Annotated in this window: 117 protein-coding genes, 4 tRNA genes, 2 rRNA genes and 1 pseudogene (2 of these 124 cut by a window edge); 43 read left to right on the top strand and 81 right to left on the bottom strand. The window is 56.9% G+C overall.

Translation table 11 applies throughout. The features are described from left to right. On the bottom strand, positions 1 to 174 hold the beginning of the coding sequence (locus RHM59_RS19875) for an Ldh family oxidoreductase (protein ID WP_322285247.1). It extends 828 nt beyond the left edge of the window; 174 of the gene's 1002 nt are visible here — the first part of the coding sequence; it begins with the start codon at positions 172 to 174; its stop codon lies off the left edge, out of view. A gap of 171 nt (positions 175 to 345) precedes the next feature. Between RHM59_RS19875 and RHM59_RS19870 the strand changes: the two genes are divergently transcribed. From RHM59_RS19870 to RHM59_RS19845, 6 genes are all read left to right on the top strand, one after another. Then, entirely contained in the window at positions 346 to 1083 is a 738-nt protein-coding gene (locus tag RHM59_RS19870; RefSeq protein WP_322166258.1) for an AraC family transcriptional regulator, read from the top strand. 194 nt (positions 1084 to 1277) lie between these two features. Beyond that, positions 1278 to 2219 (top strand): 4-hydroxyproline epimerase, encoded by a 942-nt coding sequence (locus RHM59_RS19865; RefSeq protein ID WP_322184779.1) that lies wholly within the window; start codon positions 1278 to 1280, stop codon positions 2217 to 2219. Further along, a complete protein-coding gene (locus tag RHM59_RS19860; protein WP_322285246.1) occupies positions 2216 to 3337 on the top strand; it encodes an FAD-dependent oxidoreductase in 1122 nt (373 codons plus the stop codon). Before RHM59_RS19865 ends, RHM59_RS19860 begins: the two co-directional genes overlap by 4 nt. Further along, positions 3334 to 3570 (top strand): (2Fe-2S)-binding protein, encoded by a 237-nt coding sequence (locus RHM59_RS19855; protein WP_322166262.1) that lies wholly within the window; start codon positions 3334 to 3336, stop codon positions 3568 to 3570. The genes RHM59_RS19860 and RHM59_RS19855 overlap by 4 nt, the downstream gene beginning before the upstream one ends. Then, a complete protein-coding gene (locus RHM59_RS19850) occupies positions 3567 to 4835 on the top strand; it encodes an FAD/NAD(P)-binding oxidoreductase (protein ID WP_322285245.1) in 1269 nt (422 codons plus the stop codon). Before RHM59_RS19855 ends, RHM59_RS19850 begins: the two co-directional genes overlap by 4 nt. 61 nt (positions 4836 to 4896) lie before the next feature. After that, positions 4897 to 5571 carry a GntR family transcriptional regulator gene (locus RHM59_RS19845; RefSeq protein WP_416194823.1) on the top strand — a complete coding sequence of 225 codons (675 nt, stop codon included), beginning with the start codon at positions 4897 to 4899 and terminating at the stop codon, positions 5569 to 5571. Positions 5572 to 6126: 555 nt separating this feature from the next. On the opposite strand, the gene RHM59_RS19840 is transcribed toward RHM59_RS19845, so the two are convergent. From RHM59_RS19840 to RHM59_RS19830, 3 genes are read right to left on the bottom strand one after another with little or no spacing between them, the layout of a single operon-like run. Then, positions 6127 to 6474 carry a hypothetical protein gene (locus RHM59_RS19840; RefSeq protein WP_322184773.1) on the bottom strand — a complete coding sequence of 116 codons (348 nt, stop codon included), beginning with the start codon at positions 6472 to 6474 and terminating at the stop codon, positions 6127 to 6129. After that, positions 6474 to 7448: a hypothetical protein gene (locus RHM59_RS19835; RefSeq protein WP_322184771.1), complete on the bottom strand. Its 975-nt coding sequence runs from the start codon at positions 7446 to 7448 to the stop codon at positions 6474 to 6476. The genes RHM59_RS19840 and RHM59_RS19835 overlap by 1 nt, the downstream gene beginning before the upstream one ends. Before the next feature lie 9 nt (positions 7449 to 7457). Then, positions 7458 to 7946: a type VI secretion system tube protein Hcp gene (locus RHM59_RS19830; protein ID WP_322184769.1), complete on the bottom strand. Its 489-nt coding sequence runs from the start codon at positions 7944 to 7946 to the stop codon at positions 7458 to 7460. Between the two features lie 221 nt (positions 7947 to 8167). Between RHM59_RS19830 and RHM59_RS25580 the strand changes: the two are divergent. The 12 genes and pseudogenes from RHM59_RS25580 to RHM59_RS19770 form a co-directional block, all read left to right on the top strand. Then, a pseudogene (locus RHM59_RS25580) lies at positions 8168 to 8251 on the top strand (GntR family transcriptional regulator); the annotation flags it as partial. A 364-nt stretch (positions 8252 to 8615) separates the two neighbouring features. Further along, positions 8616 to 9434 carry a transporter substrate-binding domain-containing protein gene (locus tag RHM59_RS19820; protein WP_322166265.1) on the top strand — a complete coding sequence of 273 codons (819 nt, stop codon included), beginning with the start codon at positions 8616 to 8618 and terminating at the stop codon, positions 9432 to 9434. Between the two features lie 61 nt (positions 9435 to 9495). Continuing rightward, positions 9496 to 11262 carry an aconitase family protein gene (locus RHM59_RS19815; protein WP_322285243.1) on the top strand — a complete coding sequence of 589 codons (1767 nt, stop codon included), beginning with the start codon at positions 9496 to 9498 and terminating at the stop codon, positions 11260 to 11262. Then, positions 11255 to 11920, top strand: coding sequence for an amino acid ABC transporter permease (locus RHM59_RS19810; protein ID WP_322285242.1), 666 nt, complete (start codon positions 11255 to 11257; stop codon positions 11918 to 11920). Before RHM59_RS19815 ends, RHM59_RS19810 begins: the two co-directional genes overlap by 8 nt. Before the next feature lie 9 nt (positions 11921 to 11929). Beyond that, the gene (locus tag RHM59_RS19805; RefSeq protein WP_322285241.1) at positions 11930 to 12580 is read left to right on the top strand and encodes an amino acid ABC transporter permease; all 651 of its coding nucleotides are present in this window, start codon (positions 11930 to 11932) and stop codon (positions 12578 to 12580) included. Beyond that, positions 12573 to 13295 carry an amino acid ABC transporter ATP-binding protein gene (locus RHM59_RS19800; RefSeq protein ID WP_322166269.1) on the top strand — a complete coding sequence of 241 codons (723 nt, stop codon included), beginning with the start codon at positions 12573 to 12575 and terminating at the stop codon, positions 13293 to 13295. Before RHM59_RS19805 ends, RHM59_RS19800 begins: the two co-directional genes overlap by 8 nt. A gap of 120 nt (positions 13296 to 13415) precedes the next feature. Then, on the top strand, positions 13416 to 14453 hold the full coding sequence (locus RHM59_RS19795) for a trans-3-hydroxy-L-proline dehydratase (RefSeq protein WP_322166270.1): 1038 nt from the start codon (positions 13416 to 13418) through the stop codon (positions 14451 to 14453). An 81-nt stretch (positions 14454 to 14534) separates the two neighbouring features. Then, positions 14535 to 15452: a dihydrodipicolinate synthase family protein gene (locus RHM59_RS19790; protein WP_322184761.1), complete on the top strand. Its 918-nt coding sequence runs from the start codon at positions 14535 to 14537 to the stop codon at positions 15450 to 15452. A 359-nt stretch (positions 15453 to 15811) separates the two neighbouring features. Then, positions 15812 to 16978, top strand: coding sequence for a SpoIIE family protein phosphatase (locus tag RHM59_RS19785; protein WP_322185279.1), 1167 nt, complete (start codon positions 15812 to 15814; stop codon positions 16976 to 16978). Then, positions 16975 to 17541, top strand: a complete 567-nt coding sequence (locus RHM59_RS19780) for a SiaB family protein kinase (RefSeq protein ID WP_322166273.1) — start codon at positions 16975 to 16977, stop codon at positions 17539 to 17541. Before RHM59_RS19785 ends, RHM59_RS19780 begins: the two co-directional genes overlap by 4 nt. A gap of 21 nt (positions 17542 to 17562) precedes the next feature. Next, positions 17563 to 17952, top strand: coding sequence for a DUF1987 domain-containing protein (locus tag RHM59_RS19775; RefSeq protein ID WP_322166274.1), 390 nt, complete (start codon positions 17563 to 17565; stop codon positions 17950 to 17952). Between the two features lie 7 nt (positions 17953 to 17959). Next, the gene (locus RHM59_RS19770; RefSeq protein WP_322166275.1) at positions 17960 to 18706 is read left to right on the top strand and encodes a GGDEF domain-containing protein; all 747 of its coding nucleotides are present in this window, start codon (positions 17960 to 17962) and stop codon (positions 18704 to 18706) included. Positions 18707 to 18732: 26 nt separating this feature from the next. Here RHM59_RS19770 and RHM59_RS19765 read toward each other — a convergent pair whose 3' ends face one another. Next, on the bottom strand, positions 18733 to 19632 hold the full coding sequence (locus RHM59_RS19765) for a DMT family transporter (RefSeq protein ID WP_322285240.1): 900 nt from the start codon (positions 19630 to 19632) through the stop codon (positions 18733 to 18735). 131 nt (positions 19633 to 19763) lie between these two features. Between RHM59_RS19765 and RHM59_RS19760 the strand changes: the two genes are divergently transcribed. The 4 genes from RHM59_RS19760 (at position 19764) to dxs (ending at position 23551) form a co-directional block, all read left to right on the top strand. Beyond that, a complete protein-coding gene (locus RHM59_RS19760) occupies positions 19764 to 20201 on the top strand; it encodes an Lrp/AsnC family transcriptional regulator (RefSeq protein WP_322166277.1) in 438 nt (145 codons plus the stop codon). Positions 20202 to 20374: 173 nt separating this feature from the next. After that, entirely contained in the window at positions 20375 to 20617 is a 243-nt protein-coding gene (locus RHM59_RS19755; protein WP_322166278.1) for an exodeoxyribonuclease VII small subunit, read from the top strand. After that, positions 20614 to 21501 carry a farnesyl diphosphate synthase gene (locus RHM59_RS19750; protein WP_322166279.1) on the top strand — a complete coding sequence of 296 codons (888 nt, stop codon included), beginning with the start codon at positions 20614 to 20616 and terminating at the stop codon, positions 21499 to 21501. The genes RHM59_RS19755 and RHM59_RS19750 overlap by 4 nt, the downstream gene beginning before the upstream one ends. Positions 21502 to 21652: 151 nt before the next feature. After that, positions 21653 to 23551, top strand: a complete 1899-nt coding sequence (dxs, locus tag RHM59_RS19745) for a 1-deoxy-D-xylulose-5-phosphate synthase (RefSeq protein WP_322166280.1) — start codon at positions 21653 to 21655, stop codon at positions 23549 to 23551. Positions 23552 to 23631: 80 nt separating this feature from the next. On the opposite strand, the gene RHM59_RS19740 is transcribed toward dxs, so the two are convergent. The 10 genes from RHM59_RS19740 to nrdR all read right to left on the bottom strand — a co-directional run bounded on the left by RHM59_RS19740 (position 23632) and on the right by nrdR (position 30830). After that, the gene (locus RHM59_RS19740) at positions 23632 to 24051 is read right to left on the bottom strand and encodes an MFS transporter (RefSeq protein ID WP_322166281.1); all 420 of its coding nucleotides are present in this window, start codon (positions 24049 to 24051) and stop codon (positions 23632 to 23634) included. After that, complete coding sequence (gene ribA / locus RHM59_RS19735; RefSeq protein WP_322166282.1) at positions 24048 to 24665, bottom strand: GTP cyclohydrolase II; 618 nt, start codon at positions 24663 to 24665, stop codon at positions 24048 to 24050. Before ribA ends, RHM59_RS19740 begins: the two co-directional genes overlap by 4 nt. A gap of 145 nt (positions 24666 to 24810) precedes the next feature. Next, the gene (locus RHM59_RS19730) at positions 24811 to 25320 is read right to left on the bottom strand and encodes a phosphatidylglycerophosphatase A (RefSeq protein ID WP_322166283.1); all 510 of its coding nucleotides are present in this window, start codon (positions 25318 to 25320) and stop codon (positions 24811 to 24813) included. After that, positions 25317 to 26282, bottom strand: a complete 966-nt coding sequence (gene thiL / locus RHM59_RS19725) for a thiamine-phosphate kinase (RefSeq protein WP_322166284.1) — start codon at positions 26280 to 26282, stop codon at positions 25317 to 25319. Before thiL ends, RHM59_RS19730 begins: the two co-directional genes overlap by 4 nt. A gap of 13 nt (positions 26283 to 26295) precedes the next feature. Further along, a complete protein-coding gene (gene nusB / locus RHM59_RS19720) occupies positions 26296 to 26796 on the bottom strand; it encodes a transcription antitermination factor NusB (RefSeq protein WP_322166285.1) in 501 nt (166 codons plus the stop codon). Further along, complete coding sequence (gene ribE / locus RHM59_RS19715) at positions 26793 to 27269, bottom strand: 6,7-dimethyl-8-ribityllumazine synthase (protein ID WP_322166286.1); 477 nt, start codon at positions 27267 to 27269, stop codon at positions 26793 to 26795. The genes nusB and ribE overlap by 4 nt, the downstream gene beginning before the upstream one ends. Before the next feature lie 131 nt (positions 27270 to 27400). Continuing rightward, positions 27401 to 28492 (bottom strand): bifunctional 3,4-dihydroxy-2-butanone-4-phosphate synthase/GTP cyclohydrolase II, encoded by a 1092-nt coding sequence (gene ribBA, locus RHM59_RS19710; protein WP_322166287.1) that lies wholly within the window; start codon positions 28490 to 28492, stop codon positions 27401 to 27403. 18 nt (positions 28493 to 28510) lie between these two features. Continuing rightward, the gene (locus RHM59_RS19705; protein ID WP_322166288.1) at positions 28511 to 29179 is read right to left on the bottom strand and encodes a riboflavin synthase; all 669 of its coding nucleotides are present in this window, start codon (positions 29177 to 29179) and stop codon (positions 28511 to 28513) included. A 59-nt stretch (positions 29180 to 29238) separates the two neighbouring features. Beyond that, positions 29239 to 30369: a bifunctional diaminohydroxyphosphoribosylaminopyrimidine deaminase/5-amino-6-(5-phosphoribosylamino)uracil reductase RibD gene (gene ribD / locus RHM59_RS19700; protein WP_322285239.1), complete on the bottom strand. Its 1131-nt coding sequence runs from the start codon at positions 30367 to 30369 to the stop codon at positions 29239 to 29241. Beyond that, positions 30366 to 30830: a transcriptional regulator NrdR gene (gene nrdR / locus RHM59_RS19695; RefSeq protein WP_322171182.1), complete on the bottom strand. Its 465-nt coding sequence runs from the start codon at positions 30828 to 30830 to the stop codon at positions 30366 to 30368. Before nrdR ends, ribD begins: the two co-directional genes overlap by 4 nt. A gap of 221 nt (positions 30831 to 31051) precedes the next feature. Here nrdR and RHM59_RS19690 point away from each other — a divergent pair, with 221 nt between their 5' ends. Further along, positions 31052 to 31510, top strand: coding sequence for a YbaY family lipoprotein (locus RHM59_RS19690; protein ID WP_322166290.1), 459 nt, complete (start codon positions 31052 to 31054; stop codon positions 31508 to 31510). Between the two features lie 195 nt (positions 31511 to 31705). Then, entirely contained in the window at positions 31706 to 32578 is an 873-nt protein-coding gene (gene trxA, locus RHM59_RS19685) for a thioredoxin (protein WP_322166291.1), read from the top strand. On the opposite strand, the gene RHM59_RS19680 is transcribed toward trxA, so the two are convergent. After that, positions 32575 to 32916 carry a hypothetical protein gene (locus RHM59_RS19680; RefSeq protein ID WP_322166292.1) on the bottom strand — a complete coding sequence of 114 codons (342 nt, stop codon included), beginning with the start codon at positions 32914 to 32916 and terminating at the stop codon, positions 32575 to 32577. The two genes, trxA and RHM59_RS19680, sit on opposite strands and share 4 nt — an antisense overlap. Positions 32917 to 33121: 205 nt before the next feature. On the opposite strand from RHM59_RS19680, the gene RHM59_RS19675 reads away from it, so the two are divergent. From RHM59_RS19675 to RHM59_RS19655, 5 genes are all read left to right on the top strand, one after another. Beyond that, positions 33122 to 33709 carry a DUF2796 domain-containing protein gene (locus RHM59_RS19675; protein ID WP_322166293.1) on the top strand — a complete coding sequence of 196 codons (588 nt, stop codon included), beginning with the start codon at positions 33122 to 33124 and terminating at the stop codon, positions 33707 to 33709. A 36-nt stretch (positions 33710 to 33745) separates the two neighbouring features. Next, positions 33746 to 34456 (top strand): ABC transporter ATP-binding protein, encoded by a 711-nt coding sequence (locus RHM59_RS19670; protein ID WP_322166294.1) that lies wholly within the window; start codon positions 33746 to 33748, stop codon positions 34454 to 34456. Position 34457: 1 nt separating this feature from the next. After that, a complete protein-coding gene (locus RHM59_RS19665; protein ID WP_322285238.1) occupies positions 34458 to 35723 on the top strand; it encodes an ABC transporter permease in 1266 nt (421 codons plus the stop codon). 11 nt (positions 35724 to 35734) lie between these two features. Further along, positions 35735 to 36277: a DUF3299 domain-containing protein gene (locus RHM59_RS19660; RefSeq protein ID WP_322166296.1), complete on the top strand. Its 543-nt coding sequence runs from the start codon at positions 35735 to 35737 to the stop codon at positions 36275 to 36277. Between the two features lie 253 nt (positions 36278 to 36530). After that, the gene (locus tag RHM59_RS19655) at positions 36531 to 37217 is read left to right on the top strand and encodes an OmpW/AlkL family protein (protein WP_322166297.1); all 687 of its coding nucleotides are present in this window, start codon (positions 36531 to 36533) and stop codon (positions 37215 to 37217) included. Positions 37218 to 37297: 80 nt separating this feature from the next. Here the strand turns inward: RHM59_RS19655 and RHM59_RS19650 are convergent, their stop codons facing one another. Both RHM59_RS19650 and RHM59_RS19645 read right to left on the bottom strand, forming a co-directional pair. Then, entirely contained in the window at positions 37298 to 38227 is a 930-nt protein-coding gene (locus tag RHM59_RS19650) for an NAD-dependent epimerase/dehydratase family protein (RefSeq protein WP_322166298.1), read from the bottom strand. Then, a complete protein-coding gene (locus RHM59_RS19645) occupies positions 38220 to 39104 on the bottom strand; it encodes a sugar nucleotide-binding protein (protein WP_322166299.1) in 885 nt (294 codons plus the stop codon). Before RHM59_RS19645 ends, RHM59_RS19650 begins: the two co-directional genes overlap by 8 nt. A gap of 454 nt (positions 39105 to 39558) precedes the next feature. Between RHM59_RS19645 and RHM59_RS19640 the strand changes: the two genes are divergently transcribed. Further along, complete coding sequence (locus RHM59_RS19640; protein WP_322285237.1) at positions 39559 to 43881, top strand: DEAD/DEAH box helicase; 4323 nt, start codon at positions 39559 to 39561, stop codon at positions 43879 to 43881. An 86-nt stretch (positions 43882 to 43967) separates the two neighbouring features. On the opposite strand, the gene RHM59_RS19635 is transcribed toward RHM59_RS19640, so the two are convergent. Beyond that, the gene (locus RHM59_RS19635) at positions 43968 to 46244 is read right to left on the bottom strand and encodes a mechanosensitive ion channel domain-containing protein (protein ID WP_416194734.1); all 2277 of its coding nucleotides are present in this window, start codon (positions 46242 to 46244) and stop codon (positions 43968 to 43970) included. Between the two features lie 229 nt (positions 46245 to 46473). Between RHM59_RS19635 and RHM59_RS19630 the strand changes: the two genes are divergently transcribed. The 4 genes from RHM59_RS19630 (at position 46474) to mobA (ending at position 51377) form a co-directional block, all read left to right on the top strand. Then, entirely contained in the window at positions 46474 to 48825 is a 2352-nt protein-coding gene (locus RHM59_RS19630; RefSeq protein WP_322285236.1) for an FdhF/YdeP family oxidoreductase, read from the top strand. Between the two features lie 271 nt (positions 48826 to 49096). After that, positions 49097 to 49573 carry a nuclear transport factor 2 family protein gene (locus RHM59_RS19625; protein WP_322166302.1) on the top strand — a complete coding sequence of 159 codons (477 nt, stop codon included), beginning with the start codon at positions 49097 to 49099 and terminating at the stop codon, positions 49571 to 49573. Between the two features lie 197 nt (positions 49574 to 49770). After that, a complete protein-coding gene (gene moaA, locus RHM59_RS19620; RefSeq protein ID WP_416195102.1) occupies positions 49771 to 50751 on the top strand; it encodes a GTP 3',8-cyclase MoaA in 981 nt (326 codons plus the stop codon). A gap of 44 nt (positions 50752 to 50795) precedes the next feature. After that, positions 50796 to 51377, top strand: coding sequence for a molybdenum cofactor guanylyltransferase MobA (mobA, locus tag RHM59_RS19615; protein WP_322285235.1), 582 nt, complete (start codon positions 50796 to 50798; stop codon positions 51375 to 51377). A 20-nt stretch (positions 51378 to 51397) separates the two neighbouring features. Here the strand turns inward: mobA and RHM59_RS19610 are convergent, their stop codons facing one another. Next, complete coding sequence (locus RHM59_RS19610) at positions 51398 to 52648, bottom strand: aspartate aminotransferase family protein (RefSeq protein ID WP_322285234.1); 1251 nt, start codon at positions 52646 to 52648, stop codon at positions 51398 to 51400. A gap of 259 nt (positions 52649 to 52907) precedes the next feature. Then, positions 52908 to 53744 carry an IclR family transcriptional regulator gene (locus tag RHM59_RS19605; protein ID WP_322166306.1) on the bottom strand — a complete coding sequence of 279 codons (837 nt, stop codon included), beginning with the start codon at positions 53742 to 53744 and terminating at the stop codon, positions 52908 to 52910. A gap of 242 nt (positions 53745 to 53986) precedes the next feature. Here RHM59_RS19605 and RHM59_RS19600 point away from each other — a divergent pair, with 242 nt between their 5' ends. Genes RHM59_RS19600 through RHM59_RS19570 form a run of 7 tightly spaced genes read left to right on the top strand, consistent with a single transcriptional unit; the run spans position 53987 to position 60543 of the window. Then, positions 53987 to 55015, top strand: coding sequence for an ABC transporter ATP-binding protein (locus RHM59_RS19600; RefSeq protein ID WP_322166307.1), 1029 nt, complete (start codon positions 53987 to 53989; stop codon positions 55013 to 55015). Continuing rightward, the gene (locus RHM59_RS19595) at positions 55012 to 55884 is read left to right on the top strand and encodes an ABC transporter permease (RefSeq protein ID WP_322166308.1); all 873 of its coding nucleotides are present in this window, start codon (positions 55012 to 55014) and stop codon (positions 55882 to 55884) included. Before RHM59_RS19600 ends, RHM59_RS19595 begins: the two co-directional genes overlap by 4 nt. Before the next feature lie 3 nt (positions 55885 to 55887). Continuing rightward, the gene (locus RHM59_RS19590) at positions 55888 to 56682 is read left to right on the top strand and encodes an ABC transporter permease (RefSeq protein WP_322166309.1); all 795 of its coding nucleotides are present in this window, start codon (positions 55888 to 55890) and stop codon (positions 56680 to 56682) included. 15 nt (positions 56683 to 56697) lie between these two features. Continuing rightward, positions 56698 to 56988, top strand: coding sequence for a (2Fe-2S)-binding protein (locus RHM59_RS19585; protein WP_322166310.1), 291 nt, complete (start codon positions 56698 to 56700; stop codon positions 56986 to 56988). Continuing rightward, entirely contained in the window at positions 56985 to 58337 is a 1353-nt protein-coding gene (locus RHM59_RS19580; RefSeq protein WP_322166311.1) for an FAD/NAD(P)-binding oxidoreductase, read from the top strand. The genes RHM59_RS19585 and RHM59_RS19580 overlap by 4 nt, the downstream gene beginning before the upstream one ends. Next, positions 58334 to 59500, top strand: a complete 1167-nt coding sequence (locus RHM59_RS19575; protein WP_322184743.1) for an FAD-binding oxidoreductase — start codon at positions 58334 to 58336, stop codon at positions 59498 to 59500. Before RHM59_RS19580 ends, RHM59_RS19575 begins: the two co-directional genes overlap by 4 nt. Next, positions 59500 to 60543 (top strand): ABC transporter substrate-binding protein, encoded by a 1044-nt coding sequence (locus tag RHM59_RS19570; RefSeq protein ID WP_322166313.1) that lies wholly within the window; start codon positions 59500 to 59502, stop codon positions 60541 to 60543. The genes RHM59_RS19575 and RHM59_RS19570 overlap by 1 nt, the downstream gene beginning before the upstream one ends. A 110-nt stretch (positions 60544 to 60653) precedes the next feature. Here RHM59_RS19570 and RHM59_RS19565 read toward each other — a convergent pair whose 3' ends face one another. From RHM59_RS19565 to RHM59_RS19550, 4 genes are read right to left on the bottom strand one after another with little or no spacing between them, the layout of a single operon-like run. Continuing rightward, the gene (locus RHM59_RS19565; protein WP_322285233.1) at positions 60654 to 63227 is read right to left on the bottom strand and encodes a DUF2235 domain-containing protein; all 2574 of its coding nucleotides are present in this window, start codon (positions 63225 to 63227) and stop codon (positions 60654 to 60656) included. Beyond that, positions 63212 to 63769, bottom strand: coding sequence for a DUF3304 domain-containing protein (locus tag RHM59_RS19560; protein ID WP_322285232.1), 558 nt, complete (start codon positions 63767 to 63769; stop codon positions 63212 to 63214). The genes RHM59_RS19565 and RHM59_RS19560 overlap by 16 nt, the downstream gene beginning before the upstream one ends. Then, positions 63754 to 64311 carry a DUF3304 domain-containing protein gene (locus RHM59_RS19555; RefSeq protein WP_322285231.1) on the bottom strand — a complete coding sequence of 186 codons (558 nt, stop codon included), beginning with the start codon at positions 64309 to 64311 and terminating at the stop codon, positions 63754 to 63756. The genes RHM59_RS19560 and RHM59_RS19555 overlap by 16 nt, the downstream gene beginning before the upstream one ends. Then, on the bottom strand, positions 64296 to 64469 hold the full coding sequence (locus tag RHM59_RS19550) for a hypothetical protein (protein WP_322285230.1): 174 nt from the start codon (positions 64467 to 64469) through the stop codon (positions 64296 to 64298). The genes RHM59_RS19555 and RHM59_RS19550 overlap by 16 nt, the downstream gene beginning before the upstream one ends. A gap of 175 nt (positions 64470 to 64644) precedes the next feature. Here RHM59_RS19550 and RHM59_RS19545 point away from each other — a divergent pair, with 175 nt between their 5' ends. Continuing rightward, positions 64645 to 64821, top strand: a complete 177-nt coding sequence (locus tag RHM59_RS19545; protein ID WP_322285229.1) for a hypothetical protein — start codon at positions 64645 to 64647, stop codon at positions 64819 to 64821. 264 nt (positions 64822 to 65085) lie between these two features. Here RHM59_RS19545 and RHM59_RS25575 read toward each other — a convergent pair whose 3' ends face one another. The 5 genes from RHM59_RS25575 to RHM59_RS19520 all read right to left on the bottom strand — a co-directional run bounded on the left by RHM59_RS25575 (position 65086) and on the right by RHM59_RS19520 (position 72189). Then, positions 65086 to 65529 carry a hypothetical protein gene (locus RHM59_RS25575; protein ID WP_416195029.1) on the bottom strand — a complete coding sequence of 148 codons (444 nt, stop codon included), beginning with the start codon at positions 65527 to 65529 and terminating at the stop codon, positions 65086 to 65088. Beyond that, the gene (locus RHM59_RS19535) at positions 65530 to 65862 is read right to left on the bottom strand and encodes a hypothetical protein (RefSeq protein WP_322285228.1); all 333 of its coding nucleotides are present in this window, start codon (positions 65860 to 65862) and stop codon (positions 65530 to 65532) included. Beyond that, positions 65859 to 69899 (bottom strand): Pls/PosA family non-ribosomal peptide synthetase, encoded by a 4041-nt coding sequence (locus RHM59_RS19530; RefSeq protein WP_322285227.1) that lies wholly within the window; start codon positions 69897 to 69899, stop codon positions 65859 to 65861. Before RHM59_RS19530 ends, RHM59_RS19535 begins: the two co-directional genes overlap by 4 nt. A 346-nt stretch (positions 69900 to 70245) precedes the next feature. After that, the gene (locus RHM59_RS19525) at positions 70246 to 70782 is read right to left on the bottom strand and encodes a single-stranded DNA-binding protein (RefSeq protein WP_322166316.1); all 537 of its coding nucleotides are present in this window, start codon (positions 70780 to 70782) and stop codon (positions 70246 to 70248) included. Positions 70783 to 70791: 9 nt separating this feature from the next. After that, positions 70792 to 72189, bottom strand: coding sequence for an MFS transporter (locus RHM59_RS19520; protein WP_322166317.1), 1398 nt, complete (start codon positions 72187 to 72189; stop codon positions 70792 to 70794). Positions 72190 to 72318: 129 nt separating this feature from the next. Between RHM59_RS19520 and uvrA the strand changes: the two genes are divergently transcribed. Then, a complete protein-coding gene (gene uvrA / locus RHM59_RS19515; RefSeq protein ID WP_322166318.1) occupies positions 72319 to 75162 on the top strand; it encodes an excinuclease ABC subunit UvrA in 2844 nt (947 codons plus the stop codon). 67 nt (positions 75163 to 75229) lie between these two features. On the opposite strand, the gene bfr is transcribed toward uvrA, so the two are convergent. From bfr to RHM59_RS19260, 51 genes are all read right to left on the bottom strand, one after another. Then, entirely contained in the window at positions 75230 to 75694 is a 465-nt protein-coding gene (gene bfr, locus RHM59_RS19510) for a bacterioferritin (RefSeq protein WP_322166319.1), read from the bottom strand. Between the two features lie 156 nt (positions 75695 to 75850). Beyond that, complete coding sequence (locus RHM59_RS19505; RefSeq protein WP_322166320.1) at positions 75851 to 77299, bottom strand: catalase; 1449 nt, start codon at positions 77297 to 77299, stop codon at positions 75851 to 75853. A gap of 173 nt (positions 77300 to 77472) precedes the next feature. Then, on the bottom strand, positions 77473 to 77859 hold the full coding sequence (rplQ, locus tag RHM59_RS19500) for a 50S ribosomal protein L17 (RefSeq protein ID WP_299828889.1): 387 nt from the start codon (positions 77857 to 77859) through the stop codon (positions 77473 to 77475). Between the two features lie 42 nt (positions 77860 to 77901). Beyond that, entirely contained in the window at positions 77902 to 78903 is a 1002-nt protein-coding gene (locus tag RHM59_RS19495; protein ID WP_322166321.1) for a DNA-directed RNA polymerase subunit alpha, read from the bottom strand. A 22-nt stretch (positions 78904 to 78925) separates the two neighbouring features. After that, positions 78926 to 79546 (bottom strand): 30S ribosomal protein S4, encoded by a 621-nt coding sequence (gene rpsD / locus RHM59_RS19490; RefSeq protein WP_322166322.1) that lies wholly within the window; start codon positions 79544 to 79546, stop codon positions 78926 to 78928. Positions 79547 to 79564: 18 nt separating this feature from the next. Next, the gene (gene rpsK, locus RHM59_RS19485) at positions 79565 to 79954 is read right to left on the bottom strand and encodes a 30S ribosomal protein S11 (RefSeq protein WP_002555466.1); all 390 of its coding nucleotides are present in this window, start codon (positions 79952 to 79954) and stop codon (positions 79565 to 79567) included. 30 nt (positions 79955 to 79984) lie between these two features. Further along, entirely contained in the window at positions 79985 to 80341 is a 357-nt protein-coding gene (gene rpsM / locus RHM59_RS19480; RefSeq protein WP_002555467.1) for a 30S ribosomal protein S13, read from the bottom strand. A 131-nt stretch (positions 80342 to 80472) separates the two neighbouring features. Beyond that, on the bottom strand, positions 80473 to 80589 hold the full coding sequence (gene rpmJ / locus RHM59_RS19475) for a 50S ribosomal protein L36 (RefSeq protein WP_002555468.1): 117 nt from the start codon (positions 80587 to 80589) through the stop codon (positions 80473 to 80475). A gap of 27 nt (positions 80590 to 80616) precedes the next feature. Beyond that, a complete protein-coding gene (gene secY / locus RHM59_RS19470) occupies positions 80617 to 81945 on the bottom strand; it encodes a preprotein translocase subunit SecY (protein WP_322166323.1) in 1329 nt (442 codons plus the stop codon). Beyond that, entirely contained in the window at positions 81946 to 82380 is a 435-nt protein-coding gene (gene rplO / locus RHM59_RS19465; protein ID WP_150642939.1) for a 50S ribosomal protein L15, read from the bottom strand. A 3-nt stretch (positions 82381 to 82383) separates the two neighbouring features. Beyond that, positions 82384 to 82560, bottom strand: a complete 177-nt coding sequence (rpmD, locus tag RHM59_RS19460) for a 50S ribosomal protein L30 (RefSeq protein WP_003444363.1) — start codon at positions 82558 to 82560, stop codon at positions 82384 to 82386. A 2-nt stretch (positions 82561 to 82562) separates the two neighbouring features. After that, complete coding sequence (gene rpsE, locus RHM59_RS19455; protein ID WP_003186035.1) at positions 82563 to 83063, bottom strand: 30S ribosomal protein S5; 501 nt, start codon at positions 83061 to 83063, stop codon at positions 82563 to 82565. A 3-nt stretch (positions 83064 to 83066) separates the two neighbouring features. After that, positions 83067 to 83417 (bottom strand): 50S ribosomal protein L18, encoded by a 351-nt coding sequence (gene rplR, locus RHM59_RS19450; RefSeq protein WP_322166325.1) that lies wholly within the window; start codon positions 83415 to 83417, stop codon positions 83067 to 83069. A 10-nt stretch (positions 83418 to 83427) separates the two neighbouring features. Beyond that, positions 83428 to 83961 carry a 50S ribosomal protein L6 gene (gene rplF / locus RHM59_RS19445; protein ID WP_322166326.1) on the bottom strand — a complete coding sequence of 178 codons (534 nt, stop codon included), beginning with the start codon at positions 83959 to 83961 and terminating at the stop codon, positions 83428 to 83430. Between the two features lie 12 nt (positions 83962 to 83973). After that, on the bottom strand, positions 83974 to 84366 hold the full coding sequence (gene rpsH, locus RHM59_RS19440; protein WP_065833640.1) for a 30S ribosomal protein S8: 393 nt from the start codon (positions 84364 to 84366) through the stop codon (positions 83974 to 83976). 213 nt (positions 84367 to 84579) lie between these two features. Beyond that, positions 84580 to 84885 (bottom strand): 30S ribosomal protein S14, encoded by a 306-nt coding sequence (gene rpsN, locus RHM59_RS19435; RefSeq protein WP_322166327.1) that lies wholly within the window; start codon positions 84883 to 84885, stop codon positions 84580 to 84582. A gap of 13 nt (positions 84886 to 84898) precedes the next feature. Then, the gene (gene rplE, locus RHM59_RS19430; RefSeq protein ID WP_322166329.1) at positions 84899 to 85438 is read right to left on the bottom strand and encodes a 50S ribosomal protein L5; all 540 of its coding nucleotides are present in this window, start codon (positions 85436 to 85438) and stop codon (positions 84899 to 84901) included. A 20-nt stretch (positions 85439 to 85458) separates the two neighbouring features. Then, positions 85459 to 85773 carry a 50S ribosomal protein L24 gene (gene rplX / locus RHM59_RS19425; protein WP_322166330.1) on the bottom strand — a complete coding sequence of 105 codons (315 nt, stop codon included), beginning with the start codon at positions 85771 to 85773 and terminating at the stop codon, positions 85459 to 85461. An 11-nt stretch (positions 85774 to 85784) separates the two neighbouring features. Further along, positions 85785 to 86153 carry a 50S ribosomal protein L14 gene (gene rplN / locus RHM59_RS19420; RefSeq protein ID WP_002555479.1) on the bottom strand — a complete coding sequence of 123 codons (369 nt, stop codon included), beginning with the start codon at positions 86151 to 86153 and terminating at the stop codon, positions 85785 to 85787. Between the two features lie 23 nt (positions 86154 to 86176). Further along, entirely contained in the window at positions 86177 to 86443 is a 267-nt protein-coding gene (gene rpsQ / locus RHM59_RS19415; protein WP_322166331.1) for a 30S ribosomal protein S17, read from the bottom strand. A gap of 2 nt (positions 86444 to 86445) precedes the next feature. After that, complete coding sequence (gene rpmC, locus RHM59_RS19410) at positions 86446 to 86637, bottom strand: 50S ribosomal protein L29 (RefSeq protein WP_322166333.1); 192 nt, start codon at positions 86635 to 86637, stop codon at positions 86446 to 86448. Continuing rightward, complete coding sequence (rplP, locus tag RHM59_RS19405; protein ID WP_282379294.1) at positions 86637 to 87050, bottom strand: 50S ribosomal protein L16; 414 nt, start codon at positions 87048 to 87050, stop codon at positions 86637 to 86639. The genes rpmC and rplP overlap by 1 nt, the downstream gene beginning before the upstream one ends. Before the next feature lie 12 nt (positions 87051 to 87062). Further along, a complete protein-coding gene (gene rpsC, locus RHM59_RS19400) occupies positions 87063 to 87749 on the bottom strand; it encodes a 30S ribosomal protein S3 (protein WP_003176422.1) in 687 nt (228 codons plus the stop codon). A gap of 13 nt (positions 87750 to 87762) precedes the next feature. Then, a complete protein-coding gene (gene rplV / locus RHM59_RS19395) occupies positions 87763 to 88095 on the bottom strand; it encodes a 50S ribosomal protein L22 (RefSeq protein WP_002555485.1) in 333 nt (110 codons plus the stop codon). A 13-nt stretch (positions 88096 to 88108) separates the two neighbouring features. Beyond that, positions 88109 to 88384 carry a 30S ribosomal protein S19 gene (rpsS, locus tag RHM59_RS19390; RefSeq protein ID WP_002555486.1) on the bottom strand — a complete coding sequence of 92 codons (276 nt, stop codon included), beginning with the start codon at positions 88382 to 88384 and terminating at the stop codon, positions 88109 to 88111. A 16-nt stretch (positions 88385 to 88400) separates the two neighbouring features. Then, positions 88401 to 89225 (bottom strand): 50S ribosomal protein L2, encoded by an 825-nt coding sequence (rplB, locus tag RHM59_RS19385; protein WP_322166334.1) that lies wholly within the window; start codon positions 89223 to 89225, stop codon positions 88401 to 88403. Between the two features lie 14 nt (positions 89226 to 89239). After that, positions 89240 to 89539 (bottom strand): 50S ribosomal protein L23, encoded by a 300-nt coding sequence (gene rplW, locus RHM59_RS19380; RefSeq protein ID WP_002555488.1) that lies wholly within the window; start codon positions 89537 to 89539, stop codon positions 89240 to 89242. Next, positions 89536 to 90138, bottom strand: a complete 603-nt coding sequence (gene rplD / locus RHM59_RS19375; RefSeq protein WP_219062785.1) for a 50S ribosomal protein L4 — start codon at positions 90136 to 90138, stop codon at positions 89536 to 89538. Before rplD ends, rplW begins: the two co-directional genes overlap by 4 nt. A 12-nt stretch (positions 90139 to 90150) precedes the next feature. Next, the gene (gene rplC / locus RHM59_RS19370) at positions 90151 to 90786 is read right to left on the bottom strand and encodes a 50S ribosomal protein L3 (protein ID WP_219062787.1); all 636 of its coding nucleotides are present in this window, start codon (positions 90784 to 90786) and stop codon (positions 90151 to 90153) included. A gap of 80 nt (positions 90787 to 90866) precedes the next feature. Then, complete coding sequence (gene rpsJ / locus RHM59_RS19365; RefSeq protein WP_003186070.1) at positions 90867 to 91178, bottom strand: 30S ribosomal protein S10; 312 nt, start codon at positions 91176 to 91178, stop codon at positions 90867 to 90869. 141 nt (positions 91179 to 91319) lie between these two features. Continuing rightward, the gene (gene tuf, locus RHM59_RS19360) at positions 91320 to 92513 is read right to left on the bottom strand and encodes an elongation factor Tu (RefSeq protein ID WP_322166335.1); all 1194 of its coding nucleotides are present in this window, start codon (positions 92511 to 92513) and stop codon (positions 91320 to 91322) included. 31 nt (positions 92514 to 92544) lie between these two features. Continuing rightward, entirely contained in the window at positions 92545 to 94647 is a 2103-nt protein-coding gene (gene fusA / locus RHM59_RS19355) for an elongation factor G (protein ID WP_322166336.1), read from the bottom strand. A gap of 30 nt (positions 94648 to 94677) precedes the next feature. Further along, on the bottom strand, positions 94678 to 95148 hold the full coding sequence (rpsG, locus tag RHM59_RS19350; RefSeq protein WP_003400433.1) for a 30S ribosomal protein S7: 471 nt from the start codon (positions 95146 to 95148) through the stop codon (positions 94678 to 94680). Positions 95149 to 95270: 122 nt separating this feature from the next. Beyond that, a complete protein-coding gene (gene rpsL / locus RHM59_RS19345) occupies positions 95271 to 95645 on the bottom strand; it encodes a 30S ribosomal protein S12 (RefSeq protein ID WP_213879453.1) in 375 nt (124 codons plus the stop codon). Positions 95646 to 95844: 199 nt separating this feature from the next. Beyond that, a complete protein-coding gene (gene rpoC / locus RHM59_RS19340; RefSeq protein ID WP_322166337.1) occupies positions 95845 to 100044 on the bottom strand; it encodes a DNA-directed RNA polymerase subunit beta' in 4200 nt (1399 codons plus the stop codon). Between the two features lie 64 nt (positions 100045 to 100108). Then, positions 100109 to 104182 (bottom strand): DNA-directed RNA polymerase subunit beta, encoded by a 4074-nt coding sequence (rpoB, locus tag RHM59_RS19335; RefSeq protein ID WP_322166338.1) that lies wholly within the window; start codon positions 104180 to 104182, stop codon positions 100109 to 100111. Positions 104183 to 104401: 219 nt separating this feature from the next. After that, positions 104402 to 104770: a 50S ribosomal protein L7/L12 gene (gene rplL / locus RHM59_RS19330; RefSeq protein WP_322166339.1), complete on the bottom strand. Its 369-nt coding sequence runs from the start codon at positions 104768 to 104770 to the stop codon at positions 104402 to 104404. A 77-nt stretch (positions 104771 to 104847) separates the two neighbouring features. After that, a complete protein-coding gene (rplJ, locus tag RHM59_RS19325; protein WP_322166340.1) occupies positions 104848 to 105348 on the bottom strand; it encodes a 50S ribosomal protein L10 in 501 nt (166 codons plus the stop codon). 195 nt (positions 105349 to 105543) lie between these two features. Further along, on the bottom strand, positions 105544 to 106239 hold the full coding sequence (gene rplA / locus RHM59_RS19320) for a 50S ribosomal protein L1 (RefSeq protein ID WP_322166341.1): 696 nt from the start codon (positions 106237 to 106239) through the stop codon (positions 105544 to 105546). Next, entirely contained in the window at positions 106239 to 106670 is a 432-nt protein-coding gene (rplK, locus tag RHM59_RS19315) for a 50S ribosomal protein L11 (protein WP_065833634.1), read from the bottom strand. Before rplK ends, rplA begins: the two co-directional genes overlap by 1 nt. Before the next feature lie 118 nt (positions 106671 to 106788). After that, positions 106789 to 107322, bottom strand: a complete 534-nt coding sequence (gene nusG, locus RHM59_RS19310; RefSeq protein ID WP_219062798.1) for a transcription termination/antitermination protein NusG — start codon at positions 107320 to 107322, stop codon at positions 106789 to 106791. 9 nt (positions 107323 to 107331) lie between these two features. After that, a complete protein-coding gene (gene secE, locus RHM59_RS19305) occupies positions 107332 to 107700 on the bottom strand; it encodes a preprotein translocase subunit SecE (RefSeq protein ID WP_322166342.1) in 369 nt (122 codons plus the stop codon). A 46-nt stretch (positions 107701 to 107746) separates the two neighbouring features. Next, a tRNA-Trp gene (locus RHM59_RS19300) sits at positions 107747 to 107822 on the bottom strand. A gap of 317 nt (positions 107823 to 108139) precedes the next feature. After that, a tRNA-Thr gene (locus RHM59_RS19295) sits at positions 108140 to 108215 on the bottom strand. A 24-nt stretch (positions 108216 to 108239) separates the two neighbouring features. Next, positions 108240 to 108313 (bottom strand) — tRNA-Gly (locus RHM59_RS19290). Between the two features lie 25 nt (positions 108314 to 108338). After that, positions 108339 to 108423 (bottom strand) — tRNA-Tyr (locus tag RHM59_RS19285). 142 nt (positions 108424 to 108565) lie between these two features. Continuing rightward, positions 108566 to 108985 carry a hypothetical protein gene (locus RHM59_RS19280; protein ID WP_322166343.1) on the bottom strand — a complete coding sequence of 140 codons (420 nt, stop codon included), beginning with the start codon at positions 108983 to 108985 and terminating at the stop codon, positions 108566 to 108568. 7 nt (positions 108986 to 108992) lie between these two features. After that, the gene (locus RHM59_RS19275) at positions 108993 to 109742 is read right to left on the bottom strand and encodes a pantothenate kinase (protein WP_322166344.1); all 750 of its coding nucleotides are present in this window, start codon (positions 109740 to 109742) and stop codon (positions 108993 to 108995) included. Continuing rightward, a complete protein-coding gene (gene birA / locus RHM59_RS19270) occupies positions 109732 to 110691 on the bottom strand; it encodes a bifunctional biotin--[acetyl-CoA-carboxylase] ligase/biotin operon repressor BirA (protein ID WP_322166345.1) in 960 nt (319 codons plus the stop codon). The genes RHM59_RS19275 and birA overlap by 11 nt, the downstream gene beginning before the upstream one ends. A gap of 133 nt (positions 110692 to 110824) precedes the next feature. Beyond that, positions 110825 to 110940 (bottom strand): 5S ribosomal RNA (gene rrf, locus RHM59_RS19265). A gap of 141 nt (positions 110941 to 111081) precedes the next feature. Beyond that, a 23S ribosomal RNA gene (locus RHM59_RS19260) occupies positions 111082 to 113146 on the bottom strand; it runs 826 nt beyond the window's last position.

Below are 113146 nucleotides of genomic sequence, written 5' to 3'. Positions count from 1 at the left end.
TTTCAACGAACTGATGCAGCCCAACAATCGCCACAATCCGTGGGACGCGCAGGCATCGCCTTCGGCCGTGACGACGGCGTTGGCGACGGTGCGCACGTGGCCTTCGCTAAAACCGTGGGTGCGCATAATGTTTTCGGCCAGGTCACGCGCCTGAGCCAGCGTCAGTGAGATCACCACACACCCCTCGGTTAACAAAACCAACAGGTTGGCGGTTCTGGCTCAGACTGGCTTGAGCGGTTTGCACAGCCACCGTGAAGAATTCAGCACAGCCCGCGCTGCAATCCCAGTGGACAGCAACGCGCCGAACTCGATAAGTTGCCTGCTCCCTCCGATGCGGGCCTGCTCATGCGCCTCGATCAATTGCCGTCATTGCCTGACCTCGCCAGCCTGACTAGCAGCCTGCAACACATCGCGCCGTTGCTTGATGCGATGCCCGGCGTGGTGTTTTTCATCAAGGACGTGCAGGCGCGCTATGTGCTGGCGAATCAAACGTTGGTGCATCGTTGCGGCCTGAAGGAAAAAAGCGAGCTTTTGGGGCGAACCGCCGAAGAGGTTTTTCCGGCCAATCTGGGACCGCTCTACACCGAACAAGACGTGCAAGTGTTGAGTGATGGCGTGGCGCTGGGCGACCAGTTGGAATTGCACCTTTACCCCGGACGGCATCCGGGCTGGTGCCTGACTCACAAATTGGCATTGCGTGACGCCCACGGCGAAATCATCGGGATGGCGGGCATTTCCCATGACCTGCAAGTGGCACAGTCGAGCCATCCGGCCTATGAAAGAATCGCCGCCGTGGACGCGCACATTCGCGGGCATTACGACCGCCCAATCAGCCTCGCCGACCTGACGACCATTGCCCAGATGTCGGTGGCGCAACTGGAACGCCAATGCAAACGAGTGTTCCAACTGACCCCACGGCAGTTGATTCACAAGGCCCGGCTTGGCGCGGCTTCGCAGTTATTGACCGGCGACTTACCCATCACCGAGATCGCCCTGCGCTGCGGTTATACCGATCACAGCGCGTTCAGCCGTCAGTTCAAAGCGCTCACCGGCCTGTCACCCAGCCAATACCGACTTCTTTAAGGAGCCAACGTGTTGGCGAAGCAGGCGACCCGGTGGCTGATCGGACGCCATCGCGAACACGGTCGCGTTTACAACGAAGGACGTGAATACACACTGTGCTGATTTCGTCATCCAGACCCACTAAATCCGTCAAGCCGTCAGGCCTCTAACGCGCCACTCTTGCAGCGACATTTCCTGTGCAGGCGTAGGCATCCATGAAACGCATCAGCGTCATTGACTCACACACCGGCGGCGAGCCGACCCGCTTGGTCATTGATGGCTTCCCGGAGTTGGGCCGGGGCAGCATGGCGCAGCGGCGGACGATTCTGGCTGAGCAATTCGATGACTGGCGCGCCAGCACCATGCTCGAACCGCGCGGCAATGACGTACTGGTGGGCGCCCTACTCTGTCCGCCAGTCGATCCCGCGGCCTGCACGGGCGTCATCTTTTTCAACAACACTGGCTACCTCGGGATGTGCGGCCACGGCACTATCGGCCTGATCATTTCCCTCGCGCACTTGGGTCGGATCGAATCAGGGCTGCACCGTATCGAAACACCAGTCGGCACGGTTGAAGCCACGCTGCACGAGGACCGCTCAGTGAGCGTGCGCAACGTGCCGTCATACCGTTATCGCAAATCGGTGAACGTTGAAGTCCCCGGCCATGGCGTGGTTACCGGCGATATTGCCTGGGGCGGCAATTGGTTTTTTTTGATCGCTGACCACGGCTTAAGCGTGGCCAGCGACAACTTAGACGGGTTGACCGCCTATTCCTGGGCCGTGCGTCAGGCGCTGGAAGACCAAGGCATTTGCGGCGATGACGAAGGCGTAATCGATCACATCGAACTGTTCGCCGATGACCTCCACGCCGACAGCCGCAGCTTTGTTTTGTGCCCTGGCAAGGCCTATGACCGCTCCCCGTGCGGCACCGGCACCAGCGCCAAATTGGCTTGCCTTGCCGCTGACGGCAAGCTGCAACCGGGGGAAGTCTGGCATCAGGCCAGCGTGATCGGCAGCCGGTTTGAAGGCAGCTATGAGTGGGAAAAAGCCGGTGAACCGCAGATTATTCCGACGATTCGTGGCCGGGCTTACATCAGCGCAGAAGCCACCCTGATCCTCGAAGAAGACGATCCATTCGCTTGGGGCATTCGGCCGTGAACGCCGACGTCATTGTGATTGGCGCCGGAATCGTCGGCAGCGCCTGCGCCGATGAACTGGCGCGGCGCGGGTTGGACGTGTTGGTCATCGACAGCCAGCGTGGCGGTGCAACAGCGGTGGGCATGGGCCATTTGGTGACAATGGACGACAACCCAGCGGAACTGGCCTTGAGCCAATATTCGGTGGGCGTATGGCGCGAATGGGCAAAAGACCTCAATGACGGCTGCGCGTACCGCAACTGCGGCACCTTATGGTTGGCGGCGAACGCGGAAGAAATGCACGGCGCCGCGCAGAAAATGGCAACGCTGCAAACCCATGGCATTGATTGCAAACTGCTAGGTGCCGACGCCTTGCAGGACGCCGAACCGGCGATACGCAAAGGCTTGGTCGGTGCCCTCAAGGTCACTGGCGACAGCATTATTTACGCGCCCAATGCCGCCCGCTGGCTGCTGAATAGGCATGCCTCACGGATCACGCGCCTGGACGCCACCGTCATCGAAGTCGATGGCAATCGCGTGCGCCTGAGCGACCGCCGCTGGCTGAGTGCCAACGCGGTGATCTTGGCCAACGGCATTCACGCCACCGAACTGTGTCCCGAATTGCCGATTCGGCCGAAGAAAGGTCATCTGCTGATCACCGATCGCTACCCGGTGCAGATTCATCATCAACTGGTTGAGCTGGGCTATATCAGCAGCGCCCACGCCAACACCGGCACCTCCGTGGCGTTTAATGCGCAGCCACGGCCGACCGGGCAGATTTTCCTCGGTTCATCGCGGCAGTTCGACACCCTGGACCCCGAAGTGGAAGGCCCGGTACTGGCAAGAATGCTCAAGCGCGCGCTGGAATATTTACCGGGCTTGGAAGACCTGAATGCTATTCGCAGCTGGACCGGCTTTCGCGCCGCCACGCCAGACGGTTTACCAATACTGGGTCAGCACCCGCGCCAACCGGGCCTGTGGTTGGCGGTCGGGCATGAAGGACTGGGCGTGACCACTGCGCCGGGCAGCGCTCATGTGCTGGCAGCGCAGATGTTCAAGGAAAAACCCGCGTTTGATCCGCGCCCTTTTCGCTTGGAGCGCTTCAGCCCTGCGGCGGTGCTGGTCAGGACGACGCCATGATCGAGTTACACATCGACCGCCTAAGCGTACGAGTTCCGGACGGCACCACAGTGGCGGCTGCGCTCTACATCGCCGCCGATGGCATCAGCCGCGTTTCGGTCAGCGGGACACCCCGTGCGCCGTTGTGCGGGATGGGCATTTGCCAGGAATGCCGGGTGACCATCGACGGACGCCGGCGCCTGGCGTGCCAAACCCTGTGCCTGAACGGAATGTCGGTGGAGACCCGCCCATGATTGAACACATTGACCTGCTGATCATCGGCGCCGGGCCGGCGGGAATGGCAGCGGCCCTCGCGGCAGCGGCCAGTGGCGTACGCATTATCGTGCTGGACGACAACCCGTTGCCGGGCGGCCAAATTTGGCGCGACGGCCCCCACGCGCACCTGCCGCTGACTGCCCGTCGTTACCGAGAAGCCTTGAGCAACGCGCCGAACATAACGGTTTACAGCGGCACCCGGGTGGTCGCCCGCGTCGCCCCCAAAAGCCTGTTACTGGAAGACGCCGAACGTGGCTGGCAACTGGCGTACGACAAGCTGATTCTGTGCACCGGCGCCCGAGAGTTGCTGCTGCCCTTCCCCGGCTGGACCCTACCGGGCGTGACCGGTGCGGGCGGTTTGCAAGCGCTGATCAAGGGCGGTTTGACGGTCCAAGGACAGTCGGTGGTCATCGCCGGCAGCGGTCCTTTACTGCTGGCCAGTGCCGCTTCGGCAAAAAAAGCCGGGGCCAAGGTGATGCACATCGCCGAGCAAGCGCCGCTCAGCGCAGTCATGGGTTTCGCCGCGCAATTACCGAAATGGCCAGGCAAACTGCTGCAAGCCGTGCAACTGATCAATGTGCGTTACCGTTGTTCCGGTCATGTGGTGGAAGCCTTGGGCGAAGATCGCTTGCAGGCCGTTCGCGTGCACCAAGGGAACAAAACCGTGGAAATCGCCTGCGAGCGTTTGGCCTGTGGTTTTGGTTTGATTCCCAATATCCAACTCGGTCAGGCGCTGGGCTGCTTGATCGTCGATCAGGCAATCTCCGTAGACGCTTGGCAAACCAGCAGCCTCGCCGACCACTTCGCCGCGGGTGAATGCACCGGTTTCGGTGGCAGCGAGTTAGCCTTGGTCGAAGGCGCTATCGCCGGCCATGCGGCGGTGGGTGATCATGCAGAAGCCAAAGCGTTGTGGCCACAACGTCAACACTGGCAGGCGTTTGCTGACCTGCTGAACCGAACCTTCGCGCTGAATCCGCAGTTAAAAACCTTGTCGGCGCCGGACACCCTAGTGTGCCGTTGCGAAGACGTGCCCTACGCCACCTTGCACGCCAGTTCCGACTGGACCGACGCCAAGCTCCACAGCCGCTGTGGGATGGGCGCCTGCCAAGGTCGGGTGTGCGGGGCCGCCGCTGAGTATTTGTTCGATTGGACCCCGCCCGCCCCACGGCCACCCTTTAGTCCCGCACGAATCGGCACCTTGGCGCGCATGGCCGATGAGCAGATCGCTGAACAACCGTTGTGAAGTCATATCGGACGTCGTATACACTATTTTCTTTTCAAACCAGTGGTCGATTTCCTTGCCCTTGCCTCGTTTCAATCCCCCCAATCTGGGGATCACCCCTACCGCGTCGGAAATAATCGCCAAGCATCTGCGCGACGCGATCATCGTCGGGCACTTTGCCGAGGGCGAACCTATCCGTCAGGACGAAATCGCCGGGCTGTTCAATGTCAGCAAAATCCCGGTGCGGGAGGCGTTGAAGCGTCTGGAGGCCGAAGGGCTGGTGATTTTTCATCGCAACAAAGGCGCGGTGGTCACCAAGATCTCCGAACCGGAATTGGCGCAGATTTTCGAGGTTCGGGTGCTGCTGGAGGTTCAAGCGATCCGTCTGGCCGTGCCGAACATGACCGAAGCCACCTTTGCCAACGCCGACCGGATTTGCGACGAGTTCCTCGACAACAACGACATCGGCCATTGGGCGGAGCTGAACTGGGAGCTGCATGCGTGTTTGTATGAACCGGCGCAGCGGCCTTTTCTGACTAACTTGATCCGCTCGATCCACGACAAGGTTGAACGCTACCTGCGTTTGCAAATGACCTTAGGCGAAAGCAAAGAACGGGCGAACGTCGAACACCGCGAGATTATCCAAGCCTGCCGCGACCGCGACACCAATAAGGCCGCCGAGCTGATCGAGCAACACATCATCGGCGTCTGCCGCACTTTGTATGAACACCTGCCGAATCGGCCGGTGAAGACTTGAAAACCCACGGTTAACACCCATCTGCAGGAGCTGCCGAAATCTCTGTGGCTTGCCAACGAAAGCATCAATGCAGCCGACCCAGATTTCGGATTGACGTCAGCGGCGCTATTGAGGGCCTCTTCGCAGGCAAGCCTGCTCCCACAGTATTGGCTGCTGCTTATTATCAACTCGCAGGAGCTGCCGAAATCTCTGTGGCTTGCCAACGAAAGCATCAATGCAGCCGACCTAGATTTCGGATTGACATCAGCGGCGCTATTGAGGGCCTCTTCGCAGGCAAGCCTGCTCCCACAGTATTGGCTGCTGCTTATTATCAACTCGCAGGAGCTGCCGAAATCTCTGTGGCTTGCCAACGAAAGCATCGATGCAGTCGACCCAGATTTCGGATTGACGTCAGCGGCGCTATTGAGGGCCTCTTCGCAGGCAAGCCTGCTCCCACAGTATTGGCTGCTGCTTATTATCAACTGCGTCAAAAACTCCAGAGCCGTACGGCTCGCAGCCGTCGGCCCCTGCATGTCCCGTGTTTACTGCCAGACAGCACTATAAGATGTCCGACGCCTACACTATAAAAACAGCCAAAAAATTCATGAGGAACGATGTATAGCCTACAAGAACGATTGCCCTTAATGCTTTGGGTATTTTGTTGCCGGCATCTCTATCCGCTAAACCGCGCCAATAACATGGAGTAGGCAGTAGTATTATTCCAAATACGACATGCAGCCTAAGATTTCTGCCGACGATGCCTCCACCAAACACCGTCTGCGCATCTAATACCCATTTTGATCCTTCAAGATATTTTTCTAAAATATCCAGCTTTTTAACATCTAAATAGAGCATAAAAACAATATTTAAAAACGACCACACTACTACAATAATATTTGGCAATACCGACCAAAGATCACTCATTACGGTCGATGCTCGTATAGAAACTTACCCGCCGGTGCAAAATGCTCTTCGCCCGCCAGTCCGCCATAATAGCCGGCTACCGCGCCACCAACGATGGCGCAGGCGATAGCACCTAGCCCCCCGGTTGGAATTCCAAAAACCACCGAGCACGCAAGCACGGCAACACCACTTCCAACCGAACCTGCAAATAGACCTGTTGCGACTCCTCCCACCAACTTCGCCCCCTCAACATACTTAGCCTCAGTACACTCATCCTCTCGACCCACAGAACAGGCCTCGATTATTTCTAAGGCCGTGGAGCCAATATTAAGCGCTATGCCCACTGGCGTACCGGCATTCAACAACTTCGATGCCTTGGCCACCCCGCTCAAGGTTTTCGCATAGCCCTTGATTTCCCCTGTGTGAAGATAACTTTTGGTGGAGATACCCAGCATTTTCTTAATAGGGCCTTTGTTCTTTAAACCAGTCCCGTATCGCGCAAAACCCTCCAGTTGCGTTTCAAGTTTGCTGAAAAGAACCCGTCGCTGGGTGATAAAGGCATTTTTGGCCCGTTGACTATTGCTGCCCAAGAGTTGTTTGTGCAGCGTTGCGATTTCGCCAAGGGTGTTTTCGACCCCTTTCAGGTGGTTGCCCCAAGCGCCCGTAGACGCTCCGATTCCAAGGGAGGTGTAGCCCAGCAGCTTTTGCAGAAAATCATAATTCTTGATCAGATGGCCGTCGCCACCCGCTGCGTTATTCCTCAGCCCCTGACGCACGTGAACCGCCAGTTTCATCATTTCTGCCTCTTCCCCGGTACAAGACTGGGTTGAGTCGTCTCCAACAATGATGACGTGCCCCGGCATCACTACCGCGTTGCGGATGTGGGCATTGAGCATGTCGAACTTTGCCCCGGCATTTCCGCTGAGCCCCAGTTTGGCTTTGAGGGTGGCGTAGGTCTGCATCTGTTCGTTGATGAACGCGTAAGGCTTTGACATGGGCGTTCCTCAGCCGTGAACCTTGTTGCTAATACGGTCCCAGCCACCGGTGATGTTGCCGCCGGCACCGCCGCTTGCTCGTTTTTGTTCGGTGTAGGTGGTTTTTATCCGGCCGTAATTAATTTGGACGTATTCCACCGGTTCACCACTGCCTCCGCCGTGTGCGAAGTCTGAAATGATCACTTCTTCAAGTTCGATTTCAAAGTACTTGAGCTTGTCGCCGCCTGCTCGATTGAGGGACAACGTCAGTTTGGAAATGTGTTTGCCCGCGCAACTGGCTTCAAACAGCTTGCTGCTGGCTTTATCGAGAAGTTTGGTAAAGCTGAAGTCTGACAATGTGGCACGCCCCGACGACGCGCCACCTGAGGAGCTGGCAGTGGCAGAGGTGCTTTGACGGACACCGAAGTTGTAGTCGGTAATTTCTATCCAGTCTTTGTGTTTATCGTCCAGCGATTCACCAGGGATACCTTCGATTTTGATAAATGCGTCAAATGCCATTTTTGCTTTCCTTCGCGAGTTGACAGGCGACGGAATATAAAAAGAAGATTCAAAAAAGTCTTGGCCGAAGTAGACATCTTGAGGCTATTTTTGATTTTCGGAAATTGCCTACAAGCGAAGGTATTTATGCCTACATTGCGGTCAGAATTAGCAGTCAAACCCTACAGATTTCTAATGCGGTGCATCAGCCACGTCGGGGCACCGCCACCAATAGTCAATAGGCCGCCGAGCTGATCGAGCAACACATCATCGGCGTCTGCCGCACTTTGTATGAACACCTGCCGAATCGGCCGGTGAAGACTTGAATCCTGTGGCATTCAATAACTCTGTGGGAGCGAATTCATTCGCGAATGGTTTGACGCGGTGTGCCAGACCAACCGCTTTCCCGACTAAATTCGGTCCCACAGAATCTCAGACCCACGCGATTCAGTACTGACCGATTTCTCCCCAAAACAGCCCACCCGTTACCGGTTTTGCTCCGTTATGTAACATCGCGCCGCCTTTCGAACCCTCAGCTAAATCCCCGCTAAACTCCCAGAACCACGCCCTCCCGCGCTGCACTCAGGTCACCACCAATCTGGCACATCCTCTGCATATAAAATAACGTATACGAAATCCTCAATACCAAACGAGTTCATCTGACTGACACCACGATAACGAGGCCCTCACATGAAGAAGCACGTAACCGCCGTAGCCCTCACTGCACTAGTTGGCGCCTGCTGTATCGGCACGGCCCAGGCCGACAAGCTCGATAGCATCATTGAAAGTGGCACTTTACGTTGCGCGGTTACGCTGGACTTCCCGCCAATGGGCTCTCGCGATGCGACGAACACGCCCATCGGTTTCGACGTCGATTATTGCAATGATCTGGCAAAGACCTTGGGCGTTAAAGCCGAGATTGTTGATACACCGTTTCCCGACCGCATCCCGGCCTTGGTTTCAGGCCGTGCGGACGTGATTGTCGGTTCTACGTCAGACACCCTGGAACGAGCGAAAACCGTTGGCATGACGATTCCGTATTTCGCCTTTCAAATGATGGTGGTGGCGCACAAAGGTAAAGGGATCGCCAAATACGAGGACCTCAAGGGCCGCCCGGTCGGCAACACCAGCGGCACGTTCGAAGCCATTGCCCTGGAAAAAGACGTGAAGGCCTGGAACGACCCGAAAGGCAGTTTCCGCGCGTACCAAAATCAGAACGATACGATCCAGGCAGTTGAGCAAGGCCACATCGATGCCACGGTAATCACCAACACCGTGTCGGCGGCAGTGATCAAAACCGGCAAATTCCCGGACTTGGACATCGTTGGCCCGGCGCCGTATGTCATCGATTATGTTGCACTGGCTGCAAAACGTGACGAATACGGCTTGATCAACTACCTCAACCTGTTCATCCAGCATCAAGTGCGTGACGGTCGCTATAAAGAGCTGTACGCCAAATGGGTGGGTGGCGATCCGGTAAACCTGACGGTTCCAGGTGTCTATCGCTGATTGAGGCCGTGCCCGCGCGTCGTTTTGGCGCCGGGCTTTTTTTCCCTGTAGGAACCCCACGATGCCTGATATCTCCTTAAGCGGCCGCAGTCTGGTAGCGGGATCAGCGCAAGGCGAATTGCTCTACTCCGATGTCGGCCTGAGTTTTTGGGGCGGCGTCGATCCGTTCAGCGGTGAAATCATCGACCGCCATCATCCCCTGTGGGGTGAAGTTCTGGCCCATCGCGTGCTGGCCATTCCCAGCGGGCGCGGCTCATGTACCGGCAGCAGCGTGTTGCTGGAATTGATCCTCAACGGCCACGCCCCCGCCGCGCTGGTGTTTGAGCACGTTGACGACATCCTGACCCTGGGCGTCTTAATCGCCGAGCAAATGTTTCATCGGTCGATCCCGGTCATGTGCGTCGGCCGTGAAGGTTTTGCCGCGCTGCGTGACGTACGTTATGTGCAGATCGAGGCCGGCCTTTTAAGCGGATTTTCGCAGCCGCAATTGATGCCCGAGGTGCCGGCGGCAGCTGTCTATACGCCGGTTTTGCCATCAACCATCACGCTCAATTGCCGCGACCGAGAATTGCTTGAGGGGGCCCACGGCAAAGCGGCCCAAGTGGCGATGCACATCATCTTGCGTATCGCCGAACTGCAAGGCGCGACCGAACTGCTGGACGTCACTCAGGCGCACATCGACGGCTGCATCTATACCGGCCCGGCGAGCCTGCGTTTTGCTCAGCAACTGGTGGCCTGGGGCGCCAACGTCAGCGTGCCGACGACGCTCAATTCAATCTCCGTAGACAAGCGCCGTTGGCGTGAACAGGGCATCGACGTGGCGCTGGGTGTTCCCGCCAGCCAGTTGGGCGATGCGTATTTGGCCATGGGCGCGAAGGTCAGCTTCACCTGTGCGCCGTACTTGCTGGACAGCGCGCCCAAGGCTGGCGAACAAATCGTCTGGGCCGAATCCAACGCCGTGGTGTACGCCAACAGTGTGCTCGGCGCACGCACCCTGAAATACCCCGATTACCTGGACATCTGCATCGCGCTCACTGGTCGTGCGCCGTTGACCGGCTGCCATGTGGACCAACAACGACACGCCACGCTGCGCATTGAACTGCCGCCGCTGGCGGAGCTGGATGACGCGTTTTATCCGCTGCTCGGTTACCACATCGGGCTATTGGCCGGGAGTGAAATTCCGGTGATCTGCGGCTTGGAAAAACGACAGCCTAATCTGGATGACCTGAAAGCTTTTGGCGCCGCGTTCGCCACCACCTCCGGCGCGCCGATGTTCCATATCGTCGGCGTCACCCCGGAAGCGGCCACCGTCGAGCACGCGTTGGGCAAACAACCCGCGCCGCGCATTCTGCAAATTACCCTCGAAGACTTGCGCGGCAGTTGGAAAGAACTGAACAGCGCCGACGAGGCGAAGGTTGATCTGGTATCCCTGGGCAACCCGCATTTTTCCTTGAGCGAATGCGCAACCTTGGCCGCGCTCTGCCACGGCCAAACCAAGCACCCGGACCTGGCGATGGTGATCACCTGCGGCCGAGCGATTCATGCCCAGGCGACCCACGCCGGTTACGTGGCGGCGCTGGAAAGCTTCGGCGCTCAGTTCGTCACCGACACCTGCTGGTGCATGCTCGGCGAACCGGTGGTGCCGGTGCAGGCCCGCACGCTGATGACCAACTCAGGAAAATATGCCCATTACGCACCGGGGCTGGTGGGGCGCTTAGTGCATTTCGGCAGCCTCGCGGCCTGCGTCGATGCCGCCTGCGCTGGAGAAACCAAAGGTCGCCTGCCGCGCTGGCTGGATGACACCGTGGAGGTGCCCGCCCATGTTTGATTACACCTTCCATTGGCGGGCAGCGTTCAAGGCGCTGCCGGACATGCTCGACGGCGCGGTGGTCACGTTCCAGACCGCCGCACTGTCGATGATTTTCGGGGTGATCATCGCCCTGCTGCTGACGCTTATTCGTCAGGGCGACAATCGCTGGCTGCGGGGCTTGGGCGACCTGTGGGTATCGATTGCCCGTAACACGCCCTCGTTATTTCAGATCTACATGCTGTATTTCGGCCTCGGTTCTTTTGGCCTGCACGTCAGTTCTTGGCTGGCGCTGCTGGCCGGTATCACTTTCAACAACGCGGGCTATCTGGCCGAGAACTTTCGCGGTGGCCTCAAGGCGGTGCCCGACACGCAAATGCGCGCCGCCCGCTCACTGGGCATGAGCGCGCCCCAAGCGTATCGATTGGTCATCGTTCCGCAATTGCTGCGCATCGTGTTCTACCCGCTGACCAATCAAATGGTCTGGGCGGTACTGATGACCTCGCTGGGGGTGGTGGTCGGGTTGAACAACGACCTCACCGGCGTGACCCAGGATTACAACGTGAAAACCTTCCGTACCTTCGAGTTCTTTGCGCTGGCGGCGGTGATTTATTACCTGATCGCCAAGCTGATCGTCGGCGTCGCCCGCCTGCTGAGCTGGCGACTGTTCAGGTATTAAGGAATGAGCATGTTCACGACGAGCTTCACCACAAGCGACTTCATGTACCTGATGCAAGGCGCCTGGGTCACGATTCTATTGACCCTGGCAGCGATGCTGATCGGGACGTTGGCCGGTGTGCTATGCGGCGTGCTGCGGGCATTGTTTCCGAGATCCACCGTGCCACTGGCTTGGCTGCTGGACGTGTTTCGCAGCGTGCCGTTGTTGATCCAATTCGTGCTGTTCAATGCGCTGAAAAGCATCGTCGGGCTGAACTGGAGCGCGTTTACCGTGGGCTGCGTGGTGTTGGGGGTTTATGCCACGGCCTATTGCACGGAAATCGTTCGCGGCGGGGTGCTGGCGGTGCCGTTTACCTTGCGCCGCGCCAGTCGTTCGCTGGGTCTGAGCTACTTGCAGGATTTGCGTTTTATCGTCTTGCCGATTGCGCTGCGGGTGTCCTTCCCCGGCTGGTTGAATCTGACGCTGTCGGTGATGAAAGACACGGCGCTGGTGATGTGGATCGGCATCATCGAACTGCTTCGCGCCTCGCAAACCATTGTGACCCGCATCGATGAACCGCTGCTGGTGCTCAGCATCGCGGGGCTTATTTACTACGTCATGAGCCTGGTGGTTGCCCGCTTGGGTGCCCGTCTGGAAACGAGGTGGCAGGAAAATGATTGAGATCGACAACGTATACAAATCCTTCGGCGAGCTCGACGTGATCAAAGGCGTAAGTCTGACGGTGAACAAAGGCGAAGTGGTGTCGATCATCGGTGGCTCCGGCTCCGGTAAATCGACCTTGCTGATGTGCATCAACGGCTTGGAATCGATCAAGAGCGGCAGCATTCGGGTTGACGGCACCGAGGTGCATAACAAGAGCACCGACCTCAACAAACTGCGGCAAAAAATCGGCATCGTGTTCCAGCAGTTCAATGCGTTCCCGCACTTGACGGTATTGGAAAACGTGATGCTGGCGCCGCGCAAAGTGTTGGGCAAAAGCGCTGCCGAAGCCGAAGAGCTGGCCGTGAAACAACTGACTCACGTGGGCTTGGCCGACAAGCTCAACGTGTTCCCCGGCAAACTCTCGGGCGGCCAGCAACAACGCATGGCCATCGCCCGTGCACTGGCGATGTCGCCCAACTACATGCTATTCGACGAAGCCACCTCGGCGCTTGATCCGCAGTTGGTGGGTGAAGTGTTGGACACCATGCGCATGCTCGCCGAAGACGGGATGACCATGGTTTTAGTGACCCACGAAATCCGCTTCGCCCGGGACGTATCAGACCGCGTGGCGTTTCTGCGCAGCGGGTTGGTGCATGAGATTGGAACGCCGGAACAAGTGATTGGTAATCCACAACGGGCCGAAACCATTGAGTTTCTTAAGTCGGTGCATTAGCGCCCGACGCCTTCGCGAATGAATTCGCCCCACAGGGACTTCTGTTTGACCGAATTTATTCGGGAAGCGGACGACGCGGTTTTGTAGGGGGATTTTCTACATTTTTCAGGAGACATGAACGTGCGGTCATCAAAAGTCATCCATGTCATCAGTTGCCACGCTGAAGGCGAAGTCGGCGATGTGATTGTCGGCGGCGTGGTCCCGCCGCCGGGCGATACGTTGTGGGAACAGTCGCGCTGGGTCGCCAACGACACCGTGTTGCGCAACTTCGTGCTCAACGAACCCCGTGGAGGGGTGTTCCGTCACGTTAATTTGCTGGTGCCGGCGAAAAACCCGTTGGCGCAAATGGGCTTCATCATCATGGAGCCCGCCGACGTACCGCCGATGTCCGGCTCCAATTCGATGTGCGTTGCCACTGTGCTGTTAGACGCCGGCATTTTGCCGATGACCGAACCGCAAACCCGACTGATTTTGGAAGCCCCCGGCGGCCTGATCGAAGTCATCGCCCAATGCCGCAACGGAAAAGCCGAGCGTGTGGAGGTGCGCAATGTTGCTTCTTTCGCCGACAAATTGAACGCCACCCTTGAAGTGCCCGGACTCGGTTCAATTCAGGTCGATACTGCTTACGGCGGCGACAGTTTTGTCATCGTCGATTCCGCACGCTTGGGCTTTTCCCTGACCGCCGATGAAGCCGCCGATCTGGTCGCCATGGGTTTGAAAATCACCCAAGCCGCGAATGAGCAATTGGGCTTCACCCATCCCTTGAACCCGGACTGGAACCACATTTCGTTTTGCCAAATCGCCGCACCGGTGACCCGCTCCGAAGGTGTAGCCAGCGCCGCCAACGCGGTGGTGATTCGTCCCGGCAAGATCGACCGTTCCCCTTGCGGCACCGGCTGCTCGGCGCGCATGGCGGTGCTGCATGCCAAAGCTCAATTGGCCGTGGGCGAGCGCTTTATCGGGCGCTCGATCATCGGCTCCGAATTTCACTGCCGCATCGACTCCGTCACTCACGTCGCCGACAAACCGGCCATCGTCCCTTGCCTGTCAGGCCGCGCCTGGATCACCGGCACTCATCAACACATGCTCGACCCAAGCGATCCGTACCCCGTCGGCTATCAACTGTCGGACACCTGGCCCGTGCATTTGAATATCTAACCTAGAAACACCGAAATACGCCCTATAGCGTTGCCCCTACATAAACGTATACGAAATACATAAAGCCAATTGGAGGCCATCATGAGCAGAACAGTCAACTGGAGCGGCGTTTTCCCTGCCGTCACCACTCAATTTCGCAGCGACTTCAGCATCGATTTCGAAGCCACCCATACGGTCATTCAAAACCTGGTGCGCGACGGCGTTTCCGGGTTGATCATCTGCGGCACCGTGGGTGAAAACACCTCGCTGAGCAGTGAAGAAAAAATCCAACTGGTGGAAGTGGCCAAAGATGCCTCTGCCGGTCGCGTTCCGGTGCTGTCTGGCATCGCGGAATTCACCAGCGCCAACGCCACCAAACTGGCCAAGGAAATTCAGCGGGTCGGGGCCGACGGCATCATGCTGATGCCCGCGCTGGTTTACTCAGCCAAACCCCACGAAGCTGCCGCCCACTTCCGCAGCGTTGCCACCAGCATCGACCTGCCGGTGATGGTCTACAACAATCCGCCGATCTACAAAAACGACGTCACGCCGGACATTTTAATTTCCTTGGCGGACTGCGAGAACATTGTCTGCTTCAAAGACTCCTCGGGCGACACGCGCCGTTTCATCGATGTACGCAATGAAGTCGGCGACCGCTTCGTGCTGTTTGCCGGCCTCGATGACGTGGTGCTGGAAAGCATCGCAGTGGGCGCTGTCGGTTGGGTGTCGGGGATGTCCAACGCCTTTCCGAAAGAAGGCGAAACCTTGTTCCGCCTGGCTCGCGACGGTCGCTTCAAAGAGGCCATGCCACTCTATGAGTGGTTTATGCCGCTGCTGCACCTCGATGCACGTCCAGACCTGGTGCAATGCATCAAACTCTGCGAAGAACTGGCGGGCCGTGGCACCTCCCTCACCCGTCCGCCGCGCCTACCGCTCCCGGACGTTGACCGTGAGTTCGTTGAAAAACTGATGAGCAAAGCACTGGCCAACCGTCCTGTGCTGCTTGACGTTGGTTTGTAAACTGTCGGCGCAATACCTGTCGCAAAACAAACACTGGGCAACTGTAGGAGCGCGCTTGTCCGCGATGGAGCGCGAAGCGGTCCTAATTGGCGACCGGTTCCAACTGAAGAGCTCAGTTGCCGGATTTACGACTGCTGCGCAGCCGATCGCGGGCATGCGCGCTCCTACGGTTTTAAATATCGTTAACTTTACGGGTTAAATCGAGCTGCATACACCGACTGTCACACGACGTACACATCATAAGGCCACTATCCAGCTCTCATTCAGCGTGATGGTTGGGTATGGACACTACTTTTTCGCCGTTCCGTCGTCCTGAAGTGCCGGGGGATCACCGGTGCGCTGGCGATTTGTGTCAGAACATGCCGACCATCGACGTAGCCGGTGCCAACTCGCAAGTGATGGAGATGTTTTCTTCCCACCGCGACCTGACCAGTTTGGCGGTGCTGGAGGATGACAAACCGATAGGATTGATCAACCGCACTATTTTTCTGTCGCAGATGAGTAAGCCGTTTCATCGCGAGCTGTATGACAAAAAAAGCTGCATCGCGTTCATGGACAAAGAACCGCTGATTGTCGATGCCGCGATGAGCATTGAAGCGCTGACCTTCAAGACTGTGGAGTTCGGCGAAAAAACCTTGGCCGATGGTTTTATCATCACCCGCGAAGGTCGCTTTCTCGGCCTGGGCAGCGGGTTGCAGCTGATGGGCGTGGTTGCCGCGATGCAGGCGGAAAAAAACCGCCAGATCATGCAGAGCATCGAATACGCCAGCGTGATTCAGCGCGCCATGCTCCGTGCGTCTCGCGAAACCCTGGCATTGACCCTGCGCGACGCGGCGTTGGTCTGGGAGCCTCGGGACGTGGTCGGCGGCGACTTCTATCATTTCGCCACTCACGACGATGGCTGGTTCGGCGCGGTCGCCGATTGCACTGGCCACGGCGTGCCGGGGGCGTTCATGACCTTGATCGCTTCATCGTCGCTGTCCAAAGCCCTCGAACACCTCGGCCCACGCAACCCCGCCGCGCTGTTAGCGTCGGTGAACCGCACCGTCAAAGGCCTGTTGGGACAGGTCAATGGCATCGACGACACCCCGGAATCCGATGACGGTCTGGATGCTGCGTTCTTCTGGTTTGACACCCAGCGTTCAGAGCTGACGTTTGCCGGGGCACGAATTGCCTTACACATCCTCAGGCCCGACGCCGACCAGTTCGACACGCTGGCGGGTCAGCGCATGGGCGTTGGTTACGTTGACAGCCACGCCAATTACGAATGGACCCAAAACACTGTCGCCGTACCGCCCGCAAGCATTTTATTTATCGCCACCGACGGCCTGACCGATCAGATCGGCGGGCCGCGCAAGATCGGTTTCGGCAAGCGCCAGACCTGCGACGTGATCCTCGCACACCGGAGCGAACCGGCCAGCGTGATCTGCGAACAGTTACGCCAAACCCTCGCAACCTGGCAGGCAACCCAAAGCCGTCGTGATGACCTGACCCTATTTTGTGCCCGCATTCAGGACAACCTATGAGTGACTTGTCTTCGTCCGATCTGGACTGCGCGTTTTTCGACCTCGCCCAGCAGCGCAACGTGATTTTTTATCACATGGGCTATTTCTCCCACAGCATCGTTGCGGCCATGGCGGAGGTGGTGAAGCTGCAATTGGAAGTGTCGGGGGTCAGCGGTCCGACACGGCGCAAGCTGTTTTCGTCGTTCGTCGAGCTGTCGCAAAACATTATTCACTACTCGTCAGATGCGCTGCCCCCTGGCCCAGACAACGGTGCACTGCGGCAAGGGGCGGTGTGCATTACCGCGAACACCGGCGGTCACTTGATGCTGTGTGCCAACCCCATCGCCACAGCCGACGTCGTTGCCTTGCGCGCGAAGTTGGAACCTTTGCGTGACATGACGCTTGAGCAAATCAAGCTAGCCTACAAGGCAACACTGCGCGCCGAGACCCCGGTGGACAGCAAAGGCGCGGGGCTGGGGTTTTTGACCATGGCACGGGACGCCAGCGCGCCGTTGGAATTCGACTTTTACCCGCGTGAAGACGATCCCGACACCACCTTGTTTTGCCTCAAAGCCATCATCTGAATAACAAGAGCGACACGAGCCATGGATAACCTGCATATCGCTGCAACGGCTACTTCACCCGAAGTCGATTTTCGTTTCGATCAGCACCTGTTGTCGCTCAAGGGCGAGTCGTACCCGGAAAACGCGGCGGCGTTTTATGCCCCGATCATCCATCAACTGCGCGCTTACCTGGCGACCTGCGATGGGGTGGTGATTACCGCCAACGTGGCGTTGGCCTACTTCAACAGCTCCAGCACGAAAATGCTTTTTAGCATCTTTGATGCCCTGGATCGCTCCGCACAGTCGGGTAACCGCGTGCAAATGAATTGGTATCACGACGAAGAAGACGAAACGATTCTCGAATTCGGCGAGGAGTTGCAAGCCGACTTCAAGGCCATCGACTTCACCGATCATGCGGTTTCAACTCAGTGAGGACATCATGCCCGCTCTAGCTGCCTCCCAGGACATGCCGATGGATGACCTGCCGGACTTGTTCAAAAGCGAGAACACCGCCCTCGACAACGCCCGCGCAACCTACGCCGCGCCCGACGCACATGCCCAGGTGTATTGCCAATCGTTAGGGGAGTTGATCATCCACTTCGAACGTTTGATGCGCGAGACCCGTCGCCTGATTGGGCGCAGCGACCGCGCCGAGCGGGAGATGAATGCGCTCAACCTGCAACTGAAGACGTTGGCTCAGCAGCTCGAACACCGGGCGACCCATGATGCGCTGACGGGCGTGCTGAACCGTGGCGCCGTGATCGAACTGGCGGGACAAGCACTGCGCGACGGCAGTGTGGTGATGATCGTCTTGGACATCGACTACTTCAAACGCGTCAACGACGACTTCGGCCACCCCACAGGCGATGCGGTGATTCAAGGCATCGTCACCTGCTTGCGACGTATCGTGGCTGACCGCGGGGTTATCGGCCGCGTCGGTGGTGAAGAATTTACCGTACTGCTTTCTACGCAAAACCTCGACGAAGGCGTAAGGCTAGCCGAAGCCATGCGTGATGCCGTCGCCAGCCATGTATTCGAGGCTCCGGTTAATCGGCCTATCACCGCCAGCTTTGGCGTGAGCATCAGCCCCGGCGGCACCGACTTCGACACCGCTTACGGCATCGCCGACGCTGCGCTCTACGACGCGAAACGCAACGGGCGTAATCGGGTGGAAGTGGCGGTTTAGCAGCAGACACCCGTGGGAGCGCACGCCTAGGATGGCCGAGGGTGCCGAACAGCCTTGCGCAAACCCCAACCCTGCTGCATCCCTGCAGCGGCCAGCAAAATCGCAGTAACGCCCAGCCACTGCACAACGTTCAAGCGATGGCCGAACGCAAACCAGTCGACGAAAATCGCCGCTATCGGGTAGATAAACGACAGTGCACCGGTCAGAGCAGTCGGCAATTTTTGAATCGCGCCGTACAACAGCACATACATCACACCGGTGTGGACCACGCCAAGGGTCAACAAGCTGGACCAACCCGCGAACTGCTGCGGCACGCTGTGGAAGTGTGCCCATGGCCCCAGCAACAGCGCCCCGGTGCTGACCTGTATCAACGCGATCAAATGCGGTGGCGTGCCGGTCAACCGTTTGATAATCAGTGCAGCGAAGGCATACAGCAGGGCCGCGCCCAATGCCAAAGCGATCCCCAGCACGTATTCGCCGCTGGCTTCGTTCTGGTCACCGTGTGCGCTCACAATCGCCAACATCCCGAGAAACGCTACGCCGAGCCATAGCAGTTTTTGTTCGGTGATTTTTTCGCCAAGAAATATCGCCGCCAACCCCACCAACATAAACGGCTGAACGTTGTAGACCGCCGTACCAATGGCAATCGACGCACGGGAATAGGAGGCAAACAGCAGGAGCCAATTGCCAACGATGGCGACACCACTGAGCACGGCCAAGGCAAAAATTCTGCGGGTTAAAAAACCGGGGCGCAAAAAGCCCAACACCCCGCAGATCAGTAACAGGGTGATGGCACCGAACACGCAGCGCCAGAACACCACATCCAATACCGGCTGCCCGCAGACCAGCACGAACCAGCCAATGGTCCCCGAGATCAGCATGGCGACGATCATTTCCAGCGACCCGCGACGTAGTGAAGTGTTCATGGTTCGGCTCCGTTGAGAGGGCTAAAGTATGACCAACCCACGGCCGCAAGCTCCAGCGACTATAAAAGGCTAGAGTTGATTTATGCCTTTCTTATCAAGGCAAATTTAATGAATCACCTATCGAGGCGAATATGACTGACGACATTGACCAGTTGCTGATCAGCGCACTGATGGAAGATTCCCGGCGTTCGCTAAAAGCCCTGGCCCAGATCAGCGGCTTATCCTCCCCCAGCGTTGCAGAACGCCTGCGCAGGCTTGAAGAGCGCGGCGTGCTCAAGGGCTACACCGTTGAAATCGACCCTAAATGCTTCGGCTACCAATTGCAGGCCATCGTCCGCGTGCGCCCACACCCTGGACAGTTGCAGGAAGTTGAACGGCAGATCCAGGCGATCCCCGAATTTACCGAATGCGATAAAGTCACTGGCGACGACTGCTTCATCGCCCGCCTGCACGTACGTTCGATGGAGCAACTGGACACCCTGCTGGACGGGCTCAACGCCTATGCCGAGACCAACACCGCCATCGTCAAGAAAACCCCGGTAAAAAGACGACTGCCGCCGATGGCGTGACCCTTGTAGGGGCCAACTGGTTGGCGAGGCGTATTGTCAGGCCGATAGCAATTAACCGCTCGCCAACCAGTGGGCGCCTACAGGGCGAATCGATTTTCGCCGCCTGTCATTTGCCCCAAAGCCGTCGCTCTGCTAGTGTCGCGCCGGTTTAATGTCCTTCGAGATCGCCACCCATGGCCCGCAAAAAAGCTGCACTGGATTTCGAACAGTCCCTCGCTGATCTGCAAACGCTGGTCGAACGTCTCGAAAACGGCGAACTGTCGTTGGAAGACTCATTGACGGCCTTCGAGCAAGGTATTCGCTTGACCCGTGACTGCCAAGGCGCATTGGCCCAAGCCGAGCAAAAGGTGCAAGTCTTGCTCGAACGCGATGGCGAACTGGCTGAAGAGCCGTTCGATGCGGACCTGCCGGAATGATTGCCCTCTATCAGGCCCGTATTCAGGCCCGCGTCAACGCGGCCCTTGATGGCCTGTTTCAGGCACCTAGCCCAGAATTGACCCGCCTGTATGCAGCCATGCGCTACAGCGTAATGAACGGTGGCAAGCGTGTTCGCCCGCTGCTTGCCTATGCAGCCTGCGAAGCGCTGGGCTCGCCTTCAGCATTGGCCGATGGTGCGGCGTGCGCAGTGGAGCTGATTCATGCGTATTCGCTGGTGCATGACGATTTACCGGCGATGGACGACGACGATTTGCGTCGCGGCCAGCCCACCACCCACAAAGCCTTCGATGAAGCCTGCGCGATTCTTGCCGGAGATGGCCTGCAAAGCCTGGCCTTCAGCGTGTTGCTCGATTCAACCCTCACGCCGCAAGATGCCGACACTCGACTTAACATGGTTCAGGTTCTGGCACACGCCGCAGGGCCGGCTGGGATGGTTGGCGGACAAGCCATCGATCTGGGTTCAGTAGGCCTCAAGCTTGATCAGGCCGCCTTGGCTTTCATGCACCGGCACAAGACCGGCGCACTGATCGAAGCCAGCGTTACGCTTGGCGCTTTGGCCAGTGGCCGCGCCGAAGCTTCCGAACTCAACGCCCTGCAGACCTATGCACGAGCCGTCGGTCTGGCGTTTCAGGTGCAGGACGACATTCTTGACGTCGAAAGCGATACCGCCACCCTCGGCAAGCGCCAAGGTGCCGATATTGCTCGCGACAAACCCACCTACCCCGCGCTGCTGGGCCTGGTCGCTGCCAAAAGCTACGCGCTGGAGTTGCGTGATCAGGCGCTGCATGCCCTGCGACCTTTCGACGCGGCCGCCGAGCCGTTGCGCGAACTCGCACGCTATATCGTCGATCGCCGCAGCTAAAAATGCCCCTTTCGACGAACTGACTGGCATCAGTCAGGTCTAGAACCTACGTGTCTACCACCATTGTCTGATCATCCTCTGCCCTGCTTCGTGGGCAGCTCGCGATGCATCAGGTAAACTGCCGCCTCTTTTACTTATATCGATTCGCCTGATGCCCACGACGTTCAAAGAGATCCCCCGCGAGCGCCCAACGACGCCCCTGCTCGACCGCGCGAATACGCCGGACGGCTTGCGCCGGCTGGGTGAGGCCGAGCTGGAAACCCTGGCGGACGAACTGCGCCTGGAGTTGCTCTATACCGTAGGCCAGACGGGCGGGCACTTTGGTGCCGGCCTGGGCGTCATCGAGCTGACCATCGCCCTGCATTATGTTTTCGATACCCCGGACGACCGCCTGGTCTGGGACGTGGGCCATCAGGCTTACCCGCACAAGATTCTCACCGGTCGCCGCCTACAAATGGGCAGCCTGCGGCAGAAAGACGGTGTTGCCGCCTTTCCGCGTCGCAGTGAGAGTGAGTACGACACCTTTGGCGTCGGTCACTCCAGCACCTCGATCAGCGCCGCATTGGGCATGGCCCTAGGCGCGCGCCTACAAAACAGCTCCCGCAAGGCCATCGCCGTGATCGGCGACGGCGCACTGACCGCAGGCATGGCTTTCGAAGCGCTGAACCACGCGCCCGAGGTTAACGCTGACATGCTGGTTATCCTCAACGACAACGACATGTCGATCTCGCGCAACGTTGGCGGGCTGTCGAATTATCTGGCGAAGATTCTTTCCAGCCGCACCTACGCCAGCATGCGCGAGGGCAGCAAAAAAGTGCTGTCACGCCTGCCTGGCGCTTGGGAAATTGCCCGACGCACCGAAGAGTACGCCAAGGGCATGTTGGTTCCAGGCACGCTGTTCGAAGAGCTGGGCTGGAACTACATTGGCCCGATCGACGGCCACGACCTGCCAACCTTGATCGCGACCTTGCGCAACATGCGTGATCTCAAAGGTCCGCAGTTCTTGCACGTGGTGACCAAAAAAGGCAAAGGTTTCGCCCCGGCGGAAGCAGACCCGATTGGCTATCACGCGATTACCAAACTCGAACCCTTGGACGCCCCCGCTGCCGCGCCGAAAAAAGTTAGCGGGCCGAAGTATTCCGGCGTGTTCGGCCAATGGATTTGCGACATGGCTGAGGCTGACCCGCGCCTGGTCGGCATTACACCAGCGATGAAAGAAGGCTCGGACCTGGTTGAATTCAGCGAGCTTTATCCAGAACGCTATTTCGACGTCGCCATCGCAGAACAGCATGCAGTGACGCTGGCAGCGGGCATGGCATGCGAAGGCGCCAAGCCGGTGGTAGCGATCTATTCCACTTTCTTGCAGCGCGGCTACGATCAACTGATCCACGACGTCGCAGTGCAGAATCTCGATGTACTTTTTGCGATCGACCGTGCCGGTCTGGTCGGTGAAGACGGCCCGACCCATGCGGGCAGCTTCGATTTGTCTTACTTACGCTGCATCCCCGGCATTCTGGTGATGACGCCCAGCGATGAAAACGAATTACGCAAAATGCTCAGTACCGGGTATTTGTACGCGGGTCCTGCGGCTGTTCGTTATCCACGCGGCACGGGGCCGAATGCGCTGATCGACAGCGGTCTTGAACCATTGGAAATCGGCAAGGGCGTGGTTCGTCGCACCGGGCAGAAAGTCGCCATCTTGGTCTTTGGCGTGCAATTGGCTGAAGCCCTGAAAGTGGCTGAAACCCTGGACGCCACCGTGGTCGACATGCGCTTCGTCAAGCCGTTGGATGAAGCACTGGTTCGGAAAATGGCCGCTGAGCACGACCTGTTGGTGACCCTGGAAGAGAACGCCATCATGGGCGGTGCCGGTGCTGCCCTCAGTGAGTTCCTGGCTAGAGAAAACATCCTCAAGTCCGTGCTGCACCTGGGCTTGCCCGACAGCTACGTCGAACACGGCAAGCCTGCGCAAATGCTGGCCGAATGCGGGTTGGACGAAGCCGGGATTGAAGCATCGATCAGGCAGCGTTTGGAGTTGATAGCGCGCTGAGGTTTTCTGTGGGACCGCTGCTCAACCGCACTCTGTAGAGCCAACTTGTTGGCTCCTACAGAGTGGCGGAGATTTCTGCTTTAACCCAGCTGACGTGGGATGCGGTAGAGGTACAACAGCACGACGCTGGAGAACGCCAAGAGAAATAACGGCACAGCCTCAAGCCCGACAAATACCGCCAGAGCGCCGATCCACGCAGGCAGGCCCGCGGCCAAGAAAGCCATGCGTCGACGTGCTGCCAATTCAATCCAGGCAGCGGGTTCTTCAGGGGTGTCCAAGGCTTTTTCGGTGGCGATCAACGCATGCTTGTAAGGGCCGAAGTATTTCAAACTGACAAACATTGTCGCCAGCCCTGCGACAAACATCGGCATCGCCAGAATCGGCACGAGCGCATCGCTGGTGCCGAAAATCCCGTTGACCACCAGCAGCGGCGCCAAGGTCAAAAACAGCTGCCACCACCATGCCAAGGCCAATCGACGACGGACGTTGTTTCGAGTCACGCGCGGCCAGCCTCAGTCAGATGTTCGTTGCCCATCAAGTGACCGAGCTTGCCAGCCTTGGTCGCCAGGTACTGTTTGTTGTGCGGGTTATGCCCTGTGTGCAGCGGCACGCGCTCGGCGATGGTGATACCCATGTCGGTCAGTGCCTTGACCTTACGTGGGTTGTTCGTCATCAAGCGCAAGGATTTGACACCCATGTGCTCAAGCATCGGCAAGCAGATGGCGTAATCGCGCTGATCGGCGGCGAAACCCAAGCGCTCGTTCGCTTCAACGGTGTCAGCACCGCCATCTTGAAGCTCGTAAGCGCGAATTTTGTTCAGCAGACCAATACCCCGACCTTCCTGTCGCAGGTACAACAACACGCCACGGCCTTCGGAGGCGATGGCGCGCAACGCCGCTTCGAGTTGGGAGCCACAGTCGCAGCGCTGACTGAACAACGCATCGCCAGTCAGGCATTCGGAATGCACACGGCCCAGTACTGGCGCGCCATCAGCCACGTCACCGAGACTGAGAACGATGTGCTCGCGCCCGGTGGCTTCCTCAAGAAAGCCGTGCATGGTGAATTGCGCAAAGGATGTTGGCAGCTTGGAAGCAGCGACGAAGACGACGGGCACCTTGTGCTCCTGATCATGATTGGGACTGAAGTTTCGCAAGGACAGCATTGTAACAGCAGGTTCCAAGGGGCGCTTAGGCTGAATTATCAACTATAAATATCGAGATGATAGATAACGCCCCGTTAGCCAGGTTGCAGAACATTCGTTAGAGCCAGGCAACAAGCCACACCAGCGCATGCATTCCCAACCAGGCAAACACCCCCGCCAGCACGTCATCGAGCATGATGCCGACGCCGCCGTGGACGTGTTTATCGATCCAGCGAATCGGCCACGGCTTAAGAATGTCGAAGAAGCGGAACATTAAAAACCCCGCCAGCAACCAGTACCAACCTTCGGGCACTAGCCACAGGGTAATCCACATCCCGACGAATTCGTCCCACACAATGCCTTCATGGTCATGCACGCGAAGGTCATCGGCGACCTTGCCGCACAGCCACACGCCGAACAGCATGGTGATGCCCAGCATCAACCAATAGCCCCAATCGGGCAGCAGCTGCCACAGCGGAATAAACGGTAACGCGACCAATGAACCCCAGGTGCCAGGCGCCTTGGGCAGTGTGCCGGAACCGAAACCGAACGCCAGGAAATGCCAAGGGTTGGTCCACACCGTCGGCGGCACCCGTTGTCCTGGTGTTCTTTTAGAATGATTTGTCACGGGTGCTCCTGAAAATGTTGATAGCCCCGCGCCAATGGCGTGACATCTGTTCCGTCACTGTCGATCAGGCAAACACCCTGCCCTGCCTCGACCCGGCCAATCACATGCACGGGCAACCCCGCAGCAAGCAATCCGGCCACCTTCGACGCGGGCAGGGTAAATGCCAACACATAATCGTCGCCGCCACTAAGCGCCACTTCGCGTGCCGCCTCCAACCCAAGAAACCCCACTAGCGGCGTCGAAAGCGGCAGCGCATCGCGCTCGATCACCAGCCGTACAGCGGACGCATCAGCAATGTGCCCGCAATCAGCCAATAACCCATCGGAGATATCCAACGCGGCGGTAGCGTTGCCGCGCAGGGCCAGCCCTAACATCAATTGCGGGTGTGGCGACCAATAGCGCGCCAACAAGGCTTCAGCGGTAGAGGTTTCGGCCGTGCGCTGGTTGAGCACCAACGGCAATGCACCGGCGCCATCACCTAACGCACCGCCGACGCACAACAGATCACCCACTTGGGCGCCGCGGCGAGTCAAGGCTAGACCGGTAGGCACCCGGCCAAACACGGTCATCGTCAAACTCAGCGGCCCGCGCGTGGTGTCGCCCCCCACCAGTTGCAGCGAACATTGCTGCGCCATCAGGTTCAAACCACGGGCGAACGCTTGCAGCCAGTCGGCATCGACGTCGGGCAAGGTCAGGGCAAGGGTAAAGGCGAGTGGGGTTGCACCCATGGCGGCCAAATCGCTGGCAGACACCGCAAGCGCACGCTGGCCCAGCAGAAACGGGTCGCAGCGCTCGGGAAAATGCACGCCGCAAACCAACGTATCAGTAGAAATTGCTAACTGTTCGCCGGGCGGCACCGTCAGCAGGGCGCAATCGTCGCCGATCCCCAATGCAACGCCCTCGCCCGCTTGCGCACAGGGCGCAGCGGCGAAGTAGTTACGTATCAGGGCGAATTCGTCCATGAGGATCAGGCGTTCAAGAACGTTTGTGAGCCTTTACCTCGGCTTCACGCACGCGCGGAGCCAGTTTATCCAGCACGCCATTGACGAACTTGTGGCCGTCGGTAGAGCCATAGACTTTCGCCAGCTCGATGCCTTCGTTGATCACAACGCGGTACGGCACGTCGATGCGCTTGAGCAGTTCGTACGTCGACAGACGCAGAATCGCCAGCTCAACCGGGTCGAGTTCTTCAATGGTGATGTCCAGGCAAGGCACGAGGGCAGTATCGATCTCGGTCTTGTTGGTCGGAACGCCGTGCAGCAATTCCTGGAAGTAAGTGGCGTCGACGTTGCTGAAATCGTTATCGACGCGAAATTGCGCTTCGATTTCGTTCAGCGAATGCCCTGCCATGTGCCACTGATACAGCGCTTGAGTCGCGAGCTGACGCGCTTCACGACGCTTGGCGCTTTTGCCTTTTGCGACTTCTGGGTCTTTGGCATCACGTGGGTTGAACTGGTCGCTTTCGTCGGAAATCATTGGGCCTCCAACTGTGCCAGCAAGCTAACCATTTCAATAGCGCAAAGGGCGGCTTCAGCGCCTTTATTGCCGGCTTTAGTGCCGGAACGTTCGATGGCTTGCTCTATGGAATCGACTGTCAACACGCCGAAAGAAACCGGCACGCCGAACTCCATGGAAACTTGGGACAGGCCTTTGACGCATTCGCCAGCGACATATTCGAAGTGCGGAGTACCGCCACGAATAACAGCGCCCAACGCGATGATGGCGGCGTACTCGCTGCGCTGAGCAACTTTTTGCACCACCAGTGGAATTTCGAAGGCACCCGGCGCACGGATGATGGTGATGTTGCTTTCGCTCACACCATGGCGAACCAATGCATCAACAGCGCCGCTCACCAGGCTTTCGACGACAAAGCTGTTGAAGCGGCCAACCACCAAGGCGTAGCGGCCTTGGGGAGTGATGAAGGTACCTTCGATGGTCTTCAGGGTCATTAGGGTGTGTCTCATCTTAAAGAGCAAGCTCGCCCAATCGGCGTGCTTTGAGGGATTTTAGGCCACCAACTGCAGACTGTCGGGCAGAACGCGTGAAAATCATCGATTTTCAGCCACTGCCCAACCGGTCGTTATTCGGAGGGCACGTATTCTACAACTTCCAGATCGAAACCGGATATCGCATTGAACTTCATTGGCGAACTCATCAAGCGCATTTTACGTACGCCCAAGTCGCGCAAGATCTGCGAACCCGCACCGACGATGCTGTAAGTGGTCGGTGTCTTCACCGCCGTGTTCGCTGCGGTGTCACGGATATGCGCCAGCAACACGTCGCCATCCAAAGGATGGCCCAGCAGTAACACAACGCCGCTGCCCGCCTCGGCCACGGCAGTCATCGCGGCTCGCAGGCTCCAGCGACCGGGCTGCTTGACCATCAACAGGTCACGTAGCGGGTCCATGTTGTGCACCCGAACCAACGTCGGCTCTTCAGCGCAAATTTTGCCCAAGGTCAGCGCCAGGTGCACATCACCTTCGACTGAATCGCGGTAGGTCACCAGGTTGAACTGGCCCAACTCGCTGTCCATCGGCTGCTCGGCGATCCGCTGAACGGTACGCTCGTGGATCATCCGGTAATGAATCAGGTCGGCAATGGTACCGATCTTGATGCCATGTTCGGCGGCAAAGGTTTCCAGTTCAGGACGACGAGACATGGTGCCGTCGTCGTTCATCACTTCGCAAATCACACCGCTGGGCTCGAAACCGGCCATCCGGGCCAGGTCGCAGGCGGCTTCGGTGTGACCGGCGCGTGCTAGGGTGCCGCCGGCCTGGGCCATCAACGGGAAGATATGACCTGGGCTAACGATGTCTTCAGCCTTGGCGTCCTTGGACGCGGCGGCCTGAACCGTGCGCGCACGGTCGGCAGCAGAGATACCGGTGGTGACGCCTTCAGCCGCTTCGATCGACACCGTGAACTTAGTACCGAAACCGGAGCCGTTGCGCGGCGCCATCAACGGCAGCTTGAGCGTTTCGCAGCGCTCGCGGCTCATGGGCATGCAAATCAACCCACGGGCGTGCTTGGCCATGAAGTTGATGTGTTCAGCCTGGACGCACTCGGCGGCCATGATCAGGTCGCCTTCGTTCTCGCGGTCTTCGTCATCCATGAGGATGACCATTTTGCCTAGGCGGATATCTTCAACCAGTTCTTCAATGCTGTTGAGCGCCACACGGCACCCCCTATCGGTTCAGGATTTTAGGTAGCCATTGGCGGCCAGAAAGCTTTCGGTAATGCCGCCTGTTGCAGCGTTCGGCTCTGCGGCCTTATCGCCCAACAACAAACGCTCCAGGTAACGTGCCAGCAAGTCCACTTCCAGATTGACCCGACGCCCCGTTTTGTACTCGGCCATGATGGTTTCGGCCAGGGTGTGCGGGACGATAGTCAGATCGAATTCTGCGCCATTCACAGCGTTCACAGTCAGGCTGGTGCCGTCGACGGTGATCGAGCCTTTGTGCGAGATGTATTTGGCCAACTCACGGGGTGCACGGATGCGGAACTGGATAGCGCGGGCATTCTCCTCCCGCGACAGCACTTCGCCTACACCGTCGACATGTCCGCTGACCAAATGACCGCCGAGACGTGTGGTCGGGGTCAACGCTTTTTCCAGGTTCACCGGGCTGCCGGTCTTCAGATCGTCGAAGGCCGTGCAATCGAGGGTTTCGCGACTCACGTCTGCCCAAAAACCATCGCCCGGTAACTCAACAGCAGTCAGGCAGACGCCATTTACCGCAATGCTGTCGCCGAGTTTGACGTCGCTGAGGTCGAGTTTGCCGGTGGCCACATGAACACGGACATCGCCGCCTTTTGGGGTCAGCGCGCGGATACTGCCAATCGATTCAATAATGCCGGTAAACATGTGGTCCTCCAGGAGAACAAAGCCAGCGCGACGCAGTGGCCGAAAATAATAGGCGGCGGTCAGGCGGGCACGGCGATGACTCGCCAATCATCACCGACAGCACGCATTTCAATGATTTTGAGTTCCAGCGCTTCGCTCATTTTCGCCAACGGCAGATCGAGGAGCGGCCGCGCCGAGGAACCCAGGAATTTACCTGCGACAAAAATCTGAAACTCATCGACCAGCCCGAGCCGGGTAAACGCACCCGCCAAGCCTGGGCCAGTTTCGACCAGCACGTCATTAACCCCACGCGCCGCCAGTTCGACCATCATTTTGTGCAAATCCACTTGCCCGGCGCTGTTGGCCAAGGCCAGCAGTTCGTGACCTTCGGCAAGATAACGCTCACGCGCAGACGCGGCGGCGCAGGTCACCACCAAGGTATTGCCTGCCTGAAAGAAAGGCGCATCGAGCGGCACCCGCAGTCGGCCATCCACCAGAACGCGCAAAGGCGGACGGGTGAGGGCCAACGCGGTCAGTTCCGGATCAAGCCCCAATTCGTCTGGACGCACCGTCAGGCGTGCGCCGTCGGCCAGCACAGTGTCGGCACCGGTCAACACCACGCTCGATTGCGCACGAAGGCGCTGCACCGCAGAACGCGCGGCGGGGCCGGTTATCCATTTGCTTTCGCCGCTGGCCATGGCGGTGCGACCGTCCAGGCTCATGGCCAACTTAACCCGCACGTAGGGCAGGCCGTGTTCCATGCGCTTCAAAAAGCCTTTGTTCAGTGCTCGCGCGTCACTTTCCAGCACGCCGCTTTGTACGGCGATACCCGCAGTCATCAAGCGCAACAAGCCTTTGCCGGCCACGTCCGGATTGGGGTCTTGCATGGCCGCGACAACCCGCGCGACACCGGCATTGACCAAGGCGTCGGCACACGGCGGTGTACGGCCATGGTGACTGCACGGCTCAAGGGTGACGTAAACCGTGGCGCCGTTGGCCTTGTCGCCCGCTTGACGCAGCGCATACACCTCGGCGTGCGGCTCACCGGCGCGGATGTGCCAGCCTTCGCCGACCACCTGCCCGTCGCGGACGATGACGCAGCCGACCCGTGGGTTTGGGTGCGCGGTATAAATGCCTTTGCGCGCGAGTTCCAACGCGCGGGCCATATAGTGGCGGTCTAGAGCGCCCTGTTCAGTCGAAAGTGAGTTCATTCTTTCACCGGTTCGCGGGCAAGACGGTCGATCTCTTCCCGGAATTCATTGAGGTCCTGAAAACGTCGATACACTGAAGCGAAGCGGATGTAGGCCACTTCATCAAGCTTTTGCAGCTCGCCCATCACCAGTTCGCCCACCACCAGCGATTTAACCTCGCGCTCGCCGGTTGCCCGCAGCTTGTACTTGATACGCGCCAGCGATGCCTCAAGAAGCTCAACACTGACTGGGCGTTTTTCCAACGCGCGCTGCATACCGGCGCGAAGCTTATCGTCGTCGAAGGGTTGACGGCTGCCGTCTTGCTTGATCAGGCGCGGGAGTACCAGTTCGGCGGTTTCAAACGTCGTGAAACGCTCGCCACAGGCCAAGCATTCGCGACGGCGACGGACTTGCTCGCCTTCGGCGACGAGGCGCGAATCAATGACCTTGGTGTCATTGGCACCGCAAAAAGGACAGTGCATGGTGGCAGGCAACAAAAAAAGGGAGGCTCATGGTAGGGCGAGTTTTCATTTATTTCCAGCGTGGAAAATAAGAGGCATGCGTTAGGGCCTGTTGCTGGCAAGACAAGAGCAGAGGTTTGCGGTATATAGACGCGCCGCGGGCAGTGTGAAATTCATCCGACTGGGCAATACTGCGTCACCCTGTCGCGCCTCCCCCGGATTTTGTTTTGTTGGAGTGGTTCATGTCGTTACGACCCCTTGCTTTGCTCTGCCTCGTCGGCCTGTTGGCTGCTTGCAGCAGCGAAGTGCCCAAAAAGCCCGTCGCGGCCAAAGCAGCAATCCAGCAGCCCGCCCCCGTTAAAGTTCAGGAGGGGTTGGGGCCGTTACCCATCTACCAGCGCGAATTGAGCGGCCAATTGCTCGGCGCACCGCCCGGCTCGCAAGTTGAACTGGCGCTGCTGATCATCGACGACCGGGGCCGTCCACAGCGTTTATTGGCCAACATCACGCTGACGGGCACCAATCAACCCCTGCCGTTTCAGCTGCGTTTCAACCCGGACTCCTTCCCGGTCGGCGCCCGCGTGGAATTACGCGGCCGGGCGAGTCAGTCCGGTCAATTGATCCTGCACCTGCCGTCGCTGCGTATCGAACAAGGTAATACCCAGGCGCTGGGAGCGTTGCAGCTGCTTGTGGCGCCGTAAACACCGCTGCGAATCAATCGAAAACCCGGTGGGAGCCAATTTATTCGCGAAGGCCACACCGCGGTGCTACAGGAAGACCGCGCGGCCCGTTTCGCGAATAAATTCGCTCCCACAGAATCTCGGTACGCGCAGATCTGAATCAGGCCAAACGCGGTGATATAGTCACGCCATTGAACGCCTTTTTCGAGACTAGCAATGAGCCAGGACACCCCGTATATCTTCGACGCAACCACCGCGACCTTTGACCAACTGGTCATCGAGAACTCGTTCCATCAGCCTGTGCTGGTGGATTTCTGGGCTGAATGGTGTGCGCCCTGCAAAGTGCTGATGCCGCTGCTGAAGAAAATCGCCGATGAGTACCAGGGCCAATTGCTGCTGGCGAAGGTCGATTGCGACGCCGAGCAAGACATCGTGGCGCGCTTTGGTATTCGCAGCCTGCCGACCGTAGTGCTGTTTAAGGACGGTCAACCGGTGGACGGGTTCTCCGGCGCGCAACCTGAGTCGGCGATCCGGACGATTCTCGAACCCCACGTCCAATTACCGCCGCCTGCCGCCGCCGATCCTTTGGAGCAAGCACAACTGCTGTTTGCCGAAGGCAGCATCGCGGACGCTGAAGCCGTGTTGAAGCATTTGCTTGGCGAAGACAACACTAACGCCGCTGCGCTGATTCTGTACGCGCGCTGCCTGGCCGAACGCGGTGAACTGGTCGAAGCCGGCACCGTGCTCGACGCGGTGAAGGACGATCAACACAAAGCTGCGCTGGCCGGCGCCAAAGCGCAATTGACGTTCCTGGGCGAAGCCGCAAGCTTGCCGGACGTTGCCGACCTGAAAACCCGTCTGGCGAAAAATCCGCAGGACGATGAGGCCGCTCATCAATTGGCGATTCAGCAGCTGTCCCGCCAACAATATGAGGCCGCTCTGGAAGGCTTATTGAAGCTGTTCATCCGCAATCGCAGCTATGCCGAAGGTCTTGCGCACAAAACCTTGCTGCAAGTGTTTGACCTGCTGGGCAACGACCACCCGTTGGTCACCACCTATCGCCGCAAATTATTCGCTGCGCTCTACTAACTGACCCAGCTATACAGTGGCGCATCGGCGCCGTTCACTACCTTGACGTCGGCACTGTGGCGCAAACGCACCAGCAAGCGTTTGCCCGCTGCGGTGCTGCCGGTCAGGGCTTCAAGCTGACCGAGCAACTCCGGCCCACTCATTTCTTGCGCATTGCGCAACAGGTCTTTGGCAATCTGCCAAATGGCGTCGTCCTGACTGACCGGCGTTTGCGTGGGCGCGGTGTTTGCCGGCTTTGTTGCCTGCAACTGCGCACCCAGCTGGGCCCAATCGCCGTCATCCAATTCAAGCGTCAGGTCCACCGGCCAATCACCGATGGTTCCGCGAATTCGCAACATGTCTGTCTCCTTTATGTTAATGCCCCCCTGTAGAAGCCGACTTGTTAGCGAAAGGCCCTATCGGGTGTACTTGATCAATCGCCTCGCCAACAAGTTGGCTCTTACAGGAATGTAGGGTGCCCGAACAAATTGCCGCGTGTCAGGCTCGCGTTAATTGTTATAAGATCACATAACGAATTATTACCATCTGTGTCTGGAGTTTCTCATGCGTCGTTTGCTGCTCGCCCTGCCTTTTGCTCTGCTTCCACTGGCCATGGTGCACGCCGCTGACGTCGAGCACGCGAGCCTCGGCGCTCACGAGCATGGTGTTGCGCGCTTGGACATTGCGTTGGACGGCAAGTCGCTGGAGTTCGAACTGGACAGCCCGTCGATGAATATCGTCGGCTTCGAACACGATGCCAGCACTGACGCCGACAAAACCACCGTTGCTAGCGCTCGCGAGCTGTTGTTGAAATCTCAGGCGCTGTTCAACCTGCCATTGGCCGCCCAATGCGCCGTCACCACGCAGAAACTCCAGAGCCCATTGTTTGGCGACAAGCCTGACGCGGACGATGATCATGACGACGATAACGACACGCACGCTAAGGGTGAAGTGGGAGAAGAGCATCACCACAGCGAAATTCACGCGCATTACGTGTTTTTATGCAACTCCCCTTCCGCGCTGAAACGTTTTGACCTGTCGCAAATCTTCAAGACCTTCCCCGGCACCCATAAAATTCAAGTACAAATGATCTCCCCAAGTGGCCAGTCGGGCACTGAAGCAACGCCTGATAACCCGACCCTGAAGTTCTGATAACCCTGTTCCGATAATCCTGTGAACGCGCCCCTCATGACCCAAGCACTGATCGAACTCTCCGACCTTGGTTTTAGCTGGCCAGGCCACGCGCCGTTGTTGGATATCCCGGCGTTTCGCCTGGAGCCCGGTGAAACCCTGTTTCTCAAAGGCCCCAGCGGCAGCGGCAAAACCACGCTGCTCGGGTTGTTGGGCGGTGTGCAAAAGCCCAATCGGGGCAGCATTCGCCTGCTGGGCCAAGAGCTGACGCAGCTGTCGGCCGGTGCCCGAGACCGTTTTCGAGTGGACCACACCGGTTATATATTTCAGCAGTTCAACCTGCTGCCGTTTCTCTCGGTGCGCGAAAACGTCGAGTTGCCGTGTCACTTCTCCAAACTCCGCGCCGCCCGGGCGACCCAGCGACATGGCAGTGTCGATCAGGCCGCCGCGACGCTGCTCGCGCATTTGGGTCTGAAAGACCCGGCGTTGCTGAGTCGGCGGGCGGATTCATTGTCCATCGGCCAACAACAACGGGTCGCCGCCGCTCGGGCGCTGATCGGTCAACCGGAACTGGTGATTGCTGACGAACCGACCTCCGCGCTGGACGCCGATGCGCGAGAGGCGTTTATTCGCCTGCTGTTTGCGGAGTGCCAGGAAGCCGGAGCCAGCCTGCTGTTTGTCAGCCACGACCAAAGCCTTGCGCCTCTGTTCGACCGCAATCTGTCGTTGTCCGAACTCAATCGCGCCGCCGTCGCCGCAGAGGTTTGAGATGTATTTGTTTCGTCTAGCCATGGCCAGTCTGGCTAACCGCCGTTTCACCGCGTTCTTGACCGCGTTTGCCATCGCCTTGTCGGTCTGCCTGTTATTGGCCGTCGAACGCGTACGCACCGAAGCACGGGCCAGTTTCGCCAGCACCATCAGCGGCACCGACCTGATTGTTGGGGCGCGTTCCGGTTCAATTAACTTGCTGTTGTATTCGGTGTTTCGCATCGGCAACGCTACCAACAACATTCGCTGGGACAGCTTTGAGCATTTCGCCAACGACCCTCATGTGAAGTGGGCCATCCCGATTTCCCTGGGCGATTCGCACCGTGGCTATCGGGTCATGGGCACCAACGAAGCTTATTTCGAGCACTACCAGTACGGCCATCAACAGAGCCTGGAAATGGCCACCGGCCGACCGTTCGCCACCGACCCGTTTGAAGTGGTGTTGGGGGCGGAAGTGGCCGATGCGCTGAAATATAAGCTGGGCGACAAACTGGTATTGGCTCATGGCGTGGCGGTGGTTAGCCTGGTCAAACACGATGACAAACCGTTCACCGTGGTCGGGATTTTGAAACGTACCGGCACGCCCGTAGACCGCACGTTGCACATCAGCCTCGGCGGCATGGAAGCGATTCATATCGACTGGCATAACGGCGTTCCCGCCCACGGTGCCGGCCGAATCAGTGCCGATCAAGCGCGCAACATGGACCTGACGCCCACCGCTATCACGGCCTTCATGCTCGGTCTGAACAACAAAATCGCGACCTTCGCCGTGCAGCGCGACATCAATGAGTTCCGGGGCGAGCCGATGCTGGCGATTCTGCCCGGCGTCGCCCTGCAAGAACTCTGGAGCCTGATGAGCACCGCCGAACAAGCGCTGTTCATTATTTCGTTGTTCGTGGTCGTAACCGGGTTGATCGGCATGCTCACCGCGATTTTGACCAGTCTCAACGAGCGCCGTCGCGAGATGGCAATCCTCCGCTCAGTGGGCGCCCGGCCTTGGCATATTGCCAGTTTGTTGATTCTCGAAGCCTTCGCGCTGGCCTTGGCGGGCGTGGTCAGCGGCGTGGTGTTGCTGTACGTCGGTATCGCGTCGGCGCAGGGCTTTGTGCAATCCAATTACGGTTTGTTCCTGCCACTGTCACTGCCCAGCCCCTATGAATGGACATTGCTCGGCGGTATTCTGGCCGCGGCTCTGTTGATTGGCACCGTGCCCGCTTGGCGCGCCTATCGCCAATCATTGGCTGACGGCTTGTCGATACGTTTATGAGGACTCCCACCATGTCGCGCCCGCTGCTCGCGCTGTTGCTGCTGATTGCGCCCTTACTGGCCGCGACACCCGCGTGGGCCGCCGATGCGCAGCCGCGCGACTTGACCTGGGAACAAATGATCCCGCCCGACGCGCCGAAGCTCAAGCCGCAAACCGCACCGATTCATAACCTGTCGGGCATGTCCGATGCGCTTTCAGCCGAGTCTGCTCCCGCCGCGAAACAGCAATCGCCGTCTGCTCCAGTGGTCAAGTCCCTCGACGGTCAACACATCCGTTTGCCGGGTTATATCGTGCCGCTGGAAGTCACCGAAGAAGGCCGCGTGACCGAGTTTCTGCTGGTGCCGTACTTCGGCGCCTGCATCCACGTGCCGCCACCGCCGTCGAATCAAATCGTCTATGTCACCAGCAAAGTCGGGGTAAAACTTGATGAGCTGTATCAACCGTACTGGATTGAAGGCTCGATGAAAGTCGAATCGTCCACCAGCGAACTGGCCGACGCAGGCTACAAAATGGCCGCCGAGAAAATCTACGCCTATGAACTGCCGGATTCTTGAATCCAAGGCGATTGTGCCGCAGATGGCATCACCCGATATTTTCTGTAGGAGCTTGTTGGCGATAGTTAACGCGGTGAGTCAAGCACGCCGCTTCGCGAACAAGCTCGCTCCTACAGCGTCATTTTGAACCGAGACGGCAAGGTCACCCAGTTAGTTCCCCTCGTCATCAATTTCATTGAGCTGGGTCAAAAGGGTTACTGCATTGGCGCCCTACCATTAGACATCGCCACAATTAATGTTTAACGGAGCCTTCATGCACAAGTCACTGCTCGGCGCGTCTCTTTTTGCGCTGGCGCTCAGCGCCTCCCTCGTTGCCCAAGCTCACGAAGCTGGCGACATCATCGTTCGTGCTGGTGCGGCGGTGGTAGCCCCAAATGAAGACAGCGGCAATCTGAAATTTGACGGGGTGAAAGCCTCCGGCACCAAAGCGACGCTGGACAGCGACACACAGCTCGGGCTAGCGGTGGCATACATGCTCACCAATCACTTTGGCATTGAGCTGTTGGCGGCAACGCCGTTCAATCACAACGTTGGTGTCAAGGGCCTCAGCCCGGCGCTGGATGGCAAGCTCGGTAATATCAAACAGTTGCCACCTACCCTGTCATTGCAGTACTACCCGCTTGATATGGCATCGAAGTTTCAACCTTACGTGGGTGTTGGCTTGAACTACACCGCGTTCTTCGGCGGCGACTTGACCAGCGAACGCAAGAACGAAGGCTTTAGCAACCTTAAGGTCAAGGATTCGGTAGGGATTGCCGGTCAGCTGGGTGCCGATTACATGTTGACCGACCGAGTGATGCTTAACGCCTCGGTCTGGTACATCGATATGAGTACCAAAGCCACCGTGAATGGTCCTTCCGCACTGGGCATCGGCCAGACTAAAGTCAGCCTGGACGTCGATCCTTGGGTCTACATGGTTGGTTTGGGCTACAAGTTCTAACTAAGCGTTCCAGCTTTAACACCTCGCGAATGAAGTCGCCTCTGATCTTATGAGAGGTGAGTTCATTCGCGAAGTGCTGTCTAGCGTCCCAACAACCGCGCTAGACCAACACTCAACGGTGTCGGTTCAGGAAACTTGAAACGCGCAAGCAAACGACGATTATTGGCTCGCGAGTGGCGAATATCCCCCGAGCGCGCCGGCAGGTAAGTCACCTCTGGCAATGTCCCAACGACGTGGGATAACGCTTCCAGCAACTGGTTCAGCGTGGTGGCTTGATTGAGCCCGACATTGATTGCGCCCGCTTCGACTTCCGGCAACTCCAGCGCCTGCACCAACACAGCAGCCAGATCCCCCACGTAAACGAAATCACGGGTTTGCTCGCCATCGCCAAAGATAGCGATCGGCAGGCTTTTTTCGGCACGCTCGCAAAAAATGCTGATCACCCCTGAATAAGGAGATGACGGGTCTTGGCGCGGACCAAAGATATTGAAGAAGCGAAACATCACCGGCTCCAGCCCATGCTGGCGACGGTAGAAGTCCAGGTAATACTCGCTCGACAGCTTGTCTGACGCATATGGGGTCAATGGCGACTTCGGCGTGTCTTCGTCGATGGACTCGCCTTCGCCGTTGTTGCCATACACCGCCGCGCTCGACGCGAACAACACCCGCTTGATCCCGGCCTGGCGCATGGCTTCGCACACATTCAAGGTGCCAACGAAGTTGCTTTGATGGGTGCGCACCGGGTCGTCCACCGACGCTTGAACCGAAGCGACCGCAGCAAGGTGCGCGACGGCCTGACAACCCAACGCAGAGCGAGCAACCAGTGCCGCATCCGCGACATCGCCCTCGATCAATTCCAGACGTGGATTGTCCATCGGTAGATTGCTGCGCTTGCCGGTGGACAGGTCATCCAGTACCCGCACGGCGTAGCCATTGGCAAGCAATGCATCGACCAAATGCGAACCAATAAAGCCGGCGCCGCCGGTGATTAAAACAGGTGCATCAAGCATGGCGATAATAACGGTCCAGTAGGCTTGGCAAACCCGCACGCCAGGCGCGGGGTTTGATACCAAAGGTATGGAGGATTTTTTTACAGGCGAGCACACCGTGTTGCGGTTCGTCAGCGGCGTCGGCCCGAGCGGCATGGGCTTGCGCGGTAGGTGCTTCGACCGCCAGCGGATGCAACAAGCGAGCTTCGGTCAGGATCGCCTGACCCAGCGCCAGTGGCGTAGTCGCTTCATGCCCCGCGTAGTGATAAGTACCCCACAACGGCGCTGCACAATCCAGTTGTTTAAGCACAGAAATGATCACCCGCGCCGCATCGTCCACCGGCGTCGGATTGCCGCGACGGTCATCGGCCATCAACAACTCTTGGGGTAGCTCGGCGCGTTTGAGCAAGCGGCCCAGCACACCGTCGCTGCTGTCATCGAGCAGCCAGCCGAAGCGTAACAACACATGCTGCGGACAGATCGCCCGCACGCTTTGCTCGATACGCCACAGCGCCTGGCCTCGCAGGCCCAGCGGCACTGGCTCGTCTTTTTCGCTATAAGCCGTTGCCCGCGAACCATCGAACACCCGATAGCTGGACGGCTGCAGCAACGTAATATTGTGGTGCTGGCACAGTTCGGCAAGACGCTCGACGGAGCGTTCCTGGCTAGCCAAACGGGCTTCGCTCACCGTCTCCGCCTGAAACCAGTCGAAGTAATAAGCGAGATTGATCAAGGCATCAGGTCGGGTGTCATCAAGCAGTTGCGTCAGACTCGCGGCATCCCAACCGTCTTCCGGTGGGCGCGGCGCGAGGAAACCAACATCTTCCTCAGCACCAAGACGAATCAGCGCCTGCCCAAGGGCATTCCCACCGCCCAACAGCATAAGGCGCATTCGCATAGAGTCAGCAGGCTCGGTATCAGAATCGATTCAAAAAAAATTAATAAAAACGCCTGCAAACATAACACGTTGACTCCTTTCTCCCAAGAGGCGCCCGGTCTATAAGGGTTTGCGTGTTTTTTTGGTGGCCATAACACCTGTTCGAGTGAGGTCTTCGACACCGTGTTGTCGCGCAGCAAACTCAGGAACTGTAGGAGCTGCCGAAGGCTGCGAAGCCGGCACGGCTCTGGGACTTCATTGACACGGTTGATAGCAAGCAGCCGCAAATCCTGTGGGAGTAGGCTTGCCTGCGAAGAGCCCCATAATCACGCCGCTGATGCCGACCTGAAACTTGGATCGCCTGTATTGACGCTTTCGTTGGCACAGGGTGACTTCGGCACATACGAAAAGGTATGTGAAGGCTGTTTGACGGGAGGCGCTTGCATCTTTATGGCGTCGCCCGCATAAAACACTGATGAATCTTCTGACCCTTCCCGACCCGGTTCTGAGCCAGTTTCACCCGGCGGTCAGCACTTGGTTTTGCAATACTTTCCCAACGGTCACCCCCGCTCAGGTCCACGCGTGGCCGCTGATCAAGGCGCGACGCTCGACCTTGATCGCGGCGCCCACCGGCTCCGGCAAGACCCTGACCGCGTTTCTCGCGGTAATCGACGATTTGGTCCATGAAGGTTTGGCGAACGGTGGTCATCTGCCCGAGCAGACGTTTGTGGTCTACGTGTCGCCGCTTAAAGCGCTGTCCAACGACATTCAGATCAACCTGCAAAATCCGCTAGCCGGGATCACTGAACAGCTGGCGCGGATGGGCTTGCCGGAGCTGCGCATCACCACCGCTGTGCGCACCGGCGACACCCCGCAAAAAGAACGCACCGCGATGCGCAAGACTGCGCCGCATGTTCTCGTGACCATCCCAGAATCGCTTTACGTGTTGCTGAGTTCTGACTCGGGACGACGCATGCTGTCCAGCACCCGAACGGTGATTGTCGATGAAATCCATGCCATCGCCTCGAGCAAACGCGGCAGCCACCTGGCGCTGAGCCTGGAGCGTCTACAGGCGCTTTGCAGCGACCAACTCAATGGCAAGCAACTGCTGCGCATCGGCCTGTCCGCCACACAAAAACCCATCGAACAGGTGTCGCGATTTCTCGTCGGCAGCGATCCGATAAAGCGCCCCTGCGCCATCGTCGACATCGGTCACGCCCGGCCACGGGATCTGGCGATTGAAGTGCCGCCGGTACCATTGAGCGCGGTGATGGCCAACGACGTCTGGGAGCTGGTGTACGACCGTCTCGCGCAACTGGCCCGAGAACACCGAACCACGCTGATTTTCGTCAACACCCGGCGCATGGCTGAGCGCTTGGCCCGGCATTTAAGCGAGCGACTGACCAAAACAGTGGTCGCCGCGCACCACGGCAGCTTGGCGAAGGAGCAACGACTTGACGCTGAACAACGGCTCAAACGCGGCGAGTTGCAGGTGCTGATTGCCACAGCCTCGCTGGAACTGGGGATTGATATTGGTGATGTCGATCTGGTCTGCCAAATCGCCTCGCCGCGCTCCATCGCTGCGTTTGTGCAGAGAGTTGGGCGCTCCGGGCATCAGGTCGGCGGCACCCCAAAAGGTAGGTTGTTCGCCACTTCCCGGGACGACTTGATCGAATGCACTGCGCTGCTCGATTGCGTGCGCCGGGGTGAATTGGACACGCTGCTGATCCCCAAAGCGCCGCTGGACGTGTTGGCGCAACAGATCATCGCTGAGGTCAGTTGCGAGGAATGGCAAGAACAGGCATTGCTGGACATGATTCGCCAGGCATCGCCCTACGCCGAACTGGATGACGGGCACTTTCAAGCGCTGTTGCGAATGCTCGCCGAGGGCTACAACGGCCGCCAGGGTGTACGCGGCGCGTATCTTCATCGCGACGCGCTGACGCGAACCTTGCGCGGGCGCCGTAGCAGCAAACTGACGGCCGTCACCAGCGGCGGCACGATCCCGGACAACGCCGATTACAGCGTGATCCTCGAACCGCAGGCATTGAACATTGGCACCGTGAACGAAGACTTCGCCGTGGAAAGCATTGCCGGCGACGTCTTCCAATTGGGCAACACGTCCTACCGAATTTTGCGGGTGGAAACCGGACGCGTACGGGTCGAGGATGCCCACGGTCAGTCGCCGACCATCCCCTTCTGGCTCGGGGAGGCGCCGGGGCGCAGCGCAGAATTGTCTTCGGCGGTGGCGCGCCTGCAAGCCCACATTGATGCACTGCTCGGCGCCAGCCCCGGCGATCTGCAGCCGTGCATCGATTGGTTGATGAGCACCCTGGGACTGGACCTCGCCAGCGCCGATCAACTGGTGGATTACTTGGCGCGCACGCGTTTGGCACTGGGGGCGCTGCCGTCCCAAGACACCTTGCTAATGGAGCGCTTTTTCGATGAATCGGGCGGCACGCAACTGATCATCCACACCCCGTTCGGCAGCCGGATCAACCGTGCCTGGGGCTTGGCGTTGCGCAAACGCTTTTGCCGCACGTTCAATTTCGAGCTGCAAGCGGCGGCCAGTGAAGACGCCATCGTGCTGTCGTTGTCCACCAGCCACAGTTTCGAGCTGGACGACGTTTGGCGTTATATCAACTCAAACAGCGCCGAACACCTATTGGTTCAAGCGCTGCTCGATGCACCGCTGTTCGGTGTGCGCTGGCGCTGGAACGCCGGTACCGCGCTGGCCCTGCCGCGTTACAGCGGCGGGCGAAAAGTGGCGCCGCAACTGCAACGCATGAAAAGCGAAGACTTGATTGCCACGGTGTTTCCCGACCAGATCGCCTGCCTGGAAAACGTAGTCGGCGAGCGTGACATTCCCGACCATCCGCTGATTGAACAAACCCTCGACGATTGCCTGCATGAGGCTATGGATTGCGAAGGCTGGCTGACGCTGCTGCGGCGGATGGAAAACGGCGATGTGCGCTTGATCAGTAAGGACTTGCCCACGCCCTCACCCTTGGCAGCAGAAATCCTTAATGCGCGCCCGTTTGCGTTTCTTGACGATGCACCGCTAGAAGAACGCCGCACCCAAGCAGTGCTCAATCGGCGCTGGACTGATCCGACCTCCACCGACGATCTCGGCGCACTAGACGCTGACGCGATTACCGCCGTTGGCGCAGAAGCCTGGCCGCAGCCGCACACCTTGGATGAAATGCACGAAGCATTGATGACCCTGTGTTGCATCAGCGGCGCTGAAGTTCGCGAGTATCCGCAGTGGTTGGCGTGGCTCGAAGCCCTGGCCAACAGCGGACGCGCTACCCGCTTGCAAGTCAGTCCGGATAACGCGCTGTGGTTGGCGCTCGAACGCCTGACGTGTTTGCGCGCCGTTTATCCACAGGCGCAAATGCACCCGCCGTTACAGCCGTGGCCAGGTTTTGATGATCCGTGGGACCCCGACGAGGCCACCGTGGAAATCCTCCGCGCACGCCTCGCCGGTTTTGGTCCGCTGTCGTTGGCAGCGATTGCCGAACCACTGGCATTGCCCACCGCTCGAGTGAATCCGGCACTGGCCCGACTGGAAAGCGAAGGCTACGTGCTGCGCGGTCGCTTCAGCCCAGGAGCGGCGGATGATCAATGGTGCGAGCGGCATCTGTTGGCGCGCATCCATCGCTACACGGTGAAACGTCTGCGGCGGGAAATCGAGCCGGTCTCGTTGCAGGATTACATGCGGTTTCTGTTCGATTGGCAGCATTTGTCCACAGCCACCCGCAGTCAGGGCAAAGCCGCGCTGCCAGAGGTGGTGGAACAGCTCGAAGGGTATTCGGCGGCGGCCGGTGCCTGGGACAGCGATATTCTCCCGGCGCGGCTCAAGGACTATTCACTGATATGGCTCGATGAGCTGTGTCGGTCGGGCAAAACAGTCTGGACACGTTTGGCCCCGCGCAACAAGACCGTCGCGGCGGCGTTGCGCAGTACGCCCATTGTGTTGCTGCCCCGGCGCCAGGTGAATCTGTGGAGCGAGCTGACTGAACAGCCATCGCCTTCGGAGTTGTCATTGCGCGCGCAAAAAGTCCACGCGGCGTTGGTCAGCCATGGCGCACTGTTTTTCGATGAACTGGTTCACGAGGCCCATTTACTGCGCAGCGAATTAGAAAACGCACTGCAGGAATTGGTCGGTGCCGGGCTGGTAAACGCCGACAGTTTCGCCGGGCTGCGGGCGCTGATCACACCGGCGAGTAAGCGCTCGGCGCACACCAGCCGACGCAACCGTGGCGCGTTTATCGGCGGCATGGACGATGCCGGGCGCTGGGCGTTGCTGCGCCGAGCATCGGTTTCGAAGGCCAGTAAAACCCCAAAGACCGAGACCCTGGAGCATGTTGCCATGACCCTGCTGCGACGTTACGGCGTGGTGTTCTGGCGAGTGTTGGAGCGAGAGGCAGATTGGTTGCCGAGCTGGCGTGAATTACTGCGTACCTTCCACCGGCTGGAGGCGCGAGGCGAGATTCGTGGCGGTCGGTTTATCAGCGGGTTGGCGGGCGAGCAGTTTGCGTTGCCAGAAGCCATCCCGCTGCTGCGAGAGATTCGGCGGCGCCCGCTGGATGGCAGCTTGATCCGCCTCTGCGGCGCTGACCCGCTGAATCTGGTCGGCACCCTGCTCCCCGGCCAAAAAGTCCCGGCGTTGGTAGGTAACCGGCTGGTGTACCGCGATGGTATTCCGGCAGCCGCGATCATCGCCGGGAAACCGCAGTATTGGCTGGAGCTGGAACGACAAGCTGCGGCGCTGCTTAGGGATCGGTTGCTGCATTGAAGCCGCACCGCGCCCTTCGCGAATGAATTCGCTCCCACCAAACCGTGGTGCAGCCACTTTTCCCTACAGACTCTTGCGAAGGCGGTTTATACGGTCGGCGCCGGGCTCTCCGATCCGTCGCCATTGGTCACCGTAGGTTTGGCGAGCGCCGGTTGTTCTTCAACGCCAGGCTCACGTTGGGGGCTCATGACCATCTGTGGATAAGTTTGGGCAAAATGCACATTCGGGGTTTTATCCACAAGCTTTTTCAACCGCTCGTTGAACGCACGGCTCACGCCATATTGCCCGCCCGAAACGGTGCGGAATTGCGCGGTCAACACAATGCCGTTCAGGTCCATACGGTCCAAACCAAACACTTCCAACGGCCCTTGCAGATTGCTGCTGAGCAACAGGTCATCACTGATGGAGCTGCCCGCCTCGCGAATCAACGCCATGGCCGAATCAATGTCAGTGTCATAAGTAAACTGAACGGCAAAGAACGCGTACGCAAACTGCCGGGATTGGTTGGTCACCGCTTTGATCTGACCAAACGGCACCGAGTGCACAAACCCTTTGCCGTCGCGCAACCGCAAGGTGCGAATGGTCAGGCTTTCAACCGTCCCGGAGTGCCCGGAATCCAGCACCACCCAATCGCCGATGGAAATCGTGTCTTCGATGATGATGAACAACCCGGTGATCACGTCTTGCACCAGCTGCTGCGAACCAAAACCGATGGCCAGGCCGACCACACCGGCACCGGCCAGCAGCGGCGCGACGTTGATCCCGAGATTGGCCATGGTGGTGATTGCGCAAATCACCAGCAGGATGACTTTTATCGCGTTGCGCAACAGCGGCAGAATGGTTTTTATCCGGGTGCTGGGCTGATGCGATGAGCGTTTGTTCATCGGCGGCTTCAAGGCTTCCTGAATCGCCGTATCCAAAATCACCCACAGCAACCACGTGACCAGAAAGATCAGACCAATTCGGCTCAGCGAATCACTGATTGCACGGCCAACGGTATTACCTTGGGCAAACTCCAACAGCGAAAACCCCCAAATCCGTGCCAGCACTTCGATGAACGTCACGGCCAACACGATTCGCAGCACCGCATGCAGCAAGCTCAGCAGCCGTGTTTTATACACATGACCGCTATGATCATCGGGCTCCGATGGCTTGAACAGGTGGTGAAAAATCGTGCTCAAAAATACCGTGGCGATCAACAGCACGGTGGTCAGTAACGCGCAGCGCAAGGCCTTTTGGCTGTCTTGGCCGGCGCCGACCAGGTGGATCGCCGAGACAAGAATCATCAACAAAATCGGCAAGTACCACACGCTGGAAAATATATTCAGTGACTCTTGCAACGCGGGTTGTCGCAAGCGGCCCGCTAACGACCGATCGCGAATCAGGTGAGCAACCGGGCGCCGTAATTTGATCACCAGAATGCAGAACACCACCGATGCAAACAGTCCGGTGAACACCGCGATGCTGCTGGTGATGTTGCTGCCCAACTGACGGGAGATTTGCGGGCTGGTCAGCGCATCGCTCAACGCCGCAAGAAAGCCAATCACGAACAGCGGCCGTGGGCTGTATTGGCGAATGATGCGCACCGCAACGCGCTTGTGCCCGGCATTGAACATCACGATGACGCACAAGATCACTGACGTCGAAACAATACCGCTGCTGGTGGCGTAAGCGAAACACAGCGCCAACGCGCGCCCGACGGATGTCTGCAGGAAATGGCTGACGTACAAGGTCAACGGCAAGCTGACCACCGCCGGTAATGTGTACGACAACAGGTAGTGAAGCAGCGCTTGCGGACGGTAACGCCTGGCGAGGAAGCGATGCTGACTGAGACGCCTGGAGATAAAACGACCTAACAGCAAAAGCGTCGCGAACGCGCCGATCCACACCGCAGAAAGCATCAGGAAATCGCCAGCGATGCTGACCTTCGAGCGTGAGGTACGCTGATTTACCAGAACATCCATTTCATCAGCGGCGCGATCTGCTCGCAAGCGCCAGGCGTCAACCAGATGGTTGCTCATGTCGAGATTATCTTGGACGCTATCAATGCTGGAACTGATAGCCCCCAGCAAACCGCCTTGAACCAGAATCTCCGGTTTAGCAGGTTGCGATGCCGGCGCGGCGGGTGTGGCTGGCGCCGGAGCCGCGGGCGTAGTCGCGGGCGCCGCAGGTGCAGTCGTCGCGGCGGACGCGGGTGTCGCTGGGGCTGCCGGTGCCTTGGCGGCGGCCGGGTCAGCGGCGGCGGCAGGCGTTGCTATCCCCACCGCATCAAGCACAAACCCGGGGAGTTCAGCAGCTTGCAGGTTGAAATTTCCCACGCAGAATAGAAAGCACAGCAGCGAAATGGTCTTGAACTTCAACAAAACTCTGGCCCCTCCAACGTTAATTCGCCCATAAACATGAAGCACCTTGGAACTGATCGATATTAGCTGCGCAAGTTCGTTTAGCCTTGCGCACGGTCATGCAAGTGCGCGTAAAAAAAGGCGTTATCGCCGTCCGTAAGCGGCAACGAACCTTTTGCCGCGCCGCCTCGTCGTAGCTTCATAACGCTGAAGTTGTAACAGCATTACGGTCTGCCAGAGGTGACATCCGATGCTCATTCATCCGAAAGCACGCTATAAGCCCTACGAATCATCGTCCGGGGGCTGGGGCTCAGCGAAGTCAGTGATGGAAATTCTCTGGCGCGAGCAAGCCCTGATCAAAGCGCCCGTAGCATTGTTAAAACAAAACAAGCCCGGAGGATTTGCCTGTGTCAGTTGTGCGTGGGCCAAACCCGGCAAACCGCATCACCTTGAGTTTTGTGAGAACGGCGCCAAAGCCACCGCGTGGGAACTGACCTCACTCAAGACCAGCCCGGCGTTTTTTCAACGACACACGGTCAGTGAATTGCTGCAATGGCCCGATTATGACCTCGAACAGCACGGACGTCTGACCCATCCGCTGCGTTATGACCGCGCCAGCGATAAATACCTGGAAACCACGTGGGAAGAGGCCTATCGCGACATCGGTACGCAACTTCGGGCTATGGAACCTGAACGCGTGGTGTTTTATGCCTCGGGCCGCGCTTCGCTGGAAACGTCGTTCATGTACCAATTGTTTGCCCGGGCTTACGGCAATAACAACCTGCCCGACAGTTCGAACATGTGCCACGAAAGCACCTCGGTGGGCTTGCAGGAAAGTATTGGCGTGCCGGTCGGCACGGTGACGCTGGCAGATTTCGAGTTAACCGACTGCATCTTTTTCTTCGGTCAAAACGTTGGCAGCAACAGTCCGCGCATGCTTCACCCGTTGCAGGAAGCGCGTAAGCGCGACGTGCCGATTATTACCTTCAACCCCTTGCGCGAGCGTGGACTGGAGCGTTTCGTCAATCCACAATCGCCGGCTGAAATGCTCGGGCCTGAATCCACCGTCATCAGCACCCAATACCATCAGGTGGCAATTGGTGGCGACTCTGCCGCCGTGATGGGCATCGCTAAAGCGCTGTTCGAGATGGACAAGGCAGCGCTGATCAGGGGCGAACCGGCAGTCATCGATCAAGGGTTTATCGCCGAGCACACCGAAGGGTTTAACGAGTTTGCCACCGCCGCGCGTAGCTGCGAATGGAACGTCCTGGAGGCACGCGCCGGCCTTTCGCGCTCGGCGATGGAAGCGGCAGCCACCGTGTACGCCCGCAGCGAACGCACGATGTTCGTCTATGGAATGGGGTTGACTCAGCATCGCCACGGCGTGGAAAACGTGCAGATGCTGGTCAACTTACTGTTGCTACGCGGCAACATTGGCAAACCCGGCGCTGGTATTTGTCCGGTGCGCGGGCATTCCAACGTTCAGGGCCAGCGCACAGTGGGCATCACCGAGGATCCGAAAAAAGTCCCTGTGGATAAAATCGAAGCGCTGTTCGGTTTCCATGTACCTGAGAAAAAAGGCCTCTGCACAGTGGATGCCTGCGAAGGCATTCTCGACGGTAGCGTGCATGCCTTCATCGGGCTGGGCGGTAATTTCTTACGCGCCGTTCCTGATACCTCGCGCATGGAGCCGGCCTGGCAAAACCTGCAGTTGAATGTGCAAATCGCGACCAAGCTCAATCGCACCCATTTGGTGACGGCCGAACAGAACTGGCTGTTGCCGTGTTTGGGCCGAATCGAGATTGATCGGCAAAACGGTAAGGCTCAGGCCTACAGCACAGAAGACAGCACCGGCTGTATTCACGGTTGGTGGGGCAATAGCGAACCTGTCAGCGAACACCTTCGATCAGAAACTGCAATCATCGCCGGGTTGGCGCTGGCAACGTTGTCTGGCATCGAACGTATTGATTGGGAAGCATGGCGCGGCAACTACGCGCAAATTCGCTCTGCCATCGGTGAGGTCTACCCGGAAATATTTCACGACATGGAAACCCGAATGTGGGAACCCGGCGGTTTTCACCGGCCGCTCCCGGCAGCCGAACGGAATTGGAAAACCCCCAGCGAGCGCGCCCAATTCATTGTCCCTAAGAGTCTGAACGAAAACACTGACGTCAATCCCGGACCTGAACGTCGTGATGTGCTGCAACTGATGACGCTGCGCAGCAATGATCAATTCAACACCACGATTTATGGCTACGAAGACCGCTTCCGTGGAATCAGTGGCACTCGCAATGTGGTCTTCATGAATCGCAACGACGTCGTGCGTTTAGGGTTCATCGCTGGGGATTGGGTGATGCTCACCACCGCTGTCGAGCTGGAAGTGATTCGAGAAGTCGGTCCGATGCAGATCGTCGCCTATGACATTCCCGAAGGCTGCAGCGCGGGCTATTACCCGGAATGTAATCCACTTGTCCCGCTCTGGCACCATGCCGAGCGCAGCAAAGTGCCGGCTGCGAAATCAGTTCCGATTACTCTGCGCAAAACCCAACCGAGGGCTGAAGACCTTGAACGTGCGGTGCCGGATAAGGACCAGATTCAGTAAGGCTCTGTAGGCGCTGCAATAAGTGAATGTTCATTACCTACTGTTCTGTGTATGCCGGTTTTTCGCAGCCTTCGCAGCGTGTGCCTGCCGAGAAGAATAGAATCGAAAGTGAGAGCGGTGTATGGCAGGCTGATTGCTCGCCAGTTGGTGCCTGATGGGCTTCTCTGTAGAGAACGTCTTGTGGGCGAAAATACCTTGCGCAGTCTCAGGCACGCCGCTTCGCGAATGAACTCGCTTTTCCCGTCATGCGTATTTAACAGGAGATTTCTTAATGCCTAACGCCGAAACTCGCCCACCGTTACCTCCATTTACCCGCGAATCCGCCACGTTGAAAGTTCGTTTGGCCGAAGATGGCTGGAACGGCCGCGACCCGGAAAAAGTCTCACTGGCGTATACCCTCGATACTAAATGGCGCAATCGAGCGGAGTTCGCCAGCAACCGCGAGGAAGCCAAGGGCTTTCTGACACGCAAGTGGGCCAAGGAGCTGGATTACCGCTTGATCAAGGAACTGTGGGCCTTCACCGACAATCGTATTGCTGTGCGGTACGCCTACGAATGGCATGACGACTCGGGCAATTGGTTTCGCTCGTACGGCAACGAAAACTGGGAGTTTGCTGAAAACGGTTTGATGGCCCATCGATTTGCCTGCATCAACGACGTGCCGATTAAAGAGTCCGAACGCAAATTTCACTGGCCGCTGGGTCGCCGTCCAGATGATCACCCCGGTCTTTGCGACCTCGGTCTGTAACGCATGCATCAACGTTGGGACGGCATGGAAGGCTGCCGATAGATCGTATCTATCATTCATTCACCAATAGCGATTGGATAAATAGTTGTGAGCCGCTTAGGCTCGCGAGGCAAACTTGTCTAACCGCCAAAATCCACAATAACGTTCCCGCGCCAGCCATGAGAGCGAATGAGGTGACATTGCAAGATCGGATCCTGATGGACAGCTACTCGCGCAAGGTCGATTACCTGCGCATGTCGGTGACTGATCGCTGCGATTTTCGCTGTGTCTATTGCATGGCCGAAGACATGGAATTCTTGCCGCGCCAACGCATCCTGACCCTGGAAGAGCTTTTCCAGTTGGCGGAACGCTTCGTCGCTCTCGGCACCCGCAAGATTCGCCTGACCGGGGGCGAACCGCTGGTGCGTCCCGGCGTGGTCGAGCTGTGTCGGCAAATCGCCGCGCTGCCAGGATTGCGTGAGCTGTGCATGACCACTAATGGTTCGCAACTGAGTCGGTTGGCTGGCCCGTTGTTCGATGCGGGCCTCAAGCGCCTGAACATCAGCCTCGACAGCCTTAACCCCGAGCGCTTTCGTGAGCTGACCCGCACCGGCGACCTGAGCAAGGTGATTGCCGGGATCGACGCCGCCAGCGCGGCCGGGTTTACCCATACCAAACTCAACTGCGTGGTGATGAAGGGCCGCAACGAGCACGAAATCGTTGATCTGGTCAGTTTCGCCATCGACCGCAAACTCGACATCACGTTTATCGAAGAAATGCCCTTGGGCATCATCAGTGAACACAGCCGTGCCGATTCATTTTTCTCCAGCGCCCAAGTACGCGAGCTAATCGCCGAGCGCTACACCCTGATCGACTCCGCAGAATCGACCCAAGGCCCGTCGCGTTACTGGCGTTTGGCCGAGGCGCCGGATATACGCGTCGGCTTTATTTCGCCCCACAGCCACAACTTCTGCGCGACCTGCAACCGGGTGCGCCTGACCGTGGAAGGCCGCTTGCTGCTGTGCCTGGGCAACGAACATTCGGTGGACCTGAAAGCCGTTTTGCGCAGCCATCCCGGTCAGCCGCAGAAGCTGGAAAATGCCATCATCGACGCCATGCACCTCAAGCCCTACCGCCACAACTTCGAAATCAACGATGATGTGCAGGTCGTGCGGTTCATGAACATGACAGGCGGCTAGTGCCACTGCCTTGAGCCGCTTTTGCTGCACAGCCAGGCGCCACCATGACCACTTCTCCACGTGACAACCCGTGTTCGATCTTGCTACTGGCCGGTGGGCGAGGTCAGCGCATGGGCGGTCAAGACAAGGGGCTGATGCTGTGGAATGAACGGCCATTGCTTGCGTATGTGCACGAGGTTGTCAGGCCGCTGACAACCAATCTGATTATTTCCTGCAACCGGAATCAGGCGCGTTATGCGGCGTTTGCCGACCAGCTAGTGGGCGATGAACAACAGGATTTTCCGGGGCCGCTGGCGGGGGTTTTAGCGGGGCTTGGGATTGCTCGTCACCCATGGATGTTGGTACTGGCGTGTGATGCGCCGAGGATTGACCGCGCATTGATTGAGCAACTGTTGTCGGGCGCCGATTCTGCGGCGTCACCGCTCATGGTGCGCCAGGCAGGGCAATGGCAACCGATGTTCAGCTTGATTCCGACCGCGTTGTTGCCCGTGTTGCGCAAGCGCTGGGAGGCTGGCGAGCGCAGCCTGTTACGGGCGTTGTTGGGGCAGGATTTAAGGGCAATGGAATGCACGCCCGATGATCCAAGGCTCACCAACTTCAACACCCCGGACCTGTTAAAAACCTAAGATCCAGGGCATCTGTAGGATCAACGCAACTGCGCCAAACACCCTTCAAGAATATCCAGCCCTTCGTTGAGCACATGCAGTTCGGTGGTCAGCGGCGGCAGCAAGCGGATGATGTGTCGCGCTTTGCCACTGGGCATCAGTAGCAGGCCTTTGTTCCGGGCGGCTTCAAGTAACGCGGCCAATTGGGCGGTGGCGGGTTTACCCTCTGGGGTTGTCAGCTCGATTCCGCGCATTGCGCCCACGCCGGTCAATCGCCGGAGAAATGGTGAGAGCTTGCTGTCAATCCAGTGTTGGTAACGGGTGGCGATGGCGTGGCTCTGGGCCTCGCCCCATGCCGACAGGTTAGCGTCGGTCAGTTGTTCCAGCGTGGCCAGGCCGGCGGCGCAGGCGATGGGGTTACCCGAATAGGTGCCACCCAGTCCGCCTTTTGGCAGCACATCCATGAGCGCTTTTTTGCCCACGACTGCGCCGAGTGGCATGCCGCCCGCGATGCTTTTACCCAGCAGAAGCAGGTCCGGTTCGATCCCCAAGCGCGAAAAGGCGAAGCGTTCACCGGTGCGGCCGAACCCGGACTGGATTTCGTCGATGATCGGCAAAATGCCTTTTTCATCGCAGAACGCGCGCAGGTTTTGCGCGAACTCGATGTCCATCGCGAGAAACCCAGCTTCACCTTGAATCGGTTCGAGGATGAAGCAGGCGATGTCGGCCACGTCGATTTCGACGCTGAACAAGCGGTCCATGGCCTTCATGGCCTCGGCGACGGTGACGCCGTTATCCTTGCTCGGGTAAGGCAAGTGGAAGACCGGACCGGGCAGTACGCCGACTTTTTGCTTGTACGGCGTCACTTTGCCATTGAGGTTCAAGGTGGCGAGGGTTCGGCCGTGAAAGGCGCCGTCGAAAGCAATGACTGCGGTACGTCCGGTGCAGCCACGGACGATTTTCAACGCATTTTCCGCTGCCTCGGCCCCGCTGTTGGTAAGCATGCCGCTGACCGGGTAACTCACCGGAATGAACGCTGCGAGCTGGGCCATGAATTGTTTATACGGGCTGTGGGGCACGGCGTTGAAGCAGTAATGGGTCAGTTTGGTGGCTTGTTCGCGAATGGCGTCGACGATACGCGGGTTGCAATGCCCAAGGTTCAAAACGCCGATCCCGCCGACGAAGTCGATGTAGCGTTTGCCGTCTTCATCCCAGACTTCGGCGTTCTTGCCGTGGTCCAGGGTAATGGGGTGGACCCTGGAAATCGAACCGCTGATCGATGATTCGCTCATGCTTGGCTGCTCATACAAAAGACTTCGTCAAAAAAATGCGTGAGGTTATATAAGCGAGGAATGCACTCCGGTCACAAGCGAAATTAAATCGCGGGGTTATTCCTGAAATTCGTGCATGCCTACTTCGATCAATGCGGGGACTCAGAGGCAAAGCTTCCCGAATGAATTCGGTCCTACAGAGATCAGGTTTATCGGTGGGACCGAATTTATTCGGGAAGGGAACGACCCGGTGTTTCAGGCACATTGCGAAGCCTGCGATTTAACTTCTTCCCCCAAAAATCTGCGAAGGCCGGCGCAGGGTGGGGTCGAAAGGGTTGATCTTAGGGCCGATGGCCGCCGCTTCGCGTTTGAGCAACTCAACTACCGTCGGCAGTCGATCCGGCCCCAAGCGATCAGTGATGGTCGCAACGCTGAGCGCCGCAACGGCATGCCCGTCGCGGTTGAGAATGGGCACGGCAAGGCCGGCCATTCCCGGCAGCGCGCCGGTATTGCGCGCCGCATACCCCAGGCGCCGAACGTTCTCCACTTCCGAACGCAGAAACACTTCGTCATACAGGTGAAAGTCCTTGAGCCGTGGCAGGTTGTAGCAGATCACGGTCTCGCGCTCTTCTTCAGGCAAGAACGCCAGAATCGCCAAGCTGCCCTGCCCCACGCCCAACGCCACGCGCCCGCCGATGTCGCCGGTGAAGGTCCGAATCGGGTATGGCCCCTCGCTGCGGTCCAGGCAAATGGCATCGAAGCCGCTGCGGGCCAACAGAAACAATGAATCCCCCAACGAGGCACTCAGTCGTAACATGCTTGGCCGAACCAGATCCCGAAGGTTACCGGTGTTGCCTGCCCGCGCCGCCAATGCGAAAAACTCCAGGCTCAGCCGGTAGCGCTTGCTGCGCTCGTCCTGCTCGACCATGCCTTCGTCCATCAGGTTGCGCAGCAAACGGTGGGTGGTCGGTTGCGACAAACCGACCTGCTGCGCCAACTGGGTGACTCGCTCGCCGCCGTCGGGGGCGGTGCCAAGGGTGCGCAATACGGCAAACAACCGGGAGACACTGCCAACGCCGACTTCTTTCGGCTCATGATTCCGCTCAGTGGAAGACATGGCTTTATTTCCTTCTTATAAATTTGGTCATCGAATAAAAGTGAAAAAAGTAATCCTTTCAGTGAAATTTGCTCTTTCGCACATCCTAGGCTTCGTCCTAATCTGAGTCCACAGGGGCGAATCGAACAACACTGGCAGCCGGCTTAGAACGAGCGCCAACGCACCCCGCTGTATCCCTTCGCATCTGCCCATTACAAAAGAGCGTGTTTCGACGCGCCCAATAAACAAGGTGGAACGCGCACATGGCATTTCTCCAACTCGAAGGCCTCAGCAAACGCTATGGCGCCATCGACGCCGTTGTCGCCACGGATCTGGCGGTTGAAAAAGGCGAATTCGTTTCTCTGCTCGGCCCCTCCGGCTGCGGCAAAACCACCACCCTGCAAATGATCGCGGGCTTTGTCGACGCCACGGCCGGGCGCATCGTGCTGGACGGCCGCGACATTACTCACGCCAAACCCAGCAGCCGTGGGCTGGGCGTTGTGTTTCAAAGTTACGCGCTGTTTCCCCACATGACCGTCCGCGACAACGTCGCTTTTGGCTTGCGGATGCGTAAGGTGCCATCGGCCGATATGGCCCGGCGCGTGACCACGGTATTGGACTTGGTGCGATTGGCAGCGCATGCCGAGCGTTACCCGCGAGAATTGTCCGGCGGCCAGCGCCAGCGTGTGGCCCTGGCCCGCGCATTGGTGATTGAACCGCCCGTGCTGTTGCTCGACGAACCGCTGTCCAACCTCGACGCCAATTTGCGCGAAGAGATGCAGTTTGAGATTCGTCGCATCCAGTGCGAAGTCGGCATCACGACCTTGATGGTGACCCACGATCAAGCGGAAGCGCTGTCGATCAGTGACCGGGTGGTGGTGATGCAGGCCGGCCGCGTGACCCAGATCGACGAGCCCTACAAACTCTACGAACATCCGCGCACGCCGTTTATTTCCGGCTTCGTCGGCAAAGCCAACATGCTCGCCGGAGACCTCGATGCCGCCGGTTGCCCGCAGGTACGCCACACCCCTGGCCATGGCGCGCTAACCCTCAGTTTGCGCCCGGAAAAAATCGACCTGCTCGACGCCGGCAACGGTCGGTTGCAGGGGCGTATTTCAGTCCGCTATTTCCTCGGCAGCCAATGGCTGTACCGCATCGACACTGCATTGGGCGAACTAACTGTGGTCCGCCGCAACGACGGCAGCGCGCCGCTGACTGAAGGCACGGCGGTGGGACTCGACTGGCAAGCTGATTTATTGCGCGTGCTGGCCGCCGACGAGGTGCATGCATGAATGCGCTCGCCTTTTTGCGCAACGGCGGACGTGGTTATCTGCTGTCACTGCCGGCCATTATTCTGTTCAGTTGCCTGTTGATACTGCCGCTGGTGCTGACGCTGGTGTTGTCGTTCAACGTGTTCGACTACCAGCTTGGGGTCAAAAACGGCGAGTTCACCTTCGCCCATTACATCGACCTGTTCAGTGATTCGTACTATTACGAAATCTTCTTTCGCACGCTGTGGATCAGCGCCGTGGTCACGCTGTTGTGCGTGGTGATCGGCGTCCCCGAGGCGTACATCCTCAGCCGCATGGGCACACCGTGGCGCTCAATTTTCCTGATTTTGATTTTGACCCCGCTGCTGATTTCCGTGGTGGTGCGGGCATTTGGCTGGAGCTTGCTGCTCGGCTCCGATGGCTTGGTCAACCAGGCGATTCAGGCGTTTGGCGGACATCCGGTGAAGCTGCTCTATACCTCGTTCGCGATAATCATCGCGCTGGTCCACGTGATGCTGCCGTTCATGATCATTCCGGTCTGGACCTCGCTGCAAAAGCTCGACCCCTCGGCTGAACAAGCCGCGCTGTCCCTCGGCGCCAGTCAGGCCAAGGTCATGCGCTTGGTGGTGCTGCCGCAAGTCATGCCCGGTGTGCTGTCGGGGACGCTGATCGTCTTCGGGTTGTCTGCCAGTTCCTTCGCCATTCCCGGCCTGTTAGGTGGACGACGTTTGAAAATGGTCGCCACCGTGGTCTACGACCAATACCTGTCGGAACTGAACTGGCCCATGGGCGCGGCCATCGCGGTGGTGCTGCTGGTGATCAATTTGCTGGTGATGCTGACGTGGAACCGGTTTGTCGAACGCCGCTATAAAAAGACCTTGGGGGAATAAGACATGTCCAAAAACGGTCCTTTGTCGTTAAGTTTTCATGCCTTGGTGGTGGTGTTCATGATGGCGCCGCTGGTGGTGGTGTGCCTGGTGGCGTTCACTCCGGAAAACACCCTGAGCTTGCCCACTTCGGGGTTTTCCCTGCGCTGGTTCAAAGCAGTGTTTGAACGCGCCGATTTCATTCATGCGTTCTACAACAGTCTGATTCTGGCGTTCGTGGCCGCCTCGCTGGCGACCCTGATTGCCGTGCCCGCCGCACTAGCGATCACCCGCTATACATTCCCTGGCCGCGACTTCCTGAACAGCCTGTTTCTGTCGCCGATCATCATGCCGCACTTGGTCTTGGGCGTGGCCATGCTGCGGCTGTTCGCGCTGATGGGGGTCAACGGCAGTTTCGCCTGGCTGATGCTTGCCCACGTGGTGATCATCACGCCGTACGTATTGCGGTTGGTGATCGCCGCCGCCATCGGCATCGACCGCAGCGCTGAACAAGCCGCTGAATCATTGGGCGCCAGCCGCTTTACCCTGTTTCGCCAAATCACCTTACCGATGATTTTGCCGGGTGTCGCCGGGGGTTGGCTGCTGGCGTTCATCAACAGTTTCGACGAGGTCACGCTGTCGATTTTCGTCAGTTCGCCATCGACCCAGACCCTGCCGGTGCGCATGTACGTGTACGCCACCGAATCCATTGACCCGATGATGGCAGCAGTGTCGGCATTGGTCATCGCGTTAACCGCAGCGGCCATGATCGTGCTCGACCGGGTCTATGGCCTAGACCGAGTTTTGGTCGGTAAACATTGAGAGGGATGCACTGACATGGCGTTGTTTAAACGATTGGTCGAGAAAGATCGACCGACGCTGGCGTTCACCCTCGACGGTCAACCGGCCACCGGTTTGCAAGGCGACACCCTGCTGACGGCCGTGTTGACCTGCGGCGAGTTCGTGCGCGGCAGTGATTTCAGCGCCGAACCGCGCGCGGGCTTTTGCATGATGGGCGCCTGCCAGGATTGCTGGGTGCGCTTGGATGATGGACGCCGCGTGCGGGCCTGCTCGACGTTGCTGGAAGCCGGACAGATCATCAGCCGTGAACCGGGGCGCCGCCTATGAACGTGGTGATTGTTGGCGCGGGTCCGGCCGGAATTCGGGCGGCACACACTTTGTTGGCCCACGGCGTTAAAGCCTGTTTGCTTGACGAATCGCCACGCGGCGGCGGTCAGGTCTATCGCCGCCAACCGGCCAACTTTCGGCGCACGGCTAAACAGATTTATGGCTTTGAGGCGTCGAAGGCCGAATCGGTGCATCGCGCCATCGACGATCTGTCGACCCAAATCGACTACCGTCCCGAGACGCTGGTGTGGAATGCCGAAGACGGGCGCCTGGACACCTTGAGCGATGGTCATGCTCGCGCAGTCAATTATTCGCAGATTATCGTCGCCACCGGCGCCACCGACCGCATTTTGCCGGTGCCGGGCTGGACGCTGCCCGGGGTCTACAGCTTGGGCGCGGCGCAGATTGCGTTGAAGTATCAGGGCTGCGCCATCGGTGAGCGCGTGGCGTTTTGTGGCAGCGGGCCGCTGCTGTATCTGGTCGCTTATCAGTACGCCAAAGCCGGGGCCACGGTGGTCGCGGTACTCGACAGCGCCCCACTCAGTGCGCAATGCCGGGCGCTACCGGCATTGCTTTGCCAACCCGCCCTTTTGGCCAAAGGTTTGTATTACCGCAGTTGGCTAACCGCCCACGGCATTGCGGTGCATCAGGGCGCAACCCTGGAACGTATCGACGGCGAGCAACGGGTTGGCGCCATCACTTGGCGCCAAGGTAAACACCAGCAACGGCTGGAATGTGACGCGGTGGCATTCGCCCACGCCCTGCGCAGCGAAACCCAATTGGCCGACTTGTTGAGCTGCGACTTCTACTGGAGTGAGTTGAACCGCGCCTGGTTGCCGTCCCGCGACAGCGCAGGTCGCAGTTCGGTTGAGGGCGTGTACTTGGCCGGCGATGGCGCCGGGATCATGGGCGCCGATGGAGCGGAAATGACCGGTGAGCGGGCCGCACTGGCCGTACTTGAAGACAATGGACGCGCCATCGACAGCGCTCGCAGCCGGTTTTTGGAACACAAACTCGCGGCCATCGAGCACTTCCGGCATGGGCTGGAAACGGCGTTCCCGTTCCCGACCGACTGGGCGACCAATGCGCCAGACGAATTGATCGTTTGCCGCTGTGAAGAAGTTTCAGCCGGTGAAGTCCGTGCGGTGGTGGATGACGGCCACTGGGAACTTAATCGGGTCAAAGCCCATTGCCGGGTGGGCATGGGCCGCTGTCAGGGCCGGATGTGCGGATCGGCGGCGGCAGAGATTGTCGCCCAACGCAGCGGCCGAGCGCTGAACAGCATCGGTCGGTTGCGCGGTCAGGCGCCGATCAAACCCTTGCCGTTTGGCGTGGAGATTGAGTCATGAGCACGCTGATCGAAACCGATGTCGTGGTGCTCGGCGGCGGCATCGTCGGGGCTTCGGCGGCCTTGATGCTCGCGCGCAAAGGCAAACGGGTGGTGCTGCTGGAGCGTGATTTTTGTGGCTCGCATTCCAGCGGGGTTAACTATGGAGGTGTTCGCCGGCAAGGTCGGCCACTGAGTCAGTTGCCCTTGTCCCAGCGCGCCCACGCGATGTGGGACAACCTGCTCGAACTGATCGGCACCGACGGCGAATACGTGAAATCAGGGCATTTGAAACTGGCCCGCAGTCACGAGGACATGGCCGCCCTTCAATCGTATGCCGACTCCACACGCGGTTTTGGCTTGGGCTTGCAGTTGCTTGATCGCGCCGAACTTCGCGAGCGTTATCCGTGGGTGGGGGACGTGGCGCAAGGAGCGTCGTTGTGCCCGGACGATGGCCACGCCAACCCGCGTTTGATTTCGCCCGCTTTTGCCCGTGCCGCGCAACGTGCTGGCGCCCGGGTGTTCGAGCAGGCCAACGTCATCGACATCGAACATGACGGGCAAGCATTCAACGTCCACTGCGCCAACGGGATCAAGGTTCGCGCGCCGTGGCTGCTCAATTGCGCTGGCGCCTGGGCCGGGAACGTCGCCGCCCAATTTGGCGAGTCGGTGCCGATGCGCACCGGGCACCCGGCGATGCTGGTCACCGAACCGTTGCCCATGGTGATGGACGTCAGCACCGGGGTAGAAGGCGGTGGGATTTATGCGCGCCAAGTGGCGCGGGGCAATTGCGTGTTGGGCGGCGGCCAAGGGTTTGCAATGACCCCGGAGCAGGCACGTCCAGGCCAAGCCGCCGTGCTTGAGATCCTGCGCAACGCCGCCGAGCTGTATCCGTTTCTTGCGCACGCCCAAGCGATTCGGACCTGGAGCGGCACCGAAGGTTATCTGCCAGATCGCGAACCCGTGATTGGCGTCAGCACCACCCAAGCGGGTTTGCTGCACGGTTTCGGTTTCGCCGGGTCCGGTTTCCAGATCGCCCCGGCGGTGGGTGAAGCCCTCGCCGAACTGGTGTGTTCAGGTTCCGCTACACAGCCGATTGAAGCGTTTTCAATCGCTCGTTTTCAAACCACTCAAACCGCGCAAGCGGGGACCGTCGTTCAATTGCCTAGAGGAAGATCGCGTTAATGAAGAACATCAATCGTATCGCCCTGTCTTGTCTACCCTTGGCCAGCTTGCTAATGACGGGCACGGCCCACGCCGATCCGACGCTGTACTTGGGCATGAACGGCGGCACCATGGAACGGGTTTACGCCGACAAGGTGTTGCCCGCATTCGAGAAGGCCAACCACGTTAAAGTCGTGATCGTGCCTGGTACCTCGTCGGACATTTTGGCCAAGGTTCAAGCGAGCAAAGACAACCCACAGATGCACGTCATATTCCTCGACGACGGCATCATGTACCGCGCCATTTCCATGGGCTTGTGCGACAAGCTTCAGGACAGCCCGGTGCTGGCGGATATTCCGGCCAAAGCGAAGATCAAGGATCAGGCCGTGGCCGTGACCCTCGGCGTAACCGGCCTCGCCTACAACACGCGAATGTTTAAAGAAAAAGGCTGGAGCGCGCCGACTTCGTGGATGGACTTGGCCAACCCGCAGTTCAAGGACAAGGTGGTGTTCCAGTCCTTGGCGTCATCGACGTTCGGCCTGCACGGTTTCTTGATGTTCAACCGTATTCAGGGCGGCAGCGAAGCCAACGTTGAACCGGGCTTCAAAGCGTGGCCGAAAACCGTCGGCCCTAACGTTTTGGAATACATCGCCAGCTCGGCGAAGATCTCGGAAATGGTCCAGACCAATGAAGCGGCCATCTTTCCGCTGACCCCGACCGGCGTCAGCACCCTGCAACTGCTGGGCGTGCCGGTGGAATACGCGCAACCGAAAGAAGGCGCCGTGGTGCTTAACGTCGCCGAATGCGCCATCGCCCACAACGACCAACCGGAACTGGCGCAAAAACTGGCGGCGTTTCTGCTGAGCCCAGAAGCCCAAGGCCCGGCACTGGAAGAAGGCGATCAAATCCCTTCCAACCCAAAAACCCCAACCACCGACAAAACCCGCGCTCGAGTCGAAGCCATGAACAAATACCTGGAAACAGCGATTTCGATCGATTGGGATCAGGTGAATCAACAACGGCCAGAGTGGAATGCGCGCTGGAGCAAGACCATCGAGCGGTAGGTCTGGGGAGCCGAGTCAATTGGCTGTAGGAGTGAACGTGTTCGCGAAGCGGTGTGCCTGATAAACCGCATTCAGCCTACCGCCAACACGTTGGCTCCAGAGGGGTAGGGTTATCCGCCCACGGCGCCTTTGATTTGGTCCAGCCAACTGCTTTTCTCTTCGGCGGGCAGGCTGTCGAACAGGTCTTTGGCCATTTCTGCGACCTTCGCCGTTTTTTGGGCTTTGAGCAGGGCTTTAAGCTTAGGCGTGGTGGCGGTTTCGTCGCTGAGGGCTTCAGGCAACGGCAAGGCCTTGGCCAGTTTCAGCACGTCGCCCGTGTTTTTGGTAAAGGTCCTGAGGGCGCCGACGTCTTGCATCGGCAGGTCGATGTTCGTAACCGGGTCAAAGGCGCGCACTTCCGGCGTGGCCAGCGCGTTGAGCTTGCCGCGAAACGCCGGAATCCCCAGCGACGGAATAATCAGCCCAATCAGGTAACGCGGGTCGTTGCGCTTGATGCTCAGGCCAACGCTGGCCAAGGCGATGCCGACCCCGATCACCTGCCCGGACCTGGCGATCAGCGATAACGACTTGTTGGATTGATCATCGAAGAACACCGCGCGAAAACGGAAATAATCGCCGAACACTTCACGCTCATTGAGCATCGCGTTCATGAACCAGGCGCGTGAATCGTGGACTTGCTCGTCAAAAAAATCGGTAAGGGTCTGCGCTTTATCACTGAGGGGTTCAAAACTGCCGGGGGCGTAGAGCTTGTTGAAGGCTATATTGGCCGTTCTGCGCATTTTGACGTATTCCTCGGCTTCGTCCTGATCATTGACCAGGTACACCAACCCACCGAACAGCGTGTTGATCACCGTGCCACCCGACGTCGCCTCGTTGGAATCGGCGAACGCCCACTTCCCCGTATAGTCACGGCGAAACTCGCTCATCGCCATTTCCAGCTGATTCTGGTCGAGGATGGGTTCAAAGGACTTGTGCGTGTTGAAGGTCATGGGCTGTGAGGCCCCGGTACGCTGTTCGTAGGCCTGCTTGATCGCCAGATGGCTGTCGCGTTCTGCCTGTTTTTGGTCTGACAGCGCCGATGGCTCTGTTCCGTTGTGCTGCGCCAGGTTCTCTTCGGACTGCCGGGCGTACAGCGCTTCGAAGGCGTTTTTCTCTTCGTCCGTCATGTCCTTGCCCTGAAGGTGCTGATAAACCGACGTCTCCCGCAGGCGGAAGGACGCGTACCGATTGATTCGCCAGGCAGTGATCAGGGCGGCTTGATGCTCCATGGCATCTTCCAGCGGGCCAGTTTGGTGGGCGTCGAGCCAGGTGTTGAAGCGGTGGGTTAGGGTGTCGGAGACCTCAAAAGCCCTAAAAGCTTTGGTGTCCATTACCAACCATGGCCAGTCTTCTTTTTGTGTGTCATTTAACGCGTTAGTTGGTGCCTGCAAGGGAGCACCCAGAGCATAGGCCTCGGCATACATGTGATTCAGCGGGATTTGCGATAGCACATGGTTGCCACCCTCCAGCGACTTGCCCTGCTCACCTGGCGGATACCCCCCGCCAACGTCAGAGTGCATGCCGGGGTAGAGGTATTCAAAGGTTCCGGCGCGGTAAGTCGAGGGGCAGTTCGGATCGTCAGGGTTGGTTTTGCGCCGAATCGAGTCCACCGGGAAGCAGTTGCGTTGTTCGTGAGCCGCCACCAAGTGCACGCAACGCTCAAGAAATTTTTCCGATTCTGGCAGCCGCATGGTGTCATCCGCCCACCCCATGTGGCCGTCGGCGAACGGCGCGGCATAGGCGATACCGGATGAGGCCACGGTGTCGAACAGCCCCATGAAGGCAATGCTGATGGGGATTCCGGCAAACAAATAACAGGTCTCACCGTCCACCTCGATTTTGGTCAGCGCTTCCAGCCAGTTGGCAAACGCCCGAGCCTCGGCAGCCCCTCGAGAGAAACCGTAGATCCACAGGCGCATGCCGATGATGCGCGGGACGGTCTTGCGCGCATGCACGTAGTCGACCTTTTTCTGTAGCGCCACTAACGGCGCTTGCAGGGCTTGCCGGCGGCGGTAATCGCCACTGGCCAGCAGCGTAGCGCCCAACATATCTTCGGTTAAAGAGGTGCCCATTTTCTGCACCAGTGCGTAAGCATCTACAGGTTTTAATCGTGGTTCTCCGCAAGCCCGGCCCAACGCATCCAGCAAACGGGTCAACCCCCAGTTGATTCGATTCTCGCCACCCAAGGCGCTCACTAGCCCGACTATTTGCGGTTCGAGCTCTCCGATTTCTTTAAACTCGGTGCCGACACCTTGCATGTAGTACCGATAAAAGCCTTGTTTGTTCGCCCGGCTCTGAGCGCCGCTCGTACTGTCGCCGACGCTGGCGTGAAATAGTCTTGCCACATTGGTAGTTGAGGGCGGCTTCCCGAGTTTGTCAGACGGTTCATGGTTGTTGGTGCCGTCGAAGCAGAGCGTAATGTTCAGTACGTTGATGCACGGCGCGCCGAGGTACACCTTGCCGGCTGCGATAGCCGCTTTTTGGGCCGCATAACCCGCAAGCAGTTTGGGCCTAAATTGCGTACGGTAATTGAGCCCGACACCCTCATGGTTGCGTGGTAACAAGCCTTCTTTTTTGAAAGGTGGCGTCGGAGTCAAAGGCGCTGGAGCGGGACGTTTTGAAGCTGAATTCAAGGTGCTGGACATACAGAAGGGACTTCCATTTTGGATGGGTAGTTGAACGGGTAACCGACTTGACCGGGCGTTGCCGCCACTGCCGAAACGGCGACTTGGTCGCAAGGTAGAAAGTGGACGTCGATGACGCCCAGCTCTTCATACGGCGCCACCTCCACGACGGCGCGATGGCGGGTGTATTTGGTTTCGTGTTCGTCCATCCGCTTGCTCCAAGCATCAGAAAATCTGCGCTCGGGCCAATCACCGTAAGCGTGTGGCATCGGATCTTTCTCCCACTCCACCACCACGGTCAGGCCGGGGTGCCATTTGCGCGGCAGGATCACGCAGCAGGTCTGGCTACCGCCACCACCAAACGGCCCGATGTTCGGACCGCCATTGCCGTTGACCATGAAGTAATTGATGGCCGCCGAGGTGTGGCTGTAGCCCTCGATGGGCGCGCCGAGGCGGTCGGGTATTGATTGGTTGCACGCTTGTAGGGCCAGGCAGGCGAACACGCCCGCAGCCAAAAGCACCGGCGCACGGCGAGGCCAACCTGAATTCAAGGTGCTGGACATACAGAAGGGACTTCCATTTTGATGGGATAGTTGTAGGGGTGATTAGGGCGCCCGAGGTAGCTCGGGCTGGCTGCGACCTTGACTTGATCGCAAGGAAGAAAATGAACGTTGACCAGCCCGAGCTGTTCATAGGGCGCCACCTCAACGACGGCGCGATGGCGGGTGTATTTGGACTGATGCACTTTTGCTGTTTCACTCCATGCGTCTGAGTAGCGGGGTTTTGGCCAATTAACCGAATCACCGGTATTAGGATCTTTCTCCCACTCCACCACCACGGTCAGGCCGGGGTGCCATTTGCGCGGCATGCCTACGCAGCAGGTCTGGCTACCGCCACCACCAAACGGCCCGATGTTCGGCCCGCCATTGCCGTTGACGGTGAAGTAATTGATCGCCGCCGAGGTGTGGCTGTAGCCCTCGATGGGCGCGCCGAGACGGTCGGGTATTGGTTGGTTGCACGCTTGCAGGGCCAGGCAGGCGAGCACGCCCGCAGCCAAAAGCACCGGCACGCGGCGAAGCGAACCTAGATTCAAGGTGCTGGACATACAGAAGGGACTTCCATTTTGGATGGGTAGTAGAACGGGTAACCGACTTGACCGGGCGTTGCCGCCACTGCCGAAACGGTGACTTGGTCGCAGGGTAGAACGCGGACGCCGATGACCCCACGCACCTTGAATGCGTTCTGAATGTTTAAGATCGGCATGTACGATCCTCTTTTTGTAAGGCCAAAATTCTTTGGCGCACATGCTTGCGCAGGTCGACCCGCGCCGTATGTAGCATCCGTCCGCGACAGTTCTAGGATATTTCCCAAACGTCAGCTCTAAAAAAACCGCCTGCGGGAATGCGGCGGTTTTCGAGTTAAAAACGGTGACGTATGGGTGCTGAGCTGGAAGCAACTGAGCGTCCACCAACCCGGCGTTACGTGTTGGGCCTTGAGCCGTCCAGGGTGGCAAAAGCACGCAACCGATGACTGGCGTGAAATCGAAGATTGGGATCAGGTGAATCAACAACGGCCAGAGTGGAATGCGCGCTGGAGCAAGACCATCGAGCGGTAGGTCTGGAGAGCCGAGTCAATCGGCTATAGGAGTGAACGTGTTCGCGAAGCGGTGTGCCTGATAAACCGCATTCAGCCTATCGCCAACACGTTGGCCCCTACAGATTGCGTTTGCTGCATCAATGTCGGCGACCCAGGTTTTCCGCTCGAAATCAGCAGGGGGCTGATGGGCCTCTTCGCAGGCAAGCCTGCTCCCACAGGATCTGAGAGCCAACTTGTTGGCGAGGCGGCGACGCAGCGACGCGGCTTATATGAACCACCCCGCCTACAGCCGACAAGACTCGCAGTCGGGTCGAAGCCATGAGCAGATATCTGGAAACGGCGATTTCGATGGGTTGAGATCAGGCAAATCAGCAACGGGCGCAGTGGAAGGCGCGCTGGAGCTAGACAAACGGGCGATAGATGAGGTGATGGCTCCGGCAGAAAAACCGGAGCGTTGTTTAGCGAGGGGGGCCTTTGTGGAACACAGGGCCAATGCGCCAACGAAACCCTCGGGCAACGCCAGTTCTGAAGTACGGCACGAGAGTTGTTTCTCTTGGGACCACTCATCCAACGCCCAACCTCGGCATTTCAGACGCGCTTCATGGGCACACCAGGCTTGGGCGAACGCCTTCTCACGCTGCGCAGGTTCAATGTCCATTAACTGCGCCGCGACGACCGGACCGAGATAATCAAGCGCCACCGCGTGCCAATCTGGCGTTTGCTGCACCTACATCACGTCTACGCCGACTTGGCCGTGTAAATTCACCGCCGCCAGCGACAGGGTGCTTTCGTGGCTGATCGACAAACCCACTTCACCGATACCCGAAATGACAATGTGCGGCCGTTGTCCTGGCGTCGACATAACCACGATAGCCGACTGCGGCACATTCAGGGTCAGTGCGAGGGTTTCGGTTAACGCCTGCCGAATGTGATCCCTGGCGTAGACTCGACTGGCGCCGACCGGGGTTGCGGTGCGCAGCAATAGCACGCCGGTCCGTATGTGCGACGGCGGACCAGGCCATGGAAATACGGTTAAGGCGTCGAGCGCGTTAGGGATCATGCTCGGGCCGGTGCCGCCGGACAACCGGTCCAACTGCTGGTGGCCGGAATGTGTTCGCCTTTCATTACCAACGTCAGCGGACCAAGGCGTGCGTCGTCACCCACTTGCGCGCTGTACAGCACGGCGCTGCGTGGCCCCATGTAGACTCGCTTGCCGATAACCACGTGATCGATTTTCATTATTCGGTCTTCGAACAGGTGGGTTTGGGGGCACACACCTGCGTTCAACTCGCTGTCATCGCCAATGGAGACGCAATCGAATTCGGTGATGTCTGTAGTGTCCATGTACACCCCTGGGCCAATCTTGCAGCCCAGCAGATTGAACGCCAAAGGCAACCACGGCGTGCCCCTCAGGTAACGCATGAAGTTCGGCGCCGCCATGCTTTCGTAGACACTGGTGATGCTTTCGGACACCCACACAAACGGGGTCCACATTGGTTCGGCGCGCTTGCGATAACGGCCCATCAGCAGCCATTTCAATGCCACGACAAACAGGTAATTGCCGACGCCATACGCCAGTCCAATAAGGGCGAGGTAGCCGATCACTGCCGCCCAGCGACCGTCTTTGGCCAGCGGCATCAAATCGAGCATCACGGTGTAACCGACCGCGACCACCAACGCGTGAGGTACAACGATGCGCACCGCTTCAATCGATCCCCGTGCTAACCGCCGCAGGGGCGATGGGCGAAAGGTCAGGGACTCGGGGTAGCTGCCGATGACCTTTTCCCGCGCCGGCAGATTGATTGGCGGCGAACCGAGCCACGTGTCGCCGTCCGACAGTTGTGAGTTGAGTGGCGCGTGGGAATGAACGCCGATCAAGACGTTCTCCGGCAACACGGTGCCGTCTGGAATGTAGCTGCCATTGCCGACGAAGCTACGGTGGGAGATCACCGTTGGGCGCATGGTCATCCAGCCACCGTCGATCTGCTCGTCGCCGAGCATAACGGCGTCGGCAATGAAGGTTTCATCGCCCAGCGTCAGCATGTCCGGGATAACCCCTTGGGCGGTGGAAATCTCGGCGTCGCGGCCGACCTTGGCGCCTAGCAGACGAAACCAGAACGGCGCATAAACCGTGGCGTAAATGCCGGACAACACGTTCAAGCTCGATTCTTGAATATGACTGACCAACCATTTGGCACAGTAGGTCGTGCTGTGAACCGGGTAGCTGCCAGGTTTCAGGCGCGGCAGCGCGATCCAGCGCAGGGCCGCCGATAACAATGCAGTCAGCACAATCAGTACGGCACTGGCCGGGAACGCCAAGACGAAATAGCGCGCCAGTTGCACGACAACGGAGTCACCTTGCAGCCAAGGCATAACGCTCTGCACGTCAAGCCAGTCGATCAGCACAAAGGTCGGAAACACCGGGATGAAAAACAGCAGGGCGACAAGGAGGATGCCAAACACGAAAAACAGCGTCTCCCCGAGACGACGTTGCTGCGTGACGTCAGGCCTTGGTCGCTGGGATCGAGCATCGAACGCGCCGACATCCCGTGCTGGCGAACCTTTCCAGACCCGGCCAGCCGGTACCTTGCAACCCTGAGCCAGGGCTGATTGAGCCTCTAAATGGCCGAGTTCGCCGACGGCAGTGCCGCCTTCCATCACCACATAAGAACTGACGCAGGCGTTGTCGCCCACGGTGATGGCGCCCAAGTGCAACTCTCCGCGTTCAACACGGGCGTTTTCGAAGCTGACCCCGTTGCCGACGCTAACCTCGTTACCGATGACCAACAGCTCTGGAGCCCGCACGTTCATCGAACCAATGATGACCTCGCTGCCGATTTTGGCACCGAGCGCACGCAACCAGAGGGGGTAAAGCGATGAGCCACTCAACAGGTACACCGGCGCCGACTCGACCAGACGATCGGCGGCCCACCAGCGGTAATAAATCACGCCCCACAACGGGTAACTGCCCGGTTTCAGCCGGCCCGCAAGCAGCCATTTACCAATGATCGCGACGCCGAATTGCAACACGGTAGCCGCTAGGAATACCGCCACCGAGGCGACGGTGGCGAAAGCTGCGGAGTCGCCCGAATTGCTGGTAAGAAAGTCGTACGCAAAAAACGGCGCCAGCCATTGGATCATTCGTAGGCAGACCAGCGCCGGTAATGCCAGTGCCTGAGCCGCGCCACAGCGCCAACGACGAAAAGCTGAAGGCGGCGTCCACGTCACGTGGGCCGGGCCTTGCTCAGGGGTTTGCTCCAATACGGCGGCGATGGCACCGACGCGACGCTGATGATAAATGTCGCGCACGGTGATGTGGGCAAACCGTGCATCGGCGCGCAAGGCTGAGGCCAGCCGGGCGGCGAAGAACGAGTGGCCGCCCAGATCTGTGAAAAAGTCAGCATCGCGGCGGATTGGCTGGCTGGGGAAGAGTGCTCCCAAAGCTGCAAACAGAAACTGCTCGGCCGCGCTCTCAGCCACGTCGGACTCAAGACTGGCGCTGCTGGTATCAATGCTGATTGGTCGGGACTTGAGCGTTTTACGGTCAATCTTCCCAGAGGTCAGGCGCGGCATGCTGTCCAGCAGCTCGAACCGCCCCGGTACCATGTAGGCCGGTAAAGACGCTTGCAGGGTTTTACGCAACTGAGCGGCCAAGGTTTGGGGCGGCAATACAGTGTCCGCGACCAGATAGGCAATCAGTTGGTCGATACCGTCTTCGTTGCGCAGCAAAACCGCCACCGTGCCGACGCCGGGCTGCTGCGCCAGCAGGGATTCGATTTCACCCAGCTCAACCCGGAAACCGCGAATTTTTACTTGATCATCGGCCCGACCCAGGCACTGCACCTGGCCGTCGACGTCTATTCGCGCCAAGTCACCGGTGCGGTAAAGGCACTCATCGTGGTAACCCGTGGCCCATGGATTGGGCAGGAATTTTTCCACGGTCAGGTCCGGCCGCCCGAGGTAACCGTCGGCCAAGCCGGGGCCGATGATGCACAGCTCGCCGGTCTGACCACGAGGCAACAGGATTAACGGGAGGCCGGCCACCACATCGGGGGCAATCACCAACAAACCATAATTGGGCAATGGCGTTCCGATGGTGACCGGCTGCCCAGGCGACAGCCGCGCAAGGCTGGCCGAGACTGTCGCTTCGGTGGGTCCATAGGTGTTGAACATCTGCCGACCGGCCCGGCTCCAGCGCTCTACCAACGACTCGGGGCACATCTCGCCGCCGAGGTTGATCAGGCGCAGGCTCGGCACGTCTTCGCTGAACAACGCCAGCAAAGTCGGGACGGCGTGCAACACGCTGATGCGCTGCTCGGTCAGCATGCGTGGCAAGGTTTCCGGGTCGCCGCTGGTTTCTTTGGGGCCGATCCACAGCGTCGCGCCCACCAGATAGGCGATCCAGATTTCTTCGAACGACATGTCAAACGCTACAGAGAAACCTTGATACACCCGGTCCGCCGCGCGGATGCCAAGCACCGCGTTTTCACTGCGCAAAAAGTGGCAAATGCTGCGCTGGGAAATCACGATGCCTTTGGGCTTCCCGGTAGAACCCGAGGTGTAGATCACATAAGCAGGATGCTCCGGCAACGCGCCGTGCCGACGCAACAACGCACCCTCCCCTGGGCTCAACAACGCCTCGGCAGTCCACAGCGGCAGACCAATGCCGGACAAGCTCGACGCCAACGCCTCACAACACACAACGCCCACCGCCCCCGCGTCGTCCATGCAGATGTGCAAGCGGTCAACCGGCGTGTCCTGATCCAGCGGCAACCACGCCGCTCCCGCCTTAGCGATACCCGCTTGCATCACTAACAATTCGATACCGCGTGGCAGCCACAACCCGACAATCTGCCCCGGCAACACGCCCGCATTGATCAAACCCGACGCCACCTGATCCGCCTGCCGATCCAACTCGCGGTAGCTGAGCTGCCGATCCCCAAAAATCAAAGCAATCTGCCCCGGACTGCGCAGCGCGCTGGCTTCGAGCAAATCGGCAAGCACCTCCTCACGCAAAAACTCAGGGCGAATCGCGCCATACAGCACGTCTGATAAACAGACGCTCTGATCAGGCTCCAGCAAAGTCGAAGTATTCATGGGGGAGGCCTTCGGATTATTGTTTTTGGAAGTATTGGGGGGCGGCGGCAGGCTATCCCTTTAGGCGCTGGGGCTCGGCAAAAATGAGTCTGTCAGAGGAAAGCTGTACGGAGGTTGAACGCTTGGTGTGGGTGGGGAGCGGGATGGGGGGTTGCGAAGTTGGGGTGAGGTTTTGGGGTTGGTGGCGTTGGGTGGGACCGTTTGTCGGGGGAGTTATTTAGAGTTAGATGCGTTTGAGGGGTGATGCGCAGGATGGAGGTGTTATCGAGGGTTAGATGGGGCTAACAAAAAAGGCCCCCGGCTGTTTGAGCTGGGAGCCTCTGCTTAGTTCTTTAGGAGCGGTACTCTAGAATGGAATATCGTCATCAAAACTATCAAAATCCGGAGCCGGTTGCGGCGCTTGCTGCTGGGGAGCAGGACGCGATTCGCGTTGTGGCTGGGATTGCTGCGGCTGCGATGACTGCTGCGGACGCTGCTGTTGAGGGCGTGGCGCAGAGTTGCTGTTGCCGCCTTGACCCTGTGGAGCACCGTCGCCTTGTGGGCGACCGCCCAGCAGTTGCATAGTGCCTTGCATGTCGACGACGATTTCAGTGGTGTAGCGCTTGATGCCGTCTTTTTCCCACTCGCGGGTTTGCAGCTTGCCCTCGATGTAGACCTGCGAACCTTTGCGCAGGTATTCGCCAGCGATTTCAGCGACTTTGCCGAACATCGAAACACGGTGCCATTCAGTCTTTTCGACTTTCTGACCGGTTTGTTTGTCGGTCCATTGTTCGCTGGTCGCCAGACTCAGGTTGGTCACGGCGTTACCGTTAGGCAAGTAGCGAACTTCGGGATCCTGGCCGCATGTACCGACCAATATGACTTTGTTAACCCCACGGGCCATAACGTTCTCCTAGGCTTCGCATTCCGCTGGCTCCGGGTCGTTGACCAAGCGCTCAAGGGAGTTGCGATCCAATAATTCGGTATCCAATTTGATATAGATGGCAGCTTCGTCACTGACGACTACCGCATCTGTTACCCCCGGGACGGCCATCAAACGCGCGATCAGGCCGCCTTCGCGTTGTGCTTCAGGCGTCAACGGCACGCGTAGGCTCGTCACGTACGGTGGTTCGCGCATAGTTACAGCAAAGGCTAGCCAGATGGCGCATAGAGCGGCACCGCCGAGGAACACAATACTGAGTCCTCCGTGCTGAAAAAGCCAGCCTCCAAGAATGCCTCCTGCGGCTGAACCGAGGAACTGGCTGGTGGAATAAATCCCCATGGCCGTGCCTTTGGCGCCCGCCGGTGACACTTTACTGATCAGCGATGGCAGCGAAGCTTCCAGCAGATTGAATGCGGTGAAAAACACCACCGTTCCAATCACCAACGCCCGCAACGTATCGCCGAACGCCCAGAAGAATAGCTCAGTCAGCAACAGCACGCAGACGGCGCCGAGCAGGACGCGCTTCATCTGGCGTTTTTTCTCACCGTAGATGATGAACGGAATCATCGCGAAGAACGAAATCAGCAAAGCGGTCAGGTAGACCCACCAGTGCTGTTCTTTGGGCAAACCGGCTTTTTCGACCAGGGCCAAGGGCAGCGCGACGAAGCTGGACATGAGCATCGCGTGCAACACGAAGATACCTAAATCCAGTCGCAGCAGGTCGGGATGACGCAGTGTCGCGCCCAACGCTGCTCGTGCAACGCCCGATTCCCGATGGGTCAGCGGTCCGGTTGAATGCGGCACCATGAAGGCGACGACGAGAATTCCCAACAATGCCATGCCGCCCGTGGCCAGAAATAACCCGGACAAGCCGAACGCCCTCGTCAACAACGGCCCGACAACCATGGCCACCGCGAACGACAGGCCAATGGTCATACCGATCATGGCCATGGCCTTGGTGCGATGCTGCTCACGGGTAAGGTCCGATAACAACGCCATGACAGCCGCCGATATCGCGCCCGCACCTTGTAGGATCCGCCCGGCGATCACGCCCCAGATTGAGTCCGCGTTGGCCGCCAACAAACTGCCAAGGGCAAAGATAATCAAGCCTAAATAAATAACTGGCCGCCGACCGATTCGGTCAGAAATCATCCCGAACGGTATCTGCAGCACTGCTTGGGTCAGGCCATACGCGCCGATTGCCAAACCGATGAGCGCTGGAGAAGCGCCCGCGAGGTCCATGCCGTAGGTGGCGAGGACCGGTAAAACCATAAACATGCCAAGCATTCGGAAGGCGAACACCAGCGCCAGGCCGCTTGCTGCGCGGGTCTCGCTGCCACTCATGCGTTCGCTAAGGGGATCGTGCATGGAGAAACCTCATGTGAACCGGCAATGATTCTACCAGTCCCATCGGTTAGCAGCACATACGCGACGCTTTGCCGCGTACTGGCATGGAGCCGTATACTCCCGTGTTTATGCCCGCCAAGCGAGGCCGCAGTGGACAAGATCGTGATACGTGGGGCCCGAACCCACAACTTGAAGAACATTGACCTAACCCTGCCACGCGACAAATTGATCGTTATTACCGGGCTTTCCGGCTCTGGCAAGTCGTCGCTGGCCTTTGACACGCTGTACGCCGAAGGGCAGCGGCGCTATGTCGAATCGCTTTCTGCGTACGCGCGGCAATTTCTGTCGATGATGGAAAAACCGGACGTCGATACGATTGAAGGGCTATCGCCGGCGATTTCTATCGAACAGAAGTCCACGTCGCACAACCCACGCTCGACCGTGGGTACGATTACTGAAATTTACGATTACCTGCGCCTGCTTTATGCACGGGTCGGTCAGCCGCGCTGCCCGGATCACGATATTGCGCTGGAAGCGCAGACGGTCAGCCAAATGGTCGACTTGGTGCTGGCGCAACCGGAAGGCAGCAAGCTGATGCTGCTCGCGCCCGTAATCCGTGAACGCAAGGGCGAGCACTTGGCGATCTTCGAAGAGTTGCGCGCTCAAGGCTTCGTCCGCGCCCGAGTCAATGGCCGGCTGTGCGAGCTAGATGAGTTGCCCAAGCTCGACAAGCAGAAGAAGCACTCTATTGATGTGGTGGTTGACCGCTTCAAGGTGCGCGAGGACATGCAGCAGCGGCTTGCCGAATCGTTTGAAACCGCGCTGAAGTTGGCTGACGGTATCGCCTGGGTGGCGCCGATGGACGACGAGCCCGGCGAAGAAATGATTTTCTCGGCGCGCTTTGCCTGTCCGATTTGTGGGCATGCAATCAGCGAGCTGGAACCTAAGCTGTTCTCCTTCAACAACCCGGCCGGCGCGTGCCCGACTTGCGACGGTTTGGGCGTGAAGCAGTTTTTCGACATCAAGCGGTTGGTCAACGGTGAACTGACGCTGGCCGAGGGCGCGATTCGCGGCTGGGACCGGCGCAACGTGTATTACTTCCAGATGCTCGGTTCGCTGGCGAGTCACTACGGCTTCAGCCTGGAAGTGCCGTTCAACGAGTTACCGGCTGACCAGCAGAAGATTTTGCTGAATGGCAGCGGTACGCAAAACGTCGACTTCCGGTATCTCAATGATCGCGGCGACATCGTTAAGCGTGCGCACCCTTTCGAGGGCATCGTGCCAAACCTTGAGCGGCGTTACCGCGAGACTGAATCGGCAACGGTTCGTGAGGAACTGGCCAAGTTTCTCAGCACTCAGCCGTGCCCTGACTGCCGTGGCACGCGTTTGCGTCGCGAAGCGCGTCACGTGTGGGTCGGCGAGAAAACCTTGCCTGCGGTGACCAGCCTGCCAATTGGCGATGCGACTGAATATTTCGCCACGCTGAAACTGACGGGCCGACGCGGTGAAATTGCCGACAAGATTCTCAAGGAAATTCGCGAGCGCTTGCAATTTTTGGTCAACGTCGGACTTGACTACTTGTCTCTGGACCGTAGCGCCGACACCTTGTCTGGTGGCGAGGCGCAGCGTATCCGTCTAGCGAGCCAGATCGGCGCGGGTCTTGTGGGGGTGTTGTACATTCTCGATGAGCCGTCCATTGGCCTGCACCAACGGGATAACGACCGCCTGTTGGGCACGCTGAAACACCTGCGCGATATCGGTAATACGGTGATTGTGGTTGAGCACGACGAAGACGCGATTCGTCTGGCGGACTACGTGGTGGACATCGGCCCGGGCGCCGGCATTCACGGCGGCCACGTTGTCGCCGAGGGCACGCCCGCTGAAGTTATGGCACACCCGGATTCGCTGACCGGCAAATACCTGTCGGGACGCGTGAAGATAGAAGTGCCGGCCAAGCGCACGCCGCGTAACAAGAAGCTGTCGCTGACGCTCAAAGGCGCTCGCGGCAATAACTTGCGCAATGTCGATCTGGAAATCCCGATTGGCTTGCTGACCTGCGTGACGGGTGTTTCCGGCTCGGGCAAGTCGACGCTGATCAACAACACGCTGTTTCCTTTGAGCGCCACGGCCCTCAACGGTGCCACCACGCTTGAAGCGGCGGTGCATGACAGCATCGACGGTCTGCAGCATTTGGACAAAGTGGTCGACATCGACCAGAGCCCTATCGGGCGGACGCCGCGCTCCAACCCGGCGACGTACACCGGGTTGTTCACGCCTATCCGCGAATTGTTTTCCGGGGTGCCGGAGTCGCGATCACGGGGTTATGGCCCTGGGCGCTTCTCGTTCAACGTGAAGGGTGGGCGCTGTGAAGCGTGTCAGGGCGATGGCTTGATCAAGGTCGAAATGCACTTTCTGCCGGACATCTATGTGCCGTGCGACGTGTGCAAGAGCAAGCGTTATAACCGCGAAACGCTGGAGATCAAATACAAGAGCAAAAGCATCCACGAGGTCTTGGAAATGACCATCGAGGAAGCGCGGGTATTCTTCGATGCAGTGCCAGCGCTGGCTCGCAAGCTTCAGACGCTGATGGACGTGGGTTTGTCCTACATCAAGCTAGGACAATCCGCGACCACGCTGTCCGGTGGTGAAGCGCAGCGGGTCAAGCTGTCTCGCGAGCTGTCCAAGCGCGATACCGGCAAGACCCTGTATATCCTTGATGAGCCGACTACCGGCCTGCACTTCGCGGATATTCAGCAGTTGCTCGATGTGCTGCACCGCTTGCGCGATCACGGCAACACCGTGGTGGTGATCGAGCACAACCTGGACGTGATCAAGACGGCCGACTGGCTTGTCGACCTTGGGCCAGAAGGCGGCTCCAAAGGTGGTCAAATCATCGCCTGTGGCACGCCAGAGGAAGTCGCCGAGATGGAGCAGTCCTACACCGGTCACTACCTCAAGCCGTTGCTGATTCGGGATAAAGCCACTGCGGTCTAGCTTGATAGCGCATTAAAAAGCCCCTGTCGCATCGCTGCGGCAGGGGCTTTTTATTGCGGTGCTGGAATCAGAACTGCGATTGCAGGTAATTTTCCAAGCCAATCGATTTGATCAGACCCAATTGCTGCTCTAGCCAATAGGTGTGATCTTCTTCGGTATCGGCCAACTGAACACGAAGAATGTCGCGGGAAACGTAGTCCTTGTGCAGCTCACACAGGGCGATGCCCTGGCAAAGCGCGGCACGGACCTTGTATTCCAGGCGCAAATCGCTGGCGAGCATCTCAGGGACCGTGGTACCGACGTCTACATCATCAGCACGCATACGCGGAGTGCCTTCGAGCATCAGAATCCGGCGCATCAACGCGTCGGCGTGCTCCGTCTCTTCCTGCATCTCATGGCTCATACGTTCGTAGAGCTTACTGAAGCCCCAATCTTCGTACATCCGAGAATGGATAAAATATTGATCACGCGCTGCCAGTTCGCCTGTCAGCAACGTCTTGAGGTAATCGATTACTACTGGGTGACCTTGCATCGCCCTAAATCTCCCTACTTGAAAGGCCCTAGTCTGGACCAAGCCGAGGAGAAGGTCACTTCAGAAAACGCATTAAAACGTTAAAATTCTGCGAAAGTCGGACAACTGGATGGGAAAAACCGCCCAAATGAGGGCGGTTCTGTTTATCACTTAGAGTCAGCCGAGTTGAACACCCAAGGCTTTGGCAACACCTTCGCCGTAAGCTGGATCAGCTTTGTAGAAATACTGCAGCTGACGTTGAACGACATCGCTGGTGACGCCGGACATAGAGCCAGCAATGTTGTTGATCAGCAGAGCCTTCTGTTCGGCACTCATTAAGTTGAAGAGCGCGCCTGCATGGCTGAAGTAATCGGTGTCTTCCCGATGATCGTAACGGGTTGCCACGCCGCTCAATGCCAACGCGGGCTCAGCGTAGGCCGGGGCTTGTTTCGGCGCGTCGGCGTAGCTGTTCGGCTCGTAGTTAGGCGTACCGCCCCCATTGTCACCAAAACGCATTGACCCATCACGCTGGTAGCTGTGAACCGGGCTTTTCGGTGCGTTGATCGGCAACTGCTGGTGGTTTGTACCAATGCGATAGCGATGCGCGTCGGCGTAGGCAAAGACCCGACCTTGCAGCATGCGGTCTGGTGACAAGCCAACGCCAGGCACCATGTTGCTTGGACCGAATGCCACTTGTTCAACTTCAGCGAAGTAGTTCGCCGGGTTACGGTTCAGCTCAAGCTCGCCCACTTCAATCAGCGGATATTCTTTCTGCGACCAGGTTTTGGTGACGTCAAACGGATTTTCGTGATGAGCGCCCGCCTGGGTTTCGGTCATGATCTGGATGCAGACTTGCCATTTCGGGAAGTCGCCTCGTTCAATCGCAGAAAACAGGTCGCGCTGCGAATAATCCGGGTCAGTACCTGCCAAGCGCGCAGCGTCTGCCGCGGCAAGGTTTTTGATGCCCTGCTTGGTCTTGTAGTGCCATTTGACCCAGTGACGCTCGCCGTTGGCGCTGATCAGGCTGTAAGTGTGGCTGCCGAAGCCGTGCATGAAGCGATAGCCGTCTGGAATGCCGCGATCCGAGAACAGGATCGTGACTTGGTGCAGCGCTTCTGGTGAGTGCGACCAGAAGTCCCACACCATTTGCCCGCTTTTCAAGTTGGTTTGTGGCTGACGCTTTTGGGTGTGGATGAAATCCGGGAATTTAAGCGGGTCACGGATGAAGAACACGGGCGTGTTGTTGCCAACAATGTCCCAGTTGCCCTCTTCGGTATAAAACTTTACGGAGAAGCCACGTGGGTCGCGCTCAGTGTCAGCTGAACCGCGTTCGCCACCGACTGTGGAAAAGCGCATGAAAATCGGGGTCTGCTTACCAACGGTGTCGAACAGTTTTGCGCTGGTGTACTGAGTGATGTCGCGGTTTACCGTAAACGTACCGTGGGCACCTGACCCTTTCGCATGGACGCGGCGTTCAGGGACGTTTTCACGGTTGAAGTGCGCGAGCTTTTCGATCAGGTGGAAGTCATCAAGCAATAACGGGCCTCGGGGGCCGGCGGAACGAGAATTCTGGTTGTCGGCGACAGGGGCGCCGCTGGCGGTTGTAAGCGTTTTATTCTGGCTCATGCAAAGTCTTCCTCTGGCGAACATATCTTGCCGGCTAATCGGCATGAAACGGAGTATTCGTCAAAAACGTTACACCAGCAAATTCATTAAATTGTGAAGATCGATAGAATTTTATAATTCACAGATAACAAAAAACCGGGCACTAGGCCCGGTTCTTTGATCAGACTGACGTCTTATTCAGCGGCTTCTACAACACCACCGATAGGACGATCAACCAGTTCGACGTACGCCATAGGCGCATTGTCGCCAGTGCGGAAACCGCACTTGAGGATGCGCAAGTAGCCACCCTCACGGGTTGCATAACGCTTGCCCAGATCGTTGAACAGCTTACCAACGATGGCTTTCGAACGAGTACGGTCGAATGCCAGGCGGCGGTTAGCCAGACTGTCGATCTTAGCCAGGGTGATCAGCGGCTCAGCAACGCGACGCAGTTCCTTGGCTTTCGGCAGTGTAGTTTTGATCAGCTCGTGCTCGAACAGCGACACCGCCATGTTTTGAAACATGGCCTTACGGTGAGAGCTAGTACGGCTCAGATGACGTCCACTTTTACGATGACGCATGGTTCATTCCTTACCAAACACAACGTTCGGTGGTTACGACGATCAGGCAGTCGCCTTGTCGTCCTTCTTAAGACTTGCAGGCGGCCAGTTGTCGAGGCGCATGCCGAGGGACAGACCACGGGAGGCCAGAACGTCCTTGATTTCGGTCAAGGATTTCTTGCCCAGGTTCGGAGTCTTCAACAGTTCTACTTCGGTGCGCTGAATCAGGTCACCGATGTAGTAAATGTTCTCCGCCTTAAGGCAGTTGGCCGAACGTACAGTCAGTTCCAGATCGTCAACCGGACGGAGCAGGATCGGATCGATCTCGTCTTCCTGTTCGATAACCACTGGCTCGCTATCACCTTTGAGATCGACGAACGCAGCCAACTGCTGTTGCAGAATGGTTGCAGCGCGGCGAATAGCCTCTTCAGGATCCAACGTGCCGTTGGTTTCCAGATCAATAACCAGCTTGTCCAGGTTAGTACGCTGTTCGACACGGGCGTTTTCCACCACGTATGCGATACGGCGAACCGGGCTAAACGAAGAGTCAACCTGCAAGCGACCAATGCTGCGGCTTTCGTCTTCATCGCTCTGACGCGAATCGGCCGGCTCATAACCACGACCACGAGCTACGGTGAGCTTCATGTTCAAGGCGCCGTTAGACGCCAGGTTAGCGATTACGTGATCGGGATTAACGATCTCGACATCATGATCCAGCTGAATATCGGCAGCGGTAACCACCCCCGAACCCTTCTTCGACAAGGTCAGCGTAACTTCGTCACGACCGTGCAGCTTGATAGCGAGACCTTTAAGGTTCAACAGGATTTCAATGACATCTTCCTGTACACCTTCGATGGCGCTGTACTCATGGAGTACACCGTCAATCTCGGCCTCGACTACTGCACAGCCGGGCATTGAGGACAACAAGATGCGACGCAGCGCATTGCCCAGGGTGTGGCCGAAACCACGCTCGAGAGGCTCGAGTGTGATTTTAGCGCGGGTTGGACTGACAACCTGCACGTCAATGTGACGGGGTGTCAGGAACTCATTTACCGAAATCTGCATGGATGCACCTATTTTCTAGCCCTTACTTGGAGTAGAGCTCGACAATCAGGCTTTCGTTGATGTCGGCGGAAAGATCACTGCGAGCTGGAACGTTTTTGAAGACGCCAGATTTTTTCTCAGTGTCTACTTCTACCCATTCTACGCGGCCACGTTGGGCACACAGATCGAGAGCTTGGACAATGCGCAGTTGGTTCTTAGCCTTCTCGCGGATAGCGACCACGTCACCAGGACGAACCTGATACGACGGAACGTTAACGGTTTTGCCGTTAATGCTGACCGACTTGTGCGATACCAACTGACGAGATTCGGCGCGAGTCGAACCAAAGCCCATACGGTATACAACGTTGTCCAAACGGCATTCGAGCAATTGCAGCAGGTTCTCACCAGTAGCGCCTTTCTTGCCGGCTGCTTCTTTGTAATAACCACTGAATTGACGTTCGAGAACGCCGTAAATACGACGGACCTTCTGCTTTTCACGCAGTTGGGTGCCGTAATCGGACTGGCGACCGCGGCGTTGGCCGTGGATACCAGGGGCTGCTTCGATGTTGCACTTGGATTCGATAGCGCGGACGCCGCTCTTCAAGAAGAGATCGGTGCCTTCACGACGTGCAAGCTTGCATTTTGGACCAATGTAACGAGCCATTTCTTACAGTCTCCTGGATTACACGCGGCGCTTCTTCGGCGGACGGCACCCGTTGTGCGGGATTGGCGTCACGTCGGTGATGCTGGCGATCTTATAGCCACAGCCGTTCAAAGCACGGACAGCAGACTCACGACCTGGACCTGGACCCTTGACGTTAACGTCGAGGTTCTTCAAGCCGTATTCCAGCGCAGCTTGACCAGCACGTTCAGCGGCTACTTGAGCAGCGAACGGAGTGGACTTGCGTGAACCGCGGAAACCCGAGCCACCGGAGGTAGCCCAAGAAAGCGCATTACCTTGACGGTCGGTGATGGTGACGATTGTGTTGTTAAACGACGCGTGGATGTGGGCGATGCCATCAACCACTGTCTTTTTAACTTTTTTACGAGGACGAGCAGCAGGTTTTGCCATGACTAGTTTCCTGTCGATTCGCTGGTGCGATTACTTGCGGATCGGCTTACGCGGACCTTTGCGAGTACGCGCGTTGGTCTTGGTACGCTGACCGCGCACTGGAAGACCACGACGATGGCGCAGACCGCGATAGCAGCCCAAATCCATCAAGCGCTTGATTTTCATGTTGATTTCGCGACGCAGGTCACCTTCAGTGGTGAACTTCGCCACTTCGCCACGCAGCTGTTCAATCTGCTCGTCGCTCAGATCTTTGATCTTCACCGCTGGGTTAACCCCAGTGGTTGCACAAATCTTCTGTGCAGTGGTGCGACCAACACCATAGATGTAGGTCAACGAGATAACAGTATGCTTGTTATCTGGAATGTTAACGCCTGCAATACGGGCCATTCAGTGGGACTCCAATTGACAGCTACCTACGCCCCGGAAGCCAAGAAATAGGGCGCGAGATAATATCGCTGTAATAACAAATAATCAACCCAGCAGCGCACTAGCTGCTGGGCTTTTAGCACAAATCACACTCAGCCTTGGCGCTGCTTATGACGTGGTTCCGCGCTGCAAATTACTCGAACCACACCTTCGCGGCGAATAATCTTGCAGTTACGGCACAGCTTTTTAACCGATGCACGAACTTTCATGACCAACTCCTAAACCTTATGGGTGCTTCAGCGCAGCATGCCGCTACCGTAGCCCTTCAGGTTGGCTTTCTTCATCAGGGATTCGTACTGGTGCGAAACGAGGTGCGATTGTACTTGGGACATGAAGTCCATCACAACCACTACGACGATCAGCAACGAAGTCCCGCCAAGGTAGAACGGTACGTTTGCTGCCACCACCAGAAACTGGGGAAGCAGACACACGGCCGTCATATAAAGAGCACCGAACATGGTCAAGCGAGTCAAAACGCCATCAATGTAGCGCGCCGACTGCTCACCTGGACGAATACCCGGAATAAAGGCACCGGACTTCTTCAGGTTTTCCGCTACGTCTTTCGGATTGAACATCAACGCCGTATAGAAGAAGCAGAAGAAAATAATCCCTGCACTAAACAGCAGAATATTCAACGGCTGACCAGGAGCGATCGACTGCGAGATGTCCTGCAGCCAGCCCATACCTTCAGACTGACCAAACCAGGCACCCAACGAAGCCGGGAACAGCAAAATGCTGCTCGCGAAAATAGCCGGTATTACACCGGCCATGTTCACTTTCAACGGCAAGTGGCTTGTCTGCGCAGCAAAAACCTTACGACCCTGCTGACGCTTGGCGTAGTGAACAGCAATACGACGCTGGCCACGCTCAATGAACACCACGAAACCGATGATCGCTACTGCCAGCAAACCGATGGCAACCAAGGCGAAAATATTGATATCACCCTGACGCGCAGACTCGAAAGACTGCCCTATCGCTCTCGGAAGACCGGCGACGATACCCGAAAAAATCAACATCGAGATACCGTTACCAACACCACGCTCAGTAATCTGCTCACCCAGCCACATCATAAACATTGCGCCAGCCACAAAAGTGGACACCGCAACGAAATAGAAGCCGAGGCCACCAGTGAACGCTATACCCTGCCCCGCCAAACCAACGGACATGCCGATAGCTTGCACGAGAGCGAGGACAACGGTGCCATAGCGGGTGTATTGACTGATCTTACGACGACCAGCCTCACCTTCCTTCTTCAACTGTTCCAACTGCGGGCTGACGGCGGTCATCAACTGCATGATGATCGATGCCGAAATGTACGGCATGATCCCCAGCGCGAAGATACTCATCCGCTCCAGCGCGCCGCCGGAAAACATGTTGAACAAGCTAAGAATGGTCCCCTCATTCTGTCGAAACAGGTCCGCCAGCCGGTCCGGATTGATACCAGGAACTGGGATGTGTGCGCCTATCCGATAGACGATAATCGCCAACAGAAGAAAACGCAGTCGAGCCCAGAGCTCGGATAACCCGCCTTTGCTGAGCGCTGAGAGAGCACCTTGCTTAGCCATTTATTCCTCGAACTTGCCGCCAGCTGCTTCGATAGCCGCACGCGCACCTTTGGTGGCTGCGATACCTTTGATGGTGACAGCGCGAGTAACTTCGCCGGACAACATGATTTTCACACGTTGAACGTTTTGGTTAATCACGTTGGCATCCTTCAGGGACTGCACGGTGACGATGTCGCCTTCCACTTTAGACAATTCGGACAAACGCACTTCTGCGCGATCCATAGCCTTCAGGGAAACGAAACCGAACTTCGGCAGACGACGATGCAACGGCTGTTGGCCGCCTTCAAAGCCCGGAGCAATAGTGCCACCGGAGCGGGAGGATTGACCTTTGTGGCCGCGGCCACCTGTCTTACCCAAACCACTACCGATACCACGGCCCGGACGATGCTTTTCGCGACGGGAACCCGGCGCTGGACTCAGATCATTGAGTTTCATCGATTAACCCTCGACTCGCAGCATGTAGTAAGCCTTGTTGATCATCCCGCGATTCTCAGGAGTATCCAGCACTTCTACAGTGTGACCGATGCGACGCAGACCCAAACCCTTAATGCACAATTTGTGGTTAGGGATGCGTCCGGTCATGCTTTTGATCAGCGTTACTTTAACGGTAGCCATGATCAGAAGATCTCCTTGACACTTTTGCCGCGCTTGGCAGCAATAGATTCAGGAGATTGCATAGCTTTCAAACCTTTGAACGTAGCGTGAACCACGTTTACCGGGTTAGTCGAGCCATAGCACTTGGCGAGCACGTTCTGAACACCAGCAACTTCCAACACTGCGCGCATAGCGCCGCCAGCGATGATGCCGGTACCTTCAGAAGCAGGCTGCATGTACACCTTCGAAGCGCCATGGGCAGACTTCATTGCGTACTGCAGAGTAGTGCCGTTCAGGTCTACTTGGATCATGTTACGGCGAGCAGCTTCCATTGCTTTCTGAATCGCAGCAGGCACTTCACGTGACTTGCCGCGACCGAAACCAACACGCCCTTTACCATCACCAACCACGGTCAACGCGGTGAAGGTGAAGATACGGCCGCCTTTTACGGTTTTAGCAACGCGGTTCACTTGAACCAGCTTCTCAATGTAGCCTTCGTCGCGCTTTTGGTCGTTATTTGACATAACTTAGAACTCCAGTCCGCCTTCACGAGCAGCATCAGCCAGCGCTTTCACGCGGCCGTGGTACTTGAAGCCAGAACGGTCGAAAGCCACTTGTGAAACGCCGACGGCTTTCGCACGCTCAGCGACCAGCTGGCCAACCTTAGTGGCCGCGTCGATGTTGCCAGTGGCTCCATCACGCAGGTCTTTGTCCAAAGTCGAGGCGCTCGCCAAGACTTTGCTGCCGTCGGCCGAAATGACCTGGGCATAAATGTGCTGCGAAGAGCGGTACACGCAGAGACGCACGACTTCTAATTCGTGCATTTTCAAGCGTGCTTTGCGAGCGCGACGCAGTCGGGTAACTTTTTTGACGGTCATTTGCTATGCCCTACTTCTTCTTGGCTTCTTTACGGCGGACGACTTCGTCCGCGTAACGCACACCTTTGCCTTTGTATGGCTCAGGACGGCGGAAGTCGCGGATCTCAGCGGCCACTTGACCAACCAACTGCTTGTCGATACCTCGGATGAAGATATCGGTCTGGTTGGGAGTCTCAGCGGTGATGCCGTTCGGCAGGTCGTATTCCACCGGGTGCGAAAAGCCAAGTGCCAGAGACAGCACTTTGTCTTTTGCTTGCGCTTTATAACCAACACCGACCAGCTGGAGCTTACGCTCGAAGCCTTGGCTTACGCCCTGGACCATGTTGTTAACCAGTGCACGAGTGGTGCCGGCCATTGCGCGAGTTTGTTGATCGCCATTGCGAGCAGCGAAACGCAGCTCACCAGCTTCTTCAACAATCTCAACGGACGAATGGATGTTCAGATCTAGAGTGCCCTTGGCACCCTTCACCGAAAGCTGCTGGCCGACGAGTTTAACTTCGACGCCTGCTGGCAACTTTACGGGGTTCTTAGCTACGCGTGACATGCTTATCCCCCCTTAGAACACTGTGCAAAGAACTTCGCCGCCGACACCGGCAGCGCGCGCAGCACGATCCGTCATCACACCTTTATTGGTGGAGACGATAGACACACCGAGACCGCCACGAACTTTAGGCAGATCATCGACGGACTTGTACTGACGCAGGCCTGGACGGCTAACGCGCTTCACTTCTTCGATGACTGGACGGCCTTCGAAGTACTTCAGCTCGATGGATAGCAACGGTTTGATTTCGCTGCTGATCTGATAACCCGCAATGTAACCTTCGTCCTTCAGGACTTTGGCAACAGCAACCTTCAACGTGGAAGATGGCATGCTTACGACGGGCTTTTCAGCCATCTGGGCATTACGGATACGAGTTAGCATGTCCGCTAACGGGTCCTGCATACTCATGGGCTAGACGCTCCTAATACATAAAAATAAGCCTTGCGGCTATAGCTTGTCGCCGAGAAACTCCGGGCAAATGAACACACGGGCTCAGGCGAGCCGATCATTCTAGACACACCCCGGAAATGAATCAAGCCCCAAAAGGGGCCTGATTCAAATTCTTGCTTCACGCGGGTCGATCTTATGCAAGATCGACCGACGCAAAACGAGATTAACGCTTTACCAGCTGGCTTTAACCAGACCCGGAACGTCACCACGCATAGCTGCTTCACGCAGCTTGTTACGGCCGAGGCCGAACTTGCGATAGACACCGTGTGGACGGCCGGTGATGCGGCAGCGGTTACGCATGCGCGAAGCGCTTGCGTCACGTGGCTGCTTCTGCAGAGCTACTTGAGCTTCCCAACGTGCTTCTGGACTTGCGTTCAGATCCACGATGATAACTTTCAACGCTGCACGCGCCTTGGCGTACTTGGCAACCGTGAGCTGACGTTTCAGCTCGCGGTTTTTCATGCTCATCTTGGCCATTGTCCTACTCCAATCAGTTGCGGAACGGGAACTTGAAAGCACGCAGCAATGCGCGACCCTCATCATCCGTCCGAGCAGTGGTGGTCAGGGTAATGTCCAGACCGCGAAGAGCATCGATCTTGTCGTAATCGATTTCCGGGAAAATGATCTGCTCTTTTACGCCCATGCTGTAGTTACCACGACCATCGAAGGACTTGGCATTCAGGCCGCGAAAGTCGCGAACCCGAGGCAGGGAGATCGACAGCAGACGATCCAGGAATTCGTACATACGATCGCGACGCAGAGTGACTTTAACGCCGATCGGCCAGCCTTCACGAACTTTAAAGCCCGCGATGGATTTCCGAGCGTAAGTAACAACGCATTTTTGACCAGTGATCTTTTCCAGGTCTGCAACAGCGTGCTCGATGACTTTTTTGTCACCGACCGCTTCGCCCAGACCCATGTTCAAGGTGATCTTTGTAACGCGCGGAACTTCCATCACGTTCGAAAGCTCAAGTTCTTCCTTGAGCTTCGGAGCGATTTCCTTCCGGTAAATCTCTTTTAGTCGTGCCATGGTCTTCTACCTAGCAGTGTTCAAGCATCAACCGCTTTTTGGGTCGACTTGAAGACACGAATTTTCTTGCCTTCTTCAACTTTGAAACCAACGCGATCTGCCTTGTTGGTTGCGCCGTTGAAAATGGCGACGTTAGAAGCGTGCAATGGCGCTTCTTTTTCGACGATACCGCCTTGTACGCCCGACGCAGGGTTTGGCTTGGTATGGCGCTTTACCAGGTTGATCCCACCAACGACCAAACGGTCGTCAACGAGAACCTTGAGCACCTTACCGCGCTTACCTTTGTCTTTGCCGGCGATCACGATGATCTCGTCGTCACGACGAATCTTTTGCATGTCGGATCTCCTTACAGCACTTCTGGGGCGAGAGAGACGATCTTCATGAACTTTTCAGTCCGAAGTTCGCGCGTCACTGGCCCAAAGATACGGGTGCCGATCGGCTCTTGCTTGTTGTTCAACAGAACAGCAGCGTTGCCATCAAAGCGGATAATGGAGCCGTCTGCGCGACGAACACCATGGCGAGTGCGGACTACAACAGCAGTCATCACTTGGCCTTTTTTCACTTTACCGCGAGGAATTGCTTCCTTAACGGTTACTTTGATGATGTCACCGATGCCAGCATAACGACGATGGGAGCCACCCAGAACCTTGATGCACATAACACGGCGTGCGCCGCTGTTATCAGCTACATCGAGCATGGATTGAGTCTGAATCATATAATTTCTCCGACCCCTAGTCCTTAGACTTCCACAGCGCGTTCGAGAATCTCAACCAGCGCCCAAGACTTAGTCTTGGCAACTGGACGAGTTTCACGAATAGTGACTTTGTCACCGATGTGGCTCTGATTAGTTTCGTCATGCGCGTGCAGCTTCGTCGAACGCTTAACGTATTTACCGTAGATCGGGTGCTTTACGCGACGCTCGATCAGAACGGTGATTGTCTTGTCCATTTTGTCGCTGACAACACGGCCAGTCAGCGTACGGACGGTTTTTTCGGCTTCAGCCATGATCACTTACCTGCCTGCTGGTTAAGCACAGTCTTCACGCGAGCAATGTCACGCTTAACTCGCGAGAGCAGATGAGACTGCCCCAACTGGCCAGTTGCCTTCTGCATACGCAGATTGAACTGGTCACGCAGCAGGCCGAGCAGTTGCTCGTTCAGCTGCTGTGCTGATTTTTCACGAAGTTCATTCGCTTTCATCACATCACCGTCCGTTTAACAAAGGAGGTGGCGAGTGGCAGCTTTGCAGCAGCCAGGGCGAAAGCCTCACGCGCCAGCTCTTCAGAAACACCCTCGATTTCATACAGGACTTTGCCTGGCTGAATCTGGGCAACCCAGTACTCTACGTTGCCCTTACCTTTACCCATTCGAACTTCGAGTGGCTTTTTGGTGACGGGCTTGTCCGGGAATACACGGATCCAGATTTTGCCGCCACGTTTAACGTGACGGGTCAGTGCACGACGCGCTGACTCAATCTGACGGGCGGTAAGACGACCACGAGCAACAGACTTCAGCGCATATTCGCCGAAGCTGACTTTGCTACCGCGCTGTGCCAAGCCACGGTTGTGGCCTGTCATCTGCTTGCGGAACTTCGTACGCTTTGGTTGCAACATTTGGCGTACCCCTTACTTAGCAGCTTTTTTACGAGGCGCTGGTGCTTGTGGTTTCAGCTCTTCTTGGCGACCACCAATTACTTCGCCTTTAAAGATCCAAACCTTTACACCGATCACACCATAAGTGGTGTGAGCTTCGTAGTTGGCATAGTCGATGTCGGCACGCAGGGTGTGCAATGGAACACGACCCTCGCGATACCATTCAGTACGTGCGATTTCAGCACCGCCGAGACGACCGCTCACTTGGATTTTGATGCCTTTGGCACCAATGCGCATGGCGTTCTGAACAGCGCGCTTCATAGCGCGACGGAACATTACACGGCGCTCCAGCTGCTGAGCTACGCTCTGCGCAACCAACATACCGTCCAGTTCCGGCTTGCGGATCTCTTCGATATTGATGTGCACAGGCACACCCATTTGCTTGGTCAGGTCCTGACGCAGTTTCTCAACATCTTCACCTTTCTTCCCGATCACAATGCCAGGACGAGCGGTGTGGATGGTGATACGTGCTGTCTGAGCCGGACGATGGATATCGATACGGCTTACGGACGCGCTTTTTAATTTGTCTTGGAGATACTCGCGCACCTTCAGATCAGCGAACAAATAGTCCGCATAAGTCCGACCGTCTGCGTACCAGACGGAGGTGTGCTCCTTGACGATTCCCAGGCGAATGCCAATGGGATGTACTTTCTGACCCATCTCTTCGACTCCGTTACTTGTCAGCAACCTTGACAGTGATATGGCAAGACCGCTTGACGATGCGATCAGCGCGGCCTTTGGCACGCGGCATGATGCGCTTCAGCGAACGCCCTTCGTTGACGAAAACGGTGGAGACCTTAAGGTCATCAACGTCTGCGCCTTCGTTATGCTCGGCGTTGGCTACAGCCGACTCCAGCACTTTCTTCAGGATCTCGGCGGCTTTCTTACTGCTGAAAGCCAACAGGTTGAGCGCTTCGCCCACCTTCTTCCCGCGGATCTGGTCGGCGACCAAGCGGGCTTTCTGGGCGGAGATTCGAGCGCCCGACAACTTAGCGGCTACTTCCATCGTTCCTTACCCCTTAACGCTTGGCTTTCTTGTCTGCCACGTGCCCACGATATGTGCGGGTACCGGCAAACTCGCCTAGTTTATGGCCGACCATGTCTTCGTTCACGAGAACTGGGACATGTTGACGACCGTTATGCACAGCAATGGTCAAACCGACCATTTGTGGCAGGATCATAGAACGGCGCGACCAGGTCTTAACTGGTTTGCGATCGTTCTTTTCCGCCGCCACTTCGATCTTCTTCAGTAGGTGAAGATCAATAAAAGGACCTTTTTTCAGAGAACGTGGCACTGTCGTATCCCTCTATTTACTTGCGACGACGGACGATCATTTTGTCGGTACGCTTATTACCACGAGTCTTCGCGCCCTTAGTCGGGAAGCCCCACGGCGATACCGGATGACGACCACCAGAGGTACGACCTTCACCACCACCATGTGGGTGGTCAACCGGGTTCATGGCAACACCACGAACGGTTGGGCGAACGCCACGCCAGCGTTTGGCACCAGCTTTACCCAGTGAACGCAGGCTGTGCTCGGAGTTCGAGACTTCGCCAAGCGTTGCACGGCATTCAGCCAATACTTTACGCATTTCACCAGAGCGCAGACGCAGGGTCACGTAGACACCATCACGCGCTACCAACTGAGCCGAAGCACCAGCGGAACGTGCGATTTGCGCGCCTTTACCCGGCTTCAACTCGATGCCGTGTACGGTGCTACCAACTGGAATGTTGCGCAGTTGAAGAGCGTTGCCCGGCTTGATCGGTGCCAAAGCACCTGCGATCAGCTGGTCGCCAGCACTAACGCCTTTAGGGGCGATGATGTAGCGGCGCTCGCCATCTGCGTACAACAGCAGTGCGATGTGAGCAGTACGGTTTGGATCGTATTCAATTCGCTCAACGGTGGCACTGATGCCATCTTTGTCGTTGCGACGGAAATCGACCAGACGATAATGCTGCTTATGACCACCACCGATGTGACGCGTGGTAATACGGCCATTGTTGTTACGACCACCAGTCTTCGATTTCTTCTCGAGCAGCGGTGCGTGAGGAGCGCCTTTATGCAGCTCCTGATTGACCACCTTGACCACGAAACGGCGGCCAGGGGAAGTCGGTTTGCATTTAACGATTGCCATGATGCACCCCTTCCTTACTCAGCACTGCTGCTGAAATCGAGATCTTGGCCCGGTTGAAGGGAGATAACTGCCTTCTTCCAGTCATTACGCTTGCCCAGACCGCGAGCAGTGCGCTTGCTCTTACCCAGAACATTCAGGGTAGTAACACGCTCTACTTTCACGCTGAACAGGCTTTCGACGGCCTTCTTGATTTCCAGCTTGGTTGCGTCAGTTGCAACCTTGAAAACAAACTGGCCTTTCTTGTCAGCCAGAACCGTGGCCTTCTCGGAAACGTGCGGGCCAAGTAGAACTTTAAATACGCGTTCCTGGTTCATCCCAGCAGCTCCTCGAATTTCTTCACGGCCGACACAGTGATCAACACTTTGTCGTATGCGATCAGACTAACTGGGTCGGAACCTTGAACGTCACGTACATCTACGTGCGGCAGGTTGCGAGCAGCCAGGTACAGATTCTGGTCGACAGCATCGGACACGATCAGAACATCAGTCAGACCCATGCCATTCAGCTTGTTCAGCAGATCCTTGGTTTTCGGTGCTTCAACAACGAAGTCCTGAACCACGACCAGACGGTCAGTACGAACCAGCTCAGCAAGGATGGAGCGCAATGCTGCGCGATACATCTTCTTGTTAAGCTTCTGAGAGTGGTCTTGTGGACGAGCTGCGAAAGTAGTACCACCGCCACGCCAGATTGGGCTACGGATAGTACCGGCACGAGCACGGCCAGTACCTTTCTGACGCCAAGGGCGCTTACCGCCACCAGAAACGTCGGAACGGGTCTTCTGTGCCTTGCTACCCTGACGGCCGCCGGCCATGTAGGCCACGACTGCTTGGTGTACCAATGTTTCGTTGAACTCGCCGCCAAATGTCAGTTCGGAAACTTCGATCGCTTGAGCGTCATTTACATTTAATTGCATGTCAGCTTCCCCTTAACCGCGAGCCTTGGCTGCCGGACGTACAACCAGGTTGCCGCCAGTAGCGCCAGGAACAGCACCCTTGACCAACAACAGATTGCGTTCAGCGTCCACGCGCACCACTTCCAAGGACTGCACGGTCACGCGCTCAGCGCCCATATGACCGGACATCTTTTTGCCCTTGAATACACGACCAGGAGTCTGGCACTGGCCGATAGAGCCTGGGACGCGGTGGGATACGGAGTTGCCGTGAGTATTATCTTGGCCACGGAAATTGTGGCGTTTGATCGTACCCTGGAAACCTTTACCCTTGGACTGACCGGTCACATCGACCATCTGCCCAGCGGCGAAGATTTCTGCATTGATTACGTCGCCAGCTTGGTAGTCGCCTTCTTCAAGACGGAACTCCCAAACACCGCGACCAGCAGCAACGTTCGCTTTAGCGAAGTGACCTGCTTGAGCAGCAGTCACGCGCGAAGCACGACGCACACCGACAGTGACTTGCACTGCACGATAGCCATCGGTTTCTTCGGTTTTAAACTGGGTGACGCGATTCGGCTCGATCTCAATGACCGTAACCGGAATGGAGACACCTTCTTCGGTGAAAATACGGGTCATACCGCATTTACGACCGACTACACCAATAGTCATGTTGTAAACCTCATGAGTGTACGGGGCTTTCACCCGCTATGGCCGCCCATTTCAGAGCGTTACACGACTAAGACCGAGTCTTAGCCGAGGCTGATCTGTACTTCCACACCGGCCGCAAGATCAAGCTTCATAAGTGCATCAACGGTTTTATCCGTTGGCTGGACGATGTCCAGAACGCGCTTGTGAGTACGGATCTCATACTGGTCGCGCGCGTCTTTGTTGACGTGCGGAGAAACCAGAACAGTGAACCGCTCTTTACGGGTAGGGAGTGGAATCGGACCACGCACTTGTGCACCAGTACGTTTCGCGGTTTCCACGATTTCCTGGGTAGATTGGTCGATCAGACGATGGTCAAAAGCCTTCAACCTGATACGGATTTGCTGATTTTGCATTGGATTTCAGACTCCCAGCTGCTGTTCCCACCGAGCGCAATACGCCCGTTAAAAGGAGGCGCAATTCTATAGACGCTCCCACAAAGTGTCAACCCAATAAAAAAGCCCCCGCAAGCGGGGGCTTTTTCGACAGATCATCGATTACGCGATGATCTTGGCTACGACGCCAGCGCCGACGGTACGACCGCCTTCACGGATAGCGAAACGCAGGCCATCTTCCATCGCAATGGTCTTGATCAGCGTAACAACCATTTTGATGTTGTCGCCAGGCATAACCATTTCAACGCCTTCTGGCAATTCGCAGTTACCAGTCACGTCAGTTGTACGGAAGTAGAACTGCGGACGGTAGCCTTTGAAGAAAGGAGTATGACGACCGCCTTCTTCTTTGCTCAGAATGTAAACTTCAGCTTCGAACGTAGTGTGCGGCTTAACCGAACCCGGCTTAACCAGAACCTGGCCACGCTCCACGTCGTCACGCTTGGTACCGCGCAACAGAACGCCGCAGTTTTCGCCTGCACGGCCTTCGTCGAGCAGCTTACGGAACATTTCAACGCCAGTGCAGGTGGTGACAACAGTGTCACGCAGACCAACAATTTCCAGCGAATCTTGAATCTTAACGATACCGCGCTCGATACGACCAGTCACAACAGTACCGCGACCAGAGATCGAGAATACGTCTTCGATCGGCATCAGGAACGGCTTGTCGATAACACGGATTGGATCTGGGATGTAAGTATCCAGAGTCTCAACCAGTTTACGAACGGCAGTGGTGCCCATCTCGTTGTCATCTTGACCATTCAATGCCATCAGCGCGGAGCCGATGATGATTGGAGTGTCGTCACCTGGGAAGTCGTAAGTGCTCAGCAGATCGCGCACTTCCATCTCAACCAGCTCCAACAGCTCAGCGTCGTCAACCATGTCAGCCTTGTTCAGGAAGACAACGATGTACGGAACGCCAACCTGACGGGACAGCAGGATGTGCTCACGAGTTTGCGGCATCGGACCATCAGCAGCTGAACAAACCAGAATCGCGCCATCCATCTGCGCAGCACCAGTGATCATGTTCTTCACATAGTCAGCGTGACCTGGGCAGTCAACGTGAGCGTAGTGACGGATCTTTGAGTTGTACTCAACGTGTGCGGTGTTGATGGTGATACCACGAGCTTTTTCTTCCGGAGCGCTGTCGATTTTATCGAAAGCAACAACGGCGCTACCGAAGATCTCGGAGCAAACACGGGTCAGAGCAGCAGTCAACGTGGTTTTGCCATGGTCAACGTGACCGATGGTGCCAACGTTTACGTGCGGTAAATCACGTACAAATTTTTCTTTAGCCACGACAATTAACTCCTAGCCTAAAGGGGCTGAATCAGCCTTGTTTTTTAGTGACAGCTTCGACGATATGCGACGGAGCTACATCGTATTTTTTGAATTCCATAGAGTAGCTTGCGCGACCCTGAGACATGGAGCGAACGTCGGTCGCATAACCGAACATCTCACCCAACGGAACCTCGGCGCGAATCACTTTGCCGGAAACCGTATCTTCCATACCCAAGATCATGCCGCGACGACGATTCAGGTCGCCCATCACGTCACCCATATAGTCTTCAGGCGTCACAACTTCTACTGCCATCACTGGCTCAAGCAGAACGCCACCGCCCTTGGAAGCCAATTGCTTGGTCGCCATGGAAGCAGCCACCCTGAACGCCATCTCATTTGAGTCGACGTCATGGTAAGAACCATCGAACACAGTAGCCTTCAGGCCGATGAGCGGATAGCCGGCAACAACGCCGTTCTTCATCTGCTCTTCGATACCCTTCTGGATAGCCGGGATGAATTCCTTAGGAACCACACCACCTACTACTTCGTTCACAAATTGCAGACCTTCCTGACCTTCGTCAGCCGGTGCAAAACGGATCCAGCAGTGGCCGAACTGACCACGACCGCCAGACTGGCGCACGAACTTGCCTTCGATCTCACAGGCCTTCGTGATTTTCTCACGATAGGAAACCTGAGGCTTACCAATGTTGGCTTCGACGTTGAACTCACGGCGCATCCGGTCTACCAGGATGTCCAGGTGCAACTCGCCCATGCCAGAGATGATCGTTTGACCAGTCTCTTCATCAGTTTTGACGCGGAAAGATGGATCTTCCTGAGCAAGCTTGCCCAGAGCGATACCCATTTTTTCCTGGTCATCCTTGGTCTTCGGCTCAACGGCGACCGAAATAACCGGCTCCGGGAAGTCCATACGAACAAGAATGATCGGCTTGTCAGCCGAACAAAGGGTGTCACCCGTGGTGACGTCCTTCATACCAATCAAGGCCGCGATGTCACCAGCGCGCACTTCCTTGATTTCTTCACGGGTGTTCGCATGCATTTGCACCATACGACCAACACGCTCTTTCTTGCCCTTGACCGAGTTGATCACGCCGTCGCCGGAGCTCAACACGCCCGAGTAAACGCGCACGAAAGTCAGAGTACCCACGAATGGGTCAGTAGCAATTTTGAAAGCCAGAGCCGAGAACGGTTCGGCATCGTCTGCATGACGCTCCATCGCGACTTCTTCATCATCAGGATCGGAACCCTTGATGGCTGGAATGTCGGCTGGAGCCGGCAGGAAGTCGATGACAGCATCAAGAACCAAAGGAACACCTTTGTTCTTGAAAGAAGAGCCACAGACAGCAAGGACGATCTCACCAGCGATAGTACGCTGACGCAGAGCAGCCTTGATTTCGTCGATGGTCAGCTGTTCCTCATTGAGGTACTTGTCCATCAGCTCTTCAGAAGCTTCGGCAGCAGCCTGGACCATGTTGTCGCGCCATTCAGCAGCGAGCTCAAGCATGTCCGCAGGAATTGCTTCGCGACGAGGAGCGGCACCTTTGTCAGCATCATCCCAGTAAACCGCTTCCATGTTGATCAGATCAACCTGACCCTGGAAGTTGTCTTCTGCACCGATAGCCAACTGGATCGGCACCGGAGTGTGACCCAGACGCTTTTTGATCTGCTCAACCACACGCAGGAAGTTCGCACCAGCACGGTCCATCTTGTTTACATAAACAAGACGTGGAACGCCGTACTTGTTGGCTTGACGCCATACGGTTTCCGACTGAGGCTCAACACCTGAGGTGCCACAGAACACAACTACCGCGCCATCGAGTACGCGAAGCGAACGCTCAACTTCAATTGTGAAGTCAACGTGGCCCGGGGTATCGATGATGTTAAAACGATACTTGTCGAACTGCTTGGCAGAGCCGGCCCAGAAGGCCGTGGTCGCAGCGGAGGTGATAGTAATACCACGCTCCTGCTCCTGCACCATCCAGTCCATGGTCGCGGCGCCGTCATGCACCTCGCCCATTTTATGGTTTACGCCGGTGTAAAAAAGGACGCGCTCAGTGGTGGTGGTTTTACCAGCATCCACGTGAGCAACGATACCAATGTTACGGTAGCGGTTAATCGGAGTAGTACGAGCCATAAAGCCCTCGCAAAATTAGTGACGCTAAAATTAGAAGCGGTAGTGCGAGAAAGCCTTGTTGGCTTCAGCCATACGGTGCACGTCTTCACGCTTCTTAACTGCAGCACCTTTACCTTCAGCAGCGTCCATCAATTCACCAGCCAAACGCAGAGCCATAGACTTTTCGCCACGCTTACGCGCGAAGTCTACAAGCCAGCGCATTGCCAGAGCATTACGACGGGACGGGCGAACTTCAACAGGAACCTGGTAAGTAGCACCGCCTACACGGCGCGACTTCACTTCGACCAGCGGAGCGATGGCGTCGAGAGCTTTCTCGAAGATTTCCAGGGGATCGCTGTTCTTGCGCTCTTTAACTTTTTCCAGCGCGCCATAAACGATACGCTCGGCAACGGCTTTCTTGCCGCTTTCCATAACGTGGTTCATGAACTTAGCCAAAATCTGGCTGCCGTATTTTGGATCGTCAAGCACATCGCGCTTGGCTGCTACGCGTCTTCTTGGCATGGATAAGCCCTCAAACGGTCTTCAGGTTAGCTCGGGACCACTGCACTCTTGCGAGGCGCGCCCGACCTTACTCTTATCGACTCAGAAAAATAGAAATCTGCAATTTACTACGAAGCGTCAAATTACTTCTTCGGACGCTTGGTACCGTATTTCGAGCGACCTTGGTTACGACCTTTAACACCGGAAGTATCCAGGGAGCCACGAACGGTGTGGTAACGAACACCTGGCAAGTCTTTTACGCGACCGCCACGGATCAATACAACACTGTGCTCTTGCAGGTTGTGACCTTCGCCACCGATGTACGAGGAAACCTCGAAACCGTTGGTCAGGCGCACACGACATACTTTACGCAATGCCGAGTTAGGTTTTTTCGGCGTAGTGGTATACACGCGAGTGCATACACCACGACGTTGCGGGCAGTTCTGCAGCGCAGGTACGTCGGATTTCTCGACGATACGCTTACGCGGCTGACGTACCAGCTGGTTGATCGTTGCCATCTTAAGCTCCACTGTTGTCTTTCGACGCTATTGCTTTACGAAAAAGCAAGATGGCAGGACATCAGTCCCGCCAAATTTAGGGGTACAAGAGTCTAAAGAGGATCCTGTCCCCAGTCAAGGCAAAGCCCCAACATCTCCGACCATAAAGACAGCAGAATTATCTCTACCGCTTCAGGCCGAAAATGCCAGGGCTCTACTCTCAATTACCGCTGGAGTTCAACGCTTCGGTCAGTGCTGCTTCCACTTCACTCGCGCTAACACGCGTCGGCTTGTCTGCTTCACGACGACGCTTACGCTCGCTGTGGTAAGCCAGACCAGTACCGGCCGGAATCAAACGACCCACGACCACGTTCTCTTTCAGGCCGCGCAAGTAATCGCGCTTGCCAGTCACGGCCGCTTCGGTCAACACGCGGGTTGTCTCCTGGAAGGAGGCCGCAGAGATGAACGACTCGGTGGACAGCGATGCCTTAGTAATACCCAGCAATACACGGGTGAACTTGGAAACGAATTTCTCGTCCGCGCTCAGACGCTCATTCTCTACCAGAACGTGCGTCAACTCCATCTGATCACCTTTGATGAACGTGGAATCGCCAGACTCAGCGATCTCAACTTTACGCAACATCTGACGAAGAATCGTCTCGATGTGCTTATCGTTGATTTTCACGCCTTGCAGACGATATACGTCCTGGATCTCGTTAACGATGTACTTGGCCAGCGCACTCACACCCAACAACCGCAGGATATCGTGCGGGTCGCTTGGACCATCGGAGATAACTTCACCGCGGTTCACTTGCTCGCCTTCGAAGACGTTCAGGTGACGCCACTTAGGAATCAGCTCTTCGTACGGATCGCTACCGTCATTCGGGGTAATAACCAAACGGCGCTTGCCTTTAGTTTCCTTACCGAATGCAATGGTGCCGCTGACTTCTGCCAAGATCGAGGCTTCTTTCGGGCGACGCGCTTCGAACAAGTCAGCTACGCGTGGCAGACCACCCGTAATGTCGCGAGTTTTCGACGTTTCTTGCGGTATACGAGCGATAACATCACCGATCGCAACCTGCACACCATCCGCCACACCGACCAAGGCGTTGGCTGGCAGGAAGTACTGAGCCGGTACGTCTGTACCAGGTAGCAGCAGGTCCTTGCCATCCACACCCACCATCTTAACGGCAGGACGGATATCTTTACCGGCTGCAGGACGGTCTTTGGCGTCGAGAACTTCGATGTTGGTCATACCGGTCAATTCGTCGGTCTGACGCTTGATCGTGATGCCTTCTTCCATGCCCACGTAGGTCACGGTACCTTTCATCTCGGTGACAATTGGGTGAGTGTGCGGATCCCACTTGGCCACGATGGCGCCAGCGTCGACCTTATCACCCTCTTTAACCGATATCACGGCACCGTAAGGCAGCTTGTAACGCTCGCGCTCACGACCGTAGTCATCAGCAATCGCAAGCTCACCCGAACGAGATACCGCAACCAGGCAACCATCTACCCGCTCAACGTGCTTCAGGTTATGCAGACGGACAGTACCGCCATTCTTAACCTGAACGCTGTCAGCAGCGGAGGTCCGGCTTGCCGCACCACCGATGTGGAACGTACGCATGGTCAGCTGCGTACCTGGCTCACCGATGGACTGAGCGGCAATAACGCCGACTGCTTCACCAATGTTGACCTGGTGTCCGCGAGCCAAATCACGGCCGTAGCATTTGGCGCAGATACCGAAACGGGTTTCGCAGCTGATCGGCGAACGCACGATCACTTCATCGATGCTATTCAGCTCGATGAACTCAACCCATTTCTCGTCAACCAAGGTGCCAGCAGGAACGATGATGTCATCGGTACCCGGCTTGAATACGTCGCGGGCGATTACTCGACCCAATACGCGTTCGCCCAATGGCTCAACAACGTCACCGCCTTCAATGTGAGGCGTCATCAGCAGGCCATGCTCGGTACCGCAATCAACCTCGGTAACGACCAGATCCTGCGCGACGTCTACCAAACGACGAGTCAGATAACCGGAGTTCGCGGTTTTCAACGCGGTATCCGCCAAACCCTTACGAGCACCGTGAGTGGAGATGAAGTACTGAAGTACGCTCAAACCTTCACGGAAGTTCGCGGTGATCGGCGTTTCAATGATCGAGCCGTCTGGCTTGGCCATCAAACCACGCATACCTGCAAGCTGACGAATCTGTGCAGCCGAACCCCGGGCGCCGGAGTCAGCCATCATGTACATCGAGTTGAACGACTCTTGGTCGACCTCGACGCCGTGACGGTCGATAACGCGCTCTTTCGAGAGGTTCGACATCATCGCCTTCGACACTTCGTCGTTAGCTTTGGACCAAAGGTCGATTACCTTGTTGTACTTCTCGCCCTGGGTTACCAGGCCTGATGCGTACTGGGCTTCGATTTCTTTAACTTCGTCGGTAGCAGCTTCGATGATGCGAGCTTTTTCATCAGGGATAACGAAGTCGTTAACGCCGATGGAGACACCCGAAATGGTCGAATAAGCAAAACCGGTGTACATCAATTGGTCAGCGAAAATTACGGTTTCTTTCAAACCAACCACGCGATAGCACTGGTTGATCAGTTTAGAGATCGCTTTTTTCTTCATCGGCTGGTTGACCACGTCATACGACAGGCCGGCCGGGACCACTTGGAACAACAGCGCGCGGCCGACAGTGGTGTCGACGATACGGGTGTTCTTGACGCTTCCGCCGTCACGATCGTTAACCGTTTCGTGGATGCGGACTTTGACTTTGGCATGCAGCGCGGCTTCGCCGGCGCGGAATACACGGTCAACTTCCTGCAGATCCGCGAACACTCGACCCTCGCCCTTGGCGTTGATCGCTTCACGAGTCATGTAGTACAGACCCAATACAACGTCCTGCGACGGGACGATGATTGGCTCACCGTTGGCTGGCGACAGAATGTTGTTGGTCGACATCATCAGCGCACGCGCTTCGAGCTGAGCTTCCAGCGTCAACGGTACGTGGACGGCCATCTGGTCGCCGTCGAAGTCGGCGTTGTACGCAGCGCAGACCAACGGGTGAAGCTGGATAGCTTTACCCTCGATCAGAACCGGTTCAAACGCTTGGATACCCAGACGGTGAAGAGTTGGTGCACGGTTGAGCAACACTGGGTGTTCGCGGATGACTTCAGCGAGAACGTCCCAAACTTCTGGCAATTCACGCTCAACCATTTTCTTGGCGGCTTTAATGGTGGTAGCGAGACCACGCATTTCCAACTTGCCAAAAATGAACGGTTTAAACAGCTCGAGAGCCATTTTCTTAGGCAGACCGCACTGGTGCAGACGCAGGGTCGGGCCTACGGTAATTACCGAACGACCCGAGTAGTCAACACGCTTGCCGAGCAAGTTCTGACGGAAACGACCCTGCTTACCCTTGATCATGTCAGCCAAGGATTTCAGAGGACGCTTGTTGGAACCGGTAATCGCGCGACCGCGACGACCGTTGTCGAGCAGTGCATCGACCGCTTCCTGCAACATACGCTTTTCGTTGCGCACGATGATGTCCGGAGCGGACAGATCAAGCAGACGCTTCAAGCGGTTGTTACGGTTGATTACTCGACGATACAGATCGTTAAGGTCAGATGTAGCGAAACGACCGCCATCAAGCGGAACCAAAGGACGCAGATCTGGCGGCAGAACCGGCAGAACGGTCAGAACCATCCACTCAGGAAGGTTGCCGGAACCTTGGAAGGCTTCCATCAACTTCAGGCGCTTGGACAGCTTTTTGATTTTGGTCTCGGAGTTGGTTTGCGGAATTTCTTCGCGCAGACGGCCAATCTCGTGCTCCAGATCGATAGCGTGCAGCAGTTCGCGGACAGCTTCAGCACCCATACGGGCATCGAAGTCATCGCCGAACTCTTCGAGCGCTTCAAAATACTGCTCGTCGTTGAGCAACTGCCCTTTTTCAAGGGTGGTCATGCCTGGATCGATAACGACATAGCTCTCGAAATAGAGAACGCGTTCGATATCACGCAGGGTCATGTCCATCAGCAAGCCGATACGGGACGGCAGCGATTTCAAGAACCAGATGTGTGCAACTGGCGAGGCCAGTTCGATGTGAGCCATACGCTCGCGACGAACTTTTGCCAGTGCGACTTCAACGCCGCACTTCTCGCAGATTACACCGCGGTGCTTCAAGCGCTTGTACTTACCGCACAAGCACTCGTAATCCTTGACCGGGCCAAAGATCTTGGCGCAGAACAGGCCGTCACGCTCAGGCTTGAACGTACGGTAGTTGATGGTTTCCGGCTTTTTAACTTCACCGAACGACCACGAACGGATCATCTCAGGCGATGCCAATCCGATACGGATGGCGTCGAACTCTTCGACTTGACCCTGGTTTTTCAGCAAATTCAATAGGTCTTTCAAGGCCTTTCCTCCTGGCGGAGCAGGGAGCAGGCAATACCGCCCTGCCCCCAATTCGCGTCACGTGTTATTCGGTTTCCAGATCGATATCGATACCGAGCGAACGAATTTCTTTGATCAGTACGTTGAAAGACTCGGGCATGCCCGGCTCCATACGGTGATCGCCGTCCACGATGTTTTTGTACATCTTGGTCCGACCGTTCACATCGTCCGACTTCACTGTGAGCATTTCTTGCAGAGTGTAAGCCGCGCCGTATGCTTCCAGCGCCCACACTTCCATCTCCCCGAAACGCTGACCACCGAACTGAGCCTTACCACCCAGCGGCTGCTGGGTGACCAGGCTGTAAGAACCAGTGGAACGCGCGTGCATCTTGTCGTCCACCAAGTGGTTCAGCTTCAGCATGTACATGTAGCCAACAGTGACCGGACGCTCAAACTTGTTACCGGTACGACCGTCGAACAGCTGCATCTGGCCGCTTTCTGGCATATCTGCCAGTTTCAGCATGGCCTTGATTTCGCTTTCCTTGGCACCGTCGAAGACCGGCGTAGCCATTGGAACGCCGCCACGAAGGTTCTTCGCGAGATCCAGAATTTCTTTATCGGACAGATCTTCCAGACTTTCTTGGCGACCGCCGATTTCGTTGTAGATCTCGTTCAAGAACTTACGCAGGTCTACAACTTTACGCTGCTCTTCCAGCATGCGGTTGATCTTCTCGCCCAAACCTTTAGCTGCAAGGCCAAGGTGAGTCTCAAGGATCTGACCGACGTTCATACGCGAAGGTACGCCCAGCGGGTTGAGGACGATATCTACCGGGGTGCCATTGGCATCGTGCGGCATGTCTTCAACTGGCATGATTACGGAAACCACACCTTTGTTACCGTGGCGACCGGCCATCTTGTCGCCCGGCTGGATGCGGCGACGGATTGCCAAGTAAACCTTAACGATTTTCAGAACGCCAGGTGCCAGGTCATCGCCTTGCTGCAGCTTGCGCTTCTTGTCTTCGAACTTGTCGTCCAGAAGGCGGCGACGATCAACGATATAAGCTTGGGCTTTTTCGAGTTGATCGTTCAGAGCATCCTCAACCATGCGCAGTTTGAACCACTGACCATGCTCAAGACCGTCGAGTGTTTCGTCGGTGATGTCCTGACCTTTCTTCAGACCTGCGCCGCCTTCAGCCTTACGGCCAACCAAAGCGGAACGCAGACGTTCAAAAGTTGCGCCTTCAACGATGCGGAACTCTTCGTTCAAGTCTTTGCGAATTTCATCGAGTTGGGTCTTCTCGATCGACAGGGCACGAGCATCACGCTCAACACCATCACGAGTAAACACTTGAACGTCGATAACAGTACCCTTGGTACCGGTAGGTACGCGCAGGGAAGTGTCCTTAACGTCGCTCGCTTTCTCGCCGAAGATTGCACGCAACAGTTTCTCTTCCGGGGTCAGCTGAGTCTCGCCTTTCGGAGTGACTTTACCAACCAGGATGTCGCCTGCGCCTACTTCAGCACCTACATAGACAATACCGGCTTCATCAAGCTTGTTCAGTGCAGCTTCACCCACGTTAGGGATGTCTGCAGTGATTTCCTCAGGCCCAAGCTTGGTGTCACGGGCCACACAGGTCAGTTCCTGAATGTGGATCGTGGTGAAACGGTCTTCTTGGACTACACGCTCCGAAAGGAGGATGGAGTCTTCGAAGTTGTAACCGTTCCATGCCATGAACGCGATGCGCATGTTCTGACCAAGTGCCAGCTCACCCATATCGGTGGATGGACCGTCAGCCATGATGTCGCTGCGCTCAACTCGATCACCCTTGCTCACCAGCGGGCGCTGGTTGATGCAGGTGTTCTGGTTGGAGCGGGTGTATTTGGTCAGGTTATAGATGTCTACGCCGGCTTCACCGGTTTCAACTTCATCATCAGCAACACGAACCACAATACGGCTAGCATCTACCGAATCGATCACGCCGCCGCGACGAGCAACAACACAAACGCCTGAGTCACGAGCAACGTTACGCTCCATCCCGGTGCCGACCAACGGCTTATCGGAACGCAGGGTCGGTACTGCTTGGCGCTGCATGTTCGAACCCATCAACGCACGGTTGGCGTCATCGTGTTCAAGGAACGGGATCAACGAGGCTGCAACCGAAACTACCTGCTTCGGCGAAACGTCCATCAACGTGACGTCTTCCGGCGCCTTGACGGTGAATTCGTTGAGGTGACGTACCGCAACCAATTCATCAACCAGATGACCGGTTTCGTTCATTGTCGCCGAAGCTTGAGCGATAACGTGATCCGCTTCTTCAATTGCCGACAGGAAAACGATCTCGTCAGTTACCAGCGCGTCTTTAACAACACGGTATGGGCTTTCGAGGAAGCCATACTTGTTGGTACGCGCATAGGCCGCCAATGAGTTGATCAGGCCGATGTTCGGACCTTCTGGCGTTTCAATCGGGCATACACGACCGTAGTGAGTAGGGTGTACGTCACGAACTTCAAAACCAGCACGCTCACGAGTCAAACCGCCGGGGCCGAGCGCTGAAACACGACGCTTGTGGGTGATCTCTGACAGCGGGTTGTTCTGGTCCATGAACTGCGAAAGCTGGCTGGAACCGAAGAACTCCTTCACCGCTGCCGCAACCGGCTTGGCGTTGATCAGGTCCTGCGGCATCAAGCCTTCGCTTTCCGCCATCGACAAGCGCTCTTTAACTGCACGCTCTACACGCACCAGACCTACACGGAACTGGTTTTCAGCCATTTCGCCAACGCAACGAACACGACGGTTACCCAAGTGGTCGATGTCGTCGACAATACCTTTGCCGTTACGGATATCAACCAGAGTCTTGAGGACGGCGACGATATCTTCTTTGCACAACACGCCCGAACCTTCGATCTCGGTACGACCGATACGACGGTTGAACTTCATCCGGCCGACCGCAGACAGGTCGTAACGCTCAGGGCTGAAGAACAGGTTGTTGAATAGCGTTTCGGCTGCATCTTTTGTTGGTGGCTCGCCAGGACGCATCATCCGATAGATTTCGACCAGCGCTTCCAATTGGTTGCTAGTGGAGTCTATTTTCAGCGTATCCGAGACGAACGGTCCGCAGTCGATATCGTTGGTGTACAACGTTTCGATACGGACAACCTGAGATTTGGCGATTTTTGCAATAATCTCAGTGTTCAGTTCAGTGTTGCATTCAGCGATGATTTCGCCAGTCGCAGGGTGCACGATGACCTTGGCGGTAGTACGACCCAGGACATAGTCCAGAGGCACTTCCAGCTCTTTGATCCCGGCTTTTTCCATCTGGTTAACATGGCGAGCGGTAATCCGTCGGCCTTGCTCGACAATGACCTTGCCTTTGTCATCCAGAATATCCAATACCGCAATTTCACCACGAAGGCGCTGAGGAATCAGCTCCAGATTCAGGTTTTCACCCTGCACGTGGAAGATGTTGGTGGTGTAGAACGCATCGAGCACTTGCTCAGTCGTGTAGCCGAGTGCGCGCAACAATACGGACGCAGGCAGCTTACGACGACGGTCGATACGAACAAACACGCAGTCTTTCGGATCGAACTCGAAGTCCAACCACGAACCACGGTATGGAATAATACGCGCGGAATAGAGCAGTTTACCGGAGCTGTGCGTTTTGCCGCGGTCGTGATCGAAGAACACGCCCGGGGAACGGTGCAACTGGGAAACGATTACGCGCTCGGTACCGTTGATTACGAAGGTACCGTTTTCAGTCATCAGTGGGATTTCACCCATGTAGACTTCTTGCTCTTTGATGTCCTTGATCGCTTTGTTCGACGATTCTTTGTCGAAAATGATCAAACGAACCTTGACCCGCAAAGGCACAGCGTAAGTCACACCGCGCAGCACGCACTCTTTGACATCAAATGCCGGTTCGCCCAAGCGATAACCCACATACTCCAGCGCAGCATTGCCGGAGTAGCTGATGATCGGGAAAACGGATTTGAAGGCTGCATGCAGACCGACGTCGCGGAACTGATCTTTGGTCGCTCCCGCTTGCAAGAATTCGCGATACGAATCCAGCTGGATGGCCAATAGATACGGCACATCCATTACGTCCGGCAACTTGCTAAAGTCCTTGCGGATACGTTTTTTCTCAGTATATGAGTAAGCCATCAGCGTTCCCCAGCTTGGTCACCTGCTTGTTTGGCTCCTCCCGACGGGAGCAACCAGAAAATCGTGCAAACCCCTTGGTTTGCGCCACCGCATCGGGTGGGTCTTGCGCGCTATAGAGGCCAACTAGGTCAGCGATCTATAACGGAAAAAGGCCGGTGGCAAGAGCCACCAGCCATCAGCCTTTTGCTTTACGCTTGGGCTGGAGACACAAGTCGATACTTACTTCAGCTCGACTTTAGCGCCTGCTTCTTCCAGTGCAGCTTTGGCTTTGTCAGCAGCGTCTTTCGATACTGCTTCCAGAACCAACGAACCAGCACCAGCGTCAACTACTGCTTTGGCTTCTTTCAGGCCCAGACCGGTCAACTCACGTACAGCCTTGATCACGTTGACTTTTTTGTCGCCAGTTTCAGTCAGGATCACGTTGAATTCGGTTTGCTCTTCAGCAACAGCAGCAACAGCAGCTGGACCAGAAGAACCGGCAGCAGCAGTAACGCCGAATTTTTCTTCGAAAGCTTTGATCAGCTCAACAACCTGCAGAACAGACATTTCAGCTACGGCGTTGAGGATATCGTCTTGAGAGATAGACATGACTCTAATTCCTAATTGGGGGACGGCCTACACGGCCATCAAAATAAACAAAAAAGCGCGAGAGGAAGTGCTCAGCCTTAAGCTGCGGCAGCTTCTTTTTGCTCGCGAATAGCCGCCAGAGTACGAGCCAATTTGCTGGTAGCGCCTTGAATCACGCTCATCAGCTGAGAAATTGCTTCGTTACGGGTCGGCAGAGTTGCCAGTACGTCGATCTGGTTAGCCGCGAGGTACTTGCCCTCAAACGCAGCTGCCTTGATCTCGAACTTATCCTGACCTTTCGCGAATTCTTTGAACAAACGGGCAGCAGCACCAGGATGTTCATTGGAAAAGGCGATCAAGGTCGGGCCGGTGAACACGTCGTTGAGAACACTGTATTCAGTGTCAGCAACTGCGCGCTTGAGCAAAGTGTTACGTACTACTCGTACGTAAACGCCTGCTTCACGAGCCTCTTTACGGAGTCCGGTCATAGCGCTAACTGTCACACCACGGGCATCAGCCACGACAGCAGACAGAGCAGCTTTGGCAGCCTTGTTGACTTCAGCGACGATGGCCTTCTTGTCTTCAAGTTTAATTGCCACGGGTTTAACTCCTGCTTGTTACCGTTTCATCCAGCCGAAGCCGGATGTCGTTTTGGTGTCTGATTCGGTAAGGAACCGGGAGCACCATCTGCGTAGGCTTGAGGTTTAAGGCTTGCGCCGCCTACGGTCTTGGATAGCCCCCGCCAGGCAGGGACCCCAATTTTCATGGATGCAGTGGAACACATCCATTTTGTCTTACGCGTCCAACGACCCTTGGTCGATGATCAAACCTGGGCCCATAGTGGTGCTCAGGGTAACGCGCTTGACGTAAATACCTTTCGAAGAAGCTGGCTTGATACGCTTCAAATCAGCGATCAGCGCTTCTACGTTTTCCTTCAGCTTGGTAGCGTCGAAACCGACTTTACCAACTGAGGTGTGGATGATGCCGTTTTTGTCGGTGCGATAACGAACCTGACCAGCTTTTGCGTTTTTAACGGCAGTAGCTACGTCGGGGGTTACGGTACCAACTTTAGGGTTAGGCATCAGGCCGCGTGGGCCGAGGATCTGACCCAACTGACCAACAACACGCATCGCGTCCGGGGAGGCAATAACAACGTCGAAGTTCAGGTTGCCTGCTTTCATTTCAGCAGCCAGGTCGTCCATACCAACGCGATCAGCGCCGGCAGCCAAAGCGGCTTCAGCAGCTGGGCCTTGGGTGAACACTGCAACGCGAACGGTCTTGCCAGTGCCGTGTGGCAGCACAGTAGCGCTACGAACAACCTGATCAGATTTACGCGGATCAACGCCAAGGTTCACAGCGATATCTACAGATTCGCTGAATTTGACGGTCGACAGCTCGGTCAGCAACGCAGCAGCATCTACGAAGTTATAGGCTTTGCCCGCTTCGATTTTGCCGGCGATAGCCTTTTGGCGCTTAGTTAGCTTAGCCATTACACACCCTCCACGTTGAGGCCCATGCTACGAGCAGAGCCGGCGATGGTACGCACGGCTGCATCCATATCAGCTGCAGTCAGATCCGCATTTTTTGCTTTTGCGATATCTTCCAGCTGCGCACGAGTAACAGTGCCAACCTTAACGGTGTTTGGACGAGCGGAACCGCTAGTCAAACCTGCAGCCTTCTTCAGCAGAACCGAAGCCGGGGTGCTTTTCGTTTCGAAAGTAAAGCTACGATCACTGTAAACAGTGATGATCACGGGAGTCGGCAAGCCTGGCTCAATACCCTGAGTACGGGCGTTGAACGCTTTGCAGAATTCCATGATGTTCACGCCGTGCTGACCCAATGCAGGACCAACAGGCGGGCTAGGGTTAGCCTGAGCGGCTTTCACTTGCAGCTTGATGTAAGCGGTGATTTTCTTGGCCATGAGGCACTCCAATTACGGGTTCAGACGCCTAAAAAGGCTCCCCGGTTACTTGCGCGTTTATCCCAGTGACGACAAAACCCCACAGCCTAGGGCTGCGGGGTATGGGATTTTCGTTCAGCTATGCCTTTTCGACCTGACTGAACTCAAGCTCTACCGGGGTAGAGCGACCGAAAATGAGCACTGCCACTTGAATCCGGCTCTTTTCGTAGTTAACTTCTTCTACCGTGCCGTTAAAATCGGCGAACGGACCATCGGTGACTCGAACGACTTCACCTGGCTCGAACAGCGTTTTAGGCTTCGGCTTGTCGCTACCATCAGCGACACGACGCAGAATTGCTTCTGCTTCTTTATCTGTAATCGGTGCCGGCTTATCAGCAGTACCGCCGATAAAGCCCATAACACGAGGAGTGTCCTTGACTAAGTGCCAAGTCCCTTCATTCATGTCCATTTGAACCAGCACATAACCTGGAAAGAATTTGCGTTCGCTTTTGCGTTTCTGGCCGTTACGCATTTCAACCACTTCTTCAGTGGGAACCAGAATTTCGCCGAAGCCTTCTTCCATGCCAGCCAGTTTCACACGCTCTAACAAAGAGCGCATGACATGCTTCTCATAACCCGAGTAAGCATGCACTACGTACCAACGCTTAGCCACGGGACACCCTTAGCCGACGATCAAGGAAACAAGCCAACCGAGCAGGGAATCTAAACCCCACAACAGCAGCGCCATAACCAACACAACAGCCACAACAATCAATGTGGTCTGCGTAGTTTCTTGGCGAGTAGGCCAAACGACTTTACGAATCTCGGTACGAGCTTCCTTTGCCAACACGAAGAAAGCTTTACCTTTGGCTGTCTGCAAACCAACAAACGCAGCAGCAGCAGCAATAGCAAGCAATACGAGCACGCGGTACAGGATCGGTTCCGCTGAGTAGTACTGATTGCCGACAACGCCAACCACCACCAACGCGACAACAAGCAGCCACTTAGGCAGATCAAAGCGAGAGTCTTGGGCTTCAGCCTTGGGAGTCATCTACGGGGATCCTGTGAAAAGAAAGCCAGATTACACCGAGTGAATCTGGCAGGTCAGGAGGGAATCGAACCCCCAACCTACGGTTTTGGAGACCGTCGCTCTGCCAATTGAGCTACTGACCTAAAAGCAAAATTAGGCCGACCATTATGCCGACCCAACGAGAGTTTTTCAACCACTTACTCGACAATTTCCGGCTTAGCGCTTGCGCCGACTAATTACCGCCGCCACAAACCCTCGAACAAAAATTGCAATCTATCGTAACCGGCCGAGTCGGCGTAAAAACCGCCCCACTCTCTGAAATCTTTAGGTTGCACTTCGACGCGCATGGAAAAACGCTATACCAGCAGATCCGTGCCACCAACGCAAAAACCAAAAATTAAAGCGAGAGAACGTATCACGCTCAAAACAAAGGCAGATATTTTCATATCTGCCTTAGTAATGGAGCTCTTGAGCAGATTCGAACTGCTGACCTCACCCTTACCAAGGGTGTGCTCTACCAACTGAGCTACAAGAGCAAACACTTGCACAAACAAAAAACTTGGAGCGGGTAGCGGGAATCGAACCCGCATCATCAGCTTGGAAGGCTGAGGTTCTACCACTAAACTATACCCGCAGAGCTTATTGCTTACGCTCAAATTTGGTGGAGGGGGAAGGATTCGAACCTTCGAAGTCGTAGACGTCAGATTTACAGTCTGATCCCTTTGGCCGCTCGGGAACCCCTCCTGAACGAGGCAGCATTTTCAACTCATGCTACCCTTCTGTCAACCTTTTTCTCATTAAAAACCTGAGGTTACAACCGTTGACCTCTACTGCACCGCTTTCGCAACCAATGCCACACTGCGGAGCGGGCGCCATCATATGCAAACTAGCCGGCGGTTGCAATGCCTTCACAGGACATTATTTTCTGTTTTAGCTGGCTAAAATCCAGAATCAGTCCGCTCATTAGACCGTCGTCAATTAAACGTCGACTGCCAGGCAAGATTTTCAGCCAATAAGTGGCGCTTGAGCTCTCATCGAGAGAGACAGGCTGCGACTGTATATCAAGACTTGTTAAACGCTGCTCAACTGAGCGTGCATCTTCTTGACGGGTGAAGCCTCCCAGATAGAGACATTTCTCATCTGCCTTACCAGGAGAGTCCGATTCGCTCAAAAGCTTAATGTCTTGCTGAGAACTTTTGTATAGCGAAAACGGGATTATCTCCTTGGCATGCAAAGGCGCTTCTTGCTGATGCCAGAGGTAATAAAATATATTTAGCACCAGCAATAAAAGAAATAACCAGCGCATAGACACCTCAATTCAGGGGGCAAGCCAATGCCAGTCCAACGAAAACCAAATCAGGCATTACTCGCGCAAAGGGCAATATATCTTTAACCAAAATCGCATCGCCACCGGTCACAAACACGGAGAACCTTTCTCCCCAATATTTTTTGGCCATATCTAATTGCGTAAGCACAAAGCCCTGCAACATCAGCGAACACCCGCGTTCCACTGCCTCTGCTGTTGAACGACCAGGGGTGAAGCTCGCAAGCGCAGCATGCGCTATATCGTCGCTGTATCGAATGCGGCGCGTATGGGTTGTGAGCTGACTCCGCATTAGGGGCACTCCGGGACAAATAAACCCGCCGAGGTGCTGACCATCAGGTGAAACGAAGTCCGACGTTATCGCCGTACCCAAATCCACGACCAGACAAGCACCTGCCGCGAGATGAAAGGCACCCACCAGGGCAAGCCATCGATCTAAACCCAACCGCTCGTATTCTTCATAGCCATTGGTCACACCCGCCATGCGCATAGTCGGAACGGCGCTGATGATCGTTACCGAAAAAGCGGAAGACAAAGCCGCAATCAGATACTCGGTTTCTTCATCGGTACGAACACTCACAAGCCGGCAACCTAACAGACTCAAACCTTTGACCGCCTGAATAGCTTGCAGCAATGCAGCATCGGAATCGACTACCCCGCCAGCAACTACTCCAGCACCATCCAGCAGAACTACCCGCCATTTGATGAAGCTGTTTCCACAATCGAGTTCAAGTATCATCCCGCAGCCTCAGACTGAGCTCGCCACCACTAAAAACCTCTTCCTCTCCCGCAACCTGAAGCCGCAAGGCCCCGCGCGCATCAACACCTAAAACTATTCCGTCAATTTTGTTGGTGCCTGCCAACAGCGTCACCGAACGGCCCTGCCAAAGATGGTTTTGCTCCCATTCGGCCCGCAACGCCGTGAAACCTCCTTTCAAATGAATATTGAAATAATGCATAAGCGAGGCATTAAGGTGCGCCACTAACTCATTTCGATCAGTTAGCACGCCGGTCTCAAGACGTATGGAAGTCCATAGTTGGTCAACTTCAGGAGCCGCCTTCATATTTACATTGATACCCACACCAACCACAACGTGGCAAATATCGGCAGGGTCTCCCACTAGCTCCAATAGCACACCCGCCAGCTTTCGCTGGCCTACAAGGATGTCGTTCGGCCATTTCAGACCTGCATCCTTTACTCCAATCTCACCCAAAACATGCAAGACCGCCAGGCCCACTACCAGGCTCAAGCCTTCAAGCTGGCGCATGCCACCCTCAACCCTCAAAGCGAGACTGTAGTAAATATTCTCAGCAAAAGGGCTTATCCATTTTCGTCCACGGCGACCTCTGCCGGCAGTTTGTCGCTCGGCAAGCACCAAAGCGGGCATCTCTTGGCCCCGACCAATTAAACGCATCGCCTCGGCGTTGGTTGAATCAATGGAGTCAAAAACGTACACAGGCCACCCAGGAGAAGAACCCGAGCTTAGAATTTCATCCTGGCTCAATAGTGATATTGGAGTCGCAAGACGATACCCTCGACCCCGCACCTTATGAATCTCAATACCGAGCTCAGCCTCTAGCTGCTGGAGTTGTTTCCAAACGGCGCTACGGCTAATTCCTAACGCGAGCCCTAAGGCCTGTCCCGAATGAAAGGTGCCGTCCTTGAGAAGTTTTAACAACGTCAGCATGCCAATAACGCCTAACAATTGAGGCACGCATAATAGCTATGCACACAGCTAATGCATAGAAACCAAGATGCCTTTAATTCGCGCATAAACAAAACCCCTGAACGCGTAAGCGATCAGGGGTTCTGGAATTTAATCTTGACGATGACCTACTCTCACATGGGGAAACCCCACACTACCATCGGCGATGCATCGTTTCACTGCTGAGTTCGGGATGGGATCAGGTGGTTCCAATGCTCTATGGTCGTCAAGAAATTCAGTAGCCAGTGCGTGCCCTCCTGCGAGTTCACGTGCCAGCGAATGGGGATGTGATAGATCTGTGGGTTTCGAATTTTCGGTTGTGTCGTCTTCACACACCTCAATTTGCTTCATCGCAAATTGCTTGGGTGTTATATGGTCAAGCCTCACGGGCAATTAGTATGGGTTAGCTCAATGCCTCACAGCACTTACACACCCCACCTATCAACGTCGTAGTCTTCGACGGCCCTTCAGGGGACTCAAGGTCCCAGTGAGATCTCATCTTGAGGCTAGTTTCCCGCTTAGATGCTTTCAGCGGTTATCTATTCCGAACATAGCTACCCGGCAATGCCACTGGCGTGACAACCGGAACACCAGAGGTTCGTCCACTCCGGTCCTCTCGTACTAGGAGCAGCCCCTCTCAAATCTCAAACGTCCACGGCAGATAGGGACCGAACTGTCTCACGACGTTCTAAACCCAGCTCGCGTACCACTTTAAATGGCGAACAGCCATACCCTTGGGACCGGCTTCAGCCCCAGGATGTGATGAGCCGACATCGAGGTGCCAAACACCGCCGTCGATATGAACTCTTGGGCGGTATCAGCCTGTTATCCCCGGAGTACCTTTTATCCGTTGAGCGATGGCCCTTCCATACAGAACCACCGGATCACTAAGACCTACTTTCGTACCTGCTCGACGTGTCTGTCTCGCAGTCAAGCGCGCTTTTGCCTTTATACTCTACGACCGATTTCCGACCGGTCTGAGCGCACCTTCGTACTCCTCCGTTACTCTTTAGGAGGAGACCGCCCCAGTCAAACTACCCACCATACACTGTCCTCGATCCGGATAACGGACCTGAGTTAGAACCTCAAAGTTGCCAGGGTGGTATTTCAAGGTTGGCTCCACGCAGACTGGCGTCCACGCTTCAAAGCCTCCCACCTATCCTACACAAGCAAATTCAAAGTCCAGTGCAAAGCTATAGTAAAGGTTCACGGGGTCTTTCCGTCTAGCCGCGGATACACTGCATCTTCACAGCGATTTCAATTTCACTGAGTCTCGGGTGGAGACAGCGCCGCCATCGTTACGCCATTCGTGCAGGTCGGAACTTACCCGACAAGGAATTTCGCTACCTTAGGACCGTTATAGTTACGGCCGCCGTTTACCGGGGCTTCGATCAAGAGCTTCGCGTTAGCTAACCCCATCAATTAACCTTCCGGCACCGGGCAGGCGTCACACCCTATACGTCCACTTTCGTGTTTGCAGAGTGCTGTGTTTTTAATAAACAGTCGCAGCGGCCTGGTATCTTCGACCGGCGTGGGCTTACGCAGTAAATGCTTCACCCTCACCGGCGCACCTTCTCCCGAAGTTACGGTGCCATTTTGCCTAGTTCCTTCACCCGAGTTCTCTCAAGCGCCTTGGTATTCTCTACCCAACCACCTGTGTCGGTTTGGGGTACGGTTCCTGGTTACCTGAAGCTTAGAAGCTTTTCTTGGAAGCATGGCATCAACCACTTCATGTGCCGAAGCACACTCGTCATCAGCTCTCGGCCTTAGAATCCCGGATTTACCTAAGATTCCAGCCTACCACCTTAAACTTGGACTACCAACGCCAAGCTGGCCTAGCCTTCTCCGTCCCTCCATCGCAATAACCAGAAGTACAGGAATATTAACCTGTTTTCCATCGACTACGCTTTTCAGCCTCGCCTTAGGGACCGACTAACCCTGCGTCGATTAACGTTGCGCAGGAAACCTTGGTCTTTCGGCGTGGGTGTTTTTCACACCCATTATCGTTACTCATGTCAGCATTCGCACTTCTGATACCTCCAGCAAGCTTCTCAACTCACCTTCACAGGCTTACAGAACGCTCCTCTACCGCATCACCTAAGTGATACCCGTAGCTTCGGTGCATGGTTTGAGCCCCGTTACATCTTCCGCGCAGGCCGACTCGACTAGTGAGCTATTACGCTTTCTTTAAAGGGTGGCTGCTTCTAAGCCAACCTCCTAGCTGTCTAAGCCTTCCCACATCGTTTCCCACTTAACCATGACTTTGGGACCTTAGCTGACGGTCTGGGTTGTTTCCCTTTTCACGACGGACGTTAGCACCCGCCGTGTGTCTCCCATGCTCGGCACTTGTAGGTATTCGGAGTTTGCATCGGGTTGGTAAATCGGGATGATCCCCTAGCCGAAACAGTGCTCTACCCCCTACAGTGATACATGAGGC

The organism is Pseudomonas sp. MH10, assembly GCF_034353045.1.
Lineage (GTDB): Bacteria > Pseudomonadota > Gammaproteobacteria > Pseudomonadales > Pseudomonadaceae > Aquipseudomonas.
The sequence above is the reverse complement of the archived record's forward strand: the minus strand, read 5'-3'. Positions and strand labels throughout refer to the sequence as shown.

Coding starts and splice junctions, on each gene's coding strand:
- rpsC (WP_003176422.1), bottom strand. CDS start 87,749: ATGGGTCAGAAAGTACATCCCATTGGCATTCGCCTGGGAATCGTCAAG.
- dxs (WP_322166280.1), top strand. CDS start 21,653: ATGCCCACGACGTTCAAAGAGATCCCCCGCGAGCGCCCAACGACGCCC.
- RHM59_RS19560 (WP_322285232.1), bottom strand. CDS start 63,769: ATGTCCAGCACCTTGAATTCAGGTTGGCCTCGCCGTGCGCCGGTGCTT.
- rpsJ (WP_003186070.1), bottom strand. CDS start 91,178: ATGCAAAATCAGCAAATCCGTATCAGGTTGAAGGCTTTTGACCATCGT.
- RHM59_RS19790 (WP_322184761.1), top strand. CDS start 14,535: ATGAGCAGAACAGTCAACTGGAGCGGCGTTTTCCCTGCCGTCACCACT.
- secY (WP_322166323.1), bottom strand. CDS start 81,945: ATGGCTAAGCAAGGTGCTCTCTCAGCGCTCAGCAAAGGCGGGTTATCC.
- RHM59_RS19550 (WP_322285230.1), bottom strand. CDS start 64,469: ATGCCGATCTTAAACATTCAGAACGCATTCAAGGTGCGTGGGGTCATC.
- RHM59_RS19770 (WP_322166275.1), top strand. CDS start 17,960: ATGCCCGCTCTAGCTGCCTCCCAGGACATGCCGATGGATGACCTGCCG.
- rplA (WP_322166341.1), bottom strand. CDS start 106,239: ATGGCTAAGCTAACTAAGCGCCAAAAGGCTATCGCCGGCAAAATCGAA.
- RHM59_RS19785 (WP_322185279.1), top strand. CDS start 15,812: ATGCCGACCATCGACGTAGCCGGTGCCAACTCGCAAGTGATGGAGATG.
- RHM59_RS19525 (WP_322166316.1), bottom strand. CDS start 70,782: ATGGCCCGTGGGGTTAACAAAGTCATATTGGTCGGTACATGCGGCCAG.
- RHM59_RS19535 (WP_322285228.1), bottom strand. CDS start 65,862: ATGATCCCTAACGCGCTCGACGCCTTAACCGTATTTCCATGGCCTGGT.
- rplB (WP_322166334.1), bottom strand. CDS start 89,225: ATGGCAATCGTTAAATGCAAACCGACTTCCCCTGGCCGCCGTTTCGTG.
- rpmJ (WP_002555468.1), bottom strand. CDS start 80,589: ATGAAAGTTCGTGCATCGGTTAAAAAGCTGTGCCGTAACTGCAAGATT.
- RHM59_RS19505 (WP_322166320.1), bottom strand. CDS start 77,299: ATGAGCCAGAATAAAACGCTTACAACCGCCAGCGGCGCCCCTGTCGCC.
- RHM59_RS19530 (WP_322285227.1), bottom strand. CDS start 69,899: ATGAATACTTCGACTTTGCTGGAGCCTGATCAGAGCGTCTGTTTATCA.
- RHM59_RS19580 (WP_322166311.1), top strand. CDS start 56,985: ATGAACGTGGTGATTGTTGGCGCGGGTCCGGCCGGAATTCGGGCGGCA.
- RHM59_RS19775 (WP_322166274.1), top strand. CDS start 17,563: ATGGATAACCTGCATATCGCTGCAACGGCTACTTCACCCGAAGTCGAT.
- RHM59_RS19565 (WP_322285233.1), bottom strand. CDS start 63,227: ATGTCCAGCACCTTGAATTCAGCTTCAAAACGTCCCGCTCCAGCGCCT.
- RHM59_RS19705 (WP_322166288.1), bottom strand. CDS start 29,179: ATGTTTACCGGCATTATTGAATCGATTGGCAGTATCCGCGCGCTGACC.
- rpsG (WP_003400433.1), bottom strand. CDS start 95,148: ATGCCAAGAAGACGCGTAGCAGCCAAGCGCGATGTGCTTGACGATCCA.
- RHM59_RS19780 (WP_322166273.1), top strand. CDS start 16,975: ATGAGTGACTTGTCTTCGTCCGATCTGGACTGCGCGTTTTTCGACCTC.
- RHM59_RS19855 (WP_322166262.1), top strand. CDS start 3,334: ATGATCGAGTTACACATCGACCGCCTAAGCGTACGAGTTCCGGACGGC.
- RHM59_RS19815 (WP_322285243.1), top strand. CDS start 9,496: ATGCCTGATATCTCCTTAAGCGGCCGCAGTCTGGTAGCGGGATCAGCG.
- rplO (WP_150642939.1), bottom strand. CDS start 82,380: ATGAAACTCAATGATCTGAGTCCAGCGCCGGGTTCCCGTCGCGAAAAG.
- RHM59_RS19820 (WP_322166265.1), top strand. CDS start 8,616: ATGAAGAAGCACGTAACCGCCGTAGCCCTCACTGCACTAGTTGGCGCC.
- RHM59_RS19590 (WP_322166309.1), top strand. CDS start 55,888: ATGTCCAAAAACGGTCCTTTGTCGTTAAGTTTTCATGCCTTGGTGGTG.
- RHM59_RS19625 (WP_322166302.1), top strand. CDS start 49,097: ATGCCTAACGCCGAAACTCGCCCACCGTTACCTCCATTTACCCGCGAA.
- rpmC (WP_322166333.1), bottom strand. CDS start 86,637: ATGAAAGCGAATGAACTTCGTGAAAAATCAGCACAGCAGCTGAACGAG.
- RHM59_RS19835 (WP_322184771.1), bottom strand. CDS start 7,448: ATGTCAAAGCCTTACGCGTTCATCAACGAACAGATGCAGACCTACGCC.
- rpsE (WP_003186035.1), bottom strand. CDS start 83,063: ATGTCAAATAACGACCAAAAGCGCGACGAAGGCTACATTGAGAAGCTG.
- rplD (WP_219062785.1), bottom strand. CDS start 90,138: ATGCAATTAAATGTAAATGACGCTCAAGCGATCGAAGTTTCCGAACTG.
- RHM59_RS19600 (WP_322166307.1), top strand. CDS start 53,987: ATGGCATTTCTCCAACTCGAAGGCCTCAGCAAACGCTATGGCGCCATC.
- RHM59_RS19800 (WP_322166269.1), top strand. CDS start 12,573: ATGATTGAGATCGACAACGTATACAAATCCTTCGGCGAGCTCGACGTG.
- rplE (WP_322166329.1), bottom strand. CDS start 85,438: ATGGCACGACTAAAAGAGATTTACCGGAAGGAAATCGCTCCGAAGCTC.
- rpsQ (WP_322166331.1), bottom strand. CDS start 86,443: ATGGCTGAAGCCGAAAAAACCGTCCGTACGCTGACTGGCCGTGTTGTC.
- RHM59_RS19610 (WP_322285234.1), bottom strand. CDS start 52,648: ATGAGCGAATCATCGATCAGCGGTTCGATTTCCAGGGTCCACCCCATT.
- RHM59_RS19830 (WP_322184769.1), bottom strand. CDS start 7,946: ATGGCATTTGACGCATTTATCAAAATCGAAGGTATCCCTGGTGAATCG.
- mobA (WP_322285235.1), top strand. CDS start 50,796: ATGACCACTTCTCCACGTGACAACCCGTGTTCGATCTTGCTACTGGCC.
- RHM59_RS19865 (WP_322184779.1), top strand. CDS start 1,278: ATGAAACGCATCAGCGTCATTGACTCACACACCGGCGGCGAGCCGACC.
- RHM59_RS19755 (WP_322166278.1), top strand. CDS start 20,375: ATGGCCCGCAAAAAAGCTGCACTGGATTTCGAACAGTCCCTCGCTGAT.
- moaA (WP_416195102.1), top strand. CDS start 49,771: ATGGACAGCTACTCGCGCAAGGTCGATTACCTGCGCATGTCGGTGACT.
- rplC (WP_219062787.1), bottom strand. CDS start 90,786: ATGACTATTGGTGTAGTCGGTCGTAAATGCGGTATGACCCGTATTTTC.
- rplQ (WP_299828889.1), bottom strand. CDS start 77,859: ATGCGTCATCGTAAAAGTGGACGTCATCTGAGCCGTACTAGCTCTCAC.
- rpoB (WP_322166338.1), bottom strand. CDS start 104,182: ATGGCTTACTCATATACTGAGAAAAAACGTATCCGCAAGGACTTTAGC.
- RHM59_RS19690 (WP_322166290.1), top strand. CDS start 31,052: ATGTCGTTACGACCCCTTGCTTTGCTCTGCCTCGTCGGCCTGTTGGCT.
- rpsK (WP_002555466.1), bottom strand. CDS start 79,954: ATGGCAAAACCTGCTGCTCGTCCTCGTAAAAAAGTTAAAAAGACAGTG.
- thiL (WP_322166284.1), bottom strand. CDS start 26,282: ATGGACGAATTCGCCCTGATACGTAACTACTTCGCCGCTGCGCCCTGT.
- rplX (WP_322166330.1), bottom strand. CDS start 85,773: ATGCAAAAGATTCGTCGTGACGACGAGATCATCGTGATCGCCGGCAAA.
- RHM59_RS19840 (WP_322184773.1), bottom strand. CDS start 6,474: ATGAGTGATCTTTGGTCGGTATTGCCAAATATTATTGTAGTAGTGTGG.
- nrdR (WP_322171182.1), bottom strand. CDS start 30,830: ATGCACTGTCCTTTTTGCGGTGCCAATGACACCAAGGTCATTGATTCG.
- bfr (WP_322166319.1), bottom strand. CDS start 75,694: ATGCAAGGTCACCCAGTAGTAATCGATTACCTCAAGACGTTGCTGACA.
- RHM59_RS19495 (WP_322166321.1), bottom strand. CDS start 78,903: ATGCAGATTTCGGTAAATGAGTTCCTGACACCCCGTCACATTGACGTG.
- trxA (WP_322166291.1), top strand. CDS start 31,706: ATGAGCCAGGACACCCCGTATATCTTCGACGCAACCACCGCGACCTTT.
- RHM59_RS19810 (WP_322285242.1), top strand. CDS start 11,255: ATGTTTGATTACACCTTCCATTGGCGGGCAGCGTTCAAGGCGCTGCCG.
- RHM59_RS19595 (WP_322166308.1), top strand. CDS start 55,012: ATGAATGCGCTCGCCTTTTTGCGCAACGGCGGACGTGGTTATCTGCTG.
- RHM59_RS19765 (WP_322285240.1), bottom strand. CDS start 19,632: ATGAACACTTCACTACGTCGCGGGTCGCTGGAAATGATCGTCGCCATG.
- RHM59_RS19655 (WP_322166297.1), top strand. CDS start 36,531: ATGCACAAGTCACTGCTCGGCGCGTCTCTTTTTGCGCTGGCGCTCAGC.
- ribE (WP_322166286.1), bottom strand. CDS start 27,269: ATGACCCTGAAGACCATCGAAGGTACCTTCATCACTCCCCAAGGCCGC.
- RHM59_RS19665 (WP_322285238.1), top strand. CDS start 34,458: ATGTATTTGTTTCGTCTAGCCATGGCCAGTCTGGCTAACCGCCGTTTC.
- rplN (WP_002555479.1), bottom strand. CDS start 86,153: ATGATTCAGACTCAATCCATGCTCGATGTAGCTGATAACAGCGGCGCA.
- RHM59_RS19640 (WP_322285237.1), top strand. CDS start 39,559: ATGAATCTTCTGACCCTTCCCGACCCGGTTCTGAGCCAGTTTCACCCG.
- RHM59_RS19585 (WP_322166310.1), top strand. CDS start 56,698: ATGGCGTTGTTTAAACGATTGGTCGAGAAAGATCGACCGACGCTGGCG.
- RHM59_RS19575 (WP_322184743.1), top strand. CDS start 58,334: ATGAGCACGCTGATCGAAACCGATGTCGTGGTGCTCGGCGGCGGCATC.
- RHM59_RS19645 (WP_322166299.1), bottom strand. CDS start 39,104: ATGCGAATGCGCCTTATGCTGTTGGGCGGTGGGAATGCCCTTGGGCAG.
- nusB (WP_322166285.1), bottom strand. CDS start 26,796: ATGATTTCCGACGAAAGCGACCAGTTCAACCCACGTGATGCCAAAGAC.
- RHM59_RS19850 (WP_322285245.1), top strand. CDS start 3,567: ATGATTGAACACATTGACCTGCTGATCATCGGCGCCGGGCCGGCGGGA.
- rplW (WP_002555488.1), bottom strand. CDS start 89,539: ATGAACCAGGAACGCGTATTTAAAGTTCTACTTGGCCCGCACGTTTCC.
- RHM59_RS19675 (WP_322166293.1), top strand. CDS start 33,122: ATGCGTCGTTTGCTGCTCGCCCTGCCTTTTGCTCTGCTTCCACTGGCC.
- rplV (WP_002555485.1), bottom strand. CDS start 88,095: ATGGAAGTAGCCGCTAAGTTGTCGGGCGCTCGAATCTCCGCCCAGAAA.
- RHM59_RS19670 (WP_322166294.1), top strand. CDS start 33,746: ATGACCCAAGCACTGATCGAACTCTCCGACCTTGGTTTTAGCTGGCCA.
- rpsL (WP_213879453.1), bottom strand. CDS start 95,645: ATGGCAACGATCAACCAGCTGGTACGTCAGCCGCGTAAGCGTATCGTC.
- RHM59_RS19280 (WP_322166343.1), bottom strand. CDS start 108,985: ATGCGCTGGTTATTTCTTTTATTGCTGGTGCTAAATATATTTTATTAC.
- ribD (WP_322285239.1), bottom strand. CDS start 30,369: ATGAACTCACTTTCGACTGAACAGGGCGCTCTAGACCGCCACTATATG.
- RHM59_RS19680 (WP_322166292.1), bottom strand. CDS start 32,916: ATGTTGCGAATTCGCGGAACCATCGGTGATTGGCCGGTGGACCTGACG.
- rplP (WP_282379294.1), bottom strand. CDS start 87,050: ATGTTGCAACCAAAGCGTACGAAGTTCCGCAAGCAGATGACAGGCCAC.
- RHM59_RS19570 (WP_322166313.1), top strand. CDS start 59,500: ATGAAGAACATCAATCGTATCGCCCTGTCTTGTCTACCCTTGGCCAGC.
- rpsN (WP_322166327.1), bottom strand. CDS start 84,885: ATGGCCAAGATGAGCATGAAAAACCGCGAGCTGAAACGTCAGCTCACG.
- birA (WP_322166345.1), bottom strand. CDS start 110,691: ATGCTGACGTTGTTAAAACTTCTCAAGGACGGCACCTTTCATTCGGGA.
- RHM59_RS19605 (WP_322166306.1), bottom strand. CDS start 53,744: ATGTCTTCCACTGAGCGGAATCATGAGCCGAAAGAAGTCGGCGTTGGC.
- RHM59_RS19870 (WP_322166258.1), top strand. CDS start 346: ATGCGCCTCGATCAATTGCCGTCATTGCCTGACCTCGCCAGCCTGACT.
- rpsH (WP_065833640.1), bottom strand. CDS start 84,366: ATGAGTATGCAGGACCCGTTAGCGGACATGCTAACTCGTATCCGTAAT.
- secE (WP_322166342.1), bottom strand. CDS start 107,700: ATGACTCCCAAGGCTGAAGCCCAAGACTCTCGCTTTGATCTGCCTAAG.
- RHM59_RS19660 (WP_322166296.1), top strand. CDS start 35,735: ATGTCGCGCCCGCTGCTCGCGCTGTTGCTGCTGATTGCGCCCTTACTG.
- rplR (WP_322166325.1), bottom strand. CDS start 83,417: ATGACCGTCAAAAAAGTTACCCGACTGCGTCGCGCTCGCAAAGCACGC.
- rplF (WP_322166326.1), bottom strand. CDS start 83,961: ATGTCACGCGTAGCTAAGAACCCCGTAAAGTTGCCAGCAGGCGTCGAA.
- RHM59_RS19760 (WP_322166277.1), top strand. CDS start 19,764: ATGACTGACGACATTGACCAGTTGCTGATCAGCGCACTGATGGAAGAT.
- RHM59_RS19520 (WP_322166317.1), bottom strand. CDS start 72,189: ATGCACGATCCCCTTAGCGAACGCATGAGTGGCAGCGAGACCCGCGCA.
- rplK (WP_065833634.1), bottom strand. CDS start 106,670: ATGGCCAAGAAAATCACCGCTTACATCAAGCTGCAAGTGAAAGCCGCT.
- RHM59_RS19650 (WP_322166298.1), bottom strand. CDS start 38,227: ATGCTTGATGCACCTGTTTTAATCACCGGCGGCGCCGGCTTTATTGGT.
- rplL (WP_322166339.1), bottom strand. CDS start 104,770: ATGTCTATCTCTCAAGACGATATCCTCAACGCCGTAGCTGAAATGTCT.
- RHM59_RS19275 (WP_322166344.1), bottom strand. CDS start 109,742: ATGATACTTGAACTCGATTGTGGAAACAGCTTCATCAAATGGCGGGTA.
- RHM59_RS19805 (WP_322285241.1), top strand. CDS start 11,930: ATGTTCACGACGAGCTTCACCACAAGCGACTTCATGTACCTGATGCAA.
- RHM59_RS19555 (WP_322285231.1), bottom strand. CDS start 64,311: ATGTCCAGCACCTTGAATCTAGGTTCGCTTCGCCGCGTGCCGGTGCTT.
- rpsD (WP_322166322.1), bottom strand. CDS start 79,546: ATGGCTCGTTACATTGGTCCAAAATGCAAGCTTGCACGTCGTGAAGGC.
- RHM59_RS19750 (WP_322166279.1), top strand. CDS start 20,614: ATGATTGCCCTCTATCAGGCCCGTATTCAGGCCCGCGTCAACGCGGCC.
- rpsM (WP_002555467.1), bottom strand. CDS start 80,341: ATGGCCCGTATTGCAGGCGTTAACATTCCAGATAACAAGCATACTGTT.
- fusA (WP_322166336.1), bottom strand. CDS start 94,647: ATGGCTCGTACTACTCCGATTAACCGCTACCGTAACATTGGTATCGTT.
- rpmD (WP_003444363.1), bottom strand. CDS start 82,560: ATGGCTACCGTTAAAGTAACGCTGATCAAAAGCATGACCGGACGCATC.
- RHM59_RS19630 (WP_322285236.1), top strand. CDS start 46,474: ATGCTCATTCATCCGAAAGCACGCTATAAGCCCTACGAATCATCGTCC.